This window comes from Rhizobium aouanii (genome assembly GCF_037002925.1).
Classification (GTDB): domain Bacteria; phylum Pseudomonadota; class Alphaproteobacteria; order Rhizobiales; family Rhizobiaceae; genus Rhizobium; species Rhizobium aouanii.
In genome coordinates this window covers 227,619-341,768 of record NZ_JBAMYD010000005.1, presented here as the reverse complement: position 1 = coordinate 341,768, position 114,150 = coordinate 227,619, and the positions used below count along the sequence as shown (strand labels likewise).

General features: G+C 60.5%; 105 protein-coding genes and 5 pseudogenes (2 of these 110 running past the window's edge). 71 read left to right on the top strand and 39 right to left on the bottom strand.

The annotated features are described in order from the left end of the window. The 13 genes from V8P77_RS11710 to V8P77_RS11650 all read left to right on the top strand — a co-directional run. On the top strand, positions 1-726 hold the 3' portion of the coding sequence (locus V8P77_RS11710; RefSeq protein ID WP_335912805.1) for an ABC transporter permease. 174 nt of this gene lie to the left of the window's left edge; 726 of the gene's 900 nt are visible here — the last part of the coding sequence; its start codon lies beyond the left edge, outside the window; it ends in the stop codon at positions 724-726. Between the two features lies 1 nt (position 727). Next, complete coding sequence (locus tag V8P77_RS11705) at positions 728-1,573, top strand: ABC transporter permease (protein WP_335912804.1); 846 nt, start codon at positions 728-730, stop codon at positions 1,571-1,573. After that, the gene (locus V8P77_RS11700; RefSeq protein WP_335912802.1) at positions 1,573-2,310 is read left to right on the top strand and encodes an SDR family NAD(P)-dependent oxidoreductase; all 738 of its coding nucleotides are present in this window, start codon (positions 1,573-1,575) and stop codon (positions 2,308-2,310) included. Before V8P77_RS11705 ends, V8P77_RS11700 begins: the two co-directional genes overlap by 1 nt. A gap of 13 nt (positions 2,311-2,323) precedes the next feature. After that, positions 2,324-3,097, top strand: coding sequence for an SDR family NAD(P)-dependent oxidoreductase (locus tag V8P77_RS11695; RefSeq protein WP_335912800.1), 774 nt, complete (start codon positions 2,324-2,326; stop codon positions 3,095-3,097). A gap of 102 nt (positions 3,098-3,199) precedes the next feature. Next, a complete protein-coding gene (locus tag V8P77_RS11690) occupies positions 3,200-4,435 on the top strand; it encodes an ABC transporter substrate-binding protein (protein WP_335912798.1) in 1,236 nt (411 codons plus the stop codon). 107 nt (positions 4,436-4,542) lie between these two features. After that, positions 4,543-5,652 (top strand): ABC transporter ATP-binding protein, encoded by a 1,110-nt coding sequence (locus V8P77_RS11685; RefSeq protein ID WP_335912796.1) that lies wholly within the window; start codon positions 4,543-4,545, stop codon positions 5,650-5,652. A 54-nt stretch (positions 5,653-5,706) separates the two neighbouring features. Next, positions 5,707-6,588 (top strand): polysaccharide deacetylase family protein, encoded by an 882-nt coding sequence (locus V8P77_RS11680; RefSeq protein ID WP_335912795.1) that lies wholly within the window; start codon positions 5,707-5,709, stop codon positions 6,586-6,588. 12 nt (positions 6,589-6,600) lie between these two features. Beyond that, positions 6,601-6,933 carry a hypothetical protein gene (locus V8P77_RS11675; RefSeq protein WP_335912793.1) on the top strand — a complete coding sequence of 111 codons (333 nt, stop codon included), beginning with the start codon at positions 6,601-6,603 and terminating at the stop codon, positions 6,931-6,933. Further along, positions 6,926-7,966, top strand: a complete 1,041-nt coding sequence (locus V8P77_RS11670) for a CobW family GTP-binding protein (protein ID WP_335912792.1) — start codon at positions 6,926-6,928, stop codon at positions 7,964-7,966. The genes V8P77_RS11675 and V8P77_RS11670 overlap by 8 nt, the downstream gene beginning before the upstream one ends. Then, a complete protein-coding gene (locus V8P77_RS11665) occupies positions 7,963-9,177 on the top strand; it encodes an ABC transporter substrate-binding protein (protein WP_335912791.1) in 1,215 nt (404 codons plus the stop codon). Before V8P77_RS11670 ends, V8P77_RS11665 begins: the two co-directional genes overlap by 4 nt. A 19-nt stretch (positions 9,178-9,196) precedes the next feature. Further along, on the top strand, positions 9,197-10,570 hold the full coding sequence (locus tag V8P77_RS11660; RefSeq protein ID WP_335912789.1) for an amidase: 1,374 nt from the start codon (positions 9,197-9,199) through the stop codon (positions 10,568-10,570). Between the two features lie 45 nt (positions 10,571-10,615). After that, positions 10,616-11,584: a cyclase family protein gene (locus tag V8P77_RS11655; protein WP_335912787.1), complete on the top strand. Its 969-nt coding sequence runs from the start codon at positions 10,616-10,618 to the stop codon at positions 11,582-11,584. A gap of 465 nt (positions 11,585-12,049) precedes the next feature. Then, positions 12,050-12,340 (top strand): I78 family peptidase inhibitor, encoded by a 291-nt coding sequence (locus V8P77_RS11650; RefSeq protein ID WP_335912786.1) that lies wholly within the window; start codon positions 12,050-12,052, stop codon positions 12,338-12,340. Positions 12,341-12,458: 118 nt separating this feature from the next. Here V8P77_RS11650 and V8P77_RS11645 read toward each other — a convergent pair whose 3' ends face one another. Next, on the bottom strand, positions 12,459-13,523 hold the full coding sequence (locus V8P77_RS11645; protein WP_335912784.1) for a GlxA family transcriptional regulator: 1,065 nt from the start codon (positions 13,521-13,523) through the stop codon (positions 12,459-12,461). Positions 13,524-13,706: 183 nt separating this feature from the next. Here V8P77_RS11645 and V8P77_RS11640 point away from each other — a divergent pair, with 183 nt between their 5' ends. After that, complete coding sequence (locus V8P77_RS11640; protein WP_335912782.1) at positions 13,707-14,783, top strand: class I SAM-dependent methyltransferase; 1,077 nt, start codon at positions 13,707-13,709, stop codon at positions 14,781-14,783. Positions 14,784-15,187: 404 nt separating this feature from the next. Here the strand turns inward: V8P77_RS11640 and V8P77_RS11635 are convergent. Further along, positions 15,188-15,587, bottom strand: a pseudogene (locus tag V8P77_RS11635) (SOS response-associated peptidase family protein); the annotation flags it as partial. 100 nt (positions 15,588-15,687) lie between these two features. Here V8P77_RS11635 and V8P77_RS11630 point away from each other — a divergent pair. Both V8P77_RS11630 and V8P77_RS11625 read left to right on the top strand, forming a co-directional pair. Next, the gene (locus V8P77_RS11630; RefSeq protein ID WP_335912780.1) at positions 15,688-16,716 is read left to right on the top strand and encodes a four-carbon acid sugar kinase family protein; all 1,029 of its coding nucleotides are present in this window, start codon (positions 15,688-15,690) and stop codon (positions 16,714-16,716) included. Positions 16,717-16,719: 3 nt separating this feature from the next. Continuing rightward, a complete protein-coding gene (locus V8P77_RS11625; RefSeq protein ID WP_335912778.1) occupies positions 16,720-17,424 on the top strand; it encodes a FadR/GntR family transcriptional regulator in 705 nt (234 codons plus the stop codon). A 186-nt stretch (positions 17,425-17,610) separates the two neighbouring features. Here V8P77_RS11625 and V8P77_RS11620 read toward each other — a convergent pair whose 3' ends face one another. Genes V8P77_RS11620 through V8P77_RS11610 form a run of 3 tightly spaced genes read right to left on the bottom strand, consistent with a single transcriptional unit; the run spans position 17,611 to position 20,881 of the window. Beyond that, a complete protein-coding gene (locus V8P77_RS11620; protein WP_335912776.1) occupies positions 17,611-18,732 on the bottom strand; it encodes an iron-containing alcohol dehydrogenase in 1,122 nt (373 codons plus the stop codon). Further along, entirely contained in the window at positions 18,729-19,688 is a 960-nt protein-coding gene (pdxA, locus tag V8P77_RS11615) for a 4-hydroxythreonine-4-phosphate dehydrogenase PdxA (protein WP_335912774.1), read from the bottom strand. The genes V8P77_RS11620 and pdxA overlap by 4 nt, the downstream gene beginning before the upstream one ends. A 2-nt stretch (positions 19,689-19,690) precedes the next feature. Further along, on the bottom strand, positions 19,691-20,881 hold the full coding sequence (locus tag V8P77_RS11610; RefSeq protein ID WP_335912772.1) for a sialidase family protein: 1,191 nt from the start codon (positions 20,879-20,881) through the stop codon (positions 19,691-19,693). A gap of 346 nt (positions 20,882-21,227) precedes the next feature. Here V8P77_RS11610 and V8P77_RS11605 point away from each other — a divergent pair, with 346 nt between their 5' ends. The 7 genes and pseudogenes from V8P77_RS11605 to V8P77_RS11575 all read left to right on the top strand — a co-directional run bounded on the left by V8P77_RS11605 (position 21,228) and on the right by V8P77_RS11575 (position 28,034). Then, entirely contained in the window at positions 21,228-22,745 is a 1,518-nt protein-coding gene (locus V8P77_RS11605) for an ABC transporter substrate-binding protein (RefSeq protein ID WP_335912770.1), read from the top strand. A 98-nt stretch (positions 22,746-22,843) separates the two neighbouring features. Continuing rightward, on the top strand, positions 22,844-23,758 hold the full coding sequence (locus tag V8P77_RS11600) for an ABC transporter permease (RefSeq protein ID WP_335912906.1): 915 nt from the start codon (positions 22,844-22,846) through the stop codon (positions 23,756-23,758). Positions 23,759-23,772: 14 nt separating this feature from the next. Beyond that, positions 23,773-24,702 carry an ABC transporter permease gene (locus tag V8P77_RS11595; RefSeq protein ID WP_373694579.1) on the top strand — a complete coding sequence of 310 codons (930 nt, stop codon included), beginning with the start codon at positions 23,773-23,775 and terminating at the stop codon, positions 24,700-24,702. Continuing rightward, positions 24,695-26,314 (top strand): ABC transporter ATP-binding protein, encoded by a 1,620-nt coding sequence (locus tag V8P77_RS11590; RefSeq protein WP_335912766.1) that lies wholly within the window; start codon positions 24,695-24,697, stop codon positions 26,312-26,314. Before V8P77_RS11595 ends, V8P77_RS11590 begins: the two co-directional genes overlap by 8 nt. A gap of 21 nt (positions 26,315-26,335) precedes the next feature. Then, the gene (locus V8P77_RS11585; RefSeq protein ID WP_335912765.1) at positions 26,336-27,232 is read left to right on the top strand and encodes a dihydrodipicolinate synthase family protein; all 897 of its coding nucleotides are present in this window, start codon (positions 26,336-26,338) and stop codon (positions 27,230-27,232) included. Between the two features lie 83 nt (positions 27,233-27,315). Then, a pseudogene (locus V8P77_RS11580) lies at positions 27,316-27,435 on the top strand (XdhC family protein); the annotation flags it as partial. Between the two features lie 404 nt (positions 27,436-27,839). Further along, on the top strand, positions 27,840-28,034 hold the full coding sequence (locus V8P77_RS11575; RefSeq protein WP_335912763.1) for a hypothetical protein: 195 nt from the start codon (positions 27,840-27,842) through the stop codon (positions 28,032-28,034). 46 nt (positions 28,035-28,080) lie between these two features. Here V8P77_RS11575 and V8P77_RS11570 read toward each other — a convergent pair. After that, a pseudogene (locus tag V8P77_RS11570) lies at positions 28,081-29,022 on the bottom strand (flavin monoamine oxidase family protein); the annotation flags it as partial. 2 nt (positions 29,023-29,024) lie between these two features. On the opposite strand from V8P77_RS11570, the pseudogene V8P77_RS11565 reads away from it, so the two are divergent. The 8 genes and pseudogenes from V8P77_RS11565 to V8P77_RS11530 form a co-directional block, all read left to right on the top strand. Then, positions 29,025-29,627: pseudogene (locus tag V8P77_RS11565) on the top strand (haloalkane dehalogenase); the annotation flags it as partial. Between the two features lie 238 nt (positions 29,628-29,865). Then, the gene (locus tag V8P77_RS11560) at positions 29,866-30,540 is read left to right on the top strand and encodes a response regulator transcription factor (RefSeq protein ID WP_011655266.1); all 675 of its coding nucleotides are present in this window, start codon (positions 29,866-29,868) and stop codon (positions 30,538-30,540) included. After that, the gene (locus tag V8P77_RS11555; RefSeq protein ID WP_335912761.1) at positions 30,537-31,916 is read left to right on the top strand and encodes a sensor histidine kinase; all 1,380 of its coding nucleotides are present in this window, start codon (positions 30,537-30,539) and stop codon (positions 31,914-31,916) included. Before V8P77_RS11560 ends, V8P77_RS11555 begins: the two co-directional genes overlap by 4 nt. 94 nt (positions 31,917-32,010) lie before the next feature. Further along, positions 32,011-32,991 carry a 3'-5' exonuclease gene (locus V8P77_RS11550; RefSeq protein ID WP_335912759.1) on the top strand — a complete coding sequence of 327 codons (981 nt, stop codon included), beginning with the start codon at positions 32,011-32,013 and terminating at the stop codon, positions 32,989-32,991. 182 nt (positions 32,992-33,173) lie between these two features. After that, positions 33,174-33,320: a DUF1127 domain-containing protein gene (locus tag V8P77_RS11545; RefSeq protein WP_003594835.1), complete on the top strand. Its 147-nt coding sequence runs from the start codon at positions 33,174-33,176 to the stop codon at positions 33,318-33,320. 616 nt (positions 33,321-33,936) lie between these two features. Then, the gene (gene kduI / locus V8P77_RS11540) at positions 33,937-34,773 is read left to right on the top strand and encodes a 5-dehydro-4-deoxy-D-glucuronate isomerase (RefSeq protein WP_335912758.1); all 837 of its coding nucleotides are present in this window, start codon (positions 33,937-33,939) and stop codon (positions 34,771-34,773) included. Further along, positions 34,770-35,534 carry a 2-dehydro-3-deoxy-D-gluconate 5-dehydrogenase KduD gene (kduD, locus tag V8P77_RS11535; RefSeq protein WP_335912757.1) on the top strand — a complete coding sequence of 255 codons (765 nt, stop codon included), beginning with the start codon at positions 34,770-34,772 and terminating at the stop codon, positions 35,532-35,534. The genes kduI and kduD overlap by 4 nt, the downstream gene beginning before the upstream one ends. A gap of 42 nt (positions 35,535-35,576) precedes the next feature. Beyond that, positions 35,577-36,317: a FadR/GntR family transcriptional regulator gene (locus V8P77_RS11530; RefSeq protein WP_335912755.1), complete on the top strand. Its 741-nt coding sequence runs from the start codon at positions 35,577-35,579 to the stop codon at positions 36,315-36,317. Positions 36,318-36,338: 21 nt separating this feature from the next. Here the strand turns inward: V8P77_RS11530 and V8P77_RS11525 are convergent, their stop codons facing one another. Continuing rightward, positions 36,339-39,626 carry a cellobiose phosphorylase gene (locus tag V8P77_RS11525; protein ID WP_335912753.1) on the bottom strand — a complete coding sequence of 1,096 codons (3,288 nt, stop codon included), beginning with the start codon at positions 39,624-39,626 and terminating at the stop codon, positions 36,339-36,341. Between the two features lie 343 nt (positions 39,627-39,969). Here V8P77_RS11525 and V8P77_RS11520 point away from each other — a divergent pair, with 343 nt between their 5' ends. The 3 genes from V8P77_RS11520 to V8P77_RS11510 all read left to right on the top strand — a co-directional run bounded on the left by V8P77_RS11520 (position 39,970) and on the right by V8P77_RS11510 (position 43,264). Then, a complete protein-coding gene (locus V8P77_RS11520) occupies positions 39,970-40,638 on the top strand; it encodes a hypothetical protein (RefSeq protein WP_335912752.1) in 669 nt (222 codons plus the stop codon). 753 nt (positions 40,639-41,391) lie between these two features. Next, positions 41,392-41,652, top strand: coding sequence for a hypothetical protein (locus V8P77_RS11515; RefSeq protein WP_025397589.1), 261 nt, complete (start codon positions 41,392-41,394; stop codon positions 41,650-41,652). Between the two features lie 298 nt (positions 41,653-41,950). Next, entirely contained in the window at positions 41,951-43,264 is a 1,314-nt protein-coding gene (locus V8P77_RS11510) for an MFS transporter (RefSeq protein ID WP_335912751.1), read from the top strand. A gap of 181 nt (positions 43,265-43,445) precedes the next feature. Here the strand turns inward: V8P77_RS11510 and V8P77_RS11505 are convergent, their stop codons facing one another. Beyond that, complete coding sequence (locus V8P77_RS11505) at positions 43,446-44,987, bottom strand: DHA2 family efflux MFS transporter permease subunit (protein ID WP_335912749.1); 1,542 nt, start codon at positions 44,985-44,987, stop codon at positions 43,446-43,448. Positions 44,988-45,270: 283 nt separating this feature from the next. Further along, entirely contained in the window at positions 45,271-46,179 is a 909-nt protein-coding gene (locus V8P77_RS11500) for a flagellin N-terminal helical domain-containing protein (RefSeq protein WP_029874829.1), read from the bottom strand. A 591-nt stretch (positions 46,180-46,770) separates the two neighbouring features. On the opposite strand from V8P77_RS11500, the gene V8P77_RS11495 reads away from it, so the two are divergent. Next, positions 46,771-48,792, top strand: a complete 2,022-nt coding sequence (locus V8P77_RS11495) for a beta-N-acetylhexosaminidase (RefSeq protein ID WP_335912747.1) — start codon at positions 46,771-46,773, stop codon at positions 48,790-48,792. Between the two features lie 86 nt (positions 48,793-48,878). Here V8P77_RS11495 and V8P77_RS11490 read toward each other — a convergent pair whose 3' ends face one another. Beyond that, on the bottom strand, positions 48,879-49,343 hold the full coding sequence (locus tag V8P77_RS11490) for a winged helix-turn-helix transcriptional regulator (RefSeq protein WP_335912746.1): 465 nt from the start codon (positions 49,341-49,343) through the stop codon (positions 48,879-48,881). A gap of 90 nt (positions 49,344-49,433) precedes the next feature. Here V8P77_RS11490 and V8P77_RS11485 point away from each other — a divergent pair, with 90 nt between their 5' ends. Continuing rightward, a complete protein-coding gene (locus tag V8P77_RS11485; protein WP_335912745.1) occupies positions 49,434-50,249 on the top strand; it encodes an oxidoreductase in 816 nt (271 codons plus the stop codon). Between the two features lie 81 nt (positions 50,250-50,330). Here V8P77_RS11485 and V8P77_RS11480 read toward each other — a convergent pair whose 3' ends face one another. After that, the gene (locus V8P77_RS11480; protein WP_507237388.1) at positions 50,331-51,194 is read right to left on the bottom strand and encodes a helix-turn-helix domain-containing protein; all 864 of its coding nucleotides are present in this window, start codon (positions 51,192-51,194) and stop codon (positions 50,331-50,333) included. A 155-nt stretch (positions 51,195-51,349) separates the two neighbouring features. Here V8P77_RS11480 and V8P77_RS11475 point away from each other — a divergent pair, with 155 nt between their 5' ends. Further along, positions 51,350-52,264: a DMT family transporter gene (locus tag V8P77_RS11475; protein ID WP_335912743.1), complete on the top strand. Its 915-nt coding sequence runs from the start codon at positions 51,350-51,352 to the stop codon at positions 52,262-52,264. Positions 52,265-52,299: 35 nt separating this feature from the next. On the opposite strand, the gene V8P77_RS11470 is transcribed toward V8P77_RS11475, so the two are convergent. From V8P77_RS11470 to V8P77_RS34920, 3 genes are all read right to left on the bottom strand, one after another. Continuing rightward, positions 52,300-53,502: an ROK family transcriptional regulator gene (locus tag V8P77_RS11470; RefSeq protein WP_335912741.1), complete on the bottom strand. Its 1,203-nt coding sequence runs from the start codon at positions 53,500-53,502 to the stop codon at positions 52,300-52,302. A 288-nt stretch (positions 53,503-53,790) separates the two neighbouring features. Continuing rightward, a complete protein-coding gene (locus tag V8P77_RS11465; RefSeq protein ID WP_335912739.1) occupies positions 53,791-54,222 on the bottom strand; it encodes a DoxX family protein in 432 nt (143 codons plus the stop codon). A gap of 129 nt (positions 54,223-54,351) precedes the next feature. Continuing rightward, positions 54,352-54,708 (bottom strand): DoxX family protein, encoded by a 357-nt coding sequence (locus V8P77_RS34920; protein ID WP_507237387.1) that lies wholly within the window; start codon positions 54,706-54,708, stop codon positions 54,352-54,354. 71 nt (positions 54,709-54,779) lie between these two features. Here V8P77_RS34920 and V8P77_RS11450 point away from each other — a divergent pair, with 71 nt between their 5' ends. Continuing rightward, on the top strand, positions 54,780-55,121 hold the full coding sequence (locus tag V8P77_RS11450) for a LysR substrate-binding domain-containing protein (protein ID WP_335912737.1): 342 nt from the start codon (positions 54,780-54,782) through the stop codon (positions 55,119-55,121). Positions 55,122-55,174: 53 nt separating this feature from the next. Here the strand turns inward: V8P77_RS11450 and V8P77_RS11445 are convergent, their stop codons facing one another. The 4 genes from V8P77_RS11445 to V8P77_RS11430 are packed head-to-tail and all read right to left on the bottom strand — an operon-like array spanning position 55,175 to position 58,510. Next, complete coding sequence (locus V8P77_RS11445; RefSeq protein WP_335912735.1) at positions 55,175-56,374, bottom strand: MFS transporter; 1,200 nt, start codon at positions 56,372-56,374, stop codon at positions 55,175-55,177. A 60-nt stretch (positions 56,375-56,434) separates the two neighbouring features. Continuing rightward, positions 56,435-57,211 (bottom strand): SDR family oxidoreductase, encoded by a 777-nt coding sequence (locus V8P77_RS11440; protein WP_335912733.1) that lies wholly within the window; start codon positions 57,209-57,211, stop codon positions 56,435-56,437. A gap of 25 nt (positions 57,212-57,236) precedes the next feature. Continuing rightward, complete coding sequence (locus V8P77_RS11435; RefSeq protein ID WP_335912732.1) at positions 57,237-58,100, bottom strand: MurR/RpiR family transcriptional regulator; 864 nt, start codon at positions 58,098-58,100, stop codon at positions 57,237-57,239. A gap of 20 nt (positions 58,101-58,120) precedes the next feature. After that, complete coding sequence (locus V8P77_RS11430) at positions 58,121-58,510, bottom strand: RidA family protein (protein WP_012555064.1); 390 nt, start codon at positions 58,508-58,510, stop codon at positions 58,121-58,123. 111 nt (positions 58,511-58,621) lie between these two features. Here V8P77_RS11430 and V8P77_RS11425 point away from each other — a divergent pair, with 111 nt between their 5' ends. The 5 genes from V8P77_RS11425 to V8P77_RS11405 all read left to right on the top strand — a co-directional run bounded on the left by V8P77_RS11425 (position 58,622) and on the right by V8P77_RS11405 (position 63,705). Further along, entirely contained in the window at positions 58,622-59,104 is a 483-nt protein-coding gene (locus tag V8P77_RS11425) for a hypothetical protein (protein ID WP_335912729.1), read from the top strand. Between the two features lie 30 nt (positions 59,105-59,134). Beyond that, entirely contained in the window at positions 59,135-60,610 is a 1,476-nt protein-coding gene (locus tag V8P77_RS11420; protein ID WP_335912727.1) for a M81 family metallopeptidase, read from the top strand. Further along, positions 60,611-61,711 carry a D-TA family PLP-dependent enzyme gene (locus V8P77_RS11415; protein WP_335912726.1) on the top strand — a complete coding sequence of 367 codons (1,101 nt, stop codon included), beginning with the start codon at positions 60,611-60,613 and terminating at the stop codon, positions 61,709-61,711. It begins immediately after the preceding gene. Between the two features lie 226 nt (positions 61,712-61,937). Further along, positions 61,938-63,011 (top strand): RNA polymerase subunit sigma-70, encoded by a 1,074-nt coding sequence (locus tag V8P77_RS11410; protein WP_335912724.1) that lies wholly within the window; start codon positions 61,938-61,940, stop codon positions 63,009-63,011. A gap of 109 nt (positions 63,012-63,120) precedes the next feature. Next, complete coding sequence (locus tag V8P77_RS11405) at positions 63,121-63,705, top strand: dihydrofolate reductase family protein (RefSeq protein WP_335912723.1); 585 nt, start codon at positions 63,121-63,123, stop codon at positions 63,703-63,705. A gap of 307 nt (positions 63,706-64,012) precedes the next feature. Here V8P77_RS11405 and V8P77_RS11400 read toward each other — a convergent pair whose 3' ends face one another. The 7 genes from V8P77_RS11400 to V8P77_RS11370 form a co-directional block, all read right to left on the bottom strand. Then, on the bottom strand, positions 64,013-64,906 hold the full coding sequence (locus V8P77_RS11400) for an arginase family protein (protein ID WP_335912695.1): 894 nt from the start codon (positions 64,904-64,906) through the stop codon (positions 64,013-64,015). Positions 64,907-64,925: 19 nt separating this feature from the next. Next, a complete protein-coding gene (locus tag V8P77_RS11395) occupies positions 64,926-65,303 on the bottom strand; it encodes a VOC family protein (RefSeq protein ID WP_335912693.1) in 378 nt (125 codons plus the stop codon). 233 nt (positions 65,304-65,536) lie between these two features. Then, positions 65,537-66,670 (bottom strand): ABC transporter ATP-binding protein, encoded by a 1,134-nt coding sequence (locus V8P77_RS11390; protein WP_335912692.1) that lies wholly within the window; start codon positions 66,668-66,670, stop codon positions 65,537-65,539. Between the two features lie 92 nt (positions 66,671-66,762). Continuing rightward, positions 66,763-67,968 carry an ABC transporter substrate-binding protein gene (locus tag V8P77_RS11385; RefSeq protein ID WP_335912902.1) on the bottom strand — a complete coding sequence of 402 codons (1,206 nt, stop codon included), beginning with the start codon at positions 67,966-67,968 and terminating at the stop codon, positions 66,763-66,765. A gap of 73 nt (positions 67,969-68,041) precedes the next feature. After that, positions 68,042-68,899 carry a carbohydrate ABC transporter permease gene (locus V8P77_RS11380; protein WP_335912690.1) on the bottom strand — a complete coding sequence of 286 codons (858 nt, stop codon included), beginning with the start codon at positions 68,897-68,899 and terminating at the stop codon, positions 68,042-68,044. Continuing rightward, positions 68,896-69,780, bottom strand: coding sequence for a carbohydrate ABC transporter permease (locus tag V8P77_RS11375; RefSeq protein WP_017958115.1), 885 nt, complete (start codon positions 69,778-69,780; stop codon positions 68,896-68,898). Before V8P77_RS11375 ends, V8P77_RS11380 begins: the two co-directional genes overlap by 4 nt. A gap of 13 nt (positions 69,781-69,793) precedes the next feature. Further along, positions 69,794-70,951, bottom strand: coding sequence for a Gfo/Idh/MocA family protein (locus V8P77_RS11370; RefSeq protein ID WP_017958114.1), 1,158 nt, complete (start codon positions 70,949-70,951; stop codon positions 69,794-69,796). A gap of 329 nt (positions 70,952-71,280) precedes the next feature. Between V8P77_RS11370 and yghX the strand changes: the two genes are divergently transcribed. Continuing rightward, positions 71,281-72,168 carry a YghX family hydrolase gene (gene yghX, locus V8P77_RS11365; protein ID WP_335912687.1) on the top strand — a complete coding sequence of 296 codons (888 nt, stop codon included), beginning with the start codon at positions 71,281-71,283 and terminating at the stop codon, positions 72,166-72,168. Positions 72,169-72,233: 65 nt separating this feature from the next. Here yghX and V8P77_RS11360 read toward each other — a convergent pair whose 3' ends face one another. Next, positions 72,234-73,607, bottom strand: coding sequence for an MmgE/PrpD family protein (locus V8P77_RS11360; protein WP_335912685.1), 1,374 nt, complete (start codon positions 73,605-73,607; stop codon positions 72,234-72,236). A 39-nt stretch (positions 73,608-73,646) separates the two neighbouring features. On the opposite strand from V8P77_RS11360, the gene V8P77_RS11355 reads away from it, so the two are divergent. The 16 genes from V8P77_RS11355 to V8P77_RS11280 all read left to right on the top strand — a co-directional run bounded on the left by V8P77_RS11355 (position 73,647) and on the right by V8P77_RS11280 (position 91,758). Next, positions 73,647-74,621, top strand: coding sequence for a LysR family transcriptional regulator (locus V8P77_RS11355; protein ID WP_335912683.1), 975 nt, complete (start codon positions 73,647-73,649; stop codon positions 74,619-74,621). A 37-nt stretch (positions 74,622-74,658) separates the two neighbouring features. Further along, positions 74,659-75,564, top strand: coding sequence for a LysR family transcriptional regulator (locus V8P77_RS11350; RefSeq protein ID WP_335912681.1), 906 nt, complete (start codon positions 74,659-74,661; stop codon positions 75,562-75,564). A gap of 178 nt (positions 75,565-75,742) precedes the next feature. After that, a complete protein-coding gene (locus V8P77_RS11345; protein ID WP_222406985.1) occupies positions 75,743-76,687 on the top strand; it encodes an ABC transporter permease in 945 nt (314 codons plus the stop codon). Then, the gene (locus V8P77_RS11340) at positions 76,684-77,502 is read left to right on the top strand and encodes an ABC transporter permease (RefSeq protein WP_335912677.1); all 819 of its coding nucleotides are present in this window, start codon (positions 76,684-76,686) and stop codon (positions 77,500-77,502) included. The genes V8P77_RS11345 and V8P77_RS11340 overlap by 4 nt, the downstream gene beginning before the upstream one ends. Continuing rightward, the gene (locus V8P77_RS11335) at positions 77,499-79,127 is read left to right on the top strand and encodes an ABC transporter ATP-binding protein (RefSeq protein ID WP_335912676.1); all 1,629 of its coding nucleotides are present in this window, start codon (positions 77,499-77,501) and stop codon (positions 79,125-79,127) included. The genes V8P77_RS11340 and V8P77_RS11335 overlap by 4 nt, the downstream gene beginning before the upstream one ends. Before the next feature lies 1 nt (position 79,128). Further along, positions 79,129-79,992, top strand: a complete 864-nt coding sequence (locus tag V8P77_RS11330) for a serine hydrolase (RefSeq protein WP_221987363.1) — start codon at positions 79,129-79,131, stop codon at positions 79,990-79,992. A gap of 23 nt (positions 79,993-80,015) precedes the next feature. Next, positions 80,016-81,560, top strand: coding sequence for an ABC transporter substrate-binding protein (locus V8P77_RS11325; RefSeq protein ID WP_335912674.1), 1,545 nt, complete (start codon positions 80,016-80,018; stop codon positions 81,558-81,560). 133 nt (positions 81,561-81,693) lie between these two features. Next, positions 81,694-83,142 carry a M20 family metallopeptidase gene (locus V8P77_RS11320; RefSeq protein WP_335912673.1) on the top strand — a complete coding sequence of 483 codons (1,449 nt, stop codon included), beginning with the start codon at positions 81,694-81,696 and terminating at the stop codon, positions 83,140-83,142. Between the two features lie 145 nt (positions 83,143-83,287). Continuing rightward, positions 83,288-84,421 carry a transporter substrate-binding domain-containing protein gene (locus tag V8P77_RS11315; RefSeq protein WP_003553142.1) on the top strand — a complete coding sequence of 378 codons (1,134 nt, stop codon included), beginning with the start codon at positions 83,288-83,290 and terminating at the stop codon, positions 84,419-84,421. Between the two features lies 1 nt (position 84,422). After that, positions 84,423-85,046: an ANTAR domain-containing response regulator gene (locus tag V8P77_RS11310; protein WP_003553141.1), complete on the top strand. Its 624-nt coding sequence runs from the start codon at positions 84,423-84,425 to the stop codon at positions 85,044-85,046. A gap of 187 nt (positions 85,047-85,233) precedes the next feature. Then, positions 85,234-86,079 carry a nitrilase family protein gene (locus V8P77_RS11305; protein WP_335912672.1) on the top strand — a complete coding sequence of 282 codons (846 nt, stop codon included), beginning with the start codon at positions 85,234-85,236 and terminating at the stop codon, positions 86,077-86,079. Between the two features lie 29 nt (positions 86,080-86,108). Continuing rightward, entirely contained in the window at positions 86,109-87,257 is a 1,149-nt protein-coding gene (locus tag V8P77_RS11300; protein WP_335912671.1) for a substrate-binding protein, read from the top strand. Between the two features lie 49 nt (positions 87,258-87,306). Next, positions 87,307-88,140, top strand: a complete 834-nt coding sequence (locus V8P77_RS11295) for a branched-chain amino acid ABC transporter permease (protein ID WP_335912669.1) — start codon at positions 87,307-87,309, stop codon at positions 88,138-88,140. After that, positions 88,133-89,884 (top strand): branched-chain amino acid ABC transporter ATP-binding protein/permease, encoded by a 1,752-nt coding sequence (locus tag V8P77_RS11290; RefSeq protein ID WP_335912667.1) that lies wholly within the window; start codon positions 88,133-88,135, stop codon positions 89,882-89,884. The genes V8P77_RS11295 and V8P77_RS11290 overlap by 8 nt, the downstream gene beginning before the upstream one ends. Then, complete coding sequence (locus V8P77_RS11285; protein ID WP_335912666.1) at positions 89,877-90,584, top strand: ABC transporter ATP-binding protein; 708 nt, start codon at positions 89,877-89,879, stop codon at positions 90,582-90,584. Before V8P77_RS11290 ends, V8P77_RS11285 begins: the two co-directional genes overlap by 8 nt. A 13-nt stretch (positions 90,585-90,597) precedes the next feature. Then, on the top strand, positions 90,598-91,758 hold the full coding sequence (locus tag V8P77_RS11280; RefSeq protein ID WP_335912665.1) for an amidase family protein: 1,161 nt from the start codon (positions 90,598-90,600) through the stop codon (positions 91,756-91,758). Positions 91,759-91,834: 76 nt separating this feature from the next. On the opposite strand, the gene V8P77_RS11275 is transcribed toward V8P77_RS11280, so the two are convergent. Both V8P77_RS11275 and V8P77_RS11270 read right to left on the bottom strand, forming a co-directional pair. Continuing rightward, positions 91,835-92,275 (bottom strand): DMT family transporter, encoded by a 441-nt coding sequence (locus V8P77_RS11275; RefSeq protein ID WP_221951306.1) that lies wholly within the window; start codon positions 92,273-92,275, stop codon positions 91,835-91,837. Then, complete coding sequence (locus V8P77_RS11270; protein ID WP_335912662.1) at positions 92,272-92,757, bottom strand: DMT family transporter; 486 nt, start codon at positions 92,755-92,757, stop codon at positions 92,272-92,274. The genes V8P77_RS11275 and V8P77_RS11270 overlap by 4 nt, the downstream gene beginning before the upstream one ends. Before the next feature lie 265 nt (positions 92,758-93,022). On the opposite strand from V8P77_RS11270, the pseudogene V8P77_RS11265 reads away from it, so the two are divergent. Further along, a pseudogene (locus V8P77_RS11265) lies at positions 93,023-93,867 on the top strand (pirin family protein). A 60-nt stretch (positions 93,868-93,927) separates the two neighbouring features. Continuing rightward, on the top strand, positions 93,928-94,146 hold the full coding sequence (locus V8P77_RS11260; RefSeq protein ID WP_003547964.1) for a hypothetical protein: 219 nt from the start codon (positions 93,928-93,930) through the stop codon (positions 94,144-94,146). A gap of 418 nt (positions 94,147-94,564) precedes the next feature. Here the strand turns inward: V8P77_RS11260 and V8P77_RS11255 are convergent, their stop codons facing one another. The 6 genes from V8P77_RS11255 to V8P77_RS11230 all read right to left on the bottom strand — a co-directional run bounded on the left by V8P77_RS11255 (position 94,565) and on the right by V8P77_RS11230 (position 99,799). After that, on the bottom strand, positions 94,565-94,888 hold the full coding sequence (locus tag V8P77_RS11255) for a MurR/RpiR family transcriptional regulator (RefSeq protein ID WP_025397543.1): 324 nt from the start codon (positions 94,886-94,888) through the stop codon (positions 94,565-94,567). 32 nt (positions 94,889-94,920) lie between these two features. Then, positions 94,921-95,943 (bottom strand): Gfo/Idh/MocA family oxidoreductase, encoded by a 1,023-nt coding sequence (locus V8P77_RS11250; protein ID WP_221956098.1) that lies wholly within the window; start codon positions 95,941-95,943, stop codon positions 94,921-94,923. 30 nt (positions 95,944-95,973) lie between these two features. After that, positions 95,974-96,771 (bottom strand): TIM barrel protein, encoded by a 798-nt coding sequence (locus V8P77_RS11245; protein WP_335912651.1) that lies wholly within the window; start codon positions 96,769-96,771, stop codon positions 95,974-95,976. 25 nt (positions 96,772-96,796) lie between these two features. Beyond that, positions 96,797-97,597 (bottom strand): ATP-binding cassette domain-containing protein, encoded by an 801-nt coding sequence (locus V8P77_RS11240; protein ID WP_025397540.1) that lies wholly within the window; start codon positions 97,595-97,597, stop codon positions 96,797-96,799. A gap of 2 nt (positions 97,598-97,599) precedes the next feature. After that, the gene (locus V8P77_RS11235) at positions 97,600-98,721 is read right to left on the bottom strand and encodes an ABC transporter permease (RefSeq protein WP_131641171.1); all 1,122 of its coding nucleotides are present in this window, start codon (positions 98,719-98,721) and stop codon (positions 97,600-97,602) included. A gap of 130 nt (positions 98,722-98,851) precedes the next feature. Continuing rightward, positions 98,852-99,799, bottom strand: coding sequence for a sugar ABC transporter substrate-binding protein (locus tag V8P77_RS11230; RefSeq protein WP_335912646.1), 948 nt, complete (start codon positions 99,797-99,799; stop codon positions 98,852-98,854). Between the two features lie 213 nt (positions 99,800-100,012). Here V8P77_RS11230 and V8P77_RS11225 point away from each other — a divergent pair, with 213 nt between their 5' ends. Further along, a complete protein-coding gene (locus V8P77_RS11225; RefSeq protein WP_025397537.1) occupies positions 100,013-101,005 on the top strand; it encodes a LacI family DNA-binding transcriptional regulator in 993 nt (330 codons plus the stop codon). A 166-nt stretch (positions 101,006-101,171) separates the two neighbouring features. Here V8P77_RS11225 and V8P77_RS11220 read toward each other — a convergent pair whose 3' ends face one another. Then, positions 101,172-101,918 carry an NADPH-dependent F420 reductase gene (locus V8P77_RS11220; RefSeq protein ID WP_335912644.1) on the bottom strand — a complete coding sequence of 249 codons (747 nt, stop codon included), beginning with the start codon at positions 101,916-101,918 and terminating at the stop codon, positions 101,172-101,174. A 99-nt stretch (positions 101,919-102,017) separates the two neighbouring features. Here V8P77_RS11220 and V8P77_RS11215 point away from each other — a divergent pair, with 99 nt between their 5' ends. Continuing rightward, a complete protein-coding gene (locus tag V8P77_RS11215; RefSeq protein WP_335912642.1) occupies positions 102,018-102,386 on the top strand; it encodes a winged helix-turn-helix transcriptional regulator in 369 nt (122 codons plus the stop codon). Positions 102,387-102,580: 194 nt separating this feature from the next. Here V8P77_RS11215 and V8P77_RS11210 read toward each other — a convergent pair whose 3' ends face one another. Next, positions 102,581-102,763 carry a hypothetical protein gene (locus V8P77_RS11210; RefSeq protein WP_025397535.1) on the bottom strand — a complete coding sequence of 61 codons (183 nt, stop codon included), beginning with the start codon at positions 102,761-102,763 and terminating at the stop codon, positions 102,581-102,583. Positions 102,764-103,068: 305 nt separating this feature from the next. Here V8P77_RS11210 and htpG point away from each other — a divergent pair, with 305 nt between their 5' ends. The 3 genes from htpG to V8P77_RS11195 all read left to right on the top strand — a co-directional run bounded on the left by htpG (position 103,069) and on the right by V8P77_RS11195 (position 107,218). After that, positions 103,069-104,958 carry a molecular chaperone HtpG gene (htpG, locus tag V8P77_RS11205; RefSeq protein ID WP_335912640.1) on the top strand — a complete coding sequence of 630 codons (1,890 nt, stop codon included), beginning with the start codon at positions 103,069-103,071 and terminating at the stop codon, positions 104,956-104,958. A 277-nt stretch (positions 104,959-105,235) separates the two neighbouring features. Further along, complete coding sequence (locus tag V8P77_RS11200; RefSeq protein ID WP_025397533.1) at positions 105,236-105,952, top strand: Crp/Fnr family transcriptional regulator; 717 nt, start codon at positions 105,236-105,238, stop codon at positions 105,950-105,952. A gap of 474 nt (positions 105,953-106,426) precedes the next feature. Continuing rightward, positions 106,427-107,218: an OBAP family protein gene (locus V8P77_RS11195; protein ID WP_335912638.1), complete on the top strand. Its 792-nt coding sequence runs from the start codon at positions 106,427-106,429 to the stop codon at positions 107,216-107,218. A 473-nt stretch (positions 107,219-107,691) separates the two neighbouring features. Here the strand turns inward: V8P77_RS11195 and V8P77_RS11190 are convergent, their stop codons facing one another. Beyond that, entirely contained in the window at positions 107,692-109,074 is a 1,383-nt protein-coding gene (locus V8P77_RS11190; RefSeq protein ID WP_335912637.1) for a heavy metal sensor histidine kinase, read from the bottom strand. Beyond that, positions 109,071-109,742 (bottom strand): heavy metal response regulator transcription factor, encoded by a 672-nt coding sequence (locus V8P77_RS11185; RefSeq protein WP_335912636.1) that lies wholly within the window; start codon positions 109,740-109,742, stop codon positions 109,071-109,073. Before V8P77_RS11185 ends, V8P77_RS11190 begins: the two co-directional genes overlap by 4 nt. Before the next feature lie 185 nt (positions 109,743-109,927). Between V8P77_RS11185 and V8P77_RS11180 the strand changes: the two genes are divergently transcribed. The 3 genes from V8P77_RS11180 (at position 109,928) to V8P77_RS11170 (ending at position 111,982) form a co-directional block, all read left to right on the top strand. Next, positions 109,928-110,533: a hypothetical protein gene (locus V8P77_RS11180; protein WP_335912634.1), complete on the top strand. Its 606-nt coding sequence runs from the start codon at positions 109,928-109,930 to the stop codon at positions 110,531-110,533. Between the two features lie 8 nt (positions 110,534-110,541). Then, a complete protein-coding gene (locus V8P77_RS11175) occupies positions 110,542-111,192 on the top strand; it encodes a cytochrome b/b6 domain-containing protein (protein ID WP_335912633.1) in 651 nt (216 codons plus the stop codon). An 82-nt stretch (positions 111,193-111,274) separates the two neighbouring features. Beyond that, the gene (locus V8P77_RS11170; RefSeq protein WP_335912900.1) at positions 111,275-111,982 is read left to right on the top strand and encodes a molybdopterin-dependent oxidoreductase; all 708 of its coding nucleotides are present in this window, start codon (positions 111,275-111,277) and stop codon (positions 111,980-111,982) included. Positions 111,983-112,284: 302 nt separating this feature from the next. Here the strand turns inward: V8P77_RS11170 and V8P77_RS11165 are convergent, their stop codons facing one another. Further along, positions 112,285-113,211 carry a LysR family transcriptional regulator gene (locus V8P77_RS11165; RefSeq protein WP_335912631.1) on the bottom strand — a complete coding sequence of 309 codons (927 nt, stop codon included), beginning with the start codon at positions 113,209-113,211 and terminating at the stop codon, positions 112,285-112,287. Between the two features lie 114 nt (positions 113,212-113,325). Here V8P77_RS11165 and V8P77_RS11160 point away from each other — a divergent pair, with 114 nt between their 5' ends. Then, positions 113,326-114,150, top strand: partial view of an NAD(P)H-dependent flavin oxidoreductase gene (locus V8P77_RS11160; protein WP_335912629.1) — the 5' portion only. The gene runs 162 nt beyond the window's last position; the window shows 825 of its 987 coding nt (coding positions 1-825); the start codon lies at positions 113,326-113,328; the stop codon falls past the right edge of the window.

Below are 114,150 nucleotides of genomic sequence, written 5' to 3'. Positions count from 1 at the left end.
ATCACGCCTGATCTCACCATCAAGAGCTGGGTGACCTTCTTCACCACAGACACCTATCTCAGCGCTCTTTGGACGACGATCAGGATCTGGTTGATCGTGCTTGTCTCGACGCTGGTCGTCGGCTATCCGGCGGCCCTCTATGTCGGCCTCTTCGTCAAGAACAAGACGATCCAGACAGCGCTTCTCGTCCTCTGCGTCATCCCTTTCTGGACCTCTTTCCTGATCCGCGTGCTCGCCTGGCGGCCGATGTTGGGCAAGGAGGGAGCGATCAATCTCATCCTGCAGGGTCTCGGCATCATCAATCAGCCGATCGAGGTGCTGCTGTTCTCCGAACTCTCGGTCATCATCGGCATGACGCAGATCTATTGCGTCTTCATGGTCGGGCCGATCGCCTTCATGATGGGCCGCATCGACCAGAGCGTCATCGAAGCAGCGCAGGATCTCGGCGCCGGCTTCTGGCGCATCTTCCGCACTATCATCCTGCCGCTCACCATGCCGGGCGTGGTGGTCGGCGCGATCTTCGTCTCTGTGATGGTGCTCGGCGAGTTCGCGACGGCCGCCGCGCTCTCCGGCCGCAAGGTGAACCTTCTCGGCAATATCATCGTCACCCAGGTCGGATCGCTGAAATGGGCTTTCGCCGCTGTCGTCGGCGTCGTGCTTACCGTGCTCATGGGCATTGTCGTCGCAGCACTCTTGCGCGTCGTCGACCTCAGGAAGGAGCTCTGACATGCAGGCTAGCGGCATCAAGCTCTCACTCGGCGTCTACACGGCGCTCTTCCTGATCTTCCTCTACGCGCCGATGGTGGTGCTGGCCATTCTGTCCTTCCAGACAGGGCCGGAAGGCGGCCCGCAGTTCCCGATCATCGAATGGTCGACTTACTGGTACAAGCATCTCTTCGGCCTGACGCCGCCGTCGCGCATCGCGCCGCTGCCGATCAACGAAGCCCTGGTCCGTTCGCTAGTCCTCTCGGTGATGACGATGATCGTTTCCACCGTGCTCGGCGTCACTTCGGCGCAGGCCTTCCGTCGCCGGTTCCCTGGCTCGGGCGTCGTCTTCTACCTGATCGTTCTCGGCATGATGGTCCCCGGCGTTCTGGTCGGCCTCGGCATGGCGCTGGTTGCCAATGCACTCGGCATCGACCGGCATTGGTGGGGTACGGCATTCGTGCTGCACGTTGTCTACACCTACCCATTCGCCTTTCTCGTCATGCTGGCGATCCTCAACCGCTTCGACCAGAGTGTCGAAGAGGCGTCGTGGTCGCTCGGCGTGTCGCCGGCGCGCACCTTCCGCAAGGTGACGTTCCCGCTGATCTTTCCGGGCGTGCTTTCGGCCATGCTCTTTGCCTTCACACTGTCCTATGACGAATTCTCGCGCACGCTGTTTGCATCCGGCCGTGATCTGACTCTGCCCCTTGCCATTTACGGGACCTTCTCGGTGGAAGTGCATCCGAACGTCTTCGCCTTCGGGGTGCTGACGACGATCTTCTCCTTCGCGCTGCTCGGCGTCTACGCCATCCTGATGATGCTTTCCATCAGGCGCGCCAAGCGCGTCGCGATTCAGGAGGAGGCGTAATGCCGATGCCTTCAGCCATCGTCACGGGGGCCGGTTCCGGCATCGGTCGGGCAATCGCCATCCGCCTGTCGCAGGACGGCTATGCCATCCTCGTCAACGATCTCCACCTCGACCGGGCGCAGACGGTTGCCGACGAGATTGCAGCGGCTGGCGGCAAGGCCGTTGCGATTGCCGGCGACGTTTCTTCCGAAACGGATACGGCCAACGTCTACGAGGTCGCAGTTTCGGCCTTCGGCCACCCGCAGTTGCTCGTCAACTGTGCCGGCATCGTCCATCAGGCGCTGTTTGAAAACCTCGAGGTTGCCGATTTCGACGGGATGTTCGCAATCCATGTGCGCGGTACCTTTCTCATGACCAAGCTCGCTCTGCCATCGATGCTTGCTGCCGGAGATGGTGTCATCATCAACGTCGCCTCGCAGCTCGGCCAGATCGGCGGCATCGAACTCGTCCATTATGCCGGAGCCAAGGCGGCGATCATCGGCATGACGAAATCGCTCGCCCGCGAGGTCTCGAACCGCGGCGTGCGCGTCAATGCCGTCGCTCCGGGGCCGATCAACACGCCGCTGGTGCGCGAACTCTCGCAGGAGTGGCGCGTCCGCAAGGCCGCCGAACTGCCGCTCGGCCGCTTCGGCGAGCCGGAAGAGGTTGCCGCCACCGTTTCGTTTCTCGCATCGTCCGCCGCCAGCCTGTTCGTCGGCCAAACGCTTGGCCCGAACTCCGGCGACGTCATGCTCTAGTCAGGAAACCAGAATGACCACGATTTCTTCGACACCCCGCATCGTGCTGATTACCGGCGCCGGCATCGGCATCGGCAAGGCGACCGCCAAGGCGTTCGCCGCGCTCGGCGACCATGTGATCGTCACGGATGTCCTAGAGGCCGAGGGGCGTGCTGCCGTGGCGGAGATCGAGGATGCGGGCGGCTCGGCCGAATTCATCGCACTTGACGTCCGCTCGACGTCCGCCGTCGACGCTGTGGTCGCCGACGTGGAGAAACGTCACGGCCGCCTCGACGTCATCATCGCCAATGCCGGCATCGCCCATAAGGCACCGCTCGACGTGCTCGACGACGACAAGTGGGAGCTGACCTTCGACATCGATCTCAAGGGCATCTTCCGCGTGGTCCGTGCCGCCGTACCGGGCATGAAGGCACGCAAATCAGGCGCGGTGGTGGCGCTTTCCTCGATCATGGGTGTCGCCTACGGCTGGGACGAGCATGTGCATTATTCCGCCGCCAAGGCAGGCGTTGTCGGCCTCGTGCGCGGCCTGGCGGTCGAACTTGCCCGCGACGGCATCCGCGTCAACGGCATGGCGCCCGGCTACATCCGCACGGCGCAGCTTCTGTCGGAAGAAAACTCGCTCGGACCGAAGGGCGCCGAAGCGGCAAGCGCCTTCATCCCGATGGGGCGGCTCGGCGAGCCGGAGGACATTGCAGACGTGATCGTCTTCCTGGCGTCGAACAACGCAAGATACATGACCGGCCAGACGCTGGTCGTGGATGGGGGGCTCCTCGTGGGCCGATACTGACGGCGGGCGCGTCAGGACCGATTCCGTCCTGACGCCGAGGCCGGACGAGAACGATGGGTGGTCATGGAGGCCATCCCGGGGACAAAAAACCGGAGAACGACAATGACAATTTCGATGGACATGAATCGACGTTCGCTGCTGAAGCGATCCGCGGGCGCGATGGCGCTTGCCATCGGTGGCGGCACGCACTTCCTCTCGTCGCGGGCAGCCTATGCGCAGGCCACCGGCCTTGCCGGCGAGCAACTGCGCACGATCGGCCTTTCGGTCACCGTGCAGGAACGCATCCTGGCCGACTTCAAGGCGGCAAGCGGCGTCGGCACGACATCAGGCACGGCGGCGACCTTCCCGGATGCGCAGACCCGCATCCTCTCCGGTTCGAAGGACTATGACGTCTGGGAAACGATCGGCGAGCGTCTTCCTTCCGTCGTCATGACCGACAATGCCGACCCGATCGAGACTTCGGGCCTGAAGAGCTGGTCGAATATCCGCGAAATCTTCACCAAACCCGATCCGAGGTTCGACGCCAAGGCGCAGATCGTCGGTCAGATCTGGACGGACGAGACACAGACGGCGCTCTGGATGGTGCCCTCGGTCTTCAACTTCGACTCGGTCGGTTATAATCCGGAGGTACTCTCCGACGAGGAAGCCAACAGCTGGACGGCGATCTTCGACAGCAAGTACAAGGGCAAGTCCGGCCTCAACACCGACCCGCTGACGGCCTTCGGCCAGGCGGTCATGGCGATGAACACGCTTGGCCTCTCCAATGTCAAGAACCCCGGCAATCCGACCGCCGCGGAAATCGACGAAGCCGCGAAGTTCCTGATCTCGAAAAAGAAGGAAGGCCAGTTCCGTGCGCTCTGGGGCGATTTCGGCGAACTCGTCAACTTCCTGGCATCCGGCGAAATCGTCGTCTGCGACGCTTGGCAGCCGGCGGTTATGGCCGTCAAGGCGCAAGGAAAGCCCTGCAAATACGCTATCCCGAGGGAAGGCTATCGCGCCTGGTCGATCGGCAACACCATGCTGAAGGGCACGCCGAACAAGGAAGCCGTCGTCGCCTATGCTGACTATTGGCTGTCGGGGGAGCCGGGCATCACGGTCTCCGAGCAGGGCTATTATTCGCCGACCACCAACATCAAGGAGAAGATGGCGCCGGAGAAATATGCCTTCTGGTACGAAGGCAAGCCGTGGGTCGGTGCGGCTGAGCGCGGCATCAAGGAGGGCGATCTGCGCGACGGCGGTTCGCTCGAGACCCGCGCGGCAAACGTCGCTTACTGGCACCAGTGGCCGGACGAATACGATCACCTCATCCAGAAGTGGGACGAATTCCTCAGCGCCTGATGCGTTACTCCCAGCGCCCCTTCATCCCATCTGAGATGCGGTGAAGGCGCCACCTGGCAGACGGCTCCGGTCGCCTGCCCTTTAACCCGCAACCCGGAATGACCGACATGATCCATGACCTCGAACTCTACCAGATCGGCAAGGTCTACGAGAACGGAACGCCGGCCGTGATCGATTTCAACCTCACCGTCGACAAGGGCGAGTTCATCGCGTTTCTCGGTCCGTCCGGCTGCGGCAAGACGACGACGCTGCGGATGATCGCCGGCTTCGAAAGCATCTCTTCCGGCAACCTGATGATCAGAGGCGAGCGGATCAACGATATCGGCCCGGCGCAGCGGCCGACCTCGATGATCTTCCAGAATTATGCACTCTTCCCGCACATGACGGTGCGCAACAATATCGGCTACGGCCTCGACGTGAAGCGCATGGAGAAGGCCCAGCGCAATGCAAAGGTCGACCGCATTCTCGAAAAGCTCGGTCTTGCGGACGTCGCCGACAAGCGATGCGACAAGCTTTCCGGCGGCCAGCGACAGCGCATCGCGCTTGCGCGCGGCCTCGTGGTCGAGCCTGATATCCTGCTGCTAGACGAGCCGCTTGGCGCCCTGGACGCCAACCTGCGCAAGACGATCCAGAGCGAACTGAAACTGCTGCAGCGCGAGCTTGGCGTGACCTTCGTGTTCGTCACGCACGCCCAGTCCGAGGCGCTGGCGCTGTCCGACCGGATCGTCGTGATGAACCAGGGCGGGATCGAGCAGATCAGCCCGCCGCACCAGCTCTACACACGCCCGAACACGCCTTTCGTCGCGCAGTTCATTGGCCGCAATACGATCTTCAAGGGTGCGGTCAAGGGTCATGAGAAGGGGCATGTCATGGTCGACACGCCGCTCGGGGTTCTCGCCGGCGATGCCAACGGCTCGGTCGCCGACGGGGATGCGGTGAGCGTCGTGATCCCGGCCGAGGCGATCGAGGTGCATGCGCTCGACACGGGCGGCCGCGACGCGATCGCTGAGACCTCCGGCGGCAATGTCATCGACGCCAAGATCCGTCGCTTCGACGTGGTCGGGCATATCTCGCATCTTTCGGTCGCCCTGCCGGACGGACGCATGCTGGCGCTCGAAGCCCATGTCGACAAGTATCCGCCCGGCGCTTTTCCGGTCGATGCGCCGGTCGCGCTCGCCTGGAAGCCGGAAAACGCCACCGTCATTCCCGCCCACTGAAAATCCCGTCGATCAAGTCAGGACCAACGAGAACATCATAAGGAGACCCCCGCAATGGCAAAAGAAATCTTCTGCAGCTTCGGCATCGACGTGGACGCCGTTGCCGGCTGGCTCGGCTCGTATGGCGGCGAAGATTCGCCGGACGATATCTCGCGCGGCCTGTTTTCCGGCGAAGTCGGCAGCCCACGGCTGTTGAAGCTGTTCGAGCGCTTCGGCATCAAGACCACCTGGTTCATCCCCGGCCACTCGATCGAGACGTTCCCGGAGCAGATGCAGGCCGTCGCCGATGCCGGCCACGAGGTCGGCATCCATGGCTACACGCATGAAAATCCAATCGCCATGACGCGCGAGCAGGAGACGGAGGTGCTCGACAAGTGCATCGAACTCGTCGCCAAGCTCTCCGGCAAGCGGCCGACCGGCTATGTGGCGCCATGGTGGGAATTCTCCAACGTCACCAACGAACTCCTGCTCGAGCGTGGCATCAAGTACGACCACTCGCTCATGCACAACGACTTCACGCCGTACTATGTCCGCGTCGGCGACAGCTGGACCAAGATCGACTATTCGAAGAAGCCGTCGGACTGGATGGTACCGCTGAAGCGCGGTCACGAGACCGACCTGATCGAGATCCCGGCATCCTGGTATCTCGACGACCTGCCGCCGATGATGTTCATCAAGAAGGCCCCCAACAGCCACGGTTTCGTCAACCCGCACGACATCGAGCAGATGTGGCGTGACCAGTTCGATTGGGTCTATCGCGAAATGGATTACGCCGTCTTCCCGATCACGATCCACCCTGATGTCGCCGGCCGGCCGCAGGTTCTGATGATGCTGGAGCGTCTCTACGCCCACATGATCAAGCATCCCGGCGTCAAGTTCGTGACGATGAACGAGATCGCCGACGACTTCGCCAAACGCTTCCCGCGCAAGAAGTAAGAGGCAAAGACCATGTGTTCGCTCTGCGGCATTCTGGGTGGTAACGAGCACTGGGCCGACGCGGTCGCGCGCCCCGGGGTCTATACCCGCTCCGCCGCGCGGATCGACCGCCGGCGCGAGCGCGCCCGCCGCGTGTCGATCGCCAACCGCATCCTCGATACCTTCGGTCTCTCCATCTCCGACTGGCAGGGATCCTCCTTCCTGTTGTCGACCCGGACCGGAAAGACCGAGATCATCGAGGATCTCGGTCACCTCTGGCCGGCGGCCGAGCGGCTTGCGGGCCGGCCGCTCGATCCGCTGGCCGAGCCGCTTCTCGACCGATTGGAGGCGAACGGCCATGGATAACGCCTTTCCGGCCTTCACGCCCGTCACGTTGCTGACCGGCTTTCTCGGATCCGGCAAGACGACGCTGCTGCGCCGGCTGCTGACCGATCCGGCGCTCTCGAACGCCGCTGTGCTGATCAACGAATTCGGCGAGGTCGGCCTCGACCATCACCTGCTCGAGCGCATCGATGAGAACATGGTGTTGCTGCAATCCGGTTGCCTCTGCTGCACGGTGCGGGGCGAACTGGCCGATGCGATCCGCGATCTGCATTCGAAGCGCGAGCGCGGCATCGTCCCGCCCTTCGACAGGATCATCATCGAGAGCACCGGGCTTGCCGATCCTTTCCCCGTTCTTTCCACGTTGAAGGCCGATCCGGTTCTGCGGCATCATTTCAAGCCCTCGAGCGTGATTGCCACCGTCGATACCGTCAATGCAGGCACGCAGCTTGCCGCCTATCGCGAACCGATGCGACAGGTGGCGGTGGCCGACCTGCTGGTGCTGAGCAAGGCCGATATCGCCGAGGCCGGCCAGGTCGCGCGGGTCACGGCGATGATCCGGCAGATCAATCCGGATGCGCCGATTGTCCTGGCGTCGGACGATATCGTCAGTCTGATGGAGGACATGACAACCGGCCGCGCCGAGGCGATGCAATCGCCGGGTGGTTTCTACTGCGACGAACCAGGGCCTGTCGTTGCCGGCGAACATTCCGGCGGCATCCGGTCCTTCGTGCTGGTGAGCGAAGGCACGGTCGACTGGACCGCCTTTGGGATCTGGCTGACCATGCTGCTCAACCGGCACGGCGACCGTATCCTTCGGGTCAAGGGCATTCTCAACATCGAGGGCGAGGACTTTCCCGTGGCGATCCACGGGGTGCAGCATCTGGTCCATGCGCCCGTCCATATGCAATCCTGGCCCGGCGGGGACCGGTGCTCCCGCATCGTCTTCATCGTCGACGGCATCGTGCCCGCGGTGATCGAGCGATCCTTTAACGTCTTCAATGGGCTCGGCGTGGCAAAAATCGCGCCGAAGCGGGTCGAGGAACTGCAGCCATGAGAAAAATGCCGACGCCGAAGAGCTTTCCGACGCCGGCCCTTCATACAGAGGGCCGGATCAAGCTGCGCATCCTCGGTACGGCGATTTCGCTGCTGGAAGAACTCCGGCTCGGTGCTGAGCGCGATCTCGGCATGGATATCGAATTCGACAATCAGGACTTCATGACCGCCCAGCACAAGGCGGCGCTGGAGCCGATGACCTACGACATCTACGACCAGTGCTTCCACAACCTCGATATCGTCTGGTACTGGCGCGCCGTCCAGCCGATCGACATCGAGCGGATCACGCTTTGGGACGAGATCACCGACCTGACGAAAACGGGCCGCATTGGACCGAATGCGCGGATCGGGCAGGGCGATGCGCCGGTGACCAAGCTTTTCGTGCAACCGAACCTGGCGCTTGCCGAAACGCCCTCGCGACGCATCTCGATGCTGCCGACGACGCATAATTTCGACAGCTTCGCCTACCGGACGGATGCGGCAAATTCCAACCAGATGATCTCCTGGGCGGCACTGCTCGACCCCCGCTGGCATGGGCGCGCAGCCCTCGTCAACGAGCCGGCGATCGGCATCTTCGACGCAGCACTTGCCGCTCAGTCGGCGGGGCTGATGACCTTCGACAATCTCGGCAACATGAGCATCGAGGAGATCGACCGGCTGCTGGATATTCTCGAAGAGCGCAAGAAGGCCGGCTTCTTCCGCGGCTTCTGGCGTTCGGCAGAAGATGCGGCGAACCTGATGATGAAGAGCGACACGCAGATCCAGTCGATGTGGTCGCTCGGCATCAGCAAGCTGAACCTGCGTGGCTTCCCCGTCGAACTTGCCAATCCCGCCGAGGGCTACCGCGCCTGGCATGGCGGGCTCTGCCTGTCGAAGCGGCTTTCCGGCCGCATGCTCGATGCGGCCTACGATTATCTCAACTGGTGGATCTCGGGCTGGCCCGGCGCGGTGGTGGCCCGGCAGGGCTATTACATGTCGACGCCGGGACGCTCGCGGCCGCACATGACGCCGGCCGAATGGGACTATTGGTACGAAGGTCTGCCGGCTGCGACGGACTTGCCAGGGCCTGACGGGCTGCTGCGCATCAAGGCGGGTGCGGTGCGCAGCGGCGGCTCCTACTGGCAGCGCGCCAACTCGATCGCCGTCTGGAACACGACCATGGACGAACACAATTACCTCGTGCGCCGCTGGATGCAGTTCGTGGCGGCGTGAGCAGGACTGGAAGAACAGGATGACACTCTCGTACGGCTCCCTCTCGATCGCCCAGCTCTCCGCCCTCATCCAGGGCGGTAACGTCGATCCTGTTACGGTGGCGGAGCAGGTCTTCGACGCGATCGAGAGTTACGACGACAAGGCTGTCTTCATCTCGCTGGCGCGGGAGCGGGCAATGGCGGAGGCGCATGCCTCGTCGAAGCGGCTGAAGGATGGTCGTTCGCTTGGCTTGCTCGAAGGCATTCCGGTCGCCTGGAAGGATCTCTTCGATGTTGCCGGCAGCGTCACGGCGGCAGGGTCCAGGCTGCTTCTTCGCGATCAGGCGCCGGCCGCAGTCGATGCCGCCGTCGTTTCCGCGCTGGCTTCGGCGGGCATGGTGGCGACAGGCCGGGTCAACATGAGCGAGTTCGCCTTTTCCGGGCTCGGGATCAATCCGCATTTCGGCACGCCGAAAAACCCCCGCAGCACTGATGTCGCCCGCATCCCGGGCGGCTCGTCCTCCGGTTCGGGCGTGGCGGTGGCGGCCGGTCTCGTGCCAGTCTCGATCGGCTCCGACACAGGCGGCTCGGTGCGCATCCCGGCGGCGCTGAACGGTATCGTCGGCTACAAGGCGACGCGTGGGCGCTATCCGATGGCGGGCGTATTTCCGCTTGCCGGCAGCCTCGATTCGCTCGGACCGCTCTGCCGCTCGGTGCAGGATGCCGTCTGGATCGACGCCGCGATGCGTGGAGGCGCGGCACCGGCGGTCAGTCGCAATCCGCTAGCCGGGCTGGAAGTCGTCATTCCCACCAACGTCGTCTTCGATGATGCCGAGCCGGGAGTCGTTGCGGCCTTCGAAGCGGCGGTTGAGCGTTTGTCAGCCGCCGGCGTCATGCTCACGCGGCTGAAGATCCCGGCCTTTGCGGAAATTCTGCAGCTGATGGCAAGCCACGGAGCCCTGGTGACTGCGGAGGCCTACTGGCTGCATCAGGCGCGGATCACCGGGCCGGATGCCGGGCTGATCGACCCGCGTGTCGTCTCGCGCACCAGTCTAGGCGAGAAGATCACCCTTTCGCACTATCTCGACATTCTCTCTGCCCGCACGCGGCTGATCGAGGCGGTGGACCGGCTGGTCGGTGGCCGGCTGATCGCCTTCCCCACCGTCGCGCATGTGGCACCGCCGGTCGAGCCGCTGAAGACCGATGACCAACTTTTCGTGACGACCAACGGCAAGACACTGCGCAACACGCTGCTCGGCAATTTTCTCGACTGGTGCGGGGTGTCGATCCCTTGTGGGGCAGGCGACGCCGGCATGCCGGTCGGCTTCCTGCTGTCGGGGCTGGCGCGCGGCGACGAGTGGCTGCTGTCGGTGGCGCTCGTCGCCGAACCGGTCATTCGCGGCGAGACAATTTGAAGGCGGTCGCTCCGGCGGCTGCGAACATGAACAAGGAGACTTGCAATGTGCATGGCGTGTTATGTCGACGAAGCGACCAAGAGCAAGATCATCGCTTACAATGCCGAATTCCATAAGGTCACGAAGAGCCCCTATGGCAGCGACGACGAGATCGGCATGCTGAACCTGATCGACGCCAAGTCGCGTTCGGCGATCATCGGCCGCACAGATGCCTCGAAAGTCTTCGACCTTTCGGTCGACCATTTCGTCGGCATGCCAGGCTGGTTCGGCGCCGGCGACCAGCCCTACCAGATCTGGATGACCCACACGCCGCAGGGCGAGATCGTCGCCAACACCATGGGCGTGACACGCGAACAGAACGAACTCGTCGGCTATTCCGGCGACAGTATCTCGATGTACACCCATTGCGGCACGCATATCGATACGTTCAACCACTTTGGCTACAATGGCGAAATCTTCAATGGTTTTACGGCGCGGGATCACATCGGCAGCCGAGCCTGGGATATTTGCGGCCCGGAAAAATATCCGCCGATTTTCGCTCGCGGTATCCTTCTCGATATCGCGGCTATGTATGGCGTCGATACGCTGCCGCCGAGCCATCCAATCGGCAAGGCCGACATCGAGGATTCCCTGAAGAGGCAAGGGCTGAAGATCCTGCCCGGCGACGTGGTGCTGCTGCGCACCGGCCAGATGCTGCTTTGGCCGGATATGGCCTTCACCAAGAATACGCCCGGCCTCAACCGAGAGGGCGCGGAGTATATCGCCAAGCACGGCGCGATCATGATCGGCGCCGACAATTTGACGCTGGAGCAGACCCCGTCGGCGCACGAGCTTAACTTCTTCCCGGTCCATACCTACCTGTTGGCAGAAGCAGGCGTGCCCATACTTGAGATGGCCTATCTTGAAGAGTTAGCCGTCGAAAAGCTCTACGAATTCGCTTTTTTCGGAGCTTGCATCAAATTGCGCGGCGCTACGGGAACACCGATGCGGCCAATCGCGATGCCGCTGCGCTGATCAACCCGAACGATCGCGCAAAGCCGCGCGAAAACTGGATCTCCGACGTCAAGCGACGACCACGAGCGTTGTCCGGCCCGAGCAGGTCCTGAGCCTGACCGGAAACGGCATCGTGGTCATTCGCGAAGCCGACCGCGAACGCTTGCGGAAAAGAACATCGTCTCTCCTGCTCTTACCGCCGCTCATTGTGCAACGAATAGTCCGTGTCATAGCAAAATAGCGGGACCGACGAGGGCGATGCCTGCGTCCGTCTGCCACTGCGGATTGCAGGGGAAGGCGAGGGCGACGGGCGCAGCCGTAGCGAAGCGAATCCGCCATGACCGGGTTGCCGCTTTCGGCTTCGAGCAGGGTGAAGATCCGGGGTCGTGCAGACGATCTCGCCATTGCGCTCGACCATCAGAAACTCGTACTGACGGTCCAGGTGGAACCGACTAACGATTACAGCGATCCTGAAGGAGATATTCCATGCTCAAGCCCGTCCCACTTCTTGTCGTAGGACTGGTTTCAGTTCTGGCCTCATGCAGTGCCGATACTGCTTCGACAACGCCGCGCAAAGGGCCGTGCAATGCTGACGCCGCCCAAAGCCTCATTGGCAAGCCAAAGCCGACAGACGTCGAGGCGATGCGGATCACGAACTCGACGACCGTTCGCCAGATCGAGCCGGGTCAGATGGTGACCCATGACTTCAGAGAGGACCGGGTGACGATCGAGACCGATCCTGTGTCCGGTCGGGTTGTTGGAGCCAGGTGCGGCTAAGACGCCTCGATCGCTGCAAAGCCGTCAGAAAAAAGGGCCAGTGGAGAGCCGCGGCCCTTGAGATGTGAAGGTCAAAACCTCCAGATGGGAACAGCTGAGAGCGAGCGCGGCCAGAATTCTATTTGCTACTAGAAGGCCGCCTAGCATAGGTCGGCACCTGAAACCGGCGGCGATAGTTCCCCGGAGCCAAGCCGGTTATCCTCCTAAACAAACGTCGAAAGAAGGCGGACTCCTCGTACCCTACCTGCCAACTTATCTCGTCGACGGAAGCCTCAGTTCGCTCTAGCCGCCGCTTCGCCTCCTCGATCCGCAGCCGTTGAACATAGGCGATCGGGCTCATGCCGGTCGCCTGGGTGAACCGTCGCTTGAAGGTCCGTTCCGTCAGCCCCGCCCGCTTGACCATCTCCTCCAACGGATTGGCGACGGAATAATGGGCGGCAAGCCAGTCCTGTGTAGTTTGGATCGCCTGGTCGCGGTGGTCGCGCCGCCCCTCGAAGACCATGTAGGGAGCCAGCCCGTCCTGGTGCCATTGCAGCGCAAAATAGCGGGCCACGGTCTGCGCCGCCGTCGCCCCTGCATGGCGGGCGATCAGGTAGAGCACGAGATCGTGCCATGTCATCGAGGCGCCTGATGTAATCAACTCGTCGCGTTGGCCAGCGACCACCAGCACCTGTTCCGGATGGATCGGGACCTGCGGGTAGGCGTCGCGGAACGTCTGGGCATAGCCGAAATGGACGGTGGCATCGGCGCCATCGAACAGCCCGGTCTCGGCAAGCAGGAAGATTCCCGAACAGGCTGAGCAGATCAGCGCCCCTTTCGCGTGCATCCTCCGGCACCATTCCACCAACGCAGGATGGCGGCGCTTCACCCAGCCTTCCGGCCCGAGCACGACCGACGGCACGATGACGATGTCGGTCCGCTCGATTTCGGCGACCGGCCGCTGCACCACAATCGGCACGTTGCTGGCGAGCGTCAGCGGGCCGGCCCGTTCGCCGACGATCTCGACGTGGAAAGGTGGTGTCTTCGCAATGCCGCCGTCCGGAGGTACGATGGAAAAGGCGTTCATTACATCAAAGATACCGCTCAACGTCGATAGTGCCGCCTCCGGCAGCGCCACCAGGCTGACATGGAGCGGCTGCGGCCCCGGCGCCCGCTCCGCCTCCTGCTGCGTTCTCGTCATCATCAGTTCCCCTCTGGCAGCAATAATAACCCCGGAGCGCAGCGGGGGCCACGTCGAACGCGACAACTTCCGGCTTTGCGTGGCGTAAATGGCCCGATCATGGCCTGCACCGCTCTGCCGCTCACCCTCGTCGCCTGCGATCCTCCCCTCACCTCAAACGGAGGTTTCCAACCAGGGAGAAACATCATGGATACCATGCAGACCAAGACCATCGACAGTGCAAAGCTCGAGACGCTGGTCAGTCGCGTCGTTAGCGATCTTTCCGCCGGCTATGGCGGGGTCATGGTCAGCCTCGGCCATCGCCTCGGTCTCTATAAGGCCATGGCCGACCGCGGGCCGCTCACATCTCGTGAAATCGCCAGCCGCGCCGGCTGCAGCGAACGATATGTGCGCGAATGGCTGAATTCACAGGTGGCCGGTGCCTATGTCACTTATCATGCCGTCAGCGGCACCTATGAGCTGACGCCGGAACAGGCTTTCGTGCTGGCGAACGAGGACAGCCCCGTCTTCATCCCGAATGCCTGGGCAACGCCCGCTTCCATGTGGGCCGACGAGGAAAAGGCGGTCGAGGCCTTCCGCACCGGCGCCGGCATTCCTTGGGGTGACCATGATGGCCGACTCTTTTGCGGCGTCGCTTCCTTCTACCGCAACGCCTACCGCGCCAGCCTCGTGCCGGAATGGCTACCGGCGCTCGATGGCGTGGTGGAGAAGCTGAAGGCAGGCGCACTGGTGGCCGATGTCGGTTGCGGCCACGGCCATTCGACGGTGCTGATGGCCGAGGCATTCCCAAAGTCGAAATTCCACGGCTTCGACACGCACGAGAAGTCGGTCGACGAAGCACGCAAAGTGGCGAGCGAGGCGGGCGTTTTTGATCGCGCGATTTTTTCGACCGCCCGGGCGGAGAACTATCCGGGGAAGGGCTATGACCTCATCTGCTTCTTCGACTGCCTGCACGACATGGGTAATCCGCTGGCAGCCGCCACGCATGCAGCCAACGCCCTTGCCAAGGACGGCAGCGTAATGCTGGTCGAGCCCTTCGCCAACGACAGGGTAGAGGACAATATCTCGCCTGTCGGCCGGCTCTACTATGCCGCTTCGACGACGATTTGCTGCGCCCATGCGATTTCTGATGGAGGTCACACCGTGCTGGGTGCCCAGGCCGGCGAGGCAAGGCTCAAGGACATCTTCCGCAAGGCGGGCTTCACCCGCTTTCGCAAGGCGATGCAGACGCCGTTCAACCTGATCCTCGAAGCCCGCCTCTGACAGAGACCGGCGACTGAGGGCGCCGGGCTTGGCACGACCAATGCAGGCCTCCGATGTTTGGACGGAGCCTGCATTGCCGCCGAACCCGGCCAGAGGTCGTCGAGATAGAGAATGAATGGCGCCGGGGCGATATCGGCCGCAGCCCGGTACTCAGTCACTCTTCGCATGGCGCTCATGACCGGCTGGTTCGGGTTATGATGTCGGAGAGGATCAAGGCCATTCACCCAAATAGTCGACTATCACTCTTTCTGGACAGCGGTCACAGCCCATTTTGGAAGAGCCGGTTCGCTATGGAGAGGAGCTTGCCGAGTTCGTGAGGGTTGCGAACGAAACGCTAAAAGACGATCAGAGGCTGTTGCGTCAATCAACGGTAGCCACGGCCCTCTCTTATGTGCGGTAAGCCATTATCCAACCTGCTCTACCGACAGCGTCCCTTCCGGAAGCGGCTTGATTAGCGACTTGCCGAGACAGCCGGTCGAGCCAGGCGGCCCATGCACTACGCTCCAGTATGACGATCTGCCGATCGTGATATGGGGCGATGTCTGCGCCCGGCTCCATCGTCAGCATGGTGAAGGCCTGGCCCATTTCCGACGTTTCGCGCCAGATGCCGGCGATGCAGAAGATCGGCTCGTCCTTCTTCGTGAAGAGCCACTTGTCCTTGCGCTTCTTTTTCGGGTCGTTCGGATCGGTGAACTCGTAAAAACCATCCGCGATGATCAGGCAATGATTGGGGTTGAACTCCCGGCCCTCCGACCGAAAATTGTAGACAGGCCGCTTGCTCGGCCCCGGCCAGTCTCTCTCACGATGGGACCGACGATGATATGTAATTCTCGATGCCGAAGGCGTTGACATTTAAGCGCCAGCCGTATGTATAAAGATTACAACATGGTGTGGGACAAAGTGAATGCTAGCGATCCTCGCAGACGATCTGACCGGTGCGTTAGACTCGGCAGCGCCGTTTGCCGGCCGGGGTCTCTACACGGAAGTTGCTCTTCATCAGGAAGCTATCGCTGACATCGTGAAGAGCGCGCCCGACGTCCTTTCAATTAACCTTGATACTCGCGAGATTAGTCCGGACGAAGCGCGGGCGGCTACTGCTGCCGTCGTCGCTCTGTTGCCGGCGGGAACGCGGTTGTTCAAGAAAGTCGACTCGCGGCTCAAGGGCAATATCGCCGCCGAACTTGACGCAATACCTTATTCTCGGGCCGTTGTTGCACCGGCCATTCCTCAATTTGATCGTTTCGTCGAAGCCGGCAGAGTTACAGGTTTCGGTGTCGCCACGCCGATCGACATTGCCGACAGGCTTGGGGCGCATGCCGGTCGTGCCAGCGCACCGGATACCCGTTCGTCCGCTGACATGGAGGCCGTTCTCCAGATTGCTGAAACCGACGGCACAGACCTATTGGTTGGCGCCCGTGGCCTTGCTGAAGCACTCGCGTGCCGAATGACGGCGATGGCCGAGGTGCAAGCGGCAACCATCCCGGCCGGCCGGATTATCTTTGTGATCGGCTCGCGGGATCCGATCACGCTTGCGCAGGTCGAGCACTTGCGCATGAGCTTGACCTTACAATATTTCCCAGCCCCGAACGGTATCTTCAACGGATCCCCGGCAACCGATGCCGAATTAACGCTCGCTCAGGCGACGCCAGGCTCAGAAGGCGTGAGTCCGAAAGCCGTGGCTGATGCGTTGGCCGATGGCGTGCTAGAATACCTTGCCCGCAATGACGGTACACTTCTTTTGTCTGGAGGAGCAACGGCCGAAGCAGTGCTGCGCCGGCTTGGGCTGTCGCGAATGCGGCTGCATGGCGAATGCTTTCCTGGTCTCGGTGTAGCGTCCGCGAATGGACGTTGCATCATTGCCAAATCCGGCGGATTTGGTCAGCCGGACACATTGAAGAACATTGCAGAAATGGCGCTGCGGAAGGCGGGTTGAGATATGGGACTGGAAACTGGAACCGCCCGAAGGGGGCTCGCCGATATCGTGTTCGAACGCATGCTGCGCGCCATCAAGTCTGGTGCCTACAAGCCCGACGAGCGCCTGCCGACGGAACATGATCTTGCAGCAGAATTCGAGGTTTCTCGCCCGGTCATCCGCGAAGCGCTGAAACGCCTGCGGGACCAGAGCCTGATCTATTCGCGCCGCGGTGCCGGCAGCTTCGTCCGCTCGGTCGGCCTGCGAAATCCGCTCGGTTTCGGCCAGTTGGAAAATGTCGCCGACCTTCTCAACTGTTACGAGTTCCGCCTGACGATGGAACCGACAGCCGCCGCAGCCGCCGCAATCCGCCACGATGCCGACAGTCTGAAAGCGATCCGTCAGGCGCTGGAACTGCTGCGCGATGCCACGAACCGCCAATCGCATCGTGAGGACGCCGACTTCCAGTTCCATCTCGCCATCGCCCGCGCCGCGCAGAACAACTATTTCTCCACTGCCATGGAAGCGCTGAAGGACCACATTGCTGTCGGCATGAAGTTCCACGGCGCCTCGATCAAACGAGAAGCATCCGGCCTGTCTCGCGTGTTCGCCGAACATGAAGCGATTGCGACAGCCATCGCCAACCGCGACGAGGACGAAGCGCGACGCTTGATGCTGGAGCATCTGAAGGGCTCGCGCGAAAGGCTGTTCCAGCCGTCACATCAGTAGGGCAGTTGTCCAGGGCTGTAGGCATGTCCCCCTCTGGCTGTCGTCGCCCTTCGGCCCCACCACAAGGGGGCGGTCACCGCTTGCCTCAATTGGGCCTCGACGATTCGCCCAGAATAGCCCTCCCTACGATCCACCCCCAAAAAAGGCGGCGCTTCGCTGCACCGCCTTCACCCTCAAGGCTTGGGCTCAGAAGCTGGCCCGATATATTCCCAGAACGTCATCTACGCTCATATCGGCCGGGTTGTTGTCCATCAGGCGGCGGATAGCATGCGCATCCGCGGCAAAGCGCGGCAGGTCGGCTTCCGTCGCGCCGTGTTTCGCCAGTGACATCTCGATGCCGAGATCGGCACAGAAACCAAGGGCCTCTGCGCGCAGGTTCGCCTGCGAAAGACCGTGACCGAGGCCCAGCGCCTGCGCCACCTCTGCGGTCTTTTCCTGCGCCACTGGCTCGTTGAAGGCGAGCACGTGCGGAAACACGATCGCATTGGCGAGCCCGTGTGGCAGGTGCAATAGCGTGCCGAGCGGATAGGCGATGGCGTGGCCCGCCGCCGTATTCACCGGCCCGAGGCAGATGCCCCCGTAATAGGACGCCAGCATCAGCCCCTCGCGGGCTTCGTGGTCGGATCCATCCCTCACAGCGCGGGCGAGATATTTGCCGACGAGGTGAAAGCCCATGCGGGCAAAGCCGTCGATCATCGAATGCGCGCGCTTGCTGGTAAATGCCTCGACGCAATGGGCCATGGCATCCACGCCGGTTGCAGCGGTCACGGCCGGCGGCACCGAATAGGTGAGTTCCGGGTCGAGCACGGCAAGATCTGCGATCAGATGTGGGCTTTCGACCGCAATCTTGGCGCCCTTGATCGGGTCGGTGATTAGCGAACGGATGCCCGCTTCCGAACCGGTGCCGGCCGTGGTGGCGATCTGCGCCAGACGCGTGCTGCGTCCTGCTACCTTGTTGGAGCCGGCGACATCGGCCAGCGTCTGCGCGCTGTCCCAAAGGGCAGCGAGCAGCTTGGCAACGTCCATGACGGAACCGCCACCGAGACCGACCACCAGATCCGGCTTTGCCGCACGGGCCGCTGCCAGCGCAGCGTCGAGCGTTGCAATCTCCGGCTCGCCGGGAATGGCATCGAACACGGCGACCTTGCCCGGCAGTTTCAGCCGGTCGACGAAGCCCGCGGTGATCGGCGTGGCAATCACCAGCGTCGAGGAAACCTCTCCGGCCCAGGTGCAGACCTCGCCGATCGTTCCGGCGCCGACGATAAGCCGTTTCGGCTGATGCAGGATGATGACGGGAACGCTGCTCATGCCTGCTCTCCTTTGCCGCCTGCAACCAGCTTGCGGGCGTAGGCGATGGCCGACAACATGTTACCGTGGTTGGCAATGCCCTTGCCGGCGATGTCGAAGGCGGTGCCATGATCGACGGAGGTGCGGTCGATCGCCAGGTCGACGGAGACGTTAACGGCCGTATCGAAGGCGACGAGCTTGATCGGGATATGGCCCTGGTCGTGATATTGCGCGACAACGAGATCAAAGCCGCCGGAATAGGCGCGGTGGAACACCGTGTCGGCCGAGATCGGACCATAAGCATCGATGCCTTCGGCTCGGGCCGCGGCCACGGCCGGCGCGATCTGGTCGTCATCCTCGGTGCCGAACAAGCCGTTCTCGCCGCAATGCGGATTGATGCCGGCAACCGCGATGCGCGGGCGCTCGTAACCGGTGCGCTTTAGGTGGTCATTGCCGGCTCTGATGGTCGCCAGCACCCGCTCCTTGGTCGCGCGGCGGATCGCCTCCTGCAGCGAGACGTGGGTGGAAACGTGGATGACCTTCAGCTTTTCGGACGCCAGCAGCATATAGGCGGCTGCCGATTTCGTGAGGCTGCGCAGCATGCCGGTATGGCCGTCGTAATGATGGCCGGCCAGGTTTAGCGCTTCCTTGTTGATCGGCGCGGTGACGATGCAGCCGATCACCCCAGCTTCGGCATCGCGGACCGCCTTTTCGATGAAACGGAAAGCCGCATCACCGGCGACCGGCGACAACTGGCCCCATGGCAGCGGTGCACCTTCGATCGGCAGATCAGCGACGTAGGGCGCAAGATCGATATCGACGTTCAGCGCCTTGCGGGCCGCTTCCAGCGTCGGCAGGTTGCCATAGATGCGAGTGGCGGCACGGTCCGCGCCGCCCATTTCGGCCAGCGCCCGCACCGTGATTTCTGGTCCGACGCCGCATGGGTCACCCATGGTGATGCCGATGATATTGCTCATGATTATTCTCCGGCTACTGCACTGGCCCAGCCTGGCGCCAGACGAACGTATTTGATGGCGCGCCTGTAATAAGTATAGGCGATGTGAAGACTGCCGTCGGTTCCCTCGAGCAGCCACGGATAGGACATTTCCTTGTTGTGACCGTCGATCGAATTGTTCGACAGGCAGGTGCCCGGACCTTCCTCAATGATGATTCGTGGCGAAAAACTCTTTGCCCCGTCATCGGAAATGCAGACGCTGACCGGTGCGCGCGGTACGCCCCAGATCGGCACGCAGCCGCCATCCGGGTTAGCATCCGGCCGGTCGTCATCCTCGCCCAGCTCGTCGTAAAGCGAGGCGCGGCGATCTGCGGACATGTGCGCATTGATCGGGTTGCAGATCATTGCGATACGGCCATCTTTCAACCGGATCGCGGCGATCGATGAATTGTTGTTGGGCACGTCGGTCGCCTGCGGCACAGACCACGTACGCCCGCCATCGGCGCTCTCGGTGCGATAGACGAAATCGGCCTGCCTGCGACGGAAGACGGCGGCAAATTTTCCTTCGCCAATGGACACCGGACTCATGTGTACGCAGCCGGTCGACTGCTCAAGATCTTCCAGACGCCAGGTCTTGCCGCCATCTTCGGAAATGCCGACGGCGGCGCGGTCATGGCTGCCGTTCCACTTCTGGCCCGGCCGCTGGATGCAGCGAAAGATCGGCAGAAGCCAAGCGCCATCGTCGCGAACCGTCAGTGGTGCGCGAACGAAACAGCCCCGCGGAAGGTCGAGGTAACGCCCTTCGATCGCTGTCAGCTTTGTCTGGTCGGAGGCATCGCGCTTTACCTCGGCCATGCGGATACGGCATTCGTCCTGATTGCCGGAAGGCTGCGAGGTGTGGAACAAAAACAGGCCGCCACCGGGCGCCGTAAACAGAACCGGGTTTTGCTCCGAATGGTCAGGATCGAAACTCAGCCGCTGCGGCTCACCCCATTTATCTGACCCTGCCGCCAGAACTGAAGCAAAGATCGAGATATCCGACTTTCCTTCCAATGTGCCGCCGAACCAAGCGCAGATCAGCGAGCCATCCGCGGCAAGGTGCAGGAAGGACGCGTGGTTCTGGATCATCGGCGAGGCCAGAATGGCCTCGTGTCGTCCGTTTCCGGCGGCTTTCACCGTGCCGGTCATGACGGTTGCAATCTGTTCAGGCGTCATCGGGGTCTCCTCTTAACACCATGAAAATCACCCAAATGACAAAGTTGTCAAGTTTGAAAAAATCATAGATTTGCCATTGCTGGCCTCGATCGTCGGCGCATGTATTTGAAATCAGGTAGTTTTATGGAGCATAATTTTATACAAAATGATAGTTCCGAATATTTAATTTGACAAACTTACCCAGAAATCCGATGGTCTGCGCCAGCCCGCTCGCGGCGACGAAAAGGATGGAGGCATCGACGACGCACAGGGCTCCAAGGAGGAATACCTTTATACCGCACAGCCGAAAGGCCATTGCGAGATGAACAGCAAGCGGTGCGATCCGCACCCAAGGGAGGAGAATAACATGAAAGCCTCGCACCTATTTGGAGCCATTCTGGGCTCTGTCCTCGCACTCGGCACAGGCGTTGCTCCGGCACAGGCCGCGTCAAGCGAAATCAAGATCGTCTTGCCGGAAGAAGCCGACTTGCTCGAGCCCTGCATGGCGACGCGCTCCAATATCGGCCGCGTCATTATGGAGAATGTCAGTGAAACGCTGACCGAGCTCGATGTGCGCGGTAAACAGGGCGTCATGCCCCGCCTCGCTGAAAAGTGGCAACAGACCGGCGACGGCGCCTGGCGTTTCCATCTGCGTCAGGGCGTAAAATTCTCCGACGGCAAGGCCTTTGGCGCCAAAGATGTCAAATACAGCTTCGATCGCATTTTCAGCGACAAGAACGTCTGCGAATCCCGCCGTTATTTCGGCGGCATGAAGTTCGACGTGAAGGTCGTCGACGACAGCACCATCGATTTCAAGGTCGAGCCGGTTCAGCCGATCCTGCCGCTGTTGCTGTCGCTCGTCACCATCGTTCCGGAAGGCACGCCACTGGAGTTCGTCCGCGAGCCGGTCGGCACCGGCCCCTACAAGCTGTCCAACTGGACGCCGGGCCAGCAGATCGTTCTCGACGCGCGCGACGACTATTGGGGCAAGAAGCCCGCCGTCACCAAGGCCACCTATCTCTTCCGTGCCGATCCGGCCGTCCGCGCCGCCATGGTTCAGGCCGGTGAAGCCGATCTCGCTCCGTCGATCTCGCAGGTCGAAGCCACCAACGACAAGACCGACTTCTCCTATCTCGACAGCGAAACGGTGTATCTGCGCATCGATGGCAACATCGCGCCGCTCAATGATGTCCGTGTCCGCAAGGCGCTGAACCTCGCCATCGACCGTCAGGCCTTCATCGGCACGCTCGTGCCACAGGACGCGGTCCTGGCAACGGCTCTGGTGCCGCCGACGACGCTCGGCTGGAACCCGGACGTAAAGGTCTTCCCGTACGAACCGGATCAGGCCAAGAAACTGCTTGAAGAAGCAAAGGCTGACGGCGTCGCGGTCGATACCCCGATCACCGTTGTCGCCCGCACGGCAAACTTCCCGAACGTGACGGAAATCATGGAAGCCATCCAGACACAGTTGCAGGACGTCGGCTTCAAGATCGACCTGCGCTTCGTCGAGGTGGCCGAGCATGAGGTCTATTACTCGAAGCCGTTCAAGGAAGGTCGTGGTCCGCAGATCGTTGCCGCCATGCACGACAATTCCAAGGGTGACCCGTCCTTCACCATGTTCTTCAAGTACCACTCGAAGGGCACCCAGTCGGGTTACTCCGATCCGAAGGTCGATGATCTCATCGCCCGCGCTTCGGCCGCCACCGGTGATGAACGTGCAAAGCTGTGGTCGGAATTGATCGCCTATGTCCACGACGATCTCGTCGCCGATGTCTTGCTCTTCCACATGGTCGGTTATTCCCGCGTGTCCGAACGTCTGGACTTCAAGCCCAGCATCGCCACGAACTCGATGCTGCAGCTCTCCGAGATTGGCATCAAGAACTAACCCCGGACCATAATCTGAAGGGCGACCCTAATCGCCCGAATCGAAGCGAAATGGGCGGCGGTCCTGTCGCCGTCCATTCCAGCAAGATCGAGGTCACCATGCTCACTTTCATTCGCAAGCGCGCCTTCGCCAGCCTCATCTCGCTCGTCGGCCTGCTGGTCATGGTCTTCTTCCTGTCGCGCCTGACAGGCGACCCGGCTTCCCTGTTCCTCCCCGTCGAAGCATCCGCCGAAATGAAGGCCGAGTTCCGTGCATTGCACGGCCTCGACCAGCCGCTTCTCGTGCAATTCGGCCAGTATGTCGGCAATGTGGTGACCGGCGACCTCGGCGAAAGTCTGCGCAAAGCCCGCCCGGCGCTTGATGTCGTTCTCGAAGCCTTCACCTGGACGCTGTGGCTTGCCATCATCACCATGACCCTGGTCACGGTTGCGGCTATCGTCGTCGGCTCGCTTGCCGCCTTCCGCACCGGCGGTTTCTTCGACCGGTTTTCCTCGATAGTGTCGCTGATCGGCGCTTCCGTCCCTGATTTCTGGCTCGCCATCGTCGCGATCGTGGTCTTTGCCATCCAGTTGTCCTGGCTGCCGACATCCGGCACAGGTACGCTGTCGCATTGGATCCTGCCGATCTGTGTGCTGTTCGTACGCCCCTTCGGCATCATCGTTCAGGTGGTGCGCGGCTCAATGATCTCGGCACTCTCTTCCGCTTACGTGAAGACGGCCCGCGCCAAGGGCGTCAAATCCGGGCCGATCATCTTTGTCCACGCACTGCGCAACGCCATGCTGCCGGTCATCACCGTCATCGGCGACCAGGCCGCCAGCCTCTTGAACGGCGCAGTCGTCATCGAGACCATCTTTGGTTTCCCCGGCGTCGGCAAATTGATGATCGACAGCATCCTGCAGCGTGACTTCAACGTCGTGCTGGCGGCGATCCTCGTCACAGCTTTCGCCATCTTCCTCATGAACCTCGTGATCGATCTTGCCTACGCTCTGCTCGATCCGCGCATCCGCTACTGAGGGTCGACATGACCATGGCCATCCCATCTCACACGACCGACAACACCGTCGCCGCCGAGCCAAGCGCCTTCGTACGCATGGCGCGCATGCTATGGGCGGACAAGTTCGCGCTCTGCGCCGCCATCTTCCTTATCTTCGTCATTGTCATGGCGATCATCGGCCCAACCATTCTCCATGATCTCGCCACCAAGCAGAACCTGCGCGGCCGTAACCTCGCCCCATTCGATTTCAGCCGCGAATGGTTCATGTGGCTCGGCGCCGATGCGCTGGGCCGCCCGCTCTGGCCACGCATCATCGTCGCTACTCAGAACACCATCATGGTCGCTGCCGGGGCCGTGCTGATCTCGTCTGTCGTGGGCACGCTGCTCGGCCTGATCGCTGGCTTCGCGTCCGAGCGAACCAGTCAGATCATCATGCGTCTTGCCGACGTCATCATGTCCTTCCCGTCGCTACTGGTCGCCGTGATCGTGCTCTATATTCTCGGCTCGTCCATCCTCAACCTGATGCTGGTCCTTTCGATCACCCGTATTCCGGTCTATCTGCGCACCACCCGAGCCGAGGTTCTGGAAATCAAGAGCCGCATGTTCGTGCAGGCCGCCCGTGTCATGGGCGCATCGTCCAAGCGCATTCTCTTCCGCCACATCCTGCCCGTCGTCTTCCCGACGCTGACGACGCTTGCCACGCTTGATTTCGCCTATGTCATGCTGGCGGAAAGCGCGCTTTCCTTCCTCGGCATCGGCATCCAGCCGCCGGAAATTACCTGGGGCTTGATGATCTCCCAGGGCCGCCAATACCTCACCAATGCCTGGTGGCTGTCCTTCTGGCCCGGTCTGGCGATCATTCTTACTACGCTCTCGCTCAACCTTCTGTCCAACTGGCTGCGTATTGCGCTCGACCCCGTCCAGCGCTGGCGCCTGGAAATGAAAGGACCGAAAAGTGGCTGATCATCTTCTCGAAGTCCGTAACCTCTCCGTCGACTTCCACACCGTCACCGGCACCGTTCACGCCGTGCGCAACATCTCCTACTATCTCGACCGTGGCGAAACGCTTGCCATCCTCGGCGAGAGCGGTTCGGGCAAATCGGTATCGTCATCGGCGATCATGAACCTGATCGACATGCCGCCGGGCAAGATCACATCCGGCGAGATTCTTCTCGACGGCAAAGATCTGTTGAAAATGTCCGCCGAAGCCCGCCGCGAGGTGAACGGCCGCCGCATTGCAATGATCTTTCAGGACCCGCTCAGCCACCTCAACCCGGTCTATACCGTCGGCTGGCAGATGCGCGAGGCGCTGAAGACCCACGGCATCAGCACTAAGCAGGCACAGGCCGAAGCGTTGCGCCTTTTCAAGCGCGTTGCGCTGCCGGACCCCGAACGGGCGCTCGACAAATACCCGCACGAGTTTTCCGGCGGTCAGCGCCAACGCGTCATGATCGCTATGGCGCTTGCGCTGAAACCCGACCTGCTGATTGCAGACGAGCCGACCACCGCACTCGATGTAACCGTGCAGGCGGAAGTGCTAGCGCTTCTGAAGGAATTGCAGCGCGAAACAGGAATGGGCGTTCTCATCATCACCCACGATCTCGGCGTTGTCTCGGAAGTCGCAGATCGCGTCGTCGTCATGGAAAAGGGCCAGTTGGTCGAAAGCGGCACGGTGCGCGACGTCTACCGCAACCCGCAGCACGCCTATACGAAAAAGCTGATCGCCGCCGCCCCCGGGAAGGGCGAAATGCACGAGCCGGAAGCACAAAGCGAACCGATCCTCAGCGTCAAGGACGCCCGCAAGTCTTACGGCGACTTCGAGGCGCTTAAGGGCGTTTCCTTCGACCTCAAGCAGGGTGAAACCGTCGCCGTCGTCGGCGAAAGTGGCTCGGGAAAATCGACGCTTGCCCGCATCCTTTTGCGCCTGGAGGAGCCGGATGGCGGCACCGCGCATTGGAAGGGAAAAGACCTCTTCACCATGTCGCCGGGTGACTTATTCAAGCTGCGCCGCGACCTGCAGATGGTGTTTCAGGACCCCACCCAGTCGCTCAACCCGCGCATGACGGTCTATCAGCTGATTTCCGAGGCCTGGGTCATCCACCCGGAAATCCTACCCAAGGCCAAATGGCGCGAACGCGTTGGCGAACTGCTCGGTCAGGTCGGCCTCTCTCCGGAGCACGTGGGGCGTTACCCGCACCAGTTCTCCGGCGGCCAACGCCAGCGTATCGCCATCGCTCGCGCACTAGCGCTCGAACCGCAGTTGATCGTCTGCGACGAGGCCGTGTCAGCGCTCGACGTGTCGGTACAGGCGCAGGTGATCACGCTTCTCGACAAGCTGCGCAAGGAGATGGGCATCGCCTTCATCTTCATTGCTCACGACTTGCCGCTGGTGCGCGATTTCGCCGATTACGTGATGGTCATGCAGAAGGGCGAGGTCGTCGAGCTTGGCACCGTCGCGCAAGTCTTCGACAACCCGCAAAAGCCCTATACGCAGGCGCTTCTCGCCGCCAGCCTCGATCCCGACCCGGACGTGCAGGCCGCAAACCGCAACGCCCGCCTCGCAAGCGTTTCCTGATATTGATACCGGGGTAGAATGATGACCAAGAAAGCCTTCGTCGCAATAGTGACATGCTTCAACGACGACGAGACCATCAACTACGAAGCCACCCGCGCCCAAGTGCGCCGGCAGGTCGCGGCCGGCAACAACATCATGTGCGCCGGCACCAATGGTGACTTTTCCGCACTCACCCACGGCGAAAAGGTCAAGCTGCTGGAGGAAGTGGTCGATGAAGTCGGCGGTAAAGTCGATGTCATCGTCAATGCCGGTATGCCCGCCACGTTCGAAACCCTGCAGCTAGCGAAAGAATTCGACCGCATCGGCGTCACCGGCATCGCCGTCATTACGCCCTTCTTCATCGCCTGCGCGCAGGACGGCTTGATCCGCCACTTCTCGACGGTGGCAGACGCTGTCAACACACCGGTCTATCTTTACGACATCCCGGCCCGCACCCAGAATCACATCGAGCCGGAAACTGCCCGCAAGCTGGCCACCCACGGCAACATCGCCGGCATCAAGGATTCCGGCGGCGCGCAGGAAACCTTGGCTGCCTATCTTCAGGTCTCCAAGGAAGTCGAAGGTTTCGAAGTCTATTCCGGTCCCGACCACCTGGTCCTGTGGTCGCTGCAGAATGGTGCTGCCGGCTGCATTTCCGGTCTCGGGAACGCCATGCCGGACGTCTTGGCCGCCATCGTCGGTGGCTTCAACTCGGGCGATATCGCAGAAGCCGAACGTCAGCAGGAAATCTACACCGCCTTCCGCACAGACCTCTACGCCCACGGTTTCCCGCCGGCCATGGTCAAGCGCGCGCTCTACCTGCAGGATTCCTCTGTCGGCGCCAGCCGCCAGCCGGCGTTGCTTGCCGATACCGAACAGGACAAGAAGATTGTTGAAATCCTGAAGAAGTATGATCTCCTATTGGGTCAACGTGGATAATATCGTTCTTGCATCAATGCCGCTAGACCGCCGAATGTAAATGAGGCCCCTTCTTATTAGTGCCCTGATCCCACGCGCAGCTGCGGACGTGCTGGACCGAGGGTGATTTCGTGAGCGTCTACCGTCCCCGCACTCGTATCGTCCTTTCCGGACGGACGCTTGAAGCGCAGGCCATCGCACGATTGGCCGAGGCTTCCGGCTATGGGCTAGAGCAACTTTTGCTTTTATTTACGGCGGCTTTCAAGTTGCGGTTGGCAACGACACCGGAAAGGAGAGGCGACAACGGATCATCCCCTCCTCTGGGCATGAAACATCCGCCAAGCCCGAATGCAGCCGTCGGCGCCCTCGTACGAGATTACCCGGTCTCGATTGAACGATGGTCTTCTCCGCATCTGGAGCGAGACCGGCTGCACGATCGTCATGGTGACCACAACACCACTGAGAGCGTCTATCTGTCCCAACCGGGTCGTCGTCATGGCTCCACGGTCGGGCCGGATCTTCGGCTCAGTTGATGTTCGCGAACCCTATCCACGGACAAAGGAATATCGCGGCGGAGCTGTTGCCAATGAGGCTTTTGACACCGATTGCGTCCGAACTTGGGTAGGGCATGACAGGTCAAGCGATCAGCGCGACGTCAATCGTTGCCATGTCTTACGCCGAGCCGAACCGGACCGGCGGCTCGACCACCGTCCCAGTCCATGAATTACCGCCCACCCTCGATCTTGCGGTGGCGCTGGTTGATGCCGCCCTTGCCGTAGGGGGCGAGAGGGGCATAACCAATCCCGTCCGCGCGACCAAGTGAGAAAAAAATTCCTGCCTGCCGTCGCAGCCGACGACGGTCACCAGCTTTACGAAAACGAGCCGGCGATCCGATCGGCTGCAGCGGCGCCGGTCTCGTAAGCGCCGTGCCCCGTCGAATAACGCGACGTCGAACAGGCTTCGCCGGCAAAGAAGATCCGCTCGTCATGCGGCGCGGCGAGACGGCCGCGTTGATCGGAGGCGCTGGGTTCGGCGTAGGAATAGGAGCCGCCGATATGGGGCGCTGCGGCCCAGGCCGACATCGCGGCGACCGACAGCTCCTTGCGGATGTCGGCACCGAAATGTGCCGCCAGTTCATCGCCAGCGAAGGAGAAGGCAGCCTCTCTGCCTTGCCTCTCCAGATCATGCGCGAGGTCGCCGGCAAAATAGGCCTCGACGACGGGCGCGCCGAACGGCCGGAGCTGATAGGTGCCGGTCGCGCCGCGACGGGTAGAGCCGAGCATATGCGTGTCCGCCGACAGGGCCTGCTGATTTGCGAGCCTCAGGAAGAGCTTGTCTGCGAGCCCGAGCGGCAAACGGGCCGCTGCCTCGATCTTGTCAGGCAAAGGCGGGTCGAAGGCGATCTTGCCGGCGGCAAGCACATTGGTCGAAACCGTCAACAGCACCGCGCGGGCACTGAGCACACCCTGGTTCGTCTCGATGCCGATACGGCCGGCATGACGATGGTCAATGCGCGTGACCTCGGTGCAGCGCCTTGCCCGAACCGGCTTGCCGCAAAGCGAGACCAGCGTTCCATAGCCCTCGCGCACCCGCCAGTCAGGGCCGGGGCCGGGATCGTATCTGTTGTAATCGACGACCGACGACCGCTCCAGTTCGGCGCCGGTGATATAGGTGCCGACCGCCCGGATCTGGCCGTTCCAGGGATTGCCGGGCTCGAGCATATCGGCCATGGCCGCATCATTCCCCGCGTGGCTCTCAAGTCGCTCGAAATAGGCGCCGATCGCCTGCCTTGCGGCGCGCGCCTCCGCGTCACCGCCACGCCGAGCGGGTGCGCGGCATCGCCTTCATGGAAACCATTCTGCGGCCGATGAGCTGGGAGGATCTGCCAGGCGGCGGAAAGGCGCGTTATGAACTGTTGCGGGGCGCCGGAACCGGCGAGGCCAAGGTCCTCGACGAAAATTTCTTCATCGAACAGCCCTTGCGCGCGACCGTGCTGAAAGGGCTCGGCGATGCCGACTGGGATGTCTACCGTGCACCCTATCCGGACCGTAACAGCCGGCGCCCGCTGCTGGAATGGCCGCGCGCCATGCCGATCAACGGCGAGCCGGCCGATGTGGTCGCCAGGATCGAGGCCTATGACCGCTGGCTTTCCGCCAGTCTTGAGGTTCCCAAGCTGCTGCTGACCTTCGACGGGCCCTCCGAAACGCTGTTGATCGGCAGCGAGATGATTTCGTGGTGCCGCGACAACATCTCCGGCCTGGAGATCAGGGGTTGCGGGCGGGCACGCCATATCGCCCCCGAGGACCAGCCCGAGGCGATTGCCGCCGAAATCAAAAGCTGGATCGATCGCCGGCGGCTGAGAGCAGCGCACCGGAAGATCGCGGCGCGCGCTGGCTCGGCGGCACCGGCGACATGACAGACTGTTGCAATGTTGAGCCGGTTCATAGGTGGGATTAATCAGCCACCGTGAAGGTCCAATGCCACCGTTTCGATCGACGACCGAGCAGCGCCGTACGTGACGACCAGATGATCCTCCGCCACGGGGCGGCAATCTTGCATTCGACGAACGGCAGGCATCGCAGACTTGTTCGAGGGTGATATGGTTTCCACCTATGGACCGACGGCCCCCGATAGGTCTCCGATAGGAATGTGAGATGCGCATATTACTGATCGAGGATGAACCTCAAATGGCCGTGGCGCTCCGAGGCGCCCTGACCAGGCACGACATGGTTATGGATCACGTTTCGACCCTATGCGACGCCGAGCTGGTGATCGGCGACGGCGCCTACGACGCCGTGCTTCTGGATCGACAACTGCCCGACGGCGATGGCCTCGAACTCATTCCGAAGATCCGCAAGAAGGGGCTGACGCTGCCAATCATCGTCATCACCGCCAAGGGAGAGGTTCCAGACAGGATCACCGGCCTTGAGACCGGCGCCGACGATTACCTTGCCAAACCCTTCGTCTTTGACGAACTTCTGGCGCGGCTACGTGCCGTGATGCGCCGCTCCGAAACCTTGCGTCCGGCGCTGATCTCGATCGGCCGGCTTTCGTTCGATCCGACCTATTGCGACATCATCGTCTCCGGCCTGCGTCTGGAAATGCCGCGCCGGGAGGCGCTGGTGCTCGAATGCCTCATGCGCCGTGCCGGTCGCATGGTGCCGCGACCGGCCTTGATGGAAGCAGTCTTCGGCTTCGACGACGAGATCCAGTCGAACGCGCTCGATTCCCATATATCGCGGTTGCGGCGCAAGCTCGCAGCATCGCAGGCAGGCGTGGTCATCAACGTTATCCGGGGCGTGGGTTATCTCCTGCGTGAAGCATCATGAGCAAACGATGCTCCTATTCGCTGCGCAAGCGCCTGTTCTGGCGGCTTCTTGCCGTGCAATCGGTCGTGCTCATCCTGGTGATGATCGTGCTGATTTCGGTTGGCAAGATATCCGAATTCAGATCGACGGAGGGCACGATCGAGATCCTGCGCCAGGCCGTCTTCCGCCAGCCCACCGGAGAGTTGAGCGTGAGGGAGACCGAGGATCTGCGACAGCTGCGGAAGGAGGCGCCCGATCTCTGGTACACCATACGCGACATGCAGGGACATGTTTTGACCGAGGGCCGGATTCCGGAAGAATATGCCGCAATCGGCAACACGCTCGATCATGTCGGCGAGGCCGAGTTCGGCGTGAATCTCGGCGACCACGACCGTCCGGCTGCCCGGATGAAGTGGATTGCGACGGATTGGGGACAGGTGCAGTTTCTGACGGGCACCGACGGCCCCATCTCGTCCACCTTCATCCTGCTCAAGCTTTCGCTGGTCCTTGCGAAGATTGTTGTTCCGATCGTCGCGGTGATGGCGTTGGGTGCGTTGATCGCGACGCCGCTCGTCGTGCGACGATCGCTGGTCGGGATCGATCAGGCCGCGCTCCAGGCCGATACGATCGATATCGACCAGCGTGGCGGCCGGCTGTCGGAACACGATATTCCCGAAGAGATCGCGCCGCTGGTGCACGCCGTCAACCGCGCGCTCGGACGTCTCGACGAGGGTTACGAGCGGCAGGAACGGTTTCTGACCGATGCCGCCCATGAGCTGCGCACGCCGATCGCCATTCTGAATACGAGGATCGGATCCCTGCCGCACAGTTCGACCAAGACCGACCTCTTGGAAGATGCCGCCAGGCTTGCCGTTCTCACTGAGCAGATGCTCGATCTTCAGCGGCTGAAACAGGGCAAGGTCCAGTTCACCAATGTCGATCTCGGCCAGTTGGCGAGGAAGGTCATCATCGAGATGGCGCCGCTGGCCTTTGCTGCCGGCTACACGGTACAGTTCGATGTCGACGGCGCCGGCGAGATCGAGGGCGATCCTCTGGCGCTGCAGCGCGCCCTGATGAACATCCTGCAGAACGCGATCAACCACGGCGGGAGGAAAGGCACCATCTCGCTGACATCAGGCTGCAACTGGATCGAAGTCAGAGACGAGGGACCGGGTATCCCCGCCGATATGCGCGATCGGATATTCGAGCCTTTCTTCAAGCGCCATCACGACGGACGCGGCGCCGGTCTCGGCCTCAATCTCGTTCGCGACATCCTGCGCATGCACGGCGGCGAGGTGACGATCGACAACCGCAATCCCGGCACGGTCTGCCGGCTGAGCTTCCCGCCGGACAAAGCGGCAGGCGCTGACACGCCGCCGCATCTGGCGACTGCATAATTCAAAGTGCCGCAGCGTTCCTTGCGCCTCGCGAAAAGACCGGCGGCTTTGTCATGCGATGGATTAAATCGCGTCTCCGTGACATACAGATTCGATGAGCGTGCACAGAGATTCGCAACTCGACATGTTTGCCAAGGCATCGCCGGCGACGGCCAAGGCACGCGGTCCATCGCGCCGGCGGCCGTCGCTGCCAGGCGCCTACTCCAATGAAGACATGGCGCGGGCGCTCGAAGAGAGCGGCAATTATCGCATCTTGAGAAAACTGGCCGCCCGGCCGATTGCGTCGGTCAGACAGCCGGGGTTTTCGCGCCTCGGCGTCATTCTCGATACGGAGACCACGGGTCTCAACCATCGCAGCGACGAGATCATCGAAATCGGCGCCGTCGCCTTCACCTTCGATGATGACGGTGCGATCGGCGATATCGTCGGCATTTACGGAGGCCTGCAACAGCCGTCCCGACCGATCCCGCCCGAGATCACCCGTCTGACGGGGATTACCGATGCGATGGTCGAAGGACAGCTCATCGATATCCAATCGCTGAGAACGCTGATCGAGCCGGCGGATCTGATCATTGCCCACAATGCCGGTTTCGACCGGCCGTTCTGCGAGGCCTTCTCGAAGATTTTCACCGGCAAGGCCTGGGCATGCTCGGTTTCGGAGATCGACTGGAACGGCCGCGGCTTCGAGGGTACGAAGCTCGGCTATCTCGTCGGCCAGGCCGGGTATTTCCATGAGGGCCATCGCGCCGTGGACGACTGCCACGCACTGCTGGAAATCCTCGATCGAGAGCAGCGCGGCGGTGAAAGCCCGTTCACCGAGCTTTACCGCGCCAGCCAGCGCTCGCGCATCCGCATCTTTGCCGAACACAGCCCGTTCGAGATGAAGGATCATCTGAAGGCGAGGGGTTACCGCTGGTCGGACGGCAGCGACGGTCGCCTGAAGTCCTGGTGGATCGAAGTGGGCGAAGAGGATCTCGACAACGAGCTCTCCTATCTGCGTTCGGATATTTACCGATGGGCCGAGGCGGAGCCGCCGATCGTGCGGCTGACGGCCTTCGATCGTTTCAAACTCTGACCGCGAAGTGGTTCGGATCCTGATCGCTGCAAGATATGGCGACCCATGCAAGTGCCGCATAGGTGCACTGATGCATTGGCGCTGCAATAATCAGCGGTCTCGTATTATATACAGCTCATCGAAGCGAACGAAGCGCCAAGGACTGGCAGCTAAGCTTCGAAAGCCCACGAAAGGGGATCATCATGAACGTAGCACGCTCTTTCAATAACTGGCGCAAGTACCGTCAGACGGTCGCTGAACTGGGTCGTATGTCCGCACGCGAACTGGACGACCTCGGCATCGGCCGCGGCGACATCCGCAACGTCGCCCGCGCAGCCATCGCCCGCTAACGGCAGCTTAGACCAAGCATCTTCAAGACCATGCCAGCGCCTGCTTCCTCCCGAGCGGGCGCTTTTGTGCTTCCGGCGAATGGACCAGGGTAATCGAGCCTCCCGCTTTTCGCATAACGCATAGCTGCCCTGCAAAGAAATGCCTATCAACTGAGCAAGAAATAAGTATGATTATTTCTATCGAAGCGATGCACCTCCTCCCGCGTCCCTTCGATGTACAGGCGCCCCATCCTCCTCCCAGGGTCGTCTGTGGAATGACAGCACTCCTCCTCCCAGCTGTCGTTCGGTTTTTTACGAAAGCCTGCCGCACCTCCTCCCGCGGCAGGCTTTTTCGTTTTGGCCGATACACTGCCGGATCGCGCCAAGAGCGACCGCTTGCGATCCATTGCTGTGATGGCGTCATCATCTCCGGAAATTCTCCTGTCTATCCCAAATTCGCTTCGTGCTCTTGCAGGCCTTACGTCTCCCTAAGCGCGCACGGACAAACATGTTGACACCAAACTTGTCGTACAACTATGTAACCGGATGGATACCGCCGCAGCGGAACAGGCCGGACAAGACCGGCTTCCGCAATAGCGACGACCCATAGCGACAATGAAGCGGAAGGAAAATTGACATGCAGATCGACGTGAGGCACACCTCCCACCCAGAGGCCGTGCGCAGTTTCGACACGGAGACGCTGCGGCGTCACTTTCTGGTGGAAACCGTCTTCGCGAGTGGCGAGATCCGGCTCACCTATTCACATTACGACCGGATGGTCATCGGCGGCGCGACGCCGCTCGGCCCCGGGTTGACGCTGACGGCGCCGACGGCGATCGGACAGGAAACCTTCCTTGCCGAGCGAGAACTCGGCGCCCTGAACATCGGCGGTGCCGGCCGCATCATCGTCGACGGCACGAACTACGATCTTGCCAAATATGATTGCCTCTATGTCGGCAAGGGTGCCAGGGACATCAGCTTCGAGAGCGCGGATGCCGCCAATCCGGCAAAATTCTATCTGGTCTCGACGCCAGCGCATCAAACGCACCCGACCGTATTGCTCACCCGCGAAAAGGCCCGTCACCTGACGCCGGGCGAAGCCGCGACGGCCAATAAGCGGTCGATCTACCAGTTCATCCATCCGGACGTCTGCCAGTCCTGCCAACTCACCCTGGGCTTCACCATGATCGAGCCGGGCAGCGTCTGGAACACCATGCCGGCCCATACGCATGACCGCCGCATGGAAGCCTATCTCTATTTCGATCTGGAAGCGGAGCAGCGTGTCTTCCACTTCATGGGCGAGCCGCAGCAGACCCGGCATATGCTTGTCGCCAACGAACAGGCGGTCATCTCGCCGCCCTGGTCGATCCATTCGGGCGCCGGCACCAAGAATTACAGCTTCATCTGGGCGATGGCCGGCGACAATAAGAGCTTCACCGACATGGACCATATCGCCATCGCGGATCTGAGGTGAGCGTCGTGACAAATCCCTTCGATCTTTCCGGCCGGGTTGCCGTCGTCACCGGCGCCAATACAGGGCTCGGCCAGGCCATCGCGGCAGCTTTGGCGCAGGCCGGTGCGTCGATCGTCGCCGTCGGGCGCTCCTCGATGGACGAAACCGAGGCGCTGGTGCAGGAAGCGGGAAGTCGCTTCCATGTCGTCAAGGCCGATCTCGCCAGCATCGAACCGGTCAAGGGGATCGTCACTGAGACCATCCAGACCTTCGGCGGCCTCGACATCCTCGTCAACAATGCCGGCATCATCCGCCGCGCCGATGCGCTCGACTTCACCGAGGAAGACTGGGATGCGGTCATCGACGTCAATCTGAAGACCGCCTTCTTCCTGTCGCAGGCAGCCGGCCGCCATATGGTCGACAGGGGCAGGGGCAAAATCATCAACATCGCCTCGCTGCTTTCCTTCCAGGGCGGTATCCGCATCCCGTCTTATACCGCCTCGAAAAGCGGACTTGCCGGGTTGACGAAACTGCTTGCCTGCGAATGGGCCGGCAAGGGCGTCAACGTCAACGCCATCGCCCCCGGTTATTTCGTCACCAACAACACCACGGCGCTGCGTGAGGATCCGGACCGTAACGCCGCCATCCTCGCCCGCATTCCGGCCGGCCGCTGGGGAACGCCTGATGAACTTGGCGGTGCGGCCGTATTCCTGGCATCGTCGGCATCCGACTACGTGCATGGAACGGTGCTGCCCGTCGATGGCGGCTGGCTGGCGCGGTAATCGGTTTCGGCGCAGCCGCCCCGACACCAGGATCGAAACAGGATGACGGATAAGGACAACGGAGTCTTCAATATCTTTCAGCAGGCGCCGAACCTGCGCAGCAACCTTGCCGATATGTTGACGGCGCAAATCGAGTCCGGCGACCTGAAGCCCGGCCAGCGCCTGCCGACCGAACAGGCGATCATGACGGCGACCGGCGTCAGCCGGACGATCGTTCGCGAAGCGCTCGCCGCGCTGCGCGCGAAGGGGCTGATCACCACGCGGCAAGGCCTTGGGGCTTTTGTCTCGAACGATCCGACGCCGAGATCCTTCTCCATCATTCCCAATGACCTACAGTCGATCGACGAGGTTCTGCGCGTGCTGGAACTGCGCATGGGGATCGAATACGAAGCCGCGGGTCTTGCCGCGATGCGGCGCACGCAGGAGGACATCGATCGTATGCAGGATCGTCTCGATGAGCTCGACAAGGCGCTGGAGGAGGGTGGATATGGCGCGCAAGAGGACTACGCCTTCCACAGATCCATTCTGGTCGCGACGCACAACTCCTATTACGGCCGCCTCTTCGACACGTTCGGCAACATCATGGTGCCGCGGCAATGGGCGCGCTTGGACAAGATGACATCAGCCGAACGCAAGCGCCATGCGGCGCGTATGCGCAGGGAACACCACGCCATCTTCGCGGCGATCCGCGACCGGGACGAGGCTGCCGCGCGCCGCGCCATCCGAAGCCACCTATCGAAGAGTGCCGCGCGCTTCGAAGAGTTGCGCGACGCTACTGCATAGACAACGCCTCGTCCTGAACTGTTACGCCTTGGGTTTCGGCTTCATTAGCCGACGCCAGGCGGCGTAATCGGTTTGCAGATCGGCGGAGGCATGGATTGCGGGCAGAAGCGGTTTGCGTTTGCGCCGGCCGAAGCGCCGTTTGAAACCCAGGATATTTTCGACGAAGCTTCTGGTATAGAGCCCGGGGCCGCTTGAATAGATCCGCCATCCGTCGTCGACGGCGATCTCTCCTGCCTTGACGCGCTCCCATTCGGCCGCCGCCTGATAACGGTCATGGAAAGCTGCATCGCTGCTGCTGAAATAGGTGTTGCGCTGGCGCAGCGAAGCATGCGGCAGCGCCGTGGTGACAGAAATCGGATTGACGACGGCGATCGCCTTCCAGAGCTCTTCCGCTTCGGCATCGAGTGCCAGCGTTTCGCAGTAACGCAGATGCGCATGCACATACATCAGCCCGATCTCGCGGCCGAAGAAGGAGGAAGATTCCGCCCGGCGAAACAGCGTCTCAGGCCCGCCGGCATAGGTCGCCGGTTTTTCCATCAGCCGCACGCCGTCGGGGAAGAGCAGATGCTCTTCGATCAGCTTCATATGATTGCGTCTCTGAACCGGCGTGAAGAGGCCGCCGAGCATCGCCTGCGTCATCGAGATCAGTGAGTAATGCAAGCCGGTGCGCCGATCGCTCGGATGCAGCAGCAATTCGACGCCATCATGGCTGGGATCGAAGATACCGTAGCCGGCAACAACGCCGTCGCGCACGAGATGACGGTTGAAATCCCGGCGCATCGCCGTTGCGATCCTCCTCAAGCCCTTGGCCTTGTTGCCATGACCGAGGCGGCGCAGGATCGCGGAATAACGGACGATCTGCTCGTAGAGCAGGGCAACGGTCCAGCTGCTGACCATCCAGTCGCGCAGATGCGGATCGGCCGGCTGCAGGGAATCGTTCCAGTCTCCCTCGCCGTAGCGGATCAGATGCGTTCCAGGGATGAAAGCTTCGCGAACAGTCCCGAGCAGCTTCTCGACATGGATCGCGATGGTGTCCGGCTCCGGCGCCCTGGCCATCGTCTTTTCGTCGCGCCAGGAGACTTTCTCGTCGAGGATAGCGAGATCACCTGTCGCTTCGATATAGTCGCAGAGCGCTTTCAGCGGCCAGACGACGATGTCGCCGTGACTATCGCCTGCCCGGATGTTGGCGTAGGGCTCCAGCATGAACCATTGCGGCCAATCGCCTTTGTCAAGGTATTGTTCGCTGAAGACGGTCTTCAGCACCTCCTTGGCTTCGCGATCATGCTCGTAGGCGAGCAGGAATTCGATCGGCCCCTGGCATGCGTCGCGTGTGCCCCAGGCCGCACCCGTATATTGCTCGAGGCCGTGCGGCACGCTCAGATGCACGATGGCATCATGCGCGAGCCAGGGCAGCAGGGTCGTCTGCGCCGCGAGGTCGGGCGAGGTGCTGGCGATCGTCAGGCCGTGCACGGTGTTCCGCCAGAATTTTGATGCCGGTGCAAGCAAGGCTTCATCAGTGACGCCGGCCTCATAACGTTGCGCCAATCGCTCGGCTTCCAACGCATCGGTCATCGAGCCGACGACGGCGAAGGAAAGCACTTGCGTCGGGCGGGATCTGAGCGCCACGAAGGCGCCGTTGCGCGTTATACCATCGCTGTAGAGCAGTTCGTCGCCGCCGATTTCCTCGATCGCGTCGGGCGTCGAACTCACCAGCCAATAGCTAGCGTCGGGATAACGCTCGCCCCAGAGCCAGGCCGGGTCCGGCCGGAAAAGGATGCGTTTGCCCGACGGATCGAATTCGATCTGCCCGCCCGCGTCATATTCGCGCTCGCCAAGCACGACGTGGCCGAACACCAGAAAGCGGCACGGCTTGCCCTCGACGGAGACGGTCCACTGCATCGCCGCATCCTCGCCGGAGGCGACCGCCGACACGATGATCGTGCGTTCGGGGAGGCGATAGATCCAGCGGCAATCGCTGAGCCCCATTTCGAAAGCCGACGGCACCGCCAGAAGCTGCCAGCCGGCGCCGACATCCGCCATGATGCGCAGTCCGCTGGCGCGGGTCAGATTGTAGGGGTCGCGGGAGACCGAAAAGAGCTTGTGAAAGGACGTATTGCCGATCGTCAGCTGGGCCGCGAAAATGCCCTGCATCCAGCAGGTCGCGGCAAGCGTCGCATCGTCGAGCAGCATATTCTCACCGCTTCTGACGATCGCGCCGTGACGGCGTGCCACAATCAGCTCCTTGTCGCGCAGGACCACATGACGGTTCAGAACGCCATCCGGCACGAAAAACGAAAGAAGCTTTCCGTCAACGCGCTCTTCCAGGCTCCGCTCCGGATAGAGCTTGCCGATCGCCTTTTTATCCAGCGCCTCGGCCTTCAGCAAAGCAGCATCCTGGAGCAGGCTGCGGACCGGCGCTCCCTCCGCAATTTCGGCGGCCGCACTGTCTGTCGCCGCGAGCTCGTCAAGCCGTGAAAGGTCGGCATCGCTCGACGCCTCGATATGATCGGCGGCGAACACGGCAAAGAAGGTCGCGGTCGCGCCGCTTGCTGGCACGGAGAGCGATTTCGACTGAATGGCGGGACAGGCGGTCTCCTGCTGCCGCCGTTTGCTCGGCAGGCTGGTGCCGAAGGGGCCGACCAGCAAGTCGTCGAGGCGGTCGCTCGCCTGCACCATCTGGATCGCATCCGTGGCATAGGCAGCCGCCCCATCGAGGCAGCCCTGCGCGAGCCAGGGGTTGCGGGCGCCCGACTGCTTGAGATTTTGCCGGTTCATCACGACAAGGCCGAATGTCTCGTGATCGGCGATATGATGATCGACATATTGCGAGGCATAGGCTTCGCTGTTCATCAAGAAGCCGCGATCGCCGAGGCCGACGTCCTGGATCAGCACCAGATCGACCGGCAGCGTCCCATCCTTCAGATGCCGGATGGAGACACGCCAGAACCAGGCCGTTTCGGAAGGATGAAGCTCAAGGCGGACATTGTAGCCGATATCGCCTCTCTTGCCGCTCCAGGAGAGGCTCGTCGCATCGTGCCCGAAGCTGCCATCGGCGCGGGGCCCGACAAGCTCGAAGACGTCAGGCGCTGCGCCGCCGATGCGCAGATAAAGGCGACTGACGCCGCCGGCGAGCGGCGAGCCCTGAATCTGGTTGATCTGCACCGATCCCTTGTCGTCGGCATATTCGATGGCAAACAGGGTGCCGTTCGGCAGGGCCGATATCGACAGGCCGGAACCGTTGCTGATCGTGAAGAGGCCAAGCTCGTCGCGTCGCGGCATTTGAAAACTGCGGTCAAGGTCCATGGCCATTGAGATCTCGTCGATTGGCTTCAAAGGGGAATTGGAGGATGACGCAAAATGGTTGAGAGAAATCTTACCGCTATCGCCGGTTCTCGATCAGGGCCTTGAAAGCCAGGCCAGTCGATATCACTTGATGTTCCAATTCGATAGTTGCACCGATAGGTCATTGCCAAAGCTTCAAAGGACCTGTGGTGGCCGGTGACGATGATGCCGTCAGATGCTCAATGGCGCCATACCGCGGGAACGGAGTTCCCTATCGTTTAAGTTCAAGGCAAACTGGGACGGAAAGTGCTGATTCCGTCTGTGCGTGCTTCTTGACGCAACTCGCAGCTCCTATTCAACGAGGTGACTATTGACGCAGTTCTTCGAAACCACCCAAGGGATCATGGCAATGGGAGCGTTCATCGGGGCTGGCGGTTTAGCCGCTGGCTCGTTGCTTCCCATCGTCATTCGACTTGCGAAGTCTAGGATCAACCGGCGCCCGAAAGCCGAGGTTAGAAACCTAGCGATGCTGACGGTGCTGGCCCTAGATGATTTTGTCGGAGCCAGCTATGCGGCCGTTCACGACATGCCCGAATTCAATCCTATGGATGAAGGCGAATTCGCGTTTCACGTTCGCGATCCAACCCTTGCACTTCCGCACGACGCAAACTGGGGGCTTTTTAATACCGAGCTTTCAGAAGAAATTTTGTGGTTGTCGAACCGAGTGAAGACCCTTTCTTATGCGTTGGATAGTCTTGATCTTTCCAAGCCCGGATACGATGGCTTCTTCGAGCGACGCCAAGAAGGTTATGCTGGCCTGGCGGCTGAAGCGATGGACATTATTGAGCGTATGCTCGAAGAGTTTGACCTCACCCTGCCTGCCAAGCCAGATTATTATCGCCAGCGGGAAGGTCTCGTTTCAGCTGTCCAAAAGGCTGGAGAAAACAACTCGCGGCGCTCAAAGGCGCGTGCTCTCGCGCACCCGAGTGGGTCAAATGTGCTGCAACTGTTCCCAAAGGCGAACGACGACGCCGAGTAAATCAAACGAAATCGTCGAACCCGATCAAGGGCATTGTGTCCTCACGCATGGCCTCTTCTCCATAGGATGGCTCGTTTCATCGCGGCTTAGTCCGGCGCCAGATCGACGCCTTCTAAAAAGTTCAAGACCCAGGCCGCGGTAGCAGCGTTCAAGATCCATCCTCCACGGCTCCTTCGGCTGGATGGTCCGCCGTTGCATAGCTGCATTGCACAAAAAATGTTTTCCAACTGGTCAAAAAAGGAGCATGGTGATTGCAGCTGATGCAACACGACGGCTTTCCTCCCAGTTCCGTCGTTTCAGCTGTTCCCCTCTGGAGGTTTATACCTTCACAATTAAAGGGCCACGGTTCTCCGTCGGCCCTCTTTTTTTGTCTGCGAAAATCACGCGTTGCCGTCGGGGTTGATCGACCGCGATCCAATTCCCAGGCGCTGGCCTCGGTCCTATAAGCGTAACTCCGTCATCAATAGAGTTGTTTGTGATCGGAGCGAATATGCGAACTACGTCGCGACATGATAGCTTTAGGGTGTCGACAATCGTTAGCAAGCCTGTCGCACCGTGTCCGAGTGATATCTGGACTTTTACGGCACCACAGGCGTTCGATTGTGATCGGGATGCCGACGTCCGCTTCGCGGAGACGGAACTTCGCCGCCGTGGCAACGCGGACGTAAAGGTGGCTGACGAAGCCGAGCAGGGAACACTGCTTTAGGAGTTCTTCGGCTCCTGCAGCGAAAGCGACATAGCGGTGAGGGTTTGATGGCAGAACGGATGTCTGAACGCGCCAAGGGTGACATCGACGCTATCTTGGAACGGCTCTATCGGGTTTCCCCGGAGCTGGATAGAATTGCCGCCGACTGCGAGAGAGCTTTGCGGCTCAATGCTGAAGCAAGAGGCGATTACATTTCGCCACGAACCATGCAGGCGTTTGCCGAAATGCGCGATGCCGTAAGCGCGCTGTATGGCGCGGCGCAGAATGCGATGAAGGAAGCCGATAGGTTCTTTAAGCCCAAATCGTAGGTTAGATTTGCTGCCATTACGCGATAGGACCATGGAGCGGCACAGCTGATGAATTCAACCACTCGCCAAGTTAACCGTTCATCTTCGGGAGCTTAAACAACGAGGAGCTCCTCCCAACCTTAGCAGCGGCCTCTCAGGCTCCGGCCTTTAGCTTCAGATCAGATGTACGAACGGATCACCTTGCAGAATGTCATGAAACGCCCAGGTAAAACTGGAAACGGCCATCGCGGCTTGCGGCTGTGATCTTTTGGGCTGAATGCGCTATGAGCGGACCACGGCAGCCGGGTATGGAAAACAAATGACCACAATCACCATCGACGATGCACTCAACCACGCGGGAGCAGGACGATATCAGCGACGTCTGATGGCCATCTTCGGCTTGGTCTGGGCAGCTGACGCCATGCAGGTCATCGCGGTGGGCTTCACAGCGGCTTCGATCGCCACGAGCTTCGAACTAACGGTGCCGCAGGCGCTTCAGACGGGCACGGTGTTTTTCCTTGGCATGTTTCTGGGCGCAATGGGGTTTGGCAGGCTTGCCGATAGGATCGGCCGTCGCGGCGTTCTGATCGCGACTGTCTCCTGTGATGCCGTCTTTGGCACGCTGTCGATATTCGCGCCAGACTTCACGTTCCTCCTGTTCATGCGCTTCCTAACCGGAGCAGCGGTCGGTGGGACGTTGCCGGTGGACTATGCAATGATGGCCGAATTCCTGCCGGCGAAGAACCGAGGCAGGTGGCTGGTGCTGCTGGAGGGTTTCTGGGCCGTCGGAACCCTGGTTGTCGCAATTGCAGCCTGGCTGCTCAGTCTCTGGAACGTGGCAGAAGCCTGGCGGTTTATCTTTGCCGTTACAGCGGTCCCGGCGATTGTCGGTTTCGGTCTGCGGTTTTTCGTGTCGGAATCGCCACTCTATCTTCTGCGCAAGGGAAGGGGTGAAGAAGCAAAGGCGATCATCGACCGGATGGCCCTGGTGAATGGCCGCGGAGCTCTGGGACAAGAGGTTGATATCGCGCCGGCGACAACGATCGGTAGTATCGGAATATTCTCCCACGCTCTGCGGCGTCGAACCCTTTTGATCCTCGCGGTTTGGTTTCTGGTGTCCATTTCTTACTATGGTGTCTTCACCTGGATGCCTCCGAAACTTGCCGGGGACGGCTTTGGCTTCGTTCGAGGCTACGGTTTTCTTGTGCTGATCGCGCTTGCCCAGATTCCTGGGTATGCGCTCGCTGCCTACGGCGTCGAAAAGTGGGGGCGGCGTCCAACGCTTGTGGCATTTTGCATCCTTTCCGCGATGGGATCCATTTTGTTTGTCGTCGGCTCATCCGCACTCTTGGTAGCGTCGTCACTGCTCATCATGAGTTTCGCGCTGCTTGGTACGTGGGGTGCACTCTACGCCTATACGCCAGAGCTTTATCCTACTGCCTCCAGGGCAACCGGAATGGGTGCCGCCGGTGCTATGGCTCGGCTTGGAGGGCTGCTTGCGCCATCGTTGATCGGTCTTTTTGTGACTAAAGATTTCGGCCTGGTCATCGGGATTTTCGCTGCTTTTCTGCTGTTGGCAGGTGCTGCAGCCTATTTCATCGATGCCGAGACGCGCAGTGCCAAGCTGGCCTAGAAGCGGTTTGACCGATGCGTTGGCCTCCATCTCAGGATGGCGGAGGGTAGGGTTCCGACCTTGTCGCAGAATAAATTTTTGTGGCGAAGACTGGCAGCTGGTGGCGCTATTGCAGTCTCGGCTCCAGGTTTTTCAACAGCTTAGTTGATTCTCTTTAGCGCGGTTTCGTCAACCCTGGTTTTCACGTTGACGTTGGCCCCCTGGCAAAGGGCACCGAGAGCAGGGCGCAGCCGGTCAGGACGGCAATCACCATCCAGGCTTCGTTGATCGCCTGGACGCTTGCCGCGGTCTGGACCAACGGATCGAGCAGCGCCGTGGTATCCGCATCGAAGCTGCCGCTATGCCCCGATATCACCTGAAGAGGTGCGCCGACGAATGTCGCAGCCTCGACGTCGCCGGCTTGAAGGCGGGTCCAGAGGCCTTGTCCCAGCGGTTCGGAGCGCGTGTAGATGATGGTGTCGATCAGCGCGATGCCGATGGCCCCGCCGAGATTGCGCATCAGGTTGAAAAGTCCGCTCGCGTCGGGAATGCGCTCTGGCGGCAGGGTGCCGAGCGCCAGCCGCGTCGGCGGCAGCAGGCAGAACATGATGGCGACGCCGCGCACGACCTGCGGCCAGAACATCGCGTCATAATCCGAACGAGGATCCTGAAAAGCGCTCATCCCGACACCGACCGCAAAGAGCGCGAAACCGGCCGCCGACAGCAATCGCGCGTCCATCCGCTTCTCCAGCGCCACCGCGATCGGCGCCGTGATCAATTGCGCGACGCCGGTGACCAGCATCGTCATGCCGATTTGGAGGGCGTCGTGTCCCCTGATGAAAGCGAGAAAGACCGGCATGAGATAGACCGAGCCGAAGAGGCCAATGCCGAGCACGAAGCTAAGAACCGAGCCGACGAGAAAGTTTCGATCGCCGAAATTACCGAGATCGACGATCGGCCGGTTTCTGCGCAGCGTTCGCCAGATGAAGACACCTCCCGATGCAAGGCAGACCGCCAGCAGGCTCAGGACATAGGCCGATATCCAGCCGCTCGTCGGCGCCTCTTTCAAGCTGAGTTCCAGGCTCGTCAGCGCCACTGCCATCAGCAGAAGCGACAGACCGTCGAGATGCCTGAGTTCGGACGGATCGGTCGCCTGCCTCGGCAGGGACCGTACCGCCAGGATTGCCGAGGCAATGCCTGGGAGGATGTTGATCAGGAACAACCAGTGCCAGGAGTAGGTTTGCGTCAGCCATCCGCCGACGATCGGTCCGACGGTCGGGGCCAAAACCGCGAGAACGCCGGCGATCGTCGTCGCAAGCGCCTGCCGCTCGTTCGGGAAGAGAATGAACACGGCCGAAAACACCGAGGGGATCAGGGTTCCGCCGGAAAAGCCCTGAAGCACCCGCCAGGCCACCAGCTCGCCGAAGCTGCCGCTCATCGCACAGCCGGCGGAGGCCGCGACGAATAGGCTGATGGCGGTAACGAACAGCCATCGCATCGTCAGGAGCCGCGTCAAGAAGCCGGTGAGCGGGATCGCCACCACTTCGGCAATGAGATAGGCCGTCTGTATCCAGCTCATCTGATCCGGATCGATATCCAGCGCGGACTGGATGGTCGGCAGCGATGTCGCCACCACCTGGACGTCGAGGATCGCCATGAACATGCCGACGCACATCGCCATGAATCCGAGCCAGACGATGGCGGGCGTTTCATCAAGGCGGGCAGATTCAAGTCGTTCCGACATGCGATGATCCCGAGCACTGCGTTCTCCGCCCAGGGTGCGAAGACTAAGGCCGATCCTGTTTACGATCGAGACGGTCGACGGCATGCCACAAACAACGACGCGGAGCGCAATTCCGCCGATGCCGACACCATAGTTCGGATGAGGACGGAAGCGATAGGGATCTGCCAACACAAATACGTCACCAACGCGACCGAGCCTGACCGAAGGCCAGGCTCGGTGTTTCATCAGCGAATGTGGTCCGGGCGTTCTATGCGCCCGGCTCACTTTGCATCGGCCAGGACGATTAGCTGCGGAAGAGCGACAGGATATTCTGCGACGACGAATTCGCGATCGATAGCGACTGGATGGCAAGCTGCTGTTGTGTCTGCAAGGCAGACAGCCTGCTCGACTCCTCCTCCATGTCGGCGTCGACCAGCCGTCCCACGCCCGACTCGATGGAATCCGACAGCGCACCGACAAAGTCTTCCTGCAGTTCGATGCGCGTCGAGATCGAACCCAGCTGCGCACCGGCAGAGGTCATTGCCGACAGCGCGGATTCGATGGTCGACAGCGCCGACTGGATCTGACCGGTGGTGAAGTCGGTAATGTCGAGCGAATAGACGGAATCGCCATTTGCGTCCACCGTTCCGAGGATGCCGGACGCGGTATCGATCGTCCCGCTGCTCATGCCGAACAACACATTGCCCGTGGAGCTGGTATCCAGGGCATAATCCGTCACTTTAACGGAAACGGCGCCGGAGCCATCGCGAACAAAGGACGACACGACGCTTTTCGTGCCGCTTTCGCCCGCGACCCAGTTCTCACCAGAGAACGACGCTGACTGGGCGATGCTCAGCAGCTGATTCTGAAGCTGCGTGATTTCTTCCTGGACCTTGGATTTGTCGACACCGTCTTCAGTGGCTGCCACAAGCTTGGATTTGATCTCGTCGACGACGTCGATCGCATTTTCCATTGCCGTATAGGCAGTATCGACCTTTGCTGCGCCGAGGCCAAGGGCGTCGGACACGGCGGAAAGCGCCTTGTTGTCGGACCGCATCGTGGTGGCGATCGACCAGTAGGCGGCGTTGTCGGATGCGGTGTCGACCCGATAACCGGTAGAGACACTGTTCTGTGTCGTTTCGAGATTGGAATTGATGCTGCGCAGCGTCTGAAGGGCAGCCATCGCGGAATTGTTCGTATTGATGCTCGTCATTGGAAATTCGACCCGTTCATGAAGTTGGATGTGTTGCATCCCGGGTCAATCCGGGCCGTGGCGAGCAGCCTCATGCTTATCGACCCGTGTTCGGGAAGGTCAATTCGCCATCGTTGGGTCAATTATGGTACTTAAAGGTACCTTAATCGTTAACGCGAAGGGACGAGGCGATAATTTTTCGCAGGAATGCGATGCGAAGGCTCGGCTGCTCGATTTGCCGGCCATTATTTCGGTGAAGGTCATGCCCAGTTAATGTCTGGTGAGAGCCATCCTGAGGCGCTGCAGAAATTTCCAATCGGCAATTGACGTGTCGGCGGGAAACTGACTATCAATCTTAAATCAATTTGATTGACTTCAAGAACAACGGGACCGCGCGAATGAGGTTGAGCAAGGATGCACCCGCGCCGTTTCCATCGGAGCCGGCTTTGCTGCAGCGAGCGCTTCGACCGGGCTGGGCCTACGCGATCATCGACAACATCACACCCTCGGCCTTCTACCAAAAGGCCGAGGGCGCAATGCCTACTCCCAATTTCCGCTCCCGGTAATGCGCCGGAATACGCATGATCCGATCTTCAAGAGGAAAGAGTGACCATGTCCACACCGCGACCAAAAGCCCTGCGGCTTGAAACCCTTTGGAATCCACCTGCAGACGGCAAGGAATTTTCCTACGTCCTGCGCCTCAAAAACCAGGGCTCCGAGCCGCTTTCGAATTTTTCGCTGTGCGTGAGCGGCCCGGGTCGTGTCGATCCTGCCGGGCGCGTCGAAGGCGCCATGGTTTCGCTGCGGCTGTCGAATTTCACCGAATTCCAGCCGCCGGCCAATTTCGTTCTCGGCGCCGGCGAGACGTGGACGATATCGGTCTACGCGCTGAGCTGGCAGTTCCGCCACTGGACGGACGGCGCGACGAGCGGCTATCTCGCGCTTTCCGACGGCAGCACCATCGTGCTCAGCATCGAGCCGACGCGATCTTCGGTCAGCAACGCCCCATTAAAGCGTGGCGCCGAGATCTATCCGGTGCCGGTCAATGCGCCCGTTCAAGTGTCGATCATTCCCTGGCCGAACCATGTGGCGGTCGCCTCGCGTCGGCCGCTGCCGGCCGGTTTTGCACCGCTGGCGCAGAGCGCTGAAGGGGAGGCGGCAACACGCAGTTTCGCAGCGCTGGTCGAGCATCTCTTCGCCGTCGAAGGCATCGTGCGGAGCGAGGCGGAAGGCGCGGTTCCGGTTGCCCTGAAGGATGCCGCCGGGCTCGGGCCAGAGGCCTATCGGCTGAGCTTCGAGGGTGAGACGATCACGATCGAGGCCAGCAGCCAGACCGGCTTCCTCTACGGCCTCGTCACACTCGGCCAGATCTGGCGCGGTGCAAGGCTGCATCCCGAGGTCTTCCAGTTTCCGGCCGCAGGCGAGATCGTCGATGAGCCGTCGATGGGTTGGCGCGGCCTGCATCTCGACGTCGCCCGCCAGTTCTATGGCGCAACCGAAGTCAAGAAGCTCCTGGCGGTGCTTGCCTGGAACAAGCTCAACCGCTTCCACTGGCACCTTTCCGACGACGAAGCATGGCGCGTCGAGATCGACGCCTATCCTGATTTGACCGCGGTCGGCGCCTGGCGCGGCCACGGTCTGGCCGTTCCGCCGCTGCTCGGTTCGAGCCCGGCCCGCACCGGCGGCTATTATACCAAGGCCGCCATCCGCGAGATCGTCGCCCAGGCCAAGGGCTTCGGCGTGGAGATCGTGCCGGAGATCGATGTCCCCGGCCATTGCTACGCCATGCTGCAGGCGATACCGGAACTGCGCGATCCGGCCGAGGTCGGCAGCTATTATTCTGTTCAGGGCTTTCCCGACAATTGTATCAATCCGGCCCGCGAGAAGACCTATGAGATCATCGAGACGATCCTTTCGGAACTCATCGAGCTCTTTCCGTTCAAGACCATCCATCTCGGCGCCGACGAAGTGCCGCTCGGCGCATGGTCCGGCTCGCCGGAAGCGCTCGAGCGCCTGCGCAGCGTCGCGGGCGACGAGGTTGCCGATGCGCATGCCAAGCGGCTGAACGTCGTGACCAATACCCACGGTGCCGACGACATCCACGGCTCGGGTGCCGCCATCCTGCAGGCGGAGTTCCTGAGCCGCGTCCAGCGCTTCCTTGCGAGCAAGGGCTGCATCACCGGCGGCTGGGAAGAGGCGGCCCACGGCGATGTCATCGACAAATCAAAGAGCTATCTCTGCAGCTGGCGCAATGTCGAGGTCTCGGCCGAACTTGCCGAGCGCGGCTACGAAATCGTCGTCTGCCCCGGACAGGTCTACTACCTCGACATGGCGCTCAGGCCCGACTGGGACGAACCCGGCGCCAGCTGGGCGGGGACTTCGGATGCCGAGAAGCTTTACAATTTCGACCCCATCGGCGGCTGGACGGCGAGCCAGAAACAGAAACTCCTCGGCATCCAGGCCTGCATCTGGTCCGAGCCGATGACGGATCGCGCCGTTTTCGACCGCCTCGTCTTTCCGCGCCTTTCCGCGCTTGCTGAAACGGGCTGGACGAAGCCGTCATCCAAGTCGTGGGAGCGTTTCAGGGCGCTCGCAGGACTGATGCCGCTGCTCTACGGGCGGCAGCAGTCGTAGCGCCCGGATCGGGCCACGGGTTTTGATTTGAGGATCACCCTCGCCATCGCCGGAGGCGGTGATGGCGGGGGATACTGACATCACTTTCAAAGGGCGTTGTCAGGTGCCGCGGGCAACTCGCATTCGGGTGCCGCGATACGAATAGGACGTGTTCCAATCGGCGCGCCGGTCGCGCGGTCGATGGTGACTGGATCGATCTCGGTTCCGGTCTCGGCGTCGAAGAAGCGGGTGACTGCGCCGCCGCTGCGGTGCTTGCGGCCCCAGGCGCCGATTGCAAACAGCACCGGCAGAAAATCGCGGCCGGCTTCCGTCAGCACATATTCGTCGCGCGGCGGACGCTCGGAATAGCGGCGCTTTTCCAGCAATCCTTCCTCGGTCAGCGATGACAGCCGCCCCGTCAGCATTGTCGGGACGATGCCGAGGCTTTTGCGAAATTCATCGAAGCGGGTCAGCCCCGCATGGGCGTCGCGCATGATCAGCATGCTCCACGCATCGCCGACGAGCGCCAGGCTGCGGGCGATCAGGCAGGGCTGGTCCGAAAGATTCTTCATGTCGATATCTTTTTAGTAGTGACTTGCTATCTTTTTGATAGTAACAGAATGCGCATGGATGTTCCACGACAAAAACGAAGGCAGACGTCAATGAGCAAGAGAGAACGCGGCATTGCCCTGGTCACAGGGGCTTCCTCCGGCATCGGGCTGGTGACGGCGAAGGCGCTGCGGCACGACGGTTACCGGGTGTTCGGCACCAGCCGAAAGCCGATGGCCGACACCGCCGACGGCATCATCATGCTGGTCTGCGACGTCATCGATGATCAATCGGTGCAGGGCGTCGTCGACGAGGTTCTGAAACGCACGGGACGGATCGATCTTCTCGTCAACAATGCCGGGATCGGCCTGCTCGGCGGCGCCGAGGAATCGACGACGGCGCAGGCCAAAGCCGTGTTCGACGTCAACGTCTTCGGCACGATGCGCATGACCAATGCGGTGCTGCCGGTGATGCGGGGGCAGCGCCGCGGCCGGATCGTCAACCTGAGCTCGATCCTTGGGCTGATCCCGGCGCCCTTCAACGCGCTCTACGCAGCGACCAAGCACGCGATCGAAGGTTATTCGGAATCCCTCGACCATGAAGTGCGCACACAGGGCATCCGCGTCGTGCTCGTCGAACCGGGTGTCACCCGCACCTCCTTCGAGGAGAACATCACGCGGCCGGACCGGCCGCTTGCCGTCTATGATGCGGTGCGCGCCGACGCGGAGAAGCTGATGCGCGAGATCGTCTCAAAGGGCGATGCGCCCGAGGTGGTCGCCGCAACCGTCGTCAAGGCCGCTAACGCGCCATCGCCCAAGAGACGCTATACGGCCGGGAAAGCAGCGGGACAGGTGCGTTTCATCCGCCGCTTTCTGCCCGAGTCCTTCGTCGACATGAGCCTCCGGAAATTCAACAAACTTCCCGGTTGAGCCAGCGCCGGCGTTATCGGTCAAGAGATCAAGGCTGCCGCCCCGCCCACAGCGAACAAACACGTGTCGAGCGAAGGCGCTTCACTGTCGTTGCCGGTAGGCAGAGGGTGTGACGCCTGTGCCCAACTTGAATGCCCGTGTCATGTGGCTCTGGCTGCTGAAGCCGCAGGCCGAAGCGATCTGCGCTATTGGGTCCATGCCTGATAACATCGATTTGGCGCGCTCGACACGCCGGTGGGCCACCCAGCCATGCGGGGACACACCATAGCTTGCCCGGAACATCCGCTGAAAATGAAACGCGCTGAGCTGACCGATCGTTGCCAGATCTTGCAAGTGGATTGTCTCACCGAGATGGGCCTCGATATAGTCGAGACTCCGGCGCCGGACATGAGGAGCGAGCCCGCCGCTGATCGCGCAGGGGCGCATCCCTCCATAACGCGGATCAACGAAGAAATCGTTGATCGCCTGCGTCATCGCTTCTTCAGCCAGCAGATGACCGCCCGCCAACATCGCTTTCGTCATCTGCCGAAGCGTGTGCGCCAAGGCGGGTGCATCTGCGAAGGTCACTTCGGGAAGTGCCATGAGCCGAGCATCGCGGTCAAACGTCTCCGCAAACATCCGGCGCATCTGGTCGTCAGGAACATACAGATGGACGAATTCGAAGAAGTCGGTGATTTCCCATTCGGACGAGTGCCCCTGCGGCATGATGCACAGCACTCCCGGACGGCCGCGCGCGGCGGAACTGCCATCCAGACGACGCGTTCCGCCGCCGCCTCTCAGATAAAGACTAAACGTATGACCGTTCGGCCGCTCATAGCTCATCCTGTCGTGTGCATTGCTCCAGATGGCAGCTGATCGCCCGAAACCCAAATCGATGGACTGTGACATCCGCGCATTGGGAGATGCGGACAAAAACCTGAAAACCGAAAGGCGGCTATCCTTCACCAATTCTTCCCCACACCTGGCCACGCCTTGCAAACACTACCGGTGGACGACCCGCATGGCGAGCAGGGAAGTCCGGGCAAATCGATTTCATAGCAAGAATCTGCAAGAGACCTGCTCACGGTTCGCCTATTGGTCGCGAAAACGAGGATCACGCCATGGCAAATGCCGCTCTCTTCATCGCCACCGTCCTCATATGGGGGACGACTTGGATCGCCATTGCGATGCAGGTCGGTCCCGTGTCGGTCTTGGTCTCGGTTTTTTACAGATTTGCGGTCGCAGCATTGATCCTCGTCGCCATCCTGGCTGTCATGCGGCAGCTCAAGCTCCCTGCCTTGCGCGATCAACCTTTCATCCTTGCGCAAGCGCTCTGCTTGTTCAGCCTCAATTTCATCTGTTTCTACAACGCCGCCGCCTTCATCCCGTCCGGGCTGATCTCCGTGATCTTCTCGCTCGCGACAATCTATAATGCCGTCAATGCGCGCCTCTTCTTCGGCGACCGTATTACAGGCCGCACGCTTCTCGCAGCGGCGCTCGGAGCAGCCGGCCTCCTCCTCCTTTTCGGACAGGACGTTGCCGTCGATTTCGATATGGACGCGTTGAAAGGGGTCGGGCTTGCAGCGCTTGGCACGCTGTTTTTTTCGCTGGGCAATATGGCATCGCGTCGAAACAGCGCGGTCGGAATCTCACCGCTGACCGCCAATGCCTGGGGCATGACCTATGGCACGATCGTCCTGCTCTTCCTGATTGCCGTGACGCAAACACCGATCGTGGCGCCGCCTGACATCACCTATCTTGCCGCCCTGCTCTATCTCGCGGCAATCGGATCGGTGATCGGCTTCACCACCTACCTCATGCTGGTGTCCCGCATCGGCTCCTCACGCGCTGCCTATGCCACCGTCCTGTTCCCGATCGTAGCCCTGTCGTTGTCGACGGTCTTCGAGGGCTACCACTGGAGCGGTCTAGGCCTGATCGGCCTGGCGCTGACGCTTCTCGGCAACCTGGTCATCTTTGCGCGACCTCTAGCCCGTCGGCCACGGCAGTCGGATGTGAGGCTGCCGGCAGGCGGATGAGAGCCCGGCGTCGGCAATCTTCCGGACCGAGATGGCTAGCCGAGCGGCTTTTGCAGGACGTCGAAGCGCGGATTCGTTTCGGAAAAGATCGGCAGGGCGGCGGCGCCGAGGATTGCCGTATCCTTGCCGGTCGTGCCGATCATGACACGAGGCACCGTCCGCTTCTGGTTGGGATCGATCGGGGTGTGCAGCGGCTCCAGCCGCTCTGCAAGCCGAAGCATCAGCGAGGGCGAGATGCTGCCGCCGAGCACGATGGTCTGCGGATCGAAGGCCAGTTCCAGAAAATCGACGGTCTGCCGCAGCGGCTGAACGGCCTGATCCAGCCAGGCGTCGAGACCTTCGCCGCCCTTGGCGATCAGCGCATCGAGATCGTCAGGCGACAGCTCCTCGGCATTGGCAATGCCCATGAATTCATAGGCGACGGCCGGTGACACGTAGCGATCCAGACAGCCGCGCTTGCCGCAGCTGCAGAGCTTGCCATGCGGTTCGACGATGATATGCCCGATCTCGCCGGCGTTGTTGCGGCTGCCCTTGTAGAGGTGGCCGTCGAGGAACATTCCGGCGCCGATACCGCCGCCGCCCGCAAGAAACAGATAGACGAAGCTGGCGAAACCGCGGGCCACGCCATGCAGACGCTCGCCGATCGCGGCTGCCGTCGCATCGTTTTCGACGAGCACGGGCAGCTTCACCCGCTGTTCCAGTTCGTGGCCAACGGCAAAGCCCTGCCAGCCGGGGAAGTTCAGCGGACTGAGCGAGGTGGTGCCGCCATCGCCGTAGCGGCCGGGCAGGGCCATGCCGACGCCGAGAAGCCGGTTCCGGTCGAAGGCGAAGGCCTGCTGAAGATCCTCAACGATGGATTGGAGAGCCGGCATGGCCGTCTGCGGATCGGGATGTTCGACATGGCGCTCGATGCGCGCGCAGACCGTCCCTGAGAGATCCGTCAGAACCCCGCTGGCACGCTGGCGGCCAAGTTCGAGGCCTATCGAATAGGCGCCGCGCGGATTGATGGTGTAGGGGATGATCGGCTGGCCGCGGGCCAGCTTCTGCGCCTCGGACGGAACGAGAAGGTGCGATCTCTCCAGTTCCTCGACGATATTCGAAACAGTCTGGGCCGTCAGCGCCGTCATCCGGGCGATTGCCGCGCGCGACAAGGGACCGTTCGTTCGGACAGCCTCGATCACCACACGCCGGTTGTGAGACTTGGCCTGCTCGAGATTCGTGCCGGAAATTGCCTTCATGTCGCCTTCAAAGCAAATGCAGCATCACCCTTGTCACAAGACGAACACTGATGAAAGCTCCATTCTTCGTCAGATCTTGTTGGCCGATGTCTATCAGCGAGAGCCTTTCATGTTTTGACAGAAGTCTATCCTGCATTTGTGAAATAGTTTGCGAGCGTGACGGTCGCAGTACGTTGGAATAGAGCTGAGATTCAACGCAGGCGAAGAGCTAAGCATGAAATGCCAGGACCCGCCCGCGTGCCCGTTCGGTGAAATGCAGGAACGAACGGGAAATCTGAACGCGACGTTTCAGCCGCGCGGCGTGATCTGTGCCTTCTTCGCGCGGCCCCAGAGAATGAAGGCGGAGAGAGCGAGCAAGACGAAGTTCAGCGGAGTGACGAATGCTTCGCCGCGGGAAACATGGAAGATGATCGCGGCGATCTGGAGCGCCGTGCAACCGAGCGCGGCGAGCACTGTCAGGCGGGGCTGGATTCTCGTCAGGGCGGGCAACAGCACGCCTACACCGCCGGCGGCATCCACAATTCCCATGAAACGCAGAAATGGAACGGGAACTTGGCCCGGCCAGACCCACATTGCCGCCAGTTGATCGACGGGCATGAACATCTTCATGCAGCCGAACACTACGAAGGCCACGAATATGAGGCTTTGGGCGCTCCAAAGGCCGATATTGAGAGCGCGGCTGATATGCGGGGCAGGCCGCGTGATTGCGTTGGTTGTCATTCTTGATCTCCTGAAAAAAGCGCGTGTGGGGCAGGCCGTTGAGCCGGTCCATGCGACTCGAGCACAGCTGGTCTGTGACGGGTTGTCCTCAAGTGTTGGGGACGCGGGCACCAGCGCGCAGCGGTTGACCTACGCGCCTTCGCTGAGCGACGCCTGTCTCGTGGATGGACGCAGAACATTGTCGAGCGCCCAGGCGCCTGCGCCGGCAAAGGCGAGATAGAGAAAGATGAAGCAGAACATGATCGCAACTTCGCCCATGTTCAAAGCCGGCCAGAGCCTTGCGGGGCATGGGCCGCGAACACCTTCGTCACGCGCATGCTTGCTGAATATCACCAGCGTTACCCTGACGTTTCCTTCGACATGGATTTGAGCGGGCGAATCGTCAACCTCGTAGACGAAGGCTTCGACCTTGCCCTGCGCGCGACTACGCCCGACCGCCTTGATCCCGGTCTCATCGCTCGTCCGCTGACGAAGATCGTTTTTCACGTTGTCGGATCGCCAGCCTATCTCAAGCGTAAGGACGACCATCGAAACTGAGCGATCTCAATGGTCATTCATTGCTGCTCTACAGCGGCGTAAACTCGACCGGCACTTTGACTTTCGATGGTCCGCAGGGTCGGGAAGCGGTAAAGTTCCAGACGGTGATCCAAAGTGACAACGAGACCATGTTACACCTCGCCGCGCTGGAGGGCATGGGCCTCGTCTTCCTGCCGACATGGATGGCTCAACCCGACATCGCCGAAGGTCGGCTGGAGATGGTGCTGCCGGATACGCTGAAGTTGACCGCGACGCTTCATGCCGTCTATCCCAGCAAGAAGTATCTTTCAGCCAAGGTCCGTACCTTCATCGACTTCCTGGCATCGCGAACCTCTCCCTGCTCAGAGGTTGAGGGCGGTTAGTCGGCCAGAGGCCTGGCGCATCCAGTGCTTGATCTTGGCGAAGACTTATCGGCTCAATGGGCACGGCGTCTTTGCAGGAAACCAAGCAATGCTATGCCAGCCAGCCCGGTGACAGCGCTCAGGATTGCGGTTCCCGAATAACCTGTCACAAAGGTACCGGCGGCAAAGATCAACGCGCCGATCCCGGCGCTGGCAAAGATGTTGACGGAGATCAACGCACTGCCGAGCCCCGGTCGATCGGCAATCAGATCCTGCAGATAGGTGATCGGAAAGCTGATGATCGCCGCCGCTCCGATGCCGGCGAGCAAGGTGAGCGCATAGAGGTGCCACGGCTCAGAGGCAAAGCCGAGCAGGCTGAGGAACACGGCATAGATGATAGTACCGGCGGCAAGCGCCGTCATCTGGCCGGTTTTCCGGGCGATCCGCGACCAGATGATGATGAAGACGACTTCCAGCAATGCGACGATGCCGACAAGAATGCCGACGTCGCTCAGCCTGCCATGCGCGGCACCGGTGGCGATCAATGGCAGCAGGGCGTCATTGAGATGCAGCGTGCTGGTGATGAGCGCCACCCCGCAAATATGCGCGGATATTCGCGGCGAAACCACCTGGCGAAGCGCGCCGAGATAGGTGAGATGATGAACTGCTGCCATCTCCGTTGCCGCCCGCTTCGGCAAGGCGAAGATGATGATCCCCTGGCAGAGCAGACATGAGAGGCCGGCGAAGAGGTAGGCCGGCAGCATGCTCGATGCGCCAGACAGCAGCAGGCCGGTGATGCCGGGGATCAGCACCCAGGACAGCGAGATCATGGCGCGCACGCCGGAGTTGGCCGTCACCATGTCGCTTCGGCTCATGCCGTGCATCGCCGCACGCGCATTGGCAAACAGCAGCGAGTTCAGCGCCCCGTAGATCGGCAGGGGCAGCAAGCCGCTGATGACGAAGACGGCTGCGGTTGGAAAGGCGTAGACCATGCCGTAGCCGACGATGCCGAACAGGCAAGCGCCGATCATCGTCGACCGGTACTCGCCCAGTCGGTCGGCGAGATTGCCGAGCAGGATGCTAATGACGACGTTCACCGCCGCGGAGAGGAAACTCAGGAAGGAATAGAGGCCGTCGCTCAAGCCCAATTCGCGGATACCCACGACCGAACGATAGGGTGCGGTCATCGCCCCCGCCATCCCGAAGGTGAAAATGGCGATCATGCAGGCGCGGATCGCCGGATTGCGGAAGACGTCGGGAAAAAGTCGGCTCATGCGGTCATCGATCAGACGTAGCCGGCTTCACAACCTGCCCCTCTTGTCTTCCTGCGGGTTTCAGTAATGTTCCGATTGTGAGAAGGTCCGTGCGAGTTCGGCCTGGCCGGCCGTGAGGCCGCAATCGACAGGCAGGCAGACGCCTGATATCGCTGCGGCCAGGGGGCCGGCGAGGAAGGCCACGGCATTGGCGACATCTTTCGGATCGACAACACGCTGCAGCGGATACCAGCGGCGTGCCTCCTCGAAAACATTCGGATTGGCTGCCGCGCGTACTTCCCAGGCCTGCGTCTTCACCGTGCCGGGTGCGACGGCGTTGGACCGGATGCCGAACTTGCCGTATTCGACGGCGACCAGGCGGGTGAAATGCAGAAGACCGGCCTTGGCGGCGCTATAGGCCGGGTGTCCGAAGACATGCATGCCGTTGACCGAGGCGATGTTGACGACCGAACCCCTCGAGGCCTTCAGCATGGGCTCGAATGCGCGGAAACATAAGAATGCCGCTTCGAGATTAAGCGCATTGTCCGCCCGCCAGATCTCGGGCGTCGTCTCATGCAGGCTGGTCGCGCGGGCAGCACCGGCATTGTTGACCAGGGTTCGAACCACGCCGACGTCGGCGGCGCGTCTTGCCAATTCGGCAATGCTCATCTCGCTGGTCACATCGCATTGGACGGCGACGAAGCGATGGCCCGGCCCGAGCTTCGACGCCACGGCGGCGGCAGCCGCTGCATCGATGTCGGCGAGCAACACGACGTCGTGGTCATCGGCGAGCCGTGCGGCGATTGCCGCGCCGATATCGCCTGCAGCGCCGGTAACGATGGCTATCGACTGCGTCATTTTCTGTCGCTCCCGTTCATGAAACTCAATCTCCAAGCAATTGCCGGTCGTCGCCGTCACGATGAATGACCAGCTGCTGCTTGATGCGCCGAAGGGTGGTCGTCGCCTTCGGCTGAACGGCGTAGGCGACCAGGCTCGACAGGATATCGACCGTCGCGATGTAGGCGATGCGCGTCGAGGTCGGGCGATAGATATTGTTGCCTTCGGGAAGATCGATCGGCACGACGATTTCGGCAGCCTTGGCAACCGGGCTGGCCGTCTGGGTGAGCGCGATCGTCTTCACCTTGGTCTGGCGGGCAAGCTCGAAGGCCCGCACCAGCTCCGTATTGCGCCCTGAGAAGGAGGAGCCGATCAACACGTCGCCCGGCCTTGCCGCGGCCGCCATCATCAGCTGCATGCTGTGGTCGGAACTTGCCGTTATGCGAAGGCCGAGACGGAAGAGCCGGTTCTGAAGTTCGTCGGCGATCATCGACGAATTGCCGCCCGAGCCGAACGCATAGATCATATCGGCCTTGGCAATATGCGAAACGGCGGCTTCGATCGCGGCAAGATCGAGCGACCGATGCAGGAGAAAGAGAGCGTTCTGGGCCTTGGTGATGATGTCCTGAGCGACATCGGCGGGATCGGTGCTTTTCGATTCCGGTTTCAGATAACGCACGCCGATATGGGCGGTCCGGGCGAGCTGCACCTTGAAGTCGGAAAAACTCTCGCAACCGAGCCGCCGGCAAAAACGGGTGACGGTCGGTGGTGACACCTCGGCCCGTTCGGCAAGCTCGATGATCGAGGCGTTCACGGCGAACTCGAAGTCGTTGACGATGATCTCCGCGATGCGGCTCTCGGAGGGAGAGAGCCGACCCCTATCTTCCTGCAACGTCGAAAAGATATCCAAGCCCGTCCCCCGATGGTTCTCTATCCATCCTTCTTCTTATAGGCCACGCAGTCGATCTCAACCTTGCAATCGACCATCATCGACGATTGCACACAGGCGCGCGCCGGCGGATGTTCGCCGAAATACTCCTGATAGATTTTATTGAAGGTCCAGAAGTCGCGCGGATCGTCGAGCCAGACGCCGACGCGCACCACATCCTCGACGCCGTATCCGGCCTCATCGAGGATCGCCAGAACGTTGGCAATCGTCTTGTGGGTCTGGGCGATGATGTTGCCGTCGATGATTTCGCCGTCTTCCATCGCAACCTGGCCGGAAACATACAGCCATCCGTCGGCTTCGACCGCACGCGCGAAAGGCAGCGCCTTGCCGCCGGCGCCCGTTTGAACAGTGCCATAGCGCTTGATCGGCATGCTGAAGTCCTTGCAAATTATTTTCTTGATAAGTTGACAAGTGACCATAGAAAGCAGAATTTGACCAGTGAAAAACGCGATTTATGAAAAGAATTTCAATCCGGGGCTGATATGCGCGATCCTTTCCAGAATCCTTTCCCGTCAGACAGCGCCCGGCATGCAATCTGGGAAATGCTCGTTCGGCGCGATATCGATGCGTTTCTGGCGGCCGATTGGTCGATGGTGGAGCATGACTTCGTCGAAGAGGGCTTCATCGGTATCGATGCCCAGAAGCAGGTCAGCCCCGACAGGTGGCGCCTGGCATTTCCGACGCTGTCGGCCTATCGCCAGGAATGGCTGAGGCAGGCAAAGGATTTCGCCGAGCAGAGTTTCGCAGAAGATGCGCGCACGGCGATCTTCACGACGACGACGCTTGAGGATATCGAAATCGAGGGCGAAATGGCCCTCGTTCGCAAGAAATTCGACGGCGGCATTACCAAGAGCGACGATACCCGGGACGTCCTGCAATGGCAGACGCTCTATTATTGCAGGCTTCACCAAGGACGCTGGAAAATCTCAGGTTTCACCGGCTACCTGCCGAACCCGATGGGTTGACGCGGGGCCGACAACACGAAGGCCACTTTTTTGCGCATTTTCACGGCAGCATTGGCGACGGAGACCAACACCTTTTCCCCGATCTGCGTGGATCGTCGCGCATTCGAAGCCTCTCTCTATGCCCCGCCCGGCCAGCATCCCGAAACGCCAACGCTCTGCACCGCGCCGATCACCGTCGGCAGGCGCGTCACCCGAGAAAAGGGTTGGGAACTGATTGAGGGAACCGCCACCTGGGCCGACCCCGCAGGCCTCGTCAACCGGGCGACCTACGAGGAATTCCGTGACGAAATCCTTGGCCAACTCAATGCGGCAATGCCGGTCGACGCCGTTGTCATGGGCCTGCACGGCGCCATGGTGGCAGCCGGATACGAGGATACGGAAGGCGATCTCCTGTCGCGCATCCGCGAGATCGTCGGGCCCGATGTCCTCATCTGCGCCGAACTCGATCCGCACAGTCATCTCACTGCAAAACGTGTCGCCGCTCTCGATTTCGCCGTCTATTTCAAGGAGTTTCCGCATACGGACTTCGTCGACCGCGCCGAGGATCTCTGGCGCATTACGGTCGAAACGCTCGAAGGCCGGATCAAGCCGGTCATATCGGTGTTCGACTGCCGGATGATCGACGTCTTCCCGACATCGCGCGAGCCCATGCGTTCCTTCGTCGACAAGATCATGCGGATCGAAAAGGATGATCCGGACGTCCTGTCGATCTCGGTGATCCACGGCTTCATGGTCGGCGACGTTCCCGAAATGGGAACGAAGCTGCTGGTGGTGACCAACAACAAGCCGGAAAAGGGCGCGGCTTTGGCGCGTGAACTCGGCCTCGAGCTATTTTCGAAGCGCGGCACCTTCATGGTCCCGCAGATCGACGAGAAGGAAGCCGTCTCACGCGCAATCGCCGCAACCGCATGGCCGGTTGTCATCGCCGATGTCTGGGATAATCCGGGTGGCGGCACGGCAGGGGATGCGACTGTTATCCTCGAAGAGCTGATCGCACGCGGTGTCACGAGTGCTGCGATCGGCACCATCTGGGATCCGGTGGCCGTCCAGATCTGTTTTGCGGCGGGCGAGGGGGCGGAAATTCCACTGCGCTTCGGCGCCAAGTCGGCGCCCGGCACCGGCAATCCCGTCGACGGCACCGTCAAGGTCGTCAAGCTGGTGAAGAATGCCGAAATGCAGTTCGGCGAGAGCCTCGCACCTTTCGGCGATGCCGCACATATCGTGCTTGACGGCATCGACATCATCCTCAATTCGACACGCGCTCAAAGCTTCGATCCGAGCCTTTTTTCGGCGATGGGCATCGATCCCGCCAGGCAGAAGATCCTGGTGATAAAATCCACCAACCACTTCTTCGCGTCCTTCTCGAAGATCGCGGCCGAGATCCTTTACTGCTCTGCCGGAACGCCCTATCCCAATAATCCGGCGACGACGCCATACCGACGGGCACCGAAGACCATATGGCCGATCGTCGCCGATCCACACGGTAGAGAACGCGGAGCCGCCTAGATGCATGATATCAGGTTTGCCGTCATCGCCAAGGCAGGAGACAGGATCGCCGATCTCTCGACCCCCCGTCCTGTGATCGACGAAGACAGGCTGGCGGCAAACATAGACCGCGTTCAATCCTATATGGACCGGCACGGGCTGAACTTCCGCCCGCATATCAAGACGCACAAGATCCCGGCTCTCGCCGTCGCGCAGCTTGCCGCGGGCGCCAAGGGCATCAATTGCCAGAAGGTGACGGAAGCCGAAGTCTTTGCCGAAGCCGGCTTCGAGGACATCCTCATCACCTTCAACATCCTGGGACAGCAGAAACTCGAGCGCCTGGGCAAGCTGAACGAGAGAATTTCGGCCCTAAAAGTCGTCGCCGACAGCGAAGTGACGGTCGACGGGCTCGCGGCGCATTTCTCCGGCCACAAGCCGCTGAACGTCCTGGTCGAATGCGATACCGGCGGCGGCCGCTGCGGCGTGCAGACCCCGGGGGAGGCGGCCTCGCTCGCCAGGCGCATCGCCGCTGCCGACGGCCTCACCTTCGGCGGCATCGTGACCTATCCGAAACCGCAATCGGCCGCCGCCGTCGAAGCCTTCATCACAGAGACGCTCGCACAGCTGACATCGGAAGGCATAACCTGCCCGATCGTCAGCAATGGCGGAACGCCGAGCCTCTTCGAGGCACATCTCGTCACCTCGGCCACGGAACACCGCGCCGGCACCTATATCTACAATGATCGCCAGATGGTGCGCATGGGCCATTGCACCGAGGACGATTGCGCCATGCACGTGCTGGCGACCGTCGTGTCGCGGCCAAACGCCGACCGCGCCGTCATCGATGCCGGGTCGAAGGCGTTGACCTCGGATCTTCAGGGTTTTAGCGATTACGGGTTGATCGTCGGTTATCCCGAGGCGCGGATCAGCAGCCTCTCAGAAGAACATGGCGTGATCGACCTGTCGGATTGCACCGGCCCCCGGCCGCAAATCGGCCAGAAGCTCTTCATCATCCCGAACCACACCTGCGTGGTGTCCAATCTGTTCGACACGATGGTCTTCCATCGGGGCGGCGTGGTGACCCGCGTCGAGGACGTCGCTGCCCGCGGTCTCGTCTGGTAGGAGGCGGTTGCGGCTGAGGGCGAAATGGCCCTGATCGCCAAAGGCCGCGGCTGTCGGTGAATTACTCGCGATCAGGCGGCTCCTGGCGTCCAAATAGCGACAAGCGTGATGCCATGTGCCAGTCGGGAAAACTCGCAGCGATAAGATACGTACCTTCTCGGAAGCGAACGTCCAGATTAATGTGCCCCTCAGAGAGGGGACATTCTGGCCATAGCGCGTCCAACCCATGGTTTTCGACATGTCACAGCACACGGTGCGACAGGTGGTGGTAAAGAAAGCGGTCGATCCAGCTGAAAGCGAGTGGCTGCAGCAAGCAAGAGCTGGTGACACATCGGCATTCGACCAGCTCATGAAGCCCTATCGCAAGCTGCTACACACGCATTGCTATCGCATGCTCGGCTCGCCCTTTGATGCCGACGATGCTCTGCAGGAGACACTACTCGGTGCATGGCGTGGCCTAGGGTCTTTCGAGGCACGCAGTTCGCTCGGCACGTGGCTCAACAGCATAGCCACCCGCATTTGCCTTCGCATGAGTTCGAGACGCCCTCGGCGTCTAGCTTCAGGCGATCTCGCCCCGCCGCTTCGGTCCACAGCCGAACTGGGCGAGCCGGTGCAGGGGCCTGTGTGGCTGGAACCAATGCCGGATAGCGAACTGCTGTACGGGGGTGCGCCCAACGAAGATCCAGCAACGATACTGCTGCGTCGCGAATACATAGGACTTGCATTCGTTGCCATGTTACAGCACTTGCCCGGCACGCAGCGCGCCGTACTGCTGCTACGCGAGGTGCTTGGGTACTCGGCCACCGAGACCGCCGACATCCTTGGAACCACCGTGGCCTCAGTCAACAGTGCGCTGCAGCGCTCTCGACAAACGGTGAAGGCGAAGAAACCCGCAACCGTGCAGTCGAGGGAGATGCTGCAAGTTGATGCGCAGGGGCTCGAACTCCTGCTGCATGCCTTCGTATCCGCTTGGGAAAGTCGCGACGTCACAGCAATGGTGAACCTTCTAGCCGATGATGTACGCTTCACAATGCCGCCGCTTCCGGCATGGTTCAGTGGTCGCGAGTTTGTCGGAAAATTCTTCGCAGAACGCGTGTTCGAGACTCCCTGGCGGCTCCACTTTTTACGCGGCAACGGCCAACCCGGATTCGCCTGCTATCTGAAGCAAGCTGGTGACGACCGCTTCCGGCCGGGTGGCGTCGTGCTGCTGAGCGTGTACAACGGCCACATTGCTGCTATCGACAGCTTTCTCGACCCTGCAGTCTGCAGTCGGTTCGGAATGCGCGACGAGTTTCACTAGGAATTTTTCGCCACGGAGCGATGAGTTTCCGCATCGCTATGTCTCTAAGGGAACGACAGGCCCGAAAGGTTCGGGACTGCATCACTCGTTCAGCAGAAGGACATTCGCGATGGCCAAGCTCGTCGTCAGCATTCTGAGTTCCCTCGACAACTACTGCGCCGGTCCGGATGGCCGGCTTGACATGCTGCCAATGGGGGAGGCGTTCGACGCCCACAATCTTGAACTCTTGCGCAACGCGGACACGCTTCTCTTCGGTGCAGTCACGTTCCCCATGTTCGAGGCCTATTGGCCGAATGTCGATCGCACTCCGACGAACGACCCGGTGCAACGCGAGATCGCCGAGCGTGTCGACGCCGCACGCAAGGTCATCGCCAGCGACACGCTGGTTCTGGCAAAGACCTCTCCTTGGGCTGGCACCGAGGTGGTGAGCAGGACACGCGTGCATGCGCGGATCGCTGAACTTAAGACTCAGGCCGGTGGCGACCTGCTGATCTTTGGCAGCCGCATTCTCTTCAATGACTTGCTTGCGCATGGCTTTGTCGACGAGTTTCACCTTCTGGTGGGCAACGTCGTGTTGGGTGAGGGCGTGCGTACATTCGAGCCTGGCTTGAGTGCACCGTTCAAACTGCTGGGCCAGCGCCAACTCGCAGGCTCAGATATAGCAGCCTTGCACTACGACTGTCGGGCGCACTGACGCGTTGCTGGATCAGCACGGCATTGCGGTTGTTTGCGGACGCCGTCGGGGCGTCCGCCTGGCCGGAGCAACTGGAACAGCTCGATGAAATGCTTTCCAGCACGGGCGAGTAGCGCGGGGTCGGGAAACTCGCCTCGGAGGGAACGTCTGCTCTTAGGCAGTGTCTCCACCGGCCGTTCGGGCCGGTGCGGGCCGGTAGCGGAAAGTCTGCCATGCGACAAATTTATCTGATGGCCGCCCTTCGGCAACTGACCCAAAGTCTGTCGTTCGAGTGTGTCCGCGCCGGAGAACAGACGTGTTCGCCGTTTCAGGGCGCTGCTGTTCCGAGCGCTGCGGCTAGTACGTCGGCGAGGCCGCGCCCGGCGCTGCCGTCCTCATCAAGGCGCGGATTGTAGATGGTGATCTCGATACCGACTGCCTTGCCGCTCGCCAAGGCAACCCGAAGCGCGGTTCCTAACTCATCCCATGACAACCCGTCCGGCACGCGGAAATCGACAGCCGGCATGATGACGTCGTCGAGGCAATCGGCATCGAGATGGATGAAGAAGCCGTCCAATTCCTCCCGCGTCAGGTGGTCGACCGCTTCGCGCGCGGCGGCCTCGATGCCCATCGCGCGCACGGCGGGAAGGTCAATCGCCTTGAGCTCCTTGGGAAGCGCCTGGCTTCCGAACTCCTCCTGATCCTTATGATCGCGATATGCGAAGGCGACAGCGTCTTCGGGACGGACCAAAGGACCGCGACCTTCGATGTCGGTCGAGAGCGATGGGCCGTGGCCGGTGACCAAGGCAAGATCCATCGAGGCGCCCTCACCATTGGGTTCCGCCTCGGGCTGAAAGAAATCGGCGTTGCCGTCGATGAAGAACAGGCCGTAGCGGCCGCGCCGTCGAAACGCGAGCATCGAGCCCATTAGGATCGTGCAATCGCCGCCGAGTACAACCGGAAATCTGCCCGCGTCAAGCACCGCTTCCACCGCGTCGGCGAGCTTGGGCGACCACGCCGCGATTGCCCTGGCATTCAGGATGCCGGTCCCGGGATCGGGCATAGGGTCCTTCGGAGGCACCGCCAGCCGCTCGGCGCGGTGCGCATGGATGCGCTCTGCAAGACCGAAATCCAGTAGTCGGTCGGGCAAGCGCTCCACACCGTCGGTCGCCAAGCCCAGCGTGGAGGGAGCTTCGAGAATTGCATAGGGAAGGGTCGGCATGCGCGCCTCCGTTAGCGAGTCATTTTGCGGAGTAGGTCACGGCCTCGATCTTGTGACCGTCCGGATCGCGGACGAACGCTCCATAATAGTTCGCATCATAGTTCGGCCGCAGCCCGGGAGCGCCATCGTCACTGCCGCCATATTTCAGTGCCGTTGCGTAAAATCGCTTGACCATCGAACGGTCCTCGACAGCAAAGGCGATATGAGTGCCATTGCCCACGGTCGCTGGTTTTCCATCAATCGGAACCTGGACGCTGAAATGAAACGTACCACTGCCGTAGCCAAGTCCACCCTCGTCCTCGGCCATCGGGAGAATGCCGACGATGGGCAAAACGGCATCGTAGAAGCGCTTCGAACGCGCAACATCATTCGTCCCGACCGAGACATGGTGGATCACAACTACCTCCGCTCCAGCTTTGTCCCCTTAACGGCAGCTTTTGGTCATTGTTCCCTCAATGACAAGCTCCGCAGTGGGGCCGGACCCTGGTATCTGGAGGAGATTGCCCAACGACGTTCGCGGACTGAAAATCACCCGAACTCTATCGGCGGACGGCCGCAATCGCTTCGCGTGTCATGCCGCCCCCTGGAACCGACCTGGCAGGACGAACCGCTGAAACGGAGCAGGTCGGTTCAAGCCGCTGTCGGATTGATCACGTTCATATCGATTTCGGTCAGTTCGACGCGCCGCTCGAAGGCTATGCCGGCCTCGTCGAAGAGGTGGCAATCTGCGGCATTGATGCCGGTTGCAACCGGCGTGTCCGCGCGGATGCCGACGCTGCCCGGCAGCATGGCGCAAAAATTCTCGGACTCTCCGTTGAGCGAGGCGTAGGCGACCGTATTTGCCCCGAGGCGCTCGATGACCGTCGGGGTCACGGTGAAGACGATATCGCCGCCGCCAAGCTGGATGTGCTCCGGCCGGATGCCGAGCGTCAAAGCCTTGCCGGCCATGCCGTCACGCGGCGTCACGGGCAGAACGGCTGTCTGGCCTTGATAATCCACCTCGACGCCATTGGCGCTGAGGCCCTTGCAGGTCACGGGAAGAAAATTCATTTTCGGATTGCCGATGAAACCGGCGACGAACTGGTTTGCGGGCTTGTGATAAAGCTCCAGCGGCGCGCCGGTCTGGGAGATATCGCCGGAATCCAGCACGACGATACGGTCGGCCATGGTCATCGCCTCGACCTGGTCGTGCGTCACATAGATCATCGTCGCCTTCAACTGCCTATGCAGCTTGGCAAGCTCGATGCGCATGTCGGCGCGCAGCGCCGCGTCGAGGTTGGACAGCGGCTCGTCGAACAGGAATATCTTCGGTTCGCGCACGATGGCGCGGCCGATCGCGACGCGCTGGCGCTGGCCGCCGGAAAGCATGCCGGGTTTCTGCTGCAGCCGCTGTTCAAGATGAAGGATGCGCGCCGCGTTTTCCACCTTGGCTTTGAGCTTTGCCTCTTCCATCCTTTCGACCCGAAGCGGGAAAGCGATGTTCTCGAAGACCGTCATGTGCGGATAAAGCGCGTAGGACTGGAATACCATGGCGATGCCGCGCTTGACCGGCGGCAGGTCGTTGACCCTGACGCCATTAATGACGATGTCGCCGGCGCTCGTCGCGTCGAGACCGGCGATCATGCGCAAGAGCGTGGACTTGCCGCAGCCCGACGGGCCGACGAAGACCACGAACTCGCCGTTCCGCACCTCGAGCTGCACGCCCTTCAGAACTTCGTAATCGCCATAGAACTTCTGGACTTTGTTGAGAAGAAGCTGTCCCAAAAATCTGTCTCCGCCGGCGGCCTTGGTCGCACGTTCATCGTCAGGGAGGGATCGCGGATGTCATATCCCGCGATCCCAGGAACCCGAGGGGCTTACTTGAAGGCTTCGATTTCGCCCGCGGCCTTCTTGAGCGCGGCTTCCGGCTCGGCCTTGCCTGTCACCACAGACTGGACCATCTCGATCATCGAGTTCTGGAAGCCCTTGTAGTCGGTGAAGAGCGGCTCGGGACCACCGTAGCTGATGCCGTCGATGAGCGGCTTCCAGTAGGGATCCTTGGCGACGAATTCATCGACCTTTGCAGACGGACGCAGCGGAGTGAGGCCGGCGCCGCCCTGCAATTCGTATTCCGACTGGACATCCGGCGAAGTGATGAACTTGGCGAATTCCGTCGCCTTGTCCTCGACACCCGAGCCCTTGAAGATCGCCAGGCTGTCGGTGATCAGCAGCGTGCCGGGGCCTTTGGCGTCGGGACCGAGCGGCAGCGTCGTGATGCCCCAGTTGATCTTCGTCTCTTTCAGCCGGGAGGCGGCGCCAGATCCGGCCTGGATCATGGCGACCTTGCCGTCGAGGAAGATGGCGCGGACTTCGTTCTGCTCATAGGCCGTCGGGCCTTCTTCGGAGTAGGGTACGATATCCTTGTAGGCCTTCAGCGCTGCGAGAATCTGCGGGCTGTCGAGCGTGACTTTGCCTTCGGCATCGATCACCGTGCCATTATTGGTGTAAACCCAATGCATGAACTGGTGCATCGTGTTGTCGAAGGTCTTGGCGGGGAGACCGTAGCCCGGAATGCCGGTCTTTTCCTTGATGGTCTTTGCCATCTCGATTTCTTCAGCCCAGGTCTTCGGCGGCGTCTCGGGATCGAGGCCGGCCTGCTTGAAAAGATCCTTGTTCCAGTAGAGCGCCTTGGTGGAGAAAGCGATCGGCACGCCCCACTGCGTGCCCTCGAAGGTCACGGTGTTGACGATGTTCGGATAATAGGTCTTCTTCTCGTCGTCCGTCATCGGCACCGGAACGATCAGGTCGTTCTGCGCGAATTCCTTCAGCGTGCGCGAGCCGACATAGGCCATCGCCACCGGCGTGCCGGCGGCGGCGAGCGTCGTTGCCTTGTCCTGGCACTGTGCCCATCCGACGACCTCGGGGGCGACCTTCCAGCCAGTATTCTTTTCTTCCCACTGCTTGATGTATTTGCTGTGGACCGGGTCGATCGTGTCGCCGCAATAGATCCAGCTGATTTCCTTGTCGGCCGCCTGGGCAGTGACGGCGGTCAGTGCCGTCGAACCGAGCAGGGCGAGCGCCATAAGGCCTGTCTTGATTGATATGCTCACGTCGTGACTCCCATTCTTGTGTTAGCTGTTCACTCGTTTTTTGGTCTTATTGTTTCACCGCACCGGCGGTCAGCCCGCCGACAAGGTAGCGCTGAAGGAAGAAGATGACGACCATCGCCGGCGCGATACCGACGAAGGAAGCCGCCATCAGTTCGTTCCAGATGACCTCCTGCTTGCCGAAGTAAGCAAAGAGCCCCACCGGCAAGGGCATGTATTCGGTCTTCGAGTTGAACGTCAGCGCGAAGATGAATTGCTGGGCGTAGGCGCCGATGAAGGTGGTGATGGCGACCACGATGATCCCCGGCATCGCAATGGGCAGGATGACCCGGCGAAGCGTGTAGAAATGGCTGGCGCCATCCATGTAGGCCGCTTCGTTGAGTTCCTGCGGAATGCGGATCATGTAGGTGCGCAGCAGCCAGATCGCCGAGGGGATCAGGAAGGCGACACCCGGCACGATCATGGCGAGATAGGTGTTGAGCACGCCCATGCTGCGCATCAGCCGGAAGAGCGGGATCAACAGCACGGCGCCGGAAAACATGTTCACCGTCAGGAAGGCGCCGAGCAGGATGCCCATGCCCCTGAATTCGAACTTCGCGAAGGCATAGGCCGCCGGAATGACGAGGCCGAGCACGATCAGCGTGACGATGGTCGAGATGAAGAAGGAGTTGAAGATATAGCGCCCGAAGCCCGGCACGCTGATCCACATTGTCCGGTAGGCGTCGAAGGAGCCGTTCTCCGGCCAGAAGCGATAGGGCGAGGAGAAGAGCTGGCTGAGCGGTTTCAGCGAAACCAGGAAACCTTCGACGAAGGGCGACAGCACGAAGAAAAGAAACAGCGCGATGCCGCAATAGATCAGGATGATTTCCCACCAGCGGTAACGGTCGATCATGGCTGCATTGCTCATGCGCGCTTCTCCGGATTGAGGCGACGGGTGACGCGGAAATAGGCGAAGCAGAAGAGCGACAGGAAGATGCAGATCAAAACGGCGCGCGCGGCACCTTCACCGTATTTCTTCGAGCCGATCGCGGTCTGATAGGTATCGATGATCATCGTCGTCGTCTCGCCGCTCGGTCCGCCCTGCGTCAGGATCCAGATGATGTCGAACGAGTTGAAGGTGGCGATCAGCGAGAGCATCGACATGGTGATGATCGCCGGAACCATCAACGGCAGCGTGATGCGGCGGAAGCGGTACCAGCGGCCGGCGCCATCGGTCCACGCGGCCTCATAGAGATCCTTCGGAATGGATTGGATCGCTGCCAGGAAGTAGATCGTCACCAGTGGCACGCCGATCCAAACGTCGGTGATGATCGTTGCCCAGAAGGCGGTACTTCCGTAGGCAAGGAAGGCGACCGGTCCGTCGACGAGACCGAAGCGCTGCAACAGGCCCGATATCATCCCGAACTGGCCATTATACATCCAGCCCCACATGAAGATGCCGATCGCCATCGGCACGATCCACGGCGGCATGGTCAAAAGCCGGAACAGCGAGCGGCCGGGGACCGCGGCATTCAGCATGCATGCGCCGAATGTGCCGATAACCATTTTCAGGGCAACGGAGAAGAAGGTCCAGACGAAGGTGCGGATGATCACTTCCGCAAACCGCTCGTTGAAGATCTTCTCGTAATTAGCCCAGCCGACCCAGTTGGTGGTCTTCCTGAGCGACGCGTCGGTGAAGGAGAGAATGAAGGTATCGACCAGCGGATAGGCGACGATCGCCAGAACATAGAGCACAGCCGGAAGAAGAAGGATGCAAGCGAAGATGAAGGTGCTTCTTTGAACACTCATCTTGCCGCCCTCCTCAAGCCGCTCTCGCGTGAAGGGCTTCGTCGAAGCGGTCCCAGACGGGTCTCAGATCGACGACCGTTTTCTTCATCCTCGCTTCGTCCATCGCCAAGGCGAGGATGCCGGCCTCGAGCGCATTCAGCGTGGAAACAGGAAGTTCGAGCCCGGTGCGTACGCTTTCAAGCAGGTCGCTCGCCATCTGTTCATCGGCGCCGTAGTGCTGGGAGAGCTCGGTGGCGGCATATTTGTTTTCGACCACCTTATTGCCGGTCAGCTGTTCGTGAACGTCGAGATAGCCGCGGACGAAATCGCCTTCGGCCATGCCGCGCGAACCCATGATGGCGAAACGGCGGAACTGGTCGGGCACGTTGAGATTGGTGTGAAAGTTCATGCCGACGCCATTGGCATATTCGACGATCGCCACCTGATAGTCGATGATATCGGCATCGCTGTCGAAGACCTTGTCCGATCCCATCCATCCGCTCGGCTTGCGGTGGAAAAGCTCGAGGTCGTTGATGCCCTCACGTGCCGGGTCGTTGGCCGGAATGAAGCTCTTGCGGCCGCCGAAACTTGCGACGCGTTCCGGCCGTGCGCCTGCGACGCCATTGTAAAGATCGAGGTCGTGGCAGCATTTCTCCAGCATGAAGCTGCCGGAATAGCGCTCATAGCGGCGCCAGTCGCGCATGAAGAAGGCGCCGTGATAAGGCTCGATATGTTCGGAAGCCTCGATCGACACGATCTGACCAAGCTTGCCCTCGGCCTGGATGGCGCGGAGATCCTTGTAAAGAGGAGAATAGCGTAGCACGAGACCGACCATCAGTCGCTCATGGCCGAATTTTGCCATCAGATGCGCAAGTTCGATGCTTTCGGCGATCGTCGTGACGATCGGCTTTTCGCAGAAGACCTTGAGACCGGCTTGAAGCCCGAGCCTGATATGGTCGAGATGCAGGTGATTGGGAGAGCCGATCATCAGCAGATCGAGCTTTTCGGAGGCGAGGAGCTCTTCCGGCGAACCATAGGCCTTGCCGACTGAAATACCCTTTTCCGTCAATCCGGGAAGTCCGGCGGGTTCCGGATCCACATAGCCGACAATGTCGAAGCTGCTATCGATTGCCTTGAAAACATAGCCGAGATAGCCGAGCCGGAATCCTAGCCCGATGATTCCCACTTTCATGCCGATCAGGTTCCCATTTAGTAATTTATTTTCTTTAAGTTGGGACAAAAATCGGGAGGCGTCAATAGAAAACGGGCATGGAAGCGCGAGCATGAAATTAATTTTCATAGATCGATAGCCGGCGGCCGATTGCTGCCTGCAACCGACCGGATGCCGATTGCCAAAGGGAAGAGGGCGCATCTCTTGACGCCGAGGCAGCGAATTCAGCGACTGTTGGCGCAGCCGACGATCGGTCCGGCAAGCACACGCGGGACTCGCGAAATGTTGAAAAGACTCGTGAGTTTACGTGTGTAGGATGATGCGAGACCCGAAGGCACGGAGGAGCCATCATGACCCGTATGACAGCCAAGGATTTCCCTCAGGAACTTCTCGAACTCTACGATTATTACGCGCATGGGAGAATTACCAAACGCGAGTTTCTCGACCGGGCCGGCAAATTCGCCGTCGGCGGCGTTACGGCAGCCGCCATTCTTTCATCGCTGAGCCCCGACTATGCGCTGGCGACCCAGGTCGAGTTCACCGATCCCGATATATCGGCCGAATACATCACCTATCCCTCGCCAAAGGGAAATGGCGATGTCCGCGGCTATCTCGTCCGTCCCAAAAACGCGACCGGCAAAGTTGCGGCTGTGGTGGTCGTGCACGAGAACAGAGGTCTGAACCCCTATATCGAAGATGTGGCGCGGCGCGTGGCAAAGGCGGGGTTCATCGCTCTTGCGCCGGATGGCCTCACTTCGGTCGGAGGCTATCCCGGCAACGACGAAAAGGGACGCGAACTCCAGCAGAAAGTCGACCCGGAAAAGCTGATGAACGACTTCTTCGCGGCGGTCGAATTTTTGATGAACAACGATCTCACCACAGGCAAGGTCGGCATCACCGGCTTCTGCTATGGCGGCGGCGTCGCCAACGCTGCGGCGGTGGCCTATCCGGAGCTTGCCGCAGCCGTGCCGTTCTACGGCCGGCAGCCGCGCGCCGAAGACGTGCCGAAGATCAAGGCGCCGCTGCTTCTCCATTATGCCGGGCTGGACAAGGGGATCAACGAAGGCTGGCCGGCCTATGAAGCTGCGCTGAAGTCCGCCGGAAAAACATTCGAGGCCTACGTCTATCCTGACGTCAATCACGGCTTTCACAATGATTCCACGCCCCGCTACGACGAAGCGGCAGCCAAGCTCGCCTGGCAGCGGACGGTCGACTGGTTTACGAAATACCTCGCCTGAGAAGGCCGGACTTGAACGAGCTGCGGCGGGGAGCCATTTCCGCCGCTTTTCCGTCCCGCGGCTTGTCAAGGCGACTGACGGTCCGCGATCAGGCTCCAGAAGGGATCGTCGCCGGACAGGTTTTCAACATCGGCAAGCCCGCGAAGCTGCAGGAAAGAGGCGCCGGACACATTCCGATTTCTCCAGCGCAAGCAGTCCATGAATTTGACTTCACGTTCATGAACGCTCATCGGCGCTTCAAGCGATCCCTTCGCATGCAAGCGAGACTTGTTCAAAATGCGCCCGTCGCGCATCGTGACCGTGACGATATGCGGGAGGCGCTCGACGCCTTTTTCCTCATCGGCCGAATAGGACTGCATTTCGACGCGCGGCATGAATTCCCGGATTTCCGCTCGCCCAATCTCCTGCCGTGTAAAGTCCGAAAGGCTAAGGGAGCCTTTGAGGAAAGCTGTCGCCAGGCAATATTGCATTGAGAAGCGGGCCTGCATCTCGTCAGCGGGCTCGGGATAAGCGAGGTTGCGGGCAGCGGATATGCCGACTTTCGTCTCGATCCTGATAATGTCGGCCGCCAAAAGCCCATGCTCCTGCTTGATATCCAGAAGAGCGTCGACCGCGCGATGGGTCGAGGCGCAGCAGGGATGGCGCTTGGTCACCACGCCCCGGCTTTCGATGATATGCTCCTCCTCGAATGTCAGGCCGTCCCAGCCCCTGGCATTATCGCCGCCGAAAAGATCGAGGAAGCCTTGCGGCCGTTCGAGGATATCCGGCCGCCCGCTCATCCCCGCAAGCGCCATGCGCGCCGCGTCGACGGCATTGCGCGCGGCAATGCCGGCATGAAGCGGTTTGGCGCTCGTGCCGAACTGCCCTTTCGGGCCGCAGGCAAGGCTCGTCGCAAGGCTCATCGCCGCGACCAGGCGCTCTTCGTCGGCGCCGAGAAGCCGTGCCACGCCAGCTGCGGCCCCGATGCTGCCGACCGTCGCCGTTGCGTGCCAGCCTCTGTTATAGTGAGAGGGATTGACGCCGAAGCCGACCGCCGCCTGCGCTTCCAGCCCGGCGAGGTAAGCCTCGAGAAACCGTTTTCCGCTTGTCGCCTTGCCGCGCGTCAGAACCGCCAGCAGCGCCGGCACCAGCACCGCGGAAGCATGCGCCCTCGCCGGATGGAAATTGTCATCGAAATCGAGCGCATGAGCCGCCGTTGCGTTGATGAGTGCGGCAAAAGAGGGCGAGGCGGAGCCGCCGGTGACGAGCCGGGCTGCGCCGCCTCCGGCGATTTCCCCGTCGAAGGCGCGGGTGAGCGCGGCAACGCTTTCATCGCCGCTGCCTGCAATCATACAGCCGATGGTGTCTACCGCAGCATCTCTTGCCCGGTCCATTGCGAGATCTGAGAACGTCGTGCGCGACAGGAGCTGTTCCGCGATCTTCCGGAGGATGGTGGCCATTGACGAAAGTCTTTCCGTGAGTTTGGTTCTCAGCGGAAAATGTTCAACTTTCCGCAGCTCCGCAATCTTATGCGGTTTGCGGGTAGGGCTATCGATGTTGGAGATAGAATGGCGCGAGACACGAGTGCGGCAATCAGCCTGAAGCATATCGAGGCCTATGACGCCATCGCCGCGACGGGCTCGACGATCGCCGCTTCCGTCGAGCTTGGGATCTCACAATCGAATGCCAGCCGCTTGTTGCAGCAACTGGAAGACTATCTCGGCGTCCGGCTTTTCGACCGGGAAAAGAACCGGCTGCAACCGACCCGCGAGGGGCTGCAGCTCGGCCCGGAAATCCGTGCCATTTCCGACCGGCTGCGCGCCTTGAAAACGGCGGCGATGGAGCTTGAGAGTGGTCGGTCGCGGGAGATCATGCTGCGGCTCGCCTTTCCCTCCAGTCTTTCCCAGACGCGCATTCCGAAGCTGCTGAAGAACTTTCTCGCGGCGAATGGTCCGATGCGCGTCGAAGTCGCATCCGGCAGTTATCTGGCAATTGAACGGATGGTGGCCGACGGCGAGGCCGATCTCGGCTTCGCGCGTCTGCCGCTGATGAGCCCGGGATTGAAACAGGAGAAGGTCCTGTCGTCGCGGGTCATTTGCGCCCTGCACAACGATCATCCCAAGGCCGGCAGCCACCAATTGTCGGTTGGCGACCTGAAGGGGCAGGATCTGATCATGCTGAACAGGGAGCGACCGGTTCGCCATGAGCTTGAGGCGTTGTTCTACAAGGCCGGCATCCGCCAACGCCCCTTGCTCGAAGCGCATTCGGTGGCGAGTGCCTGTGCGCTGGCGGCGCAGGGGCTCGGCATTGCGCTGGTCGGCGAGATCATCGCCCGCGAATATGCGACGCTGCCGCTGCAGTTCATTCCGCTCGAACCGGAACTGCCGGTTGCCTACGCGCTGATCAGCGGAGAGAAATTTCCGATGCCCAAGGCCGCCAGCCTCTTCCTTCAAAGCATTTCGGACTGGGCATGATGACGGTGCCTGAATCGTCCCGGGGGATCGCAAACGCATGAATATCAAGCAACTGGAAGTCCTGCGCACGCTTCTGGCGACGGGATCGACGATTGCCACGGCAAAGACGATGGGCCTCAGTCAGTCCGGTATCAGCCGCCTCCTCCAGCAGCTCGAGGCGGACCTTTCGATGTCGCTTTTCGTGCGCGACAAAGGCCGTCTCATCCCCACCCCCGAGGCCCTGCTTCTTGCCCGCGATGCCGAGAACATCCTGCTGGCGGTCGATCGGATGTCGGGCCACGCGGAGGACTTAAGAAGCGGCGCCGCCGGCCCGGAGATCGTCCGCGTCGGCCTGCCGAGCAGCATGTGGGAGCATTTCGCGCCGGCAATGCTGGCCGATTACATCAGCGATTTCCCCGGTGTGCGGATCGAAACCTTCTTCGAGACGACGACCGCGATCAACAAGCTCGTCGAGCAGAGGGTGATCGATTTCGGCTTTCTGCGCATGGAGGGCGAGAGCGGACCGGGCATCGAGGTCGAGCGTGTCGCCACCGGCGAAAGCGTCTGCGTCGTTCCGAAGGATCATCCTCTTGCGAAACTGGAAGAAATCACGGTCAGGAATTTGCGCGACGTGCCCCTCATTCTGATCGGCCGCCAACGGCCGAACCGCATGGCGCTCGACCAGACCTTCCGGCGGGCCGGCGTCAAGCAGATCGTCAAGATCGAGACGCATACCAACAGCTCCGCCTGTTCCTACGTCGCGCATGGCCTTGGGGTCACGATCATCAGCAGCTTTTATGCGAATCTTTATCGCCACCTGCCGGTGGTTCACCGTCCTTTCGTGCCACGCGCGACCCAGGAATTCGGATTGGCGAGGGCGGTCGGGACGCCACTCTCGATTGCCGCCCACGCTCTCAGCGATGCCTTGAAGCGACAGATCAAGCTTTCGCAAAAAGACATTTGAAATCAAATTTTTAGCCCGAATCTTTACGCCAACGCAGCCGCTTTGGTTGCGGTCGTATTCCGCATAGACTTATGACGGAATCGCATAATATTGCGGATATTTCTTCATTCGATCATAGTCTGTGGCAACGAAACCGATGGCGCCGGGCACTGTCCGTCGCCCATCGCGGGGAACAAAAATGCTGAAATTCGTTCTGAACCGCCTGTTGATGGCATTGCCGACGATCGTCCTCGTTTCGGTGACCGTCTTCACGCTGATCCGCTTCATACCCGGCGATCCGGCGGCACTGATGCTGGGCGATATGGCTGAGCCCGATCAGATCGCGGCGATGCGCTCGGAACTCGGCCTCGACAAATCGCTGCCGCAACAGTTCCTGATCTGGACCGCCAATGTCGTCCAGGGTGACTTCGGCCGCTCGATCGTCAATGACGAGCCGGTTCTGCCGCTCGTCGCATCACGCTTTCTGGTCAGCGCCGAAGTCGTCGTCGTCGCCGTGCTTCTGGCGAGCCTCATCGCCGTGCCGGCCGGTGTCATCGCAGCCTGGCGGCAAAACAGTCTGACGGATCTGGCGCTGGTCGGCACCGCCACGATCCTGCTGTCGATCCCGACATTCTGGCTCGGCCTTCTGCTCCTGCTTTTCTTCGGCCTGAAACTCGGCTGGTTACCGGTCCTCGGCTATGTCTCGATCGGCAGCAACGTCACCGGCGGCCTGCTCTACCTCGTGCTGCCGATCATGACCCTGGTCATTCACGAGATGGGTGTGTTGATCCGCATGGCGCGCGCCTCGACGCTGGAAGTGCTGCGTCTCGACTATATCACCCACGCCCGGGCCAAGGGGCTTTCCGAGAGCGCCGTCCTCTGGCGGCACGCCTTCAAGAATGCCTTCGGCCCGACCTGGACAGTCATCGGTCTGATCCTCGGCAATCTGCTCGGCGGCATTGCCGTCATCGAGACCGTCTTCACCATTCCGGGGCTCGGGCGACTGATGGTCGACAGTATTTTTGCTCGCGACTACCCAGTGATCCAGGGTTGCCTGCTGTTCGTCTCGCTTTCCTATGTGCTGGTCAATTTGGTCGTCGACCTGCTCTATCCCCTGTTCGATCCGCGGGTAGTTGCCGAATGAAAAACGTCACGTTTAACGGCTTCATCGGCGGCACTCTGATTGCCGCACTGCTCATCTCCGCTGCGATCGGCCTCTTCTGGACGCCCTATGATCCGATGAAGCTCGGCTTCACGGCGCGGCTGGCGGCGCCAAGCAGCGCCCACTGGCTCGGAACCGACGAATTCGGCCGCGACGTGCTCAGCCGCCTGATCGTCGGCGCCCGGGCGAGCGTCTGGATCGGCACCTTGACGGTCACCTTCGCGACGGTCTGCGGCACGCTGATCGGTCTCGTCAGCGGTTACGCCCGCGGTTGGATCGATGCCGTCATCATGGCCGTCAACAATGCGCTTCTCGCCTTTCCGGGCATCCTTCTGGCGCTGGGATTGCTCGCCGTCTTCGGCGCCAACCAATATGGCATCATCTTCGCGCTGGGCATTGCCTATTCTCCCTCCATGGCCCGCGTTGTCCGGGGTGCTGTCCTGTCGCTGCGCGAGCGGGAATTCATCGAGGCCTCCAAGGTGATGGGCAATGGCGAGCTCTACACCATGTTCCGCCATATCCTCCCCAATTGCATCGCTCCCATCACCGTGCTTGCGACCTCGATGTTCGGCTGGGCGATCCTTTCGGAAAGCGCGCTCAGCTTTCTCGGCCTCGGCGTTCCGCCACCGGCGCCGACCTGGGGCAACATGCTGGCCGCCGGCCGACCATTCATCGAGCAGGCGGTCTGGCTGGGTCTGTTCCCGGGCCTGGCGATCGCCCTGACGCTCCTCGGCATCAATCTTCTGGGCGACGCTCTTCGGGACAAGCTTGATCCGCGGATGAGGGGGCTGAAATGACCAATAGAACGCTTTTGAATGTCCGCAACCTGTCGCTTCAGGTCACTGGGACCGGTGTGCAGGTCGTCAAGGACGTCAGCTTCGACATCGCGCCAGGCGAGATCTTCGGCATCGTCGGAGAAAGCGGATCGGGCAAGACGCTGGCAACACGCGCCCTGATCTCGCTGCTGCCGGCACCCATCAAGGTGATCGGCGGCTCCGTTGCCTACAAGGGACGCGACGTGCTTTCCATGAACGGCGCGCAATTGCGCCAATTGCGCGGTGCGGAAATCGGTGTCGTCTTCCAGGAGCCGATGACCTCGCTCAATCCCTCGATGACCGTTGGCCGCCAACTCGAAGAAGGGTTGCAGCTGCATACGAAACTTTCGCAGGAAGAACGGCGCAGCCGGATCCTCGACATGCTGAACCGGGTGGGAATCCGCGATCCCGCCGGGGCGCTCTCTTCCTATCCGCATGAATTCTCGGGCGGCATGCGCCAGCGCATCATGCTGGCATCGGTGATGCTGCTGAAACCGGCGCTGTTGATCGCCGACGAGCCGACGACGGCGCTCGATGCGGTGATCCAGCGCGATGTCATGGAACTGATGGTGGAACTGACGCAGGCGGAAGGCACCGCCGTGCTGCTGATCAGTCACGATCTGCCGATGGTTGCGCGCTACACGAACCGCATCGTCGTCATGGAAAAGGGCGTGATCGTCGAAGAAGGACGCACCGCCGATCTACTCGATGCTCCGCAGCGTGCCTATACGAAGAAACTGCTTTCTTCCCTGCCGTTCCGCGGAGAAACGCGCACGATCGACAAGACCAGGGCGCCGATGGTCTCGGCGCGGGATATCGTCGTCGACTATCCAGGCCGGCGGTCGCTGATGAAGAAGGCAACGCCGAAACGGGCGCTGCATGGCGTCAGCATCGATATCCACGAGGGCGAAGTCGTGGCGCTGGTCGGCGGTTCGGGTTCCGGCAAGACCACGCTCGGGCGCACCATTGCCGGACTGGTCCGGGAGAGCGAAGGCGATATCCGGTTCAAGGGGCGCAGCCGCGACGACGACTGGATGGACTATCGGCTGAATTGCCAGATGGTGTTTCAGGATCCTTACTCCTCGCTCGATCCGCGCATGACCATCCTCGCGCTTGTGGAAGAAGCGCTGCGGCTCGTTCCCGATCTCGACGCCATTGCCAAGCGCAAGCGCGCCCTGGAGACGCTGGAGGAAGTCGGTCTTGGGTCCGACTATGCCGGGCGCTACCCGCATGAGCTTTCGGGCGGCCAGCGGCAGCGTGTGGCGATTGCCCGCGCCATGGCGCGCCGGCCGAAATTCCTGATCGCCGACGAACCGGTATCGGCTCTCGACGTGACGGTCCGGGCGCAGGTGCTCGAACTCCTGTCCGATCTGCAAAAACGCTACGGCTTTTCCTGCCTGTTCATCAGCCATGATCTCGGCGTGGTCGAACAGGTGGCCGATCGCGTCGTCGTCATGCAGGACGGCCGGATCATCGAGGAGGGCGACCGCAACACGGTTTTCGACCGCCCGAAGGAGGCCTATACGCAAAGGCTTCTCTCGGCCATCCCCGCTCTGGATCACAATGCTCAGGGCGGCGTGATCCTCAAATGGCGCCTGGAGAACTGATATGACGACGATGATTGAATCCGGAAAGCTCGGCGAGCGATTGAACGCGATCTGCGATGCCCAGCCTTTCGTGACGCGCTTCATGGTGCGTGCGCTTGGCAGCGGCGAAACGATCGGCAGGGGCGCGGACGAGGAAACGCCCTCCGCCAGCACTCGGAAGACCTCGATCATGATGGCGGCCTTGAAGGCCGCGCATGAAGGCCGCCTGGATCTCGACGAACGGATCACCTACGAAAAACGTTTCGCCGAGGAAGTGGCGAGCGGGATGTTCCGCTATCTGACGCCTGGTATCGTCATATCGCTGCGCGATGCCATCACCGGCATGATGGTGCTGAGCGACAATGTCTGCACCAAGATGGTCTTCGAAAGGCTGACGCTCGAAGAGGTCGACAGCTATTGCAAGTCGATCGGCATGACGGGCACCAACCATCGCTTCCTCATCCCGCCCCTGGCGCTGTCGCCGGATCATTCCCTGAAGGCCGTCACCACGACGACGGCGCGGGATCAGGTCTATCTGCTGCAGACCATCCTGGATGCGCAGGATTCACGGGAAGCCGCGGACCGGCTCGGCTGCTCGCAGGCGCTCAGCGCCTATGCGCTTCAAACCCTGAAGAACCAGATCCTGCGCTACGCCATTCCCTCCAGGCTGCCCTTCGGTGTGCTCGTCGCCCATAAGGGCGGCACGGGAAAGCGTGGCCGCATGAATGCCGGTATCGTCTATCGCGACGGTTCCCCCTTCTACATCATCGCCGCCTATACCGACGACGTGCCGCAGGAGATGCCGGACGGCACCCCCGGCTACACGGTCGCGCTTGAAACCATCGGCAGGCTTTCACGCGCCTGCTGGGATGAATTCCAATCCTAATGATCATAAAAGAGGGTAGAACAATGCATAAGCTTCTTCTTGCAGGCACCATGTTGATGGCGATGACCGGCGTGGTCGACGCCCGCGACATCGTCGTGGCTCAAAGTTCCGATCTGCGCAGCAACAATCCGGGCGTAAATCGCGACGGCAATACCGATGGCGTCATCCTGCATATCGTCGAAGGGCTCGTCGGCTATGCCAACAACGGCGAGGTCAAGCCGCTGCTGGCTAAGAGCTTCGAAGTCTCGGCGGATGGGTTGGCCTACAGCTTCAAACTGCGTGACGACGTCAAATTCCACAACGGCAAGACATTGACCGCCGATGACGTCGTGTGGAACTGGAACCGCTATCTCAAGCCCGAAACGAAATGGACCTGCCTTCCTGACTTCGACGGCAGCGGCTCCGTGCATGTTACAGGGGTCAAGGCAGTCGATGCTTCGACCGTCACCATCACGCTGGAAAAGCCATCCGCAGTTTTCCTGGGCCTGATGTCGCGCCCCGAATGCGGTTACACCGGGATGATTTCCCCGGAATCGGTCGGCGCGGACGGAAGCTTCGTCAAGCCGATCGGCACCGGTCCTTTCAGATGGGATGAATGGAAGAAGGGCGAGTATATCCATCTCGCCAAGTTCGACGATTATGTCTCGCCAGAGAACGGTGGCAAGCCCGACGGCATGGTCGGCTCCAAGCGCCCTCTCGTCGACGGCATCAAGTTCATGGTCATTCCCGATGCTTCGACCGTAAAGGCCGGCCTTCAGTCCGGCGTGCTCGATACCGCGGAGATTTCGCCGGATCTCATTCCCGAATTCAAGACGAGCGACACGATGCAGCTGATCGTGGCGCGCAACAACGGCAAAAACCTCTTCTACATCCAGACGCGCGACAAGGTTCTGAGCAATCCCGGCGTGCGCCGCGCCATGGCGATGGCGCTCGATCTCGACCAGCTCGTCGAGGCCGCCTCCAATGGCACCGGCGCAGCCAACGGTTCGATGGTTTCGCAAGACTCGCTCTACTTCGACGATGTCCAGAAGGAGCGTCTGCCCTACGACATCGAGGCCGCGAAGAAAGAGCTTGCGACGGCCGGCTATAAAGGCGAGCCGATTACCATCATCGCCAACAAGCGCAGCAACGTGCCAAGCTTCCCGGCCGCGGTCATGGCGCAGGCCATGATGCAGCAGGCAGGTCTCAATGTGCAGATCGAGGTGCTCGACTATGCGACGCAGGTCGATCGCCGCCGGTCCGGCAACTACCAGATCATCTCGCAATCGGTAGCGCCGCGGCTCGATCCGGCGCTGATGTACGGCTTCTATGTCGGCAACAAGGACAAGAATGCGTCATTGATGTGGGATGATCCGAAGGCCGTCGAGTTGATGAAGGCCGCCTATGCGGAACCCGACCAGACGAAGCGTCAGGCGATCTTCGACGAGTTTCACACGCTGATGCTCAAGGAAATGCCGGGCATCTTCCTTTATGACATGGTGGATGTCTGGGGTGCGACCAAGAAGCTGAAGGGTCAGCCCGTCTGGCAATCGAATGCCCGGCTTTGGGAAGTTTCGCTCGACAATTGAGCCTGAACTGCCGCGCCCGGTGGGTCGGGCGCCGCCATCCCGTTTCGACAGTCAACAGGAGATCCGGCAGGCAGTCCTGCCGGGTCCGGTGCAACACGTCCCTGTGGCGGCAGGGCAGACAGCGAGGAATACCATGAATCTTGACGCGATCAGCTCCATTGCCGCGACGATCGAAAAGATGAAGCCGGATTATATCGCCCTCAGCGACAGTATCTGGGATTTCGCGGAGTTGAAATTCGAGGAGCGGCGCTCGTCGCAATTGCTGGCAAGGACGCTCGAGGAAAACGGCTTTGCCGTGCGCCGCGGCGTCGCAGGCATGGAAACGGCCTTCATCGGCCAATCCGGCAGCGGCAAGCCGGTGATCGCTTTCCTCGGCGAATTCGATGCCCTGGCCGGAATGAGCCAAACCGCCGACGTCGCCGAGCCTCTTCCACAAGCGGCGGGAGCAACCGGTCACGGCTGCGGGCACAATCTGCTTGGCGTCGGATCGCTGATGGCGGCGGTTGCGCTTGCCCGCCACCTCAAGGAGAACAATCTGCCCGGAACGGTGCGCTATTACGGCTGCCCGGGAGAGGAGGGCGGTTCCGGCAAGACCTTCATGGTTCGTGCCGGCGCATTCGATGATGTCGATGCCGCCCTGACCTGGCATCCGGCTCCGTTCAACGGTGTTCGCTCGACGAACAATCTTGCCGTTCTCGAATATTACTATCGCTTCAGGGGTGTCGCGGCACATGCTGCCAACAGCGCCCATCTTGGCCGCTCGGCGCTCGATGCCGTCGAACTGATGAATGTCGGCGTCAATTTCCTGCGTGAACACATGCCGCAGGATTGTCGCGTTCACTACGCGATCACCGACACCGGCGGCAGGGCCGCCAATGTCGTGCAGGCCCGCGCCGAGGTTCTCTATCTGATCAGGGCGCCCGACATGCCGCAGGCGCTTGCGCTTGCCGGGCGCGTCGAGAAGGTCGCACGAGGTGCGGCGATGATGACCGAAACCGAGGTCGAGATCGTCTTCGACACGGCCTCGACGAACCTTCTTCCCAACATCACGCTTGAAACGGCAATGCACGAAAACATGGTCGCGCTTGGGCCGATCGCCTTCGACGAGGCCGACATCGCCTTCGCCAGGAAAATCCAGGATACCTTCACACCGGAGGCGATCAGGAGCAGCATCCGCCTCTATCAGATCAAGGGCGATGTGTTCTCCAACGCCAAGGTCGATGGCTCGACGCCCCTGCACACCGGTCTACGCGATTTCGAGGGACAATCGCATTTCCGGGCCGGATCGACCGATGTCGGCGATGTCAGCTGGGTGACGCCGACCGCGCAATGCTGGGCGCCAGCCTGGGCGATCGGCACCAATCCCCATACCTGGCAGGTCGTCGCGCAGGGAAAAAGCCCGGCCGCGCACAAGGCCATGGCGCATGCGGCCAAGACGCTTGCAACCACGGGGCTCGCATTGATGTCGTCATCCGACCTCCTGGCGGCCGCGAAGGCCGAGTGGCGGGAAAAGACCAGTGGCAAAGCCTATGTTTGCCCCATCCCCGACGATGTGATGCCTGCATCGATTCATATCCGGTAGTTCCCGTCTCCGTCGGCTGTGACAGCGACCTGCATCGCACCCGCTTGCAGGATCCCATGAAAAAGCACTAAGGGTATGCAAGTCGAAAGCGCGGAACTGAGGCATTCACCGCTTTCGAACCTCCAACACGTCGGAAAAGGCAAAGATGACAAGCTCCGAATGGCGGGTGGGAGTGCTGTTTTCCAGAAGCGGAATTAGCGAAATTACGGAAACCGAGCACTTTCTTGGCACCGCACTTGCGATCGAGGAAGTCAATGCGGCGGGCGGCGTGCTCGGCAAGCCCATCGTTCCGATCGCCTATGATCCGGGCGGGGATCAGACCGCCTATCGCAATCTGGCGCGGCGCCTTCTTGCCGACGACGACGTCAACATCATCTTCGGTGCCTCGATGTCGGCCAGCCGAAAGGCGGTGCTGCCGATCGTCGAGCGGCACAACGGACTGCTGTTTTATCCGTCGATGTATGAAGGTTTCGAATATTCGGAGAATGTGGTCTATACCGGCGCCACCCTCAATCAGAACACCTTCGCGCTCGCGGAATACCTTCTCCGCCACCATGGACGCCGGATCCTCTTCGTCGGTGCGGATTATATTTATCCGCGCGAATCCAATCGGGTGATGCGGGACGTGGTCGAGGCAAAGGGCGGTGAAGTCGTCAGCGAGCGATATCTTCCTCTTCATGCCGACGAACAAACCTTGCGTTCGGTTATTTCCGATATTGTTCGTCTCAAGCCCGATGCCATTTTCTCGACGATCATCGGCCGGCCGGCGCAGCGTTTTTACCGCATGTATGCCGAGACCGGCATCGATCGCAGGCGGGTTCCGATTGCCAGTCTGACCATGGCCGAGAGCGAGATTCGCGAGATCGGAGCCGACGCTTGCACCGGCCATATTCTCTCGGCGACCTATTTCCAGACGGTCGAGAACGAGGCGAATGAGCGCTTCGTAGGGGCATTCAAAGCCCGTTTCGGCCAGGACTTCACCACCAGCGTCTGGTCGCAGCCGGCCTATGCGCAGGTTCACCTTTTCGCCCGCGCGCTTGCCCGGGCCGGCTCGCTCGAGACCCATCGCATTTCCGAAGAAATTCTCCTGGAAGATTTTCTGGCTCCGGAGGGCCGGATCAATTTCGACGCCGATACCCGCCACCTCTGGCTGCATCCCCGCATCGGCGTGGCGCGCGCCGATGGACTTTTCGACATTGCCTGGCAGGCGCCTGGCCCGATCCGGCCAGATCCCTACCTGACGGCTTCGCGGTTCGAAGACGTTTGGCTGGAGGCCTGAGATGGCGGGACCGAGCAGGATCGTTCAGGATCTGCGGCGCGCACGCGTTCTGGTCGTCCATCCTCGCGACGAGGACGGCGACGTGCTGATCGCCCACCTCAAGCGCCTTGGCTGTGAGGTTCGGGCCACCTGGCCGCTTCCGCCAGCCTTGCCTCCTGACGTAGACACCGTCTTTCTGCACGTCGAGGATGTGCATGTCGAGCACGCGCTGCAGATTATCGACCTCCAGCAGACGGCGATCATCGCGATCGTAACCTATGAGAGCCCGACCGCCCTCCAGGCGATCATCGATCTCAATGCCCACGGCGTTATCAGCAAACCGTTGCGGCCACTCGGCATTCTGACGCAATTTGCGCTTGCACGTTATCGGCATAGCTACGAAAAACGGCTCGCCGGCAAAGTGCAAAAACTCGAGGAAACCTTGAAAAGTCGCCGGCTGGTCGAAAAAGCCGTTTCGGCGTTGCGGGTGATGAATGGTCTCGACGAGGAGGCGGCCTATAAGCTCTTGCGCGATCAGGCGACGTCGAAGCGCGTTCCGATGGCGACGATCGCCGAATCCATCATTGCCGCGCAAGACACCATGAAAAGCCTCGGACTTTCCATCAGCGCAAAAACTCAACCTTAGGTCGCCAACTCTTGCCCCCTGAAAATGCCTGCTGAAGCGGCTTGACGGACACATTCTTTCGTGCAAGCCTAAAGATAACGAGCAGGTTTGCTCAGCGGCAGGGCTGCCGCATTCACATCATGGCTATGTAGCCTCTGGTTCACGGATTGAATTCCGTGCCAGAGGTTTTTTGCGTTTGGAGACAAGATTGAACCTCAAGACCTCAACCGCACGGACGGTAACCGTCGCAACCGTCCAGTTCGAACCGATCGTCGGTGATCGCGCCGGTAATCTTGCGGCTATCGATCGGCTGGTGAGGGCGGCAAAGACAAAGGGCGCGGAGATCGTCGTTCTGCCGGAACTGGCCGATAGCGGCTATAACTTCCGTGACGGCGACGAGGTTGCCGCATTGGCCGGCCCGTTACCCGGCGGCCCGAGTGCCGAGACGCTCTGCCGCCTCGCGGGAGAGCTTGGCTTTTACATCGTCAGCGGCGTTGCCGAGCAGGATGGCGACCGGTTTTACAACAGCGCTCTTCTCTGCGGTCCCGACGGATATATCGGCAAATACCGCAAGCTTCATCTATGGAACAACGAAAACCGCCTTTTCAGAAAAGGCGATCTCGGGCTGCCGGTATTCGACCTGCCCTTCGGCCGTATCGGCATCGCTATCTGCTACGACGGCTGGTTTCCGGAAACATTTCGCGAGTTGGCGCTGGCCGGCGCCGAACTGGTCTGCGTCCCCACCAACTGGGTACCGATGGCCGGTGGGGAAAGCGTTCCCGAGCCGATGGCCAATATCCTCCACAAGGCGGCCGCCCACACCAATGGTCTTTACATTGCCTGCGCCGACCGGATCGGCATCGAGCGCGGCCAGCCCTTCATCGGCCGCAGCCTAATCGTCGGCCCGCAAGGCTGGCCGATATCCGGTCCGGCCAGTGCCGATCGCGAGGAAATTCTCCTTGCGCAAATCGATCTGTCGAGCGTGACGGAAACCCGCACGCTCAACAGCTTCAATCATCTGCTCGGCGACCGCCGAGCCGATGTCTACGGGTAATATCGACCCACTCAAGAAAGGGGAACAAAATGCAAATGAGAACCATAGTATTGACGCTGGCATCTGCGGCATTCGCCACCGCAGCTCTCGCCGAGGATCCGATCAAGATCGGCGTGCCGGTCGGGCTTTCTGGCGCAAACAGCGTGGTCGCGCCGTCCGTGGTCCAAGCTGCGGAGCTCGCCGTCGAGGAAATCAATGCCAAGGGCGGCCTGCTCGGGCGGCCACTGCAGCTTGAGATCGCCGACGATGCATCAGGGGCGGCCGGCGCGCAAAAGGCCTTCGATTCCCTGGTTTTCCAGAAGGAGGTGAACGTCATCATCTCCATGGAGACGAGTGCTGCGCGCAATGCCGGCCTCCCGATCGCTTCCAAAGGTGACGTGCCATACATCTACACGTCCTTCTATGAAGGCAAATCCTGCAACGCCAATCTTTTCGTCGATGCCTGGGTTCCAGAACAGCAGGTGCCGCCTGTCGTCGACAATTTCATCAGCAAACAGGGCGCAAAGAAATTCTTCCTGATCGGTTCGGATTATGCCTTCGGACGCGGCATGCTGACCTTCGCCAAGGGCTATATCGAAAGGGCCGGGGCTCAGGTCGTCGGCGAGGAATATCTGCCGATGGACGGCAGCGACTGGACGGCCATCATTTCCAAGGTCAGGTCCTCCGGCGCCGATGCCATCATCACCTCGACGGCCGGCGGCGCACCGAACGTGACCTTGACCAAGCAGTTGCGCTCGTCTGGCGTCACCTTGCCTTACGGCAATCTCGCGGTCGACGAAGGCACCGCCAAGAGCATGGGCACGGATGCCAAGGACATTTTCCTCTCCGCATCCTACGTCACCGGCATCGACAGCCCGGAAAACAAGGCTTTTCTTTCGGCCATGGACAAGAAATTCGGCAAGGAACTGCGCACGCCGAACGATCTTTCCGTACCGCAATATGAAGCGATCTACCTTTACAAGGCAGCCGTCGAAAAGGCCGGCAGCACGGATACGGCGGACGTGCTCAAAGCTCTTCCTGACGTATCCTTCACCGGTCCGCGCGGCATGATCTCCATGAACAAACAGCACCACGCGCCGCTGACGATGTATCTTGGCCAGGTAAAGGACGACGGCAGCGTTGCAGTCGTCGATAGCTTCAAGGACGTCGATCCCGGCGATCAGTGCCCGAATCTCTGAAACCAGCGTGGCGGGGCAGAGCCCCGCCTCCAGCATCGGAGTTCTAGAAATGACGCTCTTTCTCGATATTGTCAGCACTGCGGCCATTCTCTTCATCGTTGCCGCCGGGCTGCTTGCGATCTTCGGCGTGCTGAAGATCATCAATTTCGCCCATGGTGCATGGCTGACCATCGGGGCCTACTGCGCTGTCGTCGTCAGCGGGTTCGGCCTCAATCCGTGGCTTGCCATTCCCTTCGCGTTTCTGGTCGGAGCGATCCTCGGCGCTGTTGCCGAACGGTTTATCGTGCGGCCTCTCTATCGCCGGCCGCTCGACGCCATTCTTGCAACCTGGGGCCTTGGCATCGTCATCGGCCAGCTGATCACGCTCTGGTTTGGCCGCGACGTGCAATTCACGCCGGCGCTGCTGCCCGGCACTTTCGATCTCTTTGGTACCGGCTACTCCGCCTACCGTCTTTTCGCCATTGTCGCGGCTGTCGGTCTGGGGCTCGGCTTCACCTTGCTGCTTGATGGGACAAGGCTCGGCCTTTCCGCCCGGGCAGTCATCATGAATGAAACACTGGCGCGCGGACTCGGTATCGATACCGAAAAGGTGCGGCTTGCAACCTTCATGATCGGTACCGGCCTTGCCGCCCTTGCAGGCGTGCTGCTCGCGCCGCTGACCAGCGTCGATCCCAATATGGGCGTCGCCTGGCTGACAGGCGCCTTCATGCTGGTGATGGTCGCAGGCTCTTCTTTCGGCGCGCTTGCTGCCGCCTGCCTCATCTTCGGGGCCGCCCAGGTGCTTGTCAGCACCTATTTCAGCCCAATCCTCGGCGGCATCACCGTCGCCGTCCTCTGCGCAATCACCCTGCGCATACGTCCGAAGGGATTTGCCCGTGCGTGACAGACAAAAACTCCGGCTTATCCTTCTTTTGGCGCTGGCGCTGACAGCTCTCCTGTTGATCGTCTTCGGACCGATGTTTCTCGGCCGCTTCAGCCTCAACGTACTGACGCGTTCGATGATCTACGCCATGCTGGCGATCACGGTCGACTTGCTGTGGGGCTACACGGGTGTTCTCACATTCGGGCAGGCGGCATTCTTTGGCGTGGGTGCCTATGCCACCGCTATGGTTCTCACCCATATGGGCGCAAGCCCGGCGCTTTTCGTCGTCGCCCTTGTCGCCGCCGTGCTCGTTCCACTCGTGCTTGGCCTCGCCGTTGGCTGGCTGTCGTTCTATCACGGCTCGACACCGCTCTATGCCACCGTGATCTCGCTCGTGGTGCCGATCGTCGTCACACAGCTCGTCTTTTCGGGCGGCACCTGGACTGGTTCCTCCAGTGGCCTCGTCGGTTACGAAACCCTCCCGCTCGGGCTTCCCGGCTATTTCCGCCTGTCAGGCGCGTGCCTGCTGGCCTTGGCCGTTCTTGCAATAGTCTTCGTCCGGTCGGACGCCGGCCGTCTGCTCGTCGCAATCCGCGACAATGAAGCCCGCGTTGCCTATCTGGGCATGAACCCCGCCCGGCTGAAGATCGTCCTGACGGGCGTTCTGGCTGGCGTATGCGGCCTGGCTGGCTTCCTTTTTGCCAACGCATCCGGTGTCGTCGCGCCTGAAAACACCGGTTTCGTATTCGGAACCGAACTCGTCGTCTGGACAGCGCTCGGCGGCCGGGGAACGATTATCGGACCTCTGTTCGGCGCAATCGGCATCGATTATCTGAGCGCCAGTCTTTCGGGCGATCTGCCCTTCCTGTGGCAACTGATCATCGGTGCGCTCTTCGTCGCCATGATCATCCTTTTGCCGGGCGGCCTCGCCTCGCTGGTAACGCGATTCCTGCAGTCCGCGAACGCCAGCAGCACTCTGAAGTCCTTGCCGACGCGCATCGTCGCCAAGGATGTTGGAGGCAAAAGCCTTCTGTCGATTCGCGGTCTCGGCAAGTCCTATGGCAGCTTCTCCGTCCTCAAGGGCATCGACCTTGAAATCGGCGCCGGCGAACTCGTCAGCCTGGTCGGCCCCAACGGCGCTGGCAAGACCACGCTGATGCGTTGTCTGTCGGACGGTACCCAGCAGATCGAAGGTCGGGTGGACATCATCGGCACGAATATCGCCGGTCGTGCACCCGAACGGATCGTCGCCCTCGGTGTCGGCCGAAAATTTCAGGTTGCAAGCATCTTCGACAGCATGACCATCGGCGAATGCTTGAAGATGGCACGTTTCGGCCGCGAGAGACCCAACGCGATGCGATCGCTTGGCGAGATCATGCTGCCGGCAGCGGCAGCCGAGATCCTGACGCTCACCGGCATGGCTGATATGCTGGACAAGCCGGTGTCGCTGCTGTCGCATGGTCAAAGACAGGCTCTCGAACTGGCGATGGTCGTCGCTCTGGAACCACGCATCATTCTTCTCGACGAGCCGACGGCGGGTCTTACCAAGACCGAGCGCATGACCATCGGAACCATCCTCAAGAAACTGACGGACGAAATGGCTTTCGCCGCCATCCTCGTCGAACACGATCTGGATTTCGTGCGCGACATATCGAGCCGCATCGTGGTTCTCCACCAGGGCAAGCTCGTTCTCGACGGCACGGTGAATGACGTGGTCAATTCCGAAACGGTTCGCACCATCTACGCAGGAGGCGCCCATGGCTGATACGTTCAAACTCAAGCTCAGCGGCGTATCGAGCGGATATGGCGCGGTCGATGTCGTCAATGGCGTATCGCTCGCCATCCGGCCGGGCGAGATCTTCGCTCTCATGGGCAAGAACGGCATGGGCAAGACGACGCTGCTGAAGACGATCCTTGGCTTCCTGCGTGTCGGCAAAGGCAAGATCGAGGTGGACGGTGCTGCTATCACCGACAGGAAGCCCGCGGAGCTGATCGCTTCCGGCATCGGTTACGCTCCTCAGGAATTGCCGTTGTTTCAGGATCTCTCCATCCGCGACAATCTGCGCCTGGCGCTCAAGGGCGACCGGGATCTGGCATCCGCACTGGAGCGGGTCTATGGTTATTTCCCGTTCCTGCAGGACCGGCTGGCGCAGAAGGCCGGCACTCTGTCGGGCGGGGAGCAGAAAATGCTGATCCTCGCGCGGGCGCTGATGCTGCGGCCAAAACTGCTACTGATCGACGAAATCTCCGAAGGCCTGCAGCCCTCCGTTGTCCAGAACATCGCCAAAGCATTGAGGGACGATCGCGAAAAGCGCGGCACGACCATTCTACTCGTCGAACAGAACCTGGATTTTGCCCTTTCGGTGGCAGACCGCTGGGCCATTCTCAAACTCGGGGCGATCGAAGACGAAAGCCCCAATGGTCCAGATAGCCGCAGCCGTGTGCTGCAACATTTGAAGATCTAGGGAGCCGGGGCGAGTGCGAGACCCATGGAACGCTTTCATGCCCTATCCGGATGCGGATGTCGGGCACGCGGCCATCGGTCCGCTTTCCGGCCTTCGACTGGCCGTCAAGGACCTTTTCGACGTTGCCGGCTATCCGACCGCAGCCGGCAACGCCGCGGTGCTCGCTGCCTCCGGCATCAAGACATCGACGGCGCCTCTGGTCCAGACGCTGCTCGATGCCGGCGCCTGTTTCGTCGGCAAAACCAATACGGATGAGCTCGCCTATTCCGTGATCGGCAGCAACATCCATTTCGGCATGCCGATCAATCCGCGCGATTCCCACCTCATTCCCGGCGGATCGTCGTCGGGCTCGGCCGTCGCGGTTGCCGCTGGTCTCGCGGATATCGGCCTTGGAACAGACACGTCCGGCTCCATTCGGCTGCCCGCCGCCGTCAACGGTCTCATCGGCTGGCGGCCGACACATGGAAGCCTCGACAACAGGGCGCTGCGTCCGCTGGCGCCAAGCTTCGACGTGCCGGGCTTCATGACGAGAAGCCTGGAACCAATGGCCGCGGTGATGAGCGCCGTCGGCATGTCCGCGGCAAGTGACCAACCATCATCTATTCTCATTCCCGAGGATGTCTTCGCAACCATTGACGACGCGGTCGCTAACGAGATGATCGCCCGCCTTCGATCAGCGGGCATGCCTATTCGCATGACCAATGCTAGCGCCTCGTTCAGCCTCGCCGATCTTGCTTTGGCGTTCATCACCATCCTGCAAAGGGAAGCCTGGGAAAGCAACAGAACACTCTTCGAGCGGAGCCCCGAAGCTATTGCGCCCGATATTGCGGCGCGTCTTCTGTCAGGATCTCATCTGGACGACGAGGAGGTGCGCGAGGCAAGCAGGATCCGCAAACTTTTTTCCGCGGAGATCGACCGATTGCTCCGCGAAAATATGGTTGTCGTTCTTCCGACATTGGCCATGAGCCCGCCAACGCGCGATGCCGAGCCGGAAAGCTTCGCCGTATTTCGTTCTGGCTGCATCGAGCTTCTGTGTCTCTCGGGTCTTAGCGGCTGCCCACAGCTGGCTTTTCCAATTGCCAATTGTGCGGGAAATGTTTCGCTTTCCTTGTTCGGCGCAAGGAGCGCCGACAGGATGCTGATGAATGTGGCCCAGCGACTAAAAGCAGAGTGAAAGAGCAAATGCGACGGGGAGGCTTTCCCCACCGTTCATCCGTCCCTTGGCACCTGAATCGCAGCGCAACGCATGGCTATTGCGAGCCGCCGGCTTTGCGTCGTCCGCGGCTGACCATCATTCCGCCGACGATAAGAACAATTCCGGTCGCGTTCGCCCAAAATGACGCTGGAACGTCGCGCGCATAATCAAGCACCACCCCTGTCACCATCTGGCCACCGATGATCAGCAGCGCCGAATTCACCGCGCCTATTCGAGCAATCGCCCAACTGCCTGCCGCCACGAAGATGACGCCGATGGGACCACCCAGATAGGCATACCAAGGCGCCTCGGCAGCACCCGCAGGAAGCAGACCTCCGACAAAGAGACCAAGGCAGGTGAGGGCAGCAAAGCCTATCGCATGATTCCAGAAGGACGCGATCAGCGGCGTCGTCGATATGCTCAACCGTCCATTGAGCTGACGACTGAGGCCGACGAGCACACCGCCCAGGCACGCCAGGAGAATGAACACCGTCACGCCGCACCTCGCCCAAACAGTATAATGAGTGCAGCCCCCGTGACGACCAAGCCGAGCGCTAAGATGTCTCGTGTATCTGGACGCCGCTTTGGCAGACCGAACAGTCCCCAACTGTCGGCCGCGACGCTGAAGGCGACCTGGCCTGCCAAACCCAGAGCCAAAGTGCCGGAGAGCCCGAGCGGTGAGTTGACCGCGGTCGAGGTCAGAATGACCGTTGCCGCGCCGGATATCCCACCGAAATAGGCCCACAAAGGCGCGTTGGGGGCTTTTTCTACCTTCGGCGTGCGCCGGCGGTGGACCACCAGGAGAAGAATGACGGCTGCGATGATGCCTGTGCCGTGCGCGGTCCAAGATGAAAACAGGGGATTGCCATAACGGGCCAACTCGCCGTTGAGGTGCACCATGAAAGTCAGGAGCCCGCCCGTGGCAAAAGCTCCGATGAAGTAAATGGGATGAGAATTACGTGCGTCTTCGGTGGTCATTGTAGATCCCGTCAAAGAATCGATTGCGCCCGATATTTTCAAATTGTCACTATAGTTCCGCGCGTCTTTTCGAGAGCCGCAAAGGATGCTGCAGCACTCACCTGGACGAATGCATCGACTATGGTTCGATTAGGACGGTACGTCTCAGCGGATTTCCTGCCTGGCGTCAATCGTGGTCCGACAAACATCCTTTCCATTGACGGGCCCTTCCGGCAGATGGCTAATGGCCTGGTGTCGTCACTGCCTTGCAAGCATGGAGGATGCGATGCTGATCAAGGGCGCACGAACGTTCGTGGTGCGGGATGCGGGAGGCTTCGTCGCACATGTCAACATGCCGGGCTGGTTGAAGCCGAAGCCGACCGATCACGGCCAGGGCCCTCTCGCCATGGTCGTTGAATCCATCCTCGATCCCGGCCGCCTGATCGCGATGCATGAGCACCGGAACGACGAGATCATTTCCTGGGTGCCTGAAGGCGTCATGCGCCACGACGACAGGGCCGCTGGCCGGTTGGTGATCGACCGCGATCATCTGATGGTGATGAATGCCGGGGTCGGCTTCTGGCATTCCGAAGAGACGCTGGCATCCGATCCGCCTCTGCGAATGCTGCAGATCCTCGTTCGCCCTTATGCGGTCGATCTCGAACCGAAGATCCAGCACGGACCGATGCCGGCTGCCGCGGCAAACGTCTGGCGACACCTGGTCGGGCCGGAAGGAGAGGGCGCGCCTTTCTATGTTCGCAGCGCAATCGACTTCTTCGACATGCGGCTAGAGGCGGGCCTACGGGTGGAATTCCCGCAGAAACAAGGCCGAGATCTCTATTTCTATGTCTTTAGCGGTTCCGTTTTCGTCGATAAGCAGACGTTCGTCGAAGGCGAGCAGGGACTGCATTTATCTGATGACAAGCTCGAAGTAGAGGCGCAGAGTGCAAGCACGTTGGTCGCGTTTCTGCTCGACCCGAACGCATCCATTACCAGGCAGGGGACTGTCGGCGACCACAAGAAGATCCCGCCGGCAATCATCATTCGCGCGTTCCTGCGATGGAGGAAATTTCGCCATATGTGGCGTCGTCATCTTTCGCATCGCCGCTCGTGACCGAAAAGGCGATATGAATGGAACAAGGATGCCCCTAAGGGGTTTCGAACCTTAGCGTTCAATAGGAGGAGCATTTCATGCCTACGGTTGCCGCCACACCCATCACCCCACCAGACCAGCACGTTGTAACAGCGCGCGAAGCCATCGAGCCGCTTTATGAGAAGCTTGAGCTGCAAACGGAATCGCTGGTCCTGTCTGCGGCGCTGGAAGCGGGATGGTCTTCGGATGAGGCAACCGAAGCACTGGCGGCGCTTAGACTGCAGGATGCACTTTCCACCCTTGGACGAACGGCCTGACCAATCAAACTCCGGGAATAATCGACTATCACCGACAACTCCGACAGTTCGGGTTGCGCGGGCAGATTCACGGTCGGCAACAAGCCATTTGCGTTGCAACGGTTCCAATGAGCCTGGTCCACCGCCTCGTTAATAAAAGCAGGCTTTTAGTCTCATAAGAATGCCTACACCTCAAAAACTAGCCTTCGGAGCAGCTTAGGCGGTCGCACAGGGGACAGTGAGGATCGCCGGTTCGTTTCCTTTCAATGCGAAGGCCTCTTTGCTTCCAACCGACAGCGATGGCCAATATGGTAGCCCCGAGGACTGCGTACAGGAACGCCCTAATGAATGCGCCAGGGGCCTTCATCGGACCAGTCTTTAGATCCAGCGCAAACCACGGAACCTGGGCTTGAGTGTACCAAACTGTGGCGACGGGCATCTACCCATCGCTCCCGTTTTTCGTACCCGACCCGGGCAACACCGACAGGCGGCGGCGCAACTCATTTCTGAAAATTGCGCGCGCCTGCGCGATTTCGTGGAAGCCGATATGCGCAACAAAGCGCATGACCGTAGAAACGGAGACGCCGCAGTCGTCCGCGATTGAGGTCGTGCTACCAAAGGCCATGAGTTCCGGTTTGGCCAGGACCCTCTTCGCCACATTCTCGACGCGAAGAGAGAAGGTGACGTGGCGGGAAGCGATGGCCGACTTCAGCTCTTCGAAACTTGCCGGCGGGCTGCTTAGACTGCGGAAATGCTGCGGCATTTCTTGGCACACTCCGTCTTTTGCGATCCGGCCTAGAGGCCGGAAAGCTGGATCGTCCTGCACTCGGTAACCGACGTGACGCAGGCGAGCGCGACGGCGAGCGCATTGCGGGCGTCTTCACCGGTTGGGCCAGTGACGGTGCCTGTCCTTATGGCCTCGACGAAGGAGGCGAGCTGGGCCGTGTAACCGTGGACGAAGTGATCCGTGTCACGCCGCCAGGTATCGTTCGACACTCCGTTCTTGTCGTAGAGCGTCATTGAGGAACGGCGCACGTCACCCATCATCACCATGCCGCCGGAGCCAAAGACCTCGCCGCGGATGTCGTAGCCGTACATGGCGCAGAAATTCGCCTCCGCCACGGCAATGGAGCCGTTGTCAAAGCGGATGGTGACGACGGCGGTATCGTGAAAGCCCTTGTCGGCGAAATCCGGTCGAACCAGCGCATCGGCAATCGCCGTTACCTCGACCGGTTTCGCTGTCGGGTTCAGCCAAAGCAGCGTGTCGAAGTCATGGATCAGCGTCTCGTAGAAGATCGTCCACAGCGGCGTCTTCTCCGGGTTGCCGCCGTAGGGTCCCGGGTCGCGGGTCAGCGAGCGCAGGAGCTGGACCGAGCCGATCTTGCCGGCATCGATCGCCGCGCGGCCTTCAAAGAACGACTGGTCCCAGCGTCGATTGAAACCTACTTGGAGCGGCACCTTCGCAGACTTTGTGGCAGAGATCGCCTGGTCTGCTTCCTCGAGCGTCAGTGCCATTGGCTTTTCGCAGAACACGGCCTTTCCAGCCTGCGCCGCTTCCACGACGACACTCGAATGGAAACGCGCCGGTGTCGCGATGATCACACCATCGATCGCGGGATTGGCGAGAAGTTCCGACACGCTGGTATAGGCTTCGGGCGCATCGAGCGCTGCGGCCAGTTTTTCGGCAGCGCCCGGCGCCGGATCGGCGACGGCGAGCAGATTGGCATCGACCAGACGCCGAGCGACGCTTTCGGCATGGAACGAACCGATGCGGCCGGCACCGATGAGAGCGAGATTGACGGGACGGTGGGCGGGCATGGAAGGCTCCTGAAAAATGCTGTTGTCGGATCAGAAGGAAAACGCGTCGCGGAAACGGGAGAGGGCAAGTTCGTCATCGCCGGAAGGCCAGGCTTCCATGCCGATCGTCCCGCGGAAGCCCATCTCGCCCAGCGAGCGTGCGATGGCTGGATAGTTGATTTCGCCAGTGCCCGGCTCCTTGCGGCCGGGAACGTCGGCGACCTGGATTTCACCGATATGCGGAAGGGCGGTGCGGCAAAGTTCGATCAAGTTCCCTTCGCCGATCTGCGCGTGGTAGAGGTCGAGATTGAGCTTCAGCGACGGTCGGTTGACGGCTGCGACCAGTGCAATCGTGTCGGCAGCCTTGGCAAATGGCGTCTTCGGGTGATCGACGGCCTCGTTCAGGTTTTCGAGCACGAAGGTGACGCCTTCCTCCTCGCCGAGATCAGCGATACGGTTTAGCGTATCGGCCGCCTTCAGCCACATGGCGCCGGTGACGATCTCGGACTTTACGACGGGCAGGCCCTGTCCATCGAGCCCCGTGCCATGCAAGTTGAGGCGCGGGCAATTCAGTTCCTTTGCCACCGGGATCGACTGGCGCGCGGTGCGTAGCAACTCCTCCGCGCCGGCATCGTCTGCCAGCGTGCCGGTGATATAGCCCGTCATCGACGAGAACGTGGCGCCGGACTTTGCGATCGACTTGATATCATGTTTCGTCCAGTCCCAGATTTCCGCCTGGAAGCCGAGTTCTGTAATCCGTTTCAGCCGATCAAGAACGGGCAGGGAGCGAAACACCATTTCAGCGCAGACTGCGAGCGTGAAAGGCGAGGTTTTTAGGGTTGTGGTCATTTCTGTTTCCCAATGCTTGTATTGCTCAGATCGTCCCGCCGAGCTCGTGAGAAATCACTTGCAATTCCTTGCCGCCGGCCATGAGGTTCTGCAGTTCCTCGAGAGAAATCTCGCTCTTGTCGAAAGTGCCGAGCGTCTTTCCGCGATTGAGAACCGTGAAACGATTGCCGACAGCAAAGGCGTGGCGGACATTGTGGGTAATAAAAATTACACCGAGGCCCTTCTGCTGGACCTGATGGATGTACTTCAGCACCATGGAGGTCTGGGCGACACCCAATGCGGACGTCGGCTCATCGAGGATGAGCACCTTGGCTCCGAAATAAACGGCCCGCGCGATCGCCACACATTGCCGCTCGCCGCCGGAAAGGGTGCCGACCGCCTGGTTCGGGTCGCGGATATCGATGCCGATCTTGTGCATCTCCTCGCGAGTCACCTCGCTGCAATACTTGAAATCGACATGGCGAAACGGAGGAACGCCCTTTACGGGTTCGCGTCCCATGAAGAAGTTTCGCGTGATCGACATCAGCGGGATCATCGCCAGATCCTGATAGACGGTCGCGATACCGGCATCGAGTGCATCGCGCGGACTGGTGAATGCGACAGCTTTGCCCTCGACCAGGAAATCGCCGCCCGAGGGACGGACCACACCCGAGAGCGTCTTGATGAGTGTGGATTTCCCGGCCCCGTTGTCGCCAAGCAGGCAGAGCACCTCGCCCCGCGACACCTTCATCGAAACGCCCGAGAGCGCAATGACGGAGCCGTAGTGCTTGACGATATTCTTGACTTCAATGACGGGCGGAGCGGTTTCCGATTGGTTACCAGTCATGATCAGCGCTCCCCTGTCACTTTGCGGCGAATGAAATTGTTGAAGAGAACGGCCAGCAGCAGCATGGAGCCGAGGAACACCTGGAACCAGTCCGAGTCGAACTTTGTGTAGGTCAGGCCGATCGAGACGAGACCGAAGATGATGGCGCCAAAGAATGCGCCGATCGCCGAACCGTAACCGCCAGTCAGCAGACATCCGCCAATCACGGCAGCGATGATCGCCTCGAATTCCTTCTGGAAACCGCGGCGTGCGTCCGTCGAGCCGGCATCCAGCACTGTGATGATGGCAACGAGCGCCGCGGCGCAGGCCGTCAGGGCAAAGAGACCCGTCTTCACGCGATCGACCGGTACGCCGGAGTTTCTTGCCGCATTGGGATCGCCGCCGGCGGCAAAGACCCAGTTTCCGATCCGAGTGCGCAGAAGAACCCAGGTGGCAAGCCCGGCAATGGCGATGAACCATACCACCGACACCGGCACGCCCGTGACTTTCGGAACGCCGTTGTCGAACTTCTCGACCAGGCCATGGGCTGCAAGCCAGCTGAAAAGATCCTGGAAGGCGACGCCTGAGAACAAGCGCTTCAAGAGACCGTCGCCGACGACCTCACCTATACCGCGAAGCTGCGTTGAGCCGCCTGTCGCCCATTTCAGGCCAACAAGGGTTAGACCCCGCAGAATGAAGAGGAAGGCAAGCGTGACGATGAACGACGGCAGCCGTGTCCTGATCACGATCTGTCCGTTCACCGCGCCCATGGCGGCCGCAAGCAGCATCGTGATGATAATGGAAATCCAGAGCGGTTGGCCGAAATTGGTCAAGGCCGCACCGAAGATCAATCCGGCGAAGGCCACCATAGAGCCGATCGAGAGGTCGAACTCGCCACCAATCATCAGCAGAGCTGCCGCAATGGCGAGAATTCCCAGCTGTGAGGCCGGGGCCAGGATCGTCATCACACCTGAAAGCGAAAACATCGAACGGTCTGCGGTAAGAAAGAAGAACGTCACCACCAGGATGAGGCCAGCAACGGCACCGAGTTCGGGCCGACGCATCATATGTGTGAGAAAGCCCACCTGTTTGATGCGCTCGTCGGAGTTTGACGCATCTCCTATTTTTTGCTCGATCGGAGCCATGATACTTACCTCCCAATGGATGCAATTCGCCGAAGCGCCGAGGGCTTTCCTCACGACGCAGGTCGTCTGTCGAACACCCTCCTCGAAAGCGGGAGGGTGTTCGACAATCACGCCTTTCGGCTGTCGTGGATTAGCGGATACCCTTTGCCGATAGTTCGACGACCTGGGCTGCCTTTTCCTTGGTGATCAGGTTCGGACCGGAAGGCACATTGCCGCCGGGGATCAGGCCGTATTTCGCATAGTTTGCGAGGAAAACGACAGGCAGATAACCCTGGAGGAACTGCTGCTGATCAATGGCGAAAGCGGCTTCTCCGGATGCGACAGCTTTCAAAAAGTCCGCCGAAAGGTCGAAGGTCGCAACCTTGATCTTGCCTGTCATGCCGGCATCGGCAACGGCTGCCAGCGACGGTTCGCCGGCCGTACTTGCACCAAGCGCCATGACGGTGTCGATGTCGGAATTCGAGCTGAGCGCCGCCTTCACCTTGGCCCGAACGTCGGCCGGATCGTTGGAGACGGGCAGGATCGTAACGGTACCCGCAAAACCATCGGAAAAGCCCTGGCAACGCTGATCGAGGGAGACGTTGCCGACTTCCTGGTTGACGCAGACGGCAACCTTGCCGCCCATTTCCTTGAGCTTTTCACCCGCTGCCTTGCCGGCGCTGTATTCGTCCTGGCCGACATGGAGGAGCGCTCCGAGCGACTTCGAGACATCGGAACCGGAATTGATGGAAATGACCGGAATGCCGGCGGCGACAGCCTTTTGTATGGACGGGCCCAATGCGGACGAATCCGGGATCGAGACGATCAGACCGGCTGGCTTCTGGTTGACGGCTGCGTCGATCAACTGGCTCATGGCCACCATGTCGAAGGTTTCCGGTGCGCGATAATCGATGCTGACACCGGCATCCTTGGCACCGGCGCTCACTCCGTTCTTGACGACGGACCAGAAGGGGTCGTTGGCCTGGCCGTGCGTTACGGCGATGATGTTGATATCCTGTGCGATGGCAACGCCGGATGCAGCGCCAAGCGCTCCGACCACGGCAGCGCCCAGCACGATTTTACGAAGAAACGATTTCATAAAAACTCCTCCCAAAGGGTGTCCCGCACCTCCGAGCGCGAGAACCACCAAAAACGCCTCAGACGGCGCGTCCTCCAAAGTTGCTACCGGGTGCATATTTTTTGCTACCGGTAGCAAACGTGCATAGCTATAAGATTCTTGCTAAGAGAAATCAACCATTCATTTCGCATTCCGGCAGAAATGGAATAAACGTTTCAAACGGGAGGTTCGACTATGAAGCGAGCGACGGCGCAGAACGTGGCGATGGAGGCCGGCGTTTCAAAGTGGACGGTCATTCGTGCATTTACGCCGGGTGCATCGATCACGGAGGCGAGCAAAGCTAAAGTGCTGGAGGCGGCAGAGCGGCTCAATTATCGGCCGAACCTGTTGGCCAGGAGCCTTGCCACAAATTCTACACACCAGGTCGCAGTTCTCGTTGATGACTTCGCAAACCCGCACAAGCTTCCGTTTCTTGAAAAGCTGACCGCTAGCCTGCAGGCGGAGGGGCTCGTGACCATGTTGATCAATATCAATCAACACTACAACCACGTACACGCCATATTGAATGCCGACCAGCGGCAGGTTGATGCGATCGTGCTCTTTGGTACGGCTTTTCGGGACGAGATGTTGACAGATCATAAGCTGGGACGCGGTGGGCCACCGATGTTTGTTCTCGCTCGAGATAGCCAGATCGAAGGTGTTCCCGCTATTTCCTGCGATGCGGTCGTGGCGATTGCCGAGATCGGCAAGCACCTATTGGAAAGGGGATATCGGAGACCGGGATTTATGGCCGGGGCGCGTACATTGTCTACAGCGCTTGGCAGGCGGAGAAACTTTAAGGAGTTCTGGCGAACCGCTCTCGGCGTCGAGCTCGTAGAGATGTCTGCCGAGCGCTACAGCGCAGAAGCCGGCGCGCAAGCCGCACGGGACTATCTGTCCAAAGTTGCGCCGGATGACCGGATCGATGTCCTCATGTGCGAAAACGATGCTCTCGCGTTCGGAGCGATGGATGTTGCCCGAAGCGAGTTCGGCTTACGTGTGCCGGATGATCTCGCCATTGTGGGCTTCGACAACGCTGCTCCTGCGGCGTCACCAGCATACGGCCTTACAACCTACGAGCAACCCACCGACCAGATGGTCAAAGCGGCAATAGACATGATTCTGGAAAGAGCACCGAGGGAGACGGTTAACTTCAAAGGCGAGCTTGTGGTGAGAGATTCGGCCTGATTGATCGAGCAATAGGACAGACCAAAACCGATTCGGGCAAAATCCTGCAGGCGGAGAACCACGTCGTTCAATCAAATATCTTGAGAAAGTGAGTCCTTTAACGCGTAAAGCTCGCTAAATTAGAGACGCTGGCTATCTGATGAGCGGTGTCGTTGGTTCATTGCCTTTACGCCGGGGCATTGTTCTCCCGATTGGAGGCGATGACATCGGCGTGCTTTGGATTGGGGCCGAGTGCCGCGAATTGTTCGGGCAATTTACCCCGCGTTGCTGCGGCCTTTCCCTTGACAGCCTGACCAAGGGCCTTGCGCGTCTCCTCGACGTTCCAGTCGCAGCAATAGACGGGCGTCGACGGCTGCTGGCGCCAGGACTCATCGAGAGACCCTGAATCGACGGGATCGAAACCGACCTCGTCCACGATGCCCATTACGATTCTTTTCTGAGCCTCGTCGTCGCCCGCAACGGCAGCTGCAATGCGATCTGGTGTACCGACCGGACGCCCGCCATCGGCAAGGGTCGCAGCCAGAATATTGTTGAAGGCTTTGATAACGCGGCGGCCAATCTGGTTCGAAACCCAGACGCTTTCCGGCAATCCGTCGTCGATCGCGGCAATGTGCGGATCGCGCATGCCAGGATAGTAGTTGCCCGTATCTACGACCGGGACGTTAGCGGGAAGATTTGCGAATAGATCCTGCGGAAGCTCTGCAACGGCCGGGAATGGGATCGACAAGATGATCATATCAGCGCCATCCACCACGCCCTGTGCATCAACCGGGGTGGCGCCGATGTCGGCAGCAAATGCGTTGAGCTTTTCGGAGGGTTTTGAATTGGTGATCCTGACATCATGCCCTGCGGCGGCGAGCTTGCGTGCGAGGGTACCGCCGATATTGCCGGTGCCAAAGATGCCGATTTTCATATGTATTCCTTCCGTATTTCTGTACTAATGGAAATAGGAGTAGATAGCTGAACAGGCAAGAACCCACCTTTTGGTGTGTTACTCCCGATTGAGGTATGTATGCGGACTGAACAGGACTGGAACTGCCAGGATCCCGAGCAGCGAAAGGTATGGGCTGCGGCGACCAGTGAGGCGCTGCGGGTTCTCGAAGGCAAGTGGAAGACTGTCATCATTTGCCAGCTGTTTGCAGCGCATGGTCCCCTCCGCTTTTCTGAGTTGGAACGGCGTGTCGACGGCGTGAACCAGAAAATGCTCATCCAGCAACTGAAGCAGCTTGAGAAAGACGGAATAATCATGCGAACCGTCTATCCGGAGGTGCCTCCCCGGGTAGAGTACAGCTTAAGCAGCCTTGGCGTCGCGCTCGGCCCGGCGATGGAAGCGTTGATCGACTGGGCTCTACTGCGACGCGCTGGCATGAACGGTGACTGAACGGCGAAGGATTGAAGTCCGCAGATCTATTTATCGAGTGGCGTGACCGGTAGGTTCCCGTTCCTTTCGCGGTTTTCTGCAAGCAGGTTCCGCCAGCGTTCCAGGCGATCGGCGACCAGAGCACCGCTTGCGACAGCTGCCTGGACCGCGCACCCAGGTTCATGGGCACAGCGGCCAGATTGGTTTTGGTACTATCAGCCGGATCCCGGCGTGACCGTCTCTTCATCCCGCTCCGGCAATGTTCCGGCGCCTGGCGTTTTGCTCCTGTCGGTCAGGTGATCTTGAGCATGTGGCCCGGCCTGAGGGTTCCTCTTCTCCTGGTTCAGCTCTTTGTCCGTCCCCTCGATGGCCAACTGGGCCTTCCTGTCCTCGTCCACACGCGGCTCCTTTCACGTTTGCTCGATCATTGGGCTCCTACGGCAGTAACAATGGGGTTGGCTTCGAGTTCCGATGGATGGCTCGATTGATAGAGGCAGCGGCGATGTGTCGAAAACTGCACCGCTCCGGTGAAGGGCGCTAACGCCTTCTGGAGCCCGCGTTCGCCAGGCGGTTCTCGCAGAGACGTTGCGAGGATCGGTCGGCTCGCGATTCCATCACGATTAGGGCTGTTCCCACCTTGATTTTTCAGACCTGTTTCGCCATTTGATCGGCGCTAATTCGCTTTCCTGGAGAACCCTAGCACATGACAAAGACTGCAGAACAGACCGCTGAAAGCCACGTCTTTGAGGCCGACGTTGCCCGCCTTCTGCACATGATGGTCCACTCCGTTTATTCGGATAGGGACGTGTTTCTGCGTGAGCTGATTTCGAATGCGGCCGATGCCTGCGAGAAACTTCGATATGAGGCGATCGAGACACCCTCACTCCTCGGGGCTGATGCCGAAAACCGGATCACGCTGACGCTGGACGAAGAAAGCCGGCAGCTTGTCGTCGAAGACAATGGCATCGGCATGAGCCGCGACGAAATGATCGAGGCGCTGGGAACGATCGCGAGATCGGGCACTCGTGCGTTCATGGAGCGAATCGAAGCGAGCAAAGCCGCTGAAGGAGCTCAACTGATCGGGCAGTTCGGGGTCGGCTTCTATTCCTGTTTCATGGTGGCGGAACGTGTCGATGTGGTCTCCCGTCGAGCCGGAACGCAGGAAGCCTGGACATGGACTTCGGACGGCAAGGGAAGCTACAGCGTCAGCCCGGCAACCAGCCTCACTGAAGCTCCATCCCGTGGAACACGTATTGTCTTGCATCTGATGGAGGACGCTAAGCAATATACGGCCCGCTGGACCGTCGAACGCATCGTCAAGGAACAATCCGGCCACGTGCCAGTTGCGATCCGCCTTGTTGAGAAACCGGGCAAAGAGCCAGTCCAGATAACGGACGGCACCGCACTATGGACGAAGCCGAAGAGCGATGTCAGCAAGGAAGAGTATACGGACTTCTATCGTGGCGTCTCCGGGCAGTACGATGAACCGGCGCTGACCGTACATTTCCGTGCTGAAGGCCGGCAGGAATATACGGCTTTGGCGTTCATACCCGGAACGCAGCCTTTCGATATGTTCGATCCCGAACGCAAAGGCAGGATGAAGCTTTACGTCAAGCGGGTGTTCATAACCGATGATGCGGATCTGCTGCCGACATACCTGCGCTTTGTTCGTGGGTTGGTCGATACCGCCGATCTCCCGCTCAACGTTTCTCGTGAGATGATCCAGGAAAGCCCGATCCTGACGGCGATCCGCAAAGGCATCACCAGCAGGATAGTCACCGCGATAGAGAAGCTGGCTGATAGTGACGCCGAGGCCTTCCTCAAATTTTGGGAGAACTTCGGACCAGTCCTCAAGGAAGGCATCTACGAAGACTTCGAGCGACGCGCTCAGCTCTTGGCGCTTGCTCGGTTTCGGACGTCCGCATCGAACGACGGCTACCGTTCACTTGCCGACTACGTCAAAGATGCCAAGGAGGGCCAGAACGCCGTCTACTATCTGGCGGGCGGGAGCCTGGATCAGCTTAAGGCATCACCACAGCTCGAAGGGTTCCGGGCGCGCGGCATCGAAGTGCTGCTTTTGGCGGACTCCATCGATAGCTTCTGGACGATGAATGCTCCAGACTATGAAGGCAAGGCGTTCAAGTCGATCACGCAAGGTGCTGCGGATCTGGCGCAGTTTGCAAAGCTTGATGGCCAGACAATGCAGGAGGGGGATAACGACAGCGCTGCAACCTTCCTTGCATTCGCCAAGGAAAAACTTGCCGACCAGATTGCCGATGTCCGGGCTTCCGACCGTCTGACGGAGAGTGCGGTCTGCCTCGTAGCGCCCGAAGACGGCTATGACAGGCAGATGGAAAAAATCCTGCGAAACGCCGGTCGTCTTCAAGATGCGGCCAAGCCGATCCTGGAGATCAATTTGATGCACCCCTTGATCAAAGCGATTGCGTGCGTGGAGGGTGATGCCCCCTATCAGGAGGACGCCGCGTTCTTATTGCTTGACCAGGCGCGCATTCTGGATGGCGATCGGCCAGCAGATCCCCGGCGATTTGCCGAGCGGCTTGGACGGGTCTTTCAGAGATCGGTGCAGTCGTAGCAACAAGGAAAAGGTGGGGGTAGTCAGGTCCAGCCTCCACCACATTCCTCCGAATATTCCCGCCCTCATCGGCCTTCGGCGCCGAAGTTCAGTCGTCTGAGCAGGCTTGCGCGTTCGCGGCGCTTTGTGGCTTGACCGTTTCGACTGCTTTGCACCCTTCCGCACAGTTCGTTTGAACTTTCCGAAAATGACCCTACCATTGCTCACTGTCGCCAATGGCAGCGTTGGGCTAAATGCGGGATGCGCGGGCACCCGTTACAGCAATGGAAGGCGCAAAATGGCCGCTCCTCAACAATCGTTTATGGCAAATAGGCTTCTGGCAAGGCTTCCGGAAGCCGATTATCAAGCAGTCGCTCCCTATCTGGAATTCTGCGACCTGCCCAAAGGCGCGGTGCTCGCGAGACAAGGGGAACCGGTTGATCACGTCCATTTCCCTGTGAGCGGCATAGGCTCGGTCGTGGTGGTGACGGCGGAAGGCAATCGTGCGGAGGCTGGTCTCTTCGGGTTCGAAGGATATGTTCCTGCACATGCCGCGGCAGGCATACGTAAGAGCCCGCATGAGGTAATTGCCCAGATCGAGGGCGGAGCCTACCGGCTGGAATTCGACATCTTCGTGACGTTGATAGACACCAACAAGGCTTTTCGAACCCTCGTTCAACGCTCCGTCGCTGCCTTCACCATTCAACTGTCACACACTGCGGCGTCGAATGCTCTTCACGAGGTCAGTGAGCGCTTGGCGCGCTGGCTGCTTATGTGCGACGATCGGATTAAAGGTCGCCAGCTGCCGCTGACCCATGAATTCATGGCAATAATGCTAGCTGTGAGACGTCCGAGCGTCACCACTGCGTTGCACATTCTGGAAGGAAACCGCTTCATCAAGGCAGAACGAAGCTTGATCACGATACGCGACCGTGAGGCGATGGAGGAGTTTGCCAAAGATGCCTACGGAGGACCTGAAGAACAGCACCGTCTTTTGATGGAGGCTTGCTTATGAAGGACGAGCTTGTCGAGCAGCGTCGATCATCCTTCATTGGCTCCCTGTGCTTCCAGTGTCGCTCACTGTTCGAGCGCTCACGGTCCTCCATCGAGCTGCTGCATCGATAATTACGACGAACGACTTTGACGAGATTTTCCCGACCGGTTTCGAAGCGTTCGGACAAGCAGCATGAAGGTCTGGTCACTCGTCGCGATCCGAGCGCGAAGGCGGAGAGAGTTGCTCGGCATCGACCGGATGCAATTCCCCGCTGATCTCGCCGCGCTTCTGCGCAACGAAAGTGCTATGATACCTCTGGCCACCGCCTCCACGCCCGAAGTGCGATAGCGTGAGCTTCGCCAACGGTCTAGCAGCGGGTCGAGCCCGTTACAGATCCTTGCGGCGGCATGGCTGAACGCACCGCTGTTTATTTCCAGCAGGAACGGAACTCTCGCCTCCGCCCGGGGTTCGAGCTCCTCAAAGCTGGAGGACAGCATGTTCCGAAATCCTCTCCACCCCGACCGCCGGGGCTTCTTCGCGCTCGCTACTGCGGCCGCAACCGCGATCGGGTGTTCTTGCGGCCGCGCCCTTGCCCAGCAGCAGCCAAACCACGGTCACATTCCGGGCGCCGAGAAATCAACCAAAAGCACGATGCTCGGTATAGGCGCGGACTTGCTTCAGAACGACAGTCCAATCAGCGCCATCAACATGTATTTGAATGGCTTCCACTTTTACGCCGACGACATGGGCAGGCAGGTCGAGGCGCATCATTATTGCAGTCACGTCAACGAGGATTTCTTCCAATGCGTGATCTACGACGGAAGCAAACCGGATTCTCGGCTTATCGGTATCGAGTACATCGTTTCTGAGCGCCTATTCAAGACGCTGCCTGACGACGAAAAGCCGCTCTGGCACAGTCATCGGCACGAGACCACGTCCGGCGAGCTGGTGATGCCAGGCATTCCGGGAGGTGTAGAACACACGGCAATCGCCAGCCTCGTTTCCACCTACGGAAAAACTTGGCACACTTGGCAGATCGATAAGAATTCTTCGCTGCCCACTGGCCTTCCGCAACTGATGATGGGTTTCACGGCCGACGGACAGCTCAAGCCGGAGATGATCCAGAGGCGCGACGAGGCGCTCGGCGTCAGCACCTCGGAGACCAGAAGCGAACGGTCCGATTTGGCGAAGTCGGCGCCACAGTCGGATCCCTTGGCCGACGGATGGAAGAAGGGAACCGCAAAGCAACTGGTTCTGCAGGACATGCCGCTCAAGAACAAGCCTTAGCGAAAAGCGGCAGTCGAGCGCCCTCGGTTTCGTTGGCCTCATGCGATAGCGCCCGAACGCGTTGAGCTACGCATTGGCGAAACTTCATTTCCAAATGACCGTAAGCGACGTCTGCGCGATCGACCCGGCCCGACACACCAGCGGAGTTCCATAAGATCGATTACGCCACTTTTGCAATTATAAGTTGCGTAATGGCTATTTAGTAATGCGACAGTTGGGCCAGTTAGAGATGCGACAGTCTCGCCTCTCTGGTCAATGCCAACGTCGGGAGCAAGGATGACGATCTTCAGCCTGGTCGAGACCATGAGCGGTCGGAGTCGTCATGTCCTTTATGATCACCATGTCGCAGAAAGAATTATATCGCCTCGAAGTCGTTCTTTCACAGGCGCCGTTACGCTTCGGAGCGCAAGCGCCATCGGGCTAAGGCGCCTTTTGCTTTTATTTCCGGCGGCTTTCAAGTTGCGGTTGGCAACTCACACCGGAAAGGAGAGGCGAAAACGGATCATTCCCTCCTCTGGGCATGAAACATCCGCCAAGCCCGCATGCAGCCGCATGATGGCATCGACGATCGCCAAACCCAGTCCGTGCGAAGACGAGCTGCCGCTGCGGGCCGCGTCTACCCGGTAAAAGCGGTCGAACAACCGGTCCAACTGGTCCGGTGACAGGCTCACTCCCTCGTTCTCGACCTCGATAATCGCCTTGTCACCAGCACTGGCTGCCCGCAGTTGGACCGTCGTACCTTCCCGGCCATGACGAATGGCATTGACGACAAGATTGCCCACGGCCCGGCGAAAAAGGTCGACACTGACATTTGCAGCGCCCGCAGCCTCGATACTGAAGCGCATATCGCGCTCCAATGCCAGGCCTTCGAAATAATCGGCGATCTTGTGAAGTTCATGGTCCATGTCGATCGCGACCTTATCGACCAGCTGTCGTCCCTCGTCCGCCCTTGCAAGGAAAAGCATATTCTCGCTCAAGCGGTTGAGGTGCTCGAACTCCTCGAGGTTCGACTCCAGCACGGATTTATATTCATCTACAGTCCTTGGCTGGGCAAGCGTGACCTGGGTCTGGCCGATCAAAACACCAAGAGGCGTGCGGATTTCGTGCGCGAGATCGGCCGAAAACTGCGACAAACGCTGGTAACCGTCGGTAAGCCGGTCCAGCATCGCATTGAAGGCGCCGGCCAGCGCTCGCAGCTCCGTTGGCGCGTGAAGGACATCCAGCCGCACATGCAGCTGCCCCGGATGAATCTCGGCGGCTCTGGTGGCCATATCCCGAACCGGCAGCAGGCCACGCCGCAAAAGGCCATAAGCGATCGCGGTCGCGACGATGACACCAGCAATGGTCGCCATCAGGAAACGGTTGCGAAACGTCGCCAGCATGGCCTGTTCGTCGGTCATCGGGTGACCGGCCACAACCTCGATCGGCTCGTTGGTATCCAGTGCCTTGGTCTGCACTGAGGTCCAGTAGACCTCGATACCGTTGCTGGTGACAGTTCTGGCACTGGTAGACGCAGCGGCGGCCGGCGGGGGAAGTGGGATCCCGTCTGGATTGACCTCGATTACGACCTCACCCGAGGGATGGCGGAATGCAAGGACGTCGCGCTCGGCGCCAAGCATCTTGGCAATAAGCAACGGCCGCTCCTTCAGTTCGCCGAGAGGATACATCTCGCTGACAAGCCGAGCATAATAGCCGGCCCGGCCCGAGACGATCGTCTCGATGCGCTGTTCCTGTGAGGAGCGCACCGAATGATAGAAATAGATGCCGAGCGCACCCGTCAGAACGCAAAGGACTGAGACCTGGGAGGCCATAAGCCGCAGGATGAGCGAGGATGACCTTTGACTGTTGCGGCTCATGCGTCGAGGCTCAGGCTGTATCCGACACTTCGGATCGTGGAAATCAGTTTTCGCCCGAAAGGCGCGTCGACCTTGGCTCTTAGCCGCTTGACGGCGACGTCCACAACATTCGTATCGCTGTCGAAATTCATGTCCCAGACTTCAGAAGCGATCTGCGTGCGCGACAAGACCTCGCCCTGCCGCTTCATCAGCAGATGGAGAAGCATGAATTCCTTGTTGGTGAGCGCAATTTCGATCCCGTCTCTCGTCACTTTGCGTCGCAGCACGTCCAGACGCAGGTCTGCTACCTCGAAGACATCGCTTTCGCGCGCCAGGCCGCGACGCAGGATCGTACGGACCCGCAGTTCCAGTTCGACGAAGGAGAAGGGCTTCACCAGATAATCATCGGCTCCGAGCCGCAAGCCACGAATGCGATCGTTCACATCATCGCGCGCAGACAGGAAGATGACGGGCAGATCGCGCTGTTCACGAATGCGACGGATGATCTCCCAGCCGTCGATGCCCGGGAGCATGACATCGAGAAGGATCAGATCATAGACCTGCTGCATCGCCAGATGCACGCCATCGGTGCCGGTACGCGCCAGATCCACGGCGTAACCGCTCTCCCTCAGCCCCTTGCGGAGATAGTCACCGGTCTTGGGATCGTCCTCGATGATCAGGATTGCCATGTTCTCCCCGCCCCCTGCCCCCTCTATCTCAGATCATTGTCTTCTAGCAATTCACGCGGGGCAATTCAGTGAAAGATGGATGACGAAATTGTCATTCTGGCGTCACCGCAGAGAGCGGGCCGCCGGTCTAGTTTTACCACGTCCCTTTAACCTGTTAGTGAGGCTTTCAAACGATGCACCAATCCATGAAATCGACTTTACGGTCGGCAGCACAGGCACTTACACTGCTCACCCTCTTGGCCGGCGCTGCCAGTGCGGCAGATCCGGTTCGTGTTCGTGGCGCCATCACCGAAGTCACGAAGGATGCAATCCACGTCAAGGCGCGAGACGGCAAGGACATTGCCGTAAAGCTTTCGGCCGGCACCATGTTCATATCCGTCGCGCTCACCGATCTGAGCGCGATTAAGCCTGACAGCTATATCGGCACGGCTGCTGCCCCTCAGCCGGATGGAACGCTGAAGGCTCTCGAGGTGCACATCTTTCCCGCCTCCATGCGTGGCGTCGGCGAGGGCTCCAGGCCATGGGACGGCGCCAAGGACAGTTCGATGACCAATGGCGCGGTCGGCAGCATTCTCGGCACCGACGGCCGCACGCTGACGGTCAAGTATAAGAACGGCGAGAAGAAGGTCTTCGTGCCTGCCGATGTTCCGGTCGTCAGTCTCGAGCCGGGCGACCGCTCGCTCCTGGCAACCGGCGCAAAGCTTGTTCTGTTCGCCACGAAGGCCGAGGACGGCTCGCTGACGGCGGTATCGGTCAGCGTCGGCGCTAACGGCATAGCGCCACCGATGTGAGGCCCAGGATGCGACAAGAAAAGAAGGATCCACGGTCGGCAAGCCATCCTGTCGTGGTTCGCCTTACGCACTGGATCAACGTCTTTGCGATGGTGTGTATGGTGATGAGCGGAATGGGCATTTACAATGCCCACCCGATCCTGCCCTTCCGCTTCCCGGAGGAAATGACGCTTGGCGGTTGGCTTGGCGGCTCGACCGCCTGGCATTTCGCAGTGATGTGGCTCTTTGTCGGCAACGGCCTCGTCTATCTCGCCTTCGGCACGGCAAGCAATTACCTGCGTAAACGCTTGCTGAACTTGCGTCTGGGCGATCTCCTGCGCGATCTTCGGCTCGCACTGACTTTCAGCCTCCGGCACGAATCCCACAGCTACAACGCCATTCAGAAGGCCATGTACCTTGGGGTTCTTCTTCTCGGCGGTTTGATGCTTGCGTCTGGATTAGTCCTGTGGAAGCCCATCCAGTTTGGCCCGTTAACGGCGCTTCTCGGCGGTTTCGACTCCGCCCGTATCGTGCACTTCACCGGTATGGCGGCTCTATTGGGCTTTCTAATCGTCCACATCGTCATGGTTGCCGTTGTTCCGAAAACACTCCTGTCCATGGTTTTTGGAACAGGACTTTTGAAGGAAAAAAAGGAAAAGAGTGATGGCGGAGCGGCCTGAGCCGAAAAGAGTAGGACCCACCACCTTGTTGGGGCGCAAACGACAAAAGAGCGGAGTTGTGCTCGGCGACCATCGTCCGGAACTGGAGAATATCAGCCGACGCCTGTTCTTTCGCCAAGGCCTGTCTTTAGGTGCACTGGCCATGCTGTCGGGCTGCAATCTCCAGGACGACACAGCTGTCGACAAGGTGCTTTGGGCGATGTCCCGTTGGAACGACCGGGTGCAGGCGCTCCTGTTCGACCGCAATCGGTTAGCGCCAACCTACCGGCCAGAAGACATCACGGACCCCTTTCCGTTCAATGCCTTCTATCCGGAAGATAGCGCGCCGGAGATCGACCTCCTGGAATACAGGCTGCAAGTCTCCGGGCTCGTCGACAAAAAGACACCGTGGAGCCTTGATGATTTGCGCCGTTTGCCGCAGGTCTCCCAGATCACGCAGCATATCTGTATCGAGGGCTGGAGCGCGATCGGCGAGTGGAGGGGCGCTCCCCTAAGCGTCTTCCTCCAGCATGTTGGCGCGGACATGACAGCCAAATATGTCGGCTTCAAATGCGCGGACCGCTACTATTCCAGCATCGATATGCCGACGGCACTGCATCCGCAAACCATCCTGGCGCTCGATTTCGGCAAGGATCCCTTGCCGCTGAAATATGGCTCGCCTATGAAGCTCAGGGTGCCGACCAAGCTTGGATTCAAGAACCCCAAGCATATTGTTGAGGTGTTCGTTACCAATGATTATCCGGGCGGTTATTGGGAAGATCAGGGCTACAACTGGTTCAGCGGGCTTTGAACAGCTCCGCCGCCAGCCCCGGCGCCCTGAACTTCCACGATCGGCTGATAGCTGTTGACCCGTGCCGGGTGTAACCTCAGCGATCACCAGCCTTCGGTGAGTTCCGCGAGGCACTCGCCAGGTACTCGGACATCAAGGGCGAGTTTGATGCGGCGGTCTGAGATAAAGGCGACCATTGCCGGGTAATTGTGCTGGTTGTCGGCATAACCCTTCTGGTCCCCTCCAGACGGAGCTGCCCCAAGCCCGCGGGTGAAAGCCAGCGGAAGACCACGTTCGACCGATGCCTTTTTTCAGGACGTTTCCTAGCCCTGCTGCAGTTGGAGAACCGGCTCTGGTCTTGCCGGCCAAGGCCGTGAATGCGCCTCAAACGCTACCGTCATGAACGCCTGAAGTGCCGCAGAAAGATATTCGTCGCTCCGCGTCACGAAAACAGTCGGCGCCGATCGCAGATTGTCAGGAAGCTGGTGTATCATGACCCGTCTGTCGGCTGCCGCCGCCTGAACAACCCCCCGAGGCAGCATGGCCACGCCGACCCCGGCGGCGACGCAGCCGATGATCCCGTCCATGGTTCCGAGCTCCATCCAGCGGACATTCGTTACCCCACATGCCGCCAGGAACGTGTCCATGCGCCGGCGATAGGAACAGCCCGATCGAAAGGCGAGGACCTTCAGCGCCGGCAATGCGGCCAACGCCTTCAGATCCGCAAGCTCGTGAACCCGCGGCGAGGAGATGACAACGAGCTCCTCTTCGATGATCGAAAGGCTTTGCAGTTCGGGATGAGCGATGGGGCCGGAGACGAATGCGCCATCCAGTTTGCGAGCAACGACCTCGTTGACGAGCTGTTCCGTCGGTGAAGCCTCCACCAGGACGTCGACCTCCGGATATTCTTCAGCATAACGGATCAGGATGGGCGGAAGGCGTAGCGCTGCAGTGGTCTCCATCGAGCCGATCCTGAGTAGACCACTCGGCGTACCGTGGTCCGTGACAACGCGCTTGGCTTCGTCAAGAAGCTCCCCGACGCGCTCGGCATAGGGAACGAGCTGAATGCCGGTGGCTGTCAGCGTAACCCCTCGCCTCGAGCGATGAAAAAGCGGCGCGCCGATTTCTTCCTCAAGCGATTTTATTCGTGCGGTGACGTTGGATTGGACGGTGTGCAGCACACCGGCCGCCCCTCCAATGCTGTTTGCTCTCACCACCGCCTGGAAAAACTTGAGGTCGACGCTGTTCATCAGCCATCTCCTTTTCTGATGGAAAACATCAGATCTAATCGTTTGTCATTCGTCAAGCGTCACCATAGCGTCAAAGAAAATAACCGGGACATTCTGCAAACTGGGAGAAGTACGATGACGATACGGACGCGTCTGACAGAGTTTTTCAATATTGAGCACCCGATCATCCTGGCACCGATGACCCCGGCAGCGGGTGGCGCCCTTGCGTCCGCCGTCGCCGACGCAGGCGGTTTGGGTCTTTTGGGTGGCGGATATGCTGATCGTCCATGGTACGAGACGGAGTCATCACTAATCACCAACGAACGCGTTGGCTGCGGGTTCATCACCTGGGCAGTTGAGTCTGACCTTGATCTGTTTGATCGTGCGCTGGCAGAGCGTCCTTCCGCGATGATGCTCTCCTTTTCAGATCCGGCGAAGCTCGCGGCACGGGTCAAGCAGGCAGGTGTCCCGCTGATCTGCATGATCCACACGCTCGAACATGCCCGACGTGCAATCGACGTTGGCGCCGACGTTCTTATCGTTCAGGGGACCGAGGCCGGCGGCCATGGCCTGGTCGCGCGGTCAACCATGCCCTTCGTCCCGTCGGTCGTGGATCTCGTGGCAAAGATTTCGCCGTCCGTCATTGTCGTGGCCGCTGGCGGCATTGCCGACGGCAGGGGCTTGGCCGCTTCGCTGATGCTCGGAGCAGACGGGATCCTGATGGGAACGAGGTTCTGGGCAACGCGCGAGTCGCTCATCCATCAGGCCGCCAAAGACAAGGTTGTCGCGGCTTCTGGCGACGAGACAATCCGGACATCCGTCTACGATATCGTCCGTCAGAAGGCTTGGCCCGCTGGCTATACAGGAAGGCTGCTCAGGAACGGCTTCATCGACAAATGGCATGGTCGAGAGGAAGAGCTGCGTACGCTGCACATCGAAGAATTGTCGAAGGTCGAGACG

Excerpts from the sequence above, each read along its gene's own strand:
- V8P77_RS11500 (WP_029874829.1), bottom strand. The coding sequence starts at position 46,179 with ATGACGAGCATCAATACGAACAATTCCGCGATGGCTGCCCTTCAGACG.
- V8P77_RS11385 (WP_335912902.1), bottom strand. The coding sequence starts at position 67,968 with ATGGCGCTCGCCCTGCTCGGTTCGACGGCACTGACCGCCGTCACTGCC.
- V8P77_RS11630 (WP_335912780.1), top strand. The coding sequence starts at position 15,688 with ATGCTAGCGATCCTCGCAGACGATCTGACCGGTGCGTTAGACTCGGCA.
- V8P77_RS11200 (WP_025397533.1), top strand. The coding sequence starts at position 105,236 with ATGGCCGCTCCTCAACAATCGTTTATGGCAAATAGGCTTCTGGCAAGG.
- V8P77_RS11190 (WP_335912637.1), bottom strand. The coding sequence starts at position 109,074 with ATGAGCCGCAACAGTCAAAGGTCATCCTCGCTCATCCTGCGGCTTATG.
- htpG (WP_335912640.1), top strand. The coding sequence starts at position 103,069 with ATGACAAAGACTGCAGAACAGACCGCTGAAAGCCACGTCTTTGAGGCC.
- V8P77_RS11485 (WP_335912745.1), top strand. The coding sequence starts at position 49,434 with ATGAGCAAGAGAGAACGCGGCATTGCCCTGGTCACAGGGGCTTCCTCC.
- V8P77_RS11415 (WP_335912726.1), top strand. The coding sequence starts at position 60,611 with ATGCATGATATCAGGTTTGCCGTCATCGCCAAGGCAGGAGACAGGATC.
- V8P77_RS11350 (WP_335912681.1), top strand. The coding sequence starts at position 74,659 with ATGAATATCAAGCAACTGGAAGTCCTGCGCACGCTTCTGGCGACGGGA.
- V8P77_RS11560 (WP_011655266.1), top strand. The coding sequence starts at position 29,866 with ATGCGCATATTACTGATCGAGGATGAACCTCAAATGGCCGTGGCGCTC.
- V8P77_RS11220 (WP_335912644.1), bottom strand. The coding sequence starts at position 101,918 with ATGAAAATCGGCATCTTTGGCACCGGCAATATCGGCGGTACCCTCGCA.
- V8P77_RS11245 (WP_335912651.1), bottom strand. The coding sequence starts at position 96,771 with ATGACCACAACCCTAAAAACCTCGCCTTTCACGCTCGCAGTCTGCGCT.
- V8P77_RS11180 (WP_335912634.1), top strand. The coding sequence starts at position 109,928 with ATGAAATCGACTTTACGGTCGGCAGCACAGGCACTTACACTGCTCACC.
- V8P77_RS11665 (WP_335912791.1), top strand. The coding sequence starts at position 7,963 with ATGAGAAAAATGCCGACGCCGAAGAGCTTTCCGACGCCGGCCCTTCAT.
- V8P77_RS11695 (WP_335912800.1), top strand. The coding sequence starts at position 2,324 with ATGACCACGATTTCTTCGACACCCCGCATCGTGCTGATTACCGGCGCC.
- V8P77_RS11600 (WP_335912906.1), top strand. The coding sequence starts at position 22,844 with ATGCTCACTTTCATTCGCAAGCGCGCCTTCGCCAGCCTCATCTCGCTC.
- V8P77_RS11470 (WP_335912741.1), bottom strand. The coding sequence starts at position 53,502 with ATGAAGGCAATTTCCGGCACGAATCTCGAGCAGGCCAAGTCTCACAAC.
- V8P77_RS11655 (WP_335912787.1), top strand. The coding sequence starts at position 10,616 with ATGTGCATGGCGTGTTATGTCGACGAAGCGACCAAGAGCAAGATCATC.
- V8P77_RS11625 (WP_335912778.1), top strand. The coding sequence starts at position 16,720 with ATGGGACTGGAAACTGGAACCGCCCGAAGGGGGCTCGCCGATATCGTG.
- V8P77_RS11335 (WP_335912676.1), top strand. The coding sequence starts at position 77,499 with ATGACCAATAGAACGCTTTTGAATGTCCGCAACCTGTCGCTTCAGGTC.
- kduI (WP_335912758.1), top strand. The coding sequence starts at position 33,937 with ATGCAGATCGACGTGAGGCACACCTCCCACCCAGAGGCCGTGCGCAGT.
- V8P77_RS11670 (WP_335912792.1), top strand. The coding sequence starts at position 6,926 with ATGGATAACGCCTTTCCGGCCTTCACGCCCGTCACGTTGCTGACCGGC.
- V8P77_RS11295 (WP_335912669.1), top strand. The coding sequence starts at position 87,307 with ATGACGCTCTTTCTCGATATTGTCAGCACTGCGGCCATTCTCTTCATC.
- V8P77_RS11510 (WP_335912751.1), top strand. The coding sequence starts at position 41,951 with ATGACCACAATCACCATCGACGATGCACTCAACCACGCGGGAGCAGGA.
- V8P77_RS11310 (WP_003553141.1), top strand. The coding sequence starts at position 84,423 with ATGGCGGGACCGAGCAGGATCGTTCAGGATCTGCGGCGCGCACGCGTT.
- V8P77_RS11650 (WP_335912786.1), top strand. The coding sequence starts at position 12,050 with ATGCTCAAGCCCGTCCCACTTCTTGTCGTAGGACTGGTTTCAGTTCTG.
- V8P77_RS11705 (WP_335912804.1), top strand. The coding sequence starts at position 728 with ATGCAGGCTAGCGGCATCAAGCTCTCACTCGGCGTCTACACGGCGCTC.
- V8P77_RS11660 (WP_335912789.1), top strand. The coding sequence starts at position 9,197 with ATGACACTCTCGTACGGCTCCCTCTCGATCGCCCAGCTCTCCGCCCTC.
- V8P77_RS11315 (WP_003553142.1), top strand. The coding sequence starts at position 83,288 with ATGACAAGCTCCGAATGGCGGGTGGGAGTGCTGTTTTCCAGAAGCGGA.
- V8P77_RS11465 (WP_335912739.1), bottom strand. The coding sequence starts at position 54,222 with ATGACAACCAACGCAATCACGCGGCCTGCCCCGCATATCAGCCGCGCT.
- V8P77_RS11495 (WP_335912747.1), top strand. The coding sequence starts at position 46,771 with ATGTCCACACCGCGACCAAAAGCCCTGCGGCTTGAAACCCTTTGGAAT.
- V8P77_RS11505 (WP_335912749.1), bottom strand. The coding sequence starts at position 44,987 with ATGTCGGAACGACTTGAATCTGCCCGCCTTGATGAAACGCCCGCCATC.
- V8P77_RS11260 (WP_003547964.1), top strand. The coding sequence starts at position 93,928 with ATGCCTACGGTTGCCGCCACACCCATCACCCCACCAGACCAGCACGTT.
- V8P77_RS11685 (WP_335912796.1), top strand. The coding sequence starts at position 4,543 with ATGATCCATGACCTCGAACTCTACCAGATCGGCAAGGTCTACGAGAAC.
- V8P77_RS11680 (WP_335912795.1), top strand. The coding sequence starts at position 5,707 with ATGGCAAAAGAAATCTTCTGCAGCTTCGGCATCGACGTGGACGCCGTT.
- pdxA (WP_335912774.1), bottom strand. The coding sequence starts at position 19,688 with ATGAGCAATATCATCGGCATCACCATGGGTGACCCATGCGGCGTCGGA.
- V8P77_RS11595 (WP_373694579.1), top strand. The coding sequence starts at position 23,773 with ATGGCCATCCCATCTCACACGACCGACAACACCGTCGCCGCCGAGCCA.
- V8P77_RS11340 (WP_335912677.1), top strand. The coding sequence starts at position 76,684 with ATGAAAAACGTCACGTTTAACGGCTTCATCGGCGGCACTCTGATTGCC.
- V8P77_RS11550 (WP_335912759.1), top strand. The coding sequence starts at position 32,011 with ATGAGCGTGCACAGAGATTCGCAACTCGACATGTTTGCCAAGGCATCG.
- V8P77_RS11285 (WP_335912666.1), top strand. The coding sequence starts at position 89,877 with ATGGCTGATACGTTCAAACTCAAGCTCAGCGGCGTATCGAGCGGATAT.
- V8P77_RS11690 (WP_335912798.1), top strand. The coding sequence starts at position 3,200 with ATGACAATTTCGATGGACATGAATCGACGTTCGCTGCTGAAGCGATCC.
- V8P77_RS11185 (WP_335912636.1), bottom strand. The coding sequence starts at position 109,742 with ATGGCAATCCTGATCATCGAGGACGATCCCAAGACCGGTGACTATCTC.
- V8P77_RS11405 (WP_335912723.1), top strand. The coding sequence starts at position 63,121 with ATGGCCAAGCTCGTCGTCAGCATTCTGAGTTCCCTCGACAACTACTGC.
- V8P77_RS11515 (WP_025397589.1), top strand. The coding sequence starts at position 41,392 with ATGGCAGAACGGATGTCTGAACGCGCCAAGGGTGACATCGACGCTATC.
- V8P77_RS11370 (WP_017958114.1), bottom strand. The coding sequence starts at position 70,951 with ATGAAAGTGGGAATCATCGGGCTAGGATTCCGGCTCGGCTATCTCGGC.
- V8P77_RS11320 (WP_335912673.1), top strand. The coding sequence starts at position 81,694 with ATGAATCTTGACGCGATCAGCTCCATTGCCGCGACGATCGAAAAGATG.
- V8P77_RS11380 (WP_335912690.1), bottom strand. The coding sequence starts at position 68,899 with ATGAGCAATGCAGCCATGATCGACCGTTACCGCTGGTGGGAAATCATC.
- V8P77_RS11175 (WP_335912633.1), top strand. The coding sequence starts at position 110,542 with ATGCGACAAGAAAAGAAGGATCCACGGTCGGCAAGCCATCCTGTCGTG.
- V8P77_RS11675 (WP_335912793.1), top strand. The coding sequence starts at position 6,601 with ATGTGTTCGCTCTGCGGCATTCTGGGTGGTAACGAGCACTGGGCCGAC.
- V8P77_RS11300 (WP_335912671.1), top strand. The coding sequence starts at position 86,109 with ATGCAAATGAGAACCATAGTATTGACGCTGGCATCTGCGGCATTCGCC.
- V8P77_RS11400 (WP_335912695.1), bottom strand. The coding sequence starts at position 64,906 with ATGCCGACCCTTCCCTATGCAATTCTCGAAGCTCCCTCCACGCTGGGC.
- V8P77_RS11195 (WP_335912638.1), top strand. The coding sequence starts at position 106,427 with ATGTTCCGAAATCCTCTCCACCCCGACCGCCGGGGCTTCTTCGCGCTC.
- V8P77_RS11575 (WP_335912763.1), top strand. The coding sequence starts at position 27,840 with ATGACAGGTCAAGCGATCAGCGCGACGTCAATCGTTGCCATGTCTTAC.
- V8P77_RS11425 (WP_335912729.1), top strand. The coding sequence starts at position 58,622 with ATGCGCGATCCTTTCCAGAATCCTTTCCCGTCAGACAGCGCCCGGCAT.
- V8P77_RS11375 (WP_017958115.1), bottom strand. The coding sequence starts at position 69,780 with ATGAGTGTTCAAAGAAGCACCTTCATCTTCGCTTGCATCCTTCTTCTT.
- V8P77_RS11430 (WP_012555064.1), bottom strand. The coding sequence starts at position 58,510 with ATGCCGATCAAGCGCTATGGCACTGTTCAAACGGGCGCCGGCGGCAAG.
- V8P77_RS11445 (WP_335912735.1), bottom strand. The coding sequence starts at position 56,374 with ATGAGCCGACTTTTTCCCGACGTCTTCCGCAATCCGGCGATCCGCGCC.
- V8P77_RS11555 (WP_335912761.1), top strand. The coding sequence starts at position 30,537 with ATGAGCAAACGATGCTCCTATTCGCTGCGCAAGCGCCTGTTCTGGCGG.
- V8P77_RS11325 (WP_335912674.1), top strand. The coding sequence starts at position 80,016 with ATGCATAAGCTTCTTCTTGCAGGCACCATGTTGATGGCGATGACCGGC.
- V8P77_RS11250 (WP_221956098.1), bottom strand. The coding sequence starts at position 95,943 with ATGCCCGCCCACCGTCCCGTCAATCTCGCTCTCATCGGTGCCGGCCGC.
- V8P77_RS11605 (WP_335912770.1), top strand. The coding sequence starts at position 21,228 with ATGAAAGCCTCGCACCTATTTGGAGCCATTCTGGGCTCTGTCCTCGCA.
- V8P77_RS11700 (WP_335912802.1), top strand. The coding sequence starts at position 1,573 with ATGCCGATGCCTTCAGCCATCGTCACGGGGGCCGGTTCCGGCATCGGT.
- V8P77_RS11235 (WP_131641171.1), bottom strand. The coding sequence starts at position 98,721 with ATGGCTCCGATCGAGCAAAAAATAGGAGATGCGTCAAACTCCGACGAG.
- V8P77_RS11645 (WP_335912784.1), bottom strand. The coding sequence starts at position 13,523 with ATGATGACGAGAACGCAGCAGGAGGCGGAGCGGGCGCCGGGGCCGCAG.
- yghX (WP_335912687.1), top strand. The coding sequence starts at position 71,281 with ATGACCCGTATGACAGCCAAGGATTTCCCTCAGGAACTTCTCGAACTC.
- V8P77_RS11165 (WP_335912631.1), bottom strand. The coding sequence starts at position 113,211 with ATGAACAGCGTCGACCTCAAGTTTTTCCAGGCGGTGGTGAGAGCAAAC.
- V8P77_RS11440 (WP_335912733.1), bottom strand. The coding sequence starts at position 57,211 with ATGACGCAGTCGATAGCCATCGTTACCGGCGCTGCAGGCGATATCGGC.
- V8P77_RS11240 (WP_025397540.1), bottom strand. The coding sequence starts at position 97,597 with ATGACTGGTAACCAATCGGAAACCGCTCCGCCCGTCATTGAAGTCAAG.
- V8P77_RS11530 (WP_335912755.1), top strand. The coding sequence starts at position 35,577 with ATGACGGATAAGGACAACGGAGTCTTCAATATCTTTCAGCAGGCGCCG.
- V8P77_RS11255 (WP_025397543.1), bottom strand. The coding sequence starts at position 94,888 with ATGCCGCAGCATTTCCGCAGTCTAAGCAGCCCGCCGGCAAGTTTCGAA.
- V8P77_RS11640 (WP_335912782.1), top strand. The coding sequence starts at position 13,707 with ATGGATACCATGCAGACCAAGACCATCGACAGTGCAAAGCTCGAGACG.
- V8P77_RS11525 (WP_335912753.1), bottom strand. The coding sequence starts at position 39,626 with ATGGCCATGGACCTTGACCGCAGTTTTCAAATGCCGCGACGCGACGAG.
- V8P77_RS11345 (WP_222406985.1), top strand. The coding sequence starts at position 75,743 with ATGCTGAAATTCGTTCTGAACCGCCTGTTGATGGCATTGCCGACGATC.
- V8P77_RS11225 (WP_025397537.1), top strand. The coding sequence starts at position 100,013 with ATGAAGCGAGCGACGGCGCAGAACGTGGCGATGGAGGCCGGCGTTTCA.
- V8P77_RS11475 (WP_335912743.1), top strand. The coding sequence starts at position 51,350 with ATGGCAAATGCCGCTCTCTTCATCGCCACCGTCCTCATATGGGGGACG.
- V8P77_RS11410 (WP_335912724.1), top strand. The coding sequence starts at position 61,938 with ATGGTTTTCGACATGTCACAGCACACGGTGCGACAGGTGGTGGTAAAG.
- V8P77_RS11610 (WP_335912772.1), bottom strand. The coding sequence starts at position 20,881 with ATGACGCCTGAACAGATTGCAACCGTCATGACCGGCACGGTGAAAGCC.
- V8P77_RS11330 (WP_221987363.1), top strand. The coding sequence starts at position 79,129 with ATGACGACGATGATTGAATCCGGAAAGCTCGGCGAGCGATTGAACGCG.
- V8P77_RS11355 (WP_335912683.1), top strand. The coding sequence starts at position 73,647 with ATGTTCAACTTTCCGCAGCTCCGCAATCTTATGCGGTTTGCGGGTAGG.
- V8P77_RS11585 (WP_335912765.1), top strand. The coding sequence starts at position 26,336 with ATGACCAAGAAAGCCTTCGTCGCAATAGTGACATGCTTCAACGACGAC.
- V8P77_RS11360 (WP_335912685.1), bottom strand. The coding sequence starts at position 73,607 with ATGGCCACCATCCTCCGGAAGATCGCGGAACAGCTCCTGTCGCGCACG.
- V8P77_RS11215 (WP_335912642.1), top strand. The coding sequence starts at position 102,018 with ATGCGGACTGAACAGGACTGGAACTGCCAGGATCCCGAGCAGCGAAAG.
- V8P77_RS11545 (WP_003594835.1), top strand. The coding sequence starts at position 33,174 with ATGAACGTAGCACGCTCTTTCAATAACTGGCGCAAGTACCGTCAGACG.
- V8P77_RS11270 (WP_335912662.1), bottom strand. The coding sequence starts at position 92,757 with ATGACCACCGAAGACGCACGTAATTCTCATCCCATTTACTTCATCGGA.
- V8P77_RS11490 (WP_335912746.1), bottom strand. The coding sequence starts at position 49,343 with ATGAAGAATCTTTCGGACCAGCCCTGCCTGATCGCCCGCAGCCTGGCG.
- V8P77_RS11620 (WP_335912776.1), bottom strand. The coding sequence starts at position 18,732 with ATGAGCAGCGTTCCCGTCATCATCCTGCATCAGCCGAAACGGCTTATC.
- V8P77_RS11230 (WP_335912646.1), bottom strand. The coding sequence starts at position 99,799 with ATGAAATCGTTTCTTCGTAAAATCGTGCTGGGCGCTGCCGTGGTCGGA.